Source organism: Variovorax sp. HJSM1_2, from assembly GCF_049316285.1.
In the GTDB taxonomy this organism is placed as follows: domain Bacteria; phylum Pseudomonadota; class Gammaproteobacteria; order Burkholderiales; family Burkholderiaceae_C; genus Rhodoferax_B.
The window spans coordinates 1-115,048 of the sequence record NZ_JBMOXA010000004.1; the positions used below are offsets into that span (position 1 = coordinate 1).

The following is a 115,048-nucleotide window of genomic DNA, read 5'->3' on the forward strand; positions in this document are numbered from 1 at the left end:
TGGGGCGAGTTGCTGCTGCGTTGCCGCAACCTGTCGCGCCAATGCCAGAGCCTGATTGCGCTACCGACACCGGTTCAGCCCGATGCCGGATTGACCGATGTGCGGGTGCGCATGGTCTACCGCGCCATGGCGTTCTGCCATGCCCTGCGCCAGCAACTGCGCGACGTGCCAGACCGGGGTGAGTTGCCGGCCCTGTTGCAGCCCGCTGAGTGGCAAGGCCTGAGTGGCAAACACAGCAAGACCGAGGCGCTGATGCGCCACATGGGCGGCGACCTGCAGCAGTGTTTACGAGCCCGGCAGATCGACGGCCCGCTGGCCGCCAACATCGACAACACACTCAGCGCCATGGTGGCGGCTGCGGCCTCGTGTGAGCGCATCAAACATTCGCCGCTGCCGTTCTCATATACGCTGCTGCTGCACCGCACGGCCTATATGTATTGTTTTCTGCTGCCGTTTGGTTTGGTCGACACCATAGGCTTCATGACGCCGTTTGTCGTCGGCATCGTGGCCTATACCTTCTTCGGGCTGGATGCCTTGGGCGACGAGATCGAAGAACCGTTTGGCTTGTCACCCAATGATTTGCCGCTCGATGCGATCTGCCGCACGGTTGAAATCAACCTGCGCGAATCGCTAGGCGAAACCGGCTTGCCAGCGCCGCTGCAGCCGGTGGACTACTGCCTGCTGTAAATCGCGATCACAAAACCCCGGCCAGCGCCGCAAACGACCGCAGCAAACCCTGGGCATGCGGCGTGGGCCCCAATGCGGCCAGCATCGCTGGCACATCGCGCCCGTGTGCGGCATGCACGTCGGCCCGGCGCTGGATACACGCGGCCATCAAGGGGGCGGTGAACTCGGGGTGGAACTGCAGCGACATGGCCTTGGGGCCATAACGCAGAATCTGGTGCGCATCGTGGGCGGAGCGCCCCAACACCGTGGCGCCGGGCGGCGGCACCAGCACACTTTGGTCATGGCTTAGAAACGCTTCGAAGCTGGCCGGCAGATGGCCAAAGAACGCATCCTCCTTGGCGGCTGGCGCAAGGGTGATGGGCAAACGCCCGACCTCGCTGCCGCGCGGGTGGTAGTCCACCGTACCGCCCAGCGCATGCGCCATCAGCTGGTGGCCGTAACACACACCGAGCAAGGGCCGCTGCGCCGCCACCCGCTGGCGAATCCAGGCCGCCGTGCGCTCGCTCCAATCTTCCTTGTCCGTCACCATGGACCACGAACCGGTGATGATGGCGCCAGCGAACTGCTGCACATCGGGCAGGGCTTCACCATCCGATGGGCACACCACTTCGCTGCGCACGCCGAGCGCATCCAGTATGGGGCGAAACCAGGCCGGTTGATCACCAAAGCCCTGGCGAATGTCCTCCGGAGGGCGCGTCATCTGCACGATCAGCATGGTGGACTGCGTATTCAACATTTATTCTTCCTCGTCTTCTTCAGCATCGGCAGGGTCGGTGCCTTCGTCTTCTTCGCTGCTCTGCAGCCGTTTGTCCAGGCGCTCCCTTAGCAACTGCGATTCGGCCAGCCACTGCGGCACCGGCACTGGCGCGACCACGCGCCAGCCGGGCGGGTACAACCTGGCGAGGTACGGTTCGCCCTGGTTGTCTTTGCCTATGAACCACGCCGTCACGGCGGCACCGACCAGCAGCAAACCGACTATCACGCTGCGCTGCAGCCATTGGCGCCGTGGCGGTACGATCACCCACCATTGCAAAAGCAAGCCCAATGCCAGCGCCCACCAATCCACCAACGGTGCCAGGCGCGCCAGCAGCACCCAAGAGAACGCAAATGCCGCGGCCGACATCAAGCCCGAGAGCAAGGTCGATGCCACGGACACCCCGAGCACGATGCGTACATGGCGCCAGAAATGGGCATGCCCGGCGAACAGCTTGCTCACCAAGGCGGCGGCACCCGCCCAGACCAAGGCAAAGCCCAGCAAAACAGCCAGCATCTTCGCGGCACTCACGCCAAACCGGCTGAGTTCGGCATTGTCCAGCCAGGTGCCCCACACAGCTTGCGCCATGTAGGCCAGCAACAGCATGGCCGTGAGCGCCAGACTGCGCCAGCGAAAACGTGCCAGCAACTGCTCGGGGGCGAGCGCCGCATCGGCCAAACGCAAGCGCAGCCGCAGCCGGCCCAGCACCAGGTCGTCCGCGCCGGACCAGGCGAAGCGGCTGCCACGCGCATGCTGCTGATGGCCGTGCCGCACACCGTTGAGGGTCTCCAGCACATACACGACCAGCGGCGCCTCGTCGCCAGCACCGGCCGCATCACCCGGTGCTGCCGGTGTGTCTATGCGCAAGTGCTCAGCGGCGACGTGCACATCACTCAACACCAGATCGGCCGTCAGCGCCCGGCCCACCGTCACCGGCCAATGCCGCACAGGCTGGCTCTGCAGCAGAGCGCCGCTGCGGTCGTACACGTCCAGCATGGCCAGCACAGCGTTGGCGGGCACGGCGCCGGCCAAATACATTCCGTCGTTGGCGCTCATGGTGCAGCTTCCCACTGGAAAGCTTGCACATAACGCTCGGCCAGCTTCAAGGCGTTGTCGAAATCCACACCATAGGCATCCAGCCGACCGCGCACCCCCTGCGTGGGCCGGTTGAGCGATGTGACCACCACCGACATGTCGTACAAACCGCGCAATTGCCGGTAAGCACGCACACACATCACGGCACGCATTGCCATGCCGCCACGGTCTACATCACGCTCCGTACATTCGGATGGCGTGCCCTGCGCATTCGAGCGGCTGACAAATTGCTCACTTTGAAAGTGCTTGCCATACAGGCTGGCAAAACGCATGGCGCCCAACTTGGGCGCGTCGTAGGCAACATGGCGCATGCGGATAAAGCCCGTGGTCAGCTTGCCGGCAAACAATTGGCTGTCCAACTGGCAGTTGGTCGACTCCAGCGCATAAGACTTCATGTCGGCATCACGCGCCCGACCCCAGCAGCGCGCCAGACCGTCGTCCGGCACCGGCACTTGATAGCCTTGAAAGCTCTGCACCTTGAACGGCGTGTCGAGAAAACGTTGTGTCAAGGTCTGCTGGTGCAGCAGCAACTGGCGCGTCACCTCGCCCTGGGCGCTGGCCGTGATGGCCTTGGCCTCAGCCCCGCGCAGCGTCAACGCCTGCGCAAACTCCGCTGGCACCAGAAAGCTGAGCAACTCGCCGTCCAGCCGCTTGGACACATTGACGCCGATCACCTGACCGGCCTCGTCCAGCACCGGCCCGCCACTCATGCCGGGATTGATGGCGCCGCCGAAGAAGATGCGCGGGTAGAAGCTGCGCTGCACCATGCCGTTGTAGGTGCCCTCGGTCACCGCAAAGCCGATGTCCAGCGGGTTGCCCAGCGAATACAGGCGCTCACCACGCGCCAATACGCGCTGCGGGCTGCGAAACGCCAGCGCGGGCAGTTTGTCGGCGGCCGGGGTCTTTACTCGCAGCAAGGCCAGGTCGTGCAACACGTCAAAGGCCAGCAGCTCCACATCGCCCTGCTTGCCGTCCACCGGCACATACACACCACGGTAACGCTCGGGCTCCAGCGCCAATTGGCTGGCAACGTGAAAGTTGGTGATGATCAGCCCGCTGGCCGATACAAAAAAACCCGAACCCACACTGGACTGCGCGTTGGTGTTGCGCACCAAGGTGCGGATCTGCACCAGTTTTTCACGCGCGTTCTCGTACGCGCGCTGTGCATCCCGCGACACCGGCTCGCCCCCCGGGGCCTGCAAGGCCTGTGGCTCGGAGGTTTGGGCAGGCGCTGCGCAAGGCAGCAACACGGCCACCACAAGACCCAGCCGCCACAGGAGGTATTTCACGAGTTTCATGGTTTGATTCTAGGAGTCCACCGTGGCGTGAAAAGCATCATGCAGCTTTGGCGTGAAGCTATTTATGGTGACAGCCCGGGACTCAACATCAAAGCAACACGCACTGTGGGCCCCGCGCTGCCCGGCATGCTGCCGCTCGGCAACCCACCTCTGGAGCCCTCATGTTGAAAAATACTCTAGGCAAAACCCTGGCACTCGCCACCATGCTGTACGCCAGCGCCTGCTTCGCAGCGGTCGATGTCAACAAAGCCAGCGTGGCCGAACTCGACGGCCTCAAGGGCATAGGCCCGGCCGTCTCCGGCCGCATTCTGGACGAGCGTAAAAAGGGCGAATTCAAGGACTGGGACGATTTCATCAGCCGCGTCAAAGGCGTAGGCCCCAGCAGCGCCGCCAAGTTCTCCAGCGAAGGGCTAACGGTCAACGGTGCGGCATTCAAGGGCAGCAAGCCACCCCAGGACAGCGCCAAGGGCGAAATGCAGAAGACCGACCCAAAGGACACCAAGGCGAGCAAAAGCACGCGCAGTGCGGCAGCCGACAAGAAGTGATGCGCGCACACGTAGTCGATGGCGGTGTCTGCCGCGTGCACGCCGAGGAAGATTTTTCAACGTTGCATTAACACCGCCGCATCGCTTCGCCTACCGGGCATTTCAGGCATATCCGGCAAAGCGATCCCCATGCATGCTCACCACTTCCATCTTCTCTTTAAAGGAATTTTCTGATGTTTGAAACCTCCATCGCCGGCAGCCTGCCCAAGCCCGCCTGGCTGGCTGAAACCAACAAGCTCTGGCCGCAGTGGCGGGCTGAAGGCGATGCGCTTCTCCAGGCCAAGGCCGATGCGACCCTGCTGTGGATCAAGGCCCAGGAAGACGCAGGCCTGGACATCGTGTGCGACGGCGAGCAATCGCGCCAGCATTTCGTGCACGGCTTCCTCGAGCAGGTGGAGGGCATAGACTTCGAGCACAAGGTGAAGATGGGCATACGCGACAACCGCTACGACGCCATGGTGCCGCAGGTGGTCTCGGCCCTGCGCCTGAAGGGCCGCGTACATGCCTTCGAGGCACAACTGGCGCGCGCCCACACCAAGAAAAAACTGAAGTTCACCCTGCCCGGCCCCATGACCATAGTCGACACCGTGGCCGACCGCTTCTACGGCGACAAGGTCAAGATGGCCTTCGCCTTCGCCGAGTTGCTGAATCAGGAGGCGCTGGCGCTGCAGGCCGACGGGGTAGACATCATCCAGTTCGACGAGCCCGCCTTTAATGTCTACATGAAAGATGCCGCCGACTGGGGCGTGCAAGCGCTGGAGCGCGCGGCGCAGGGCCTGAGCTGTACAACGGCGGTACACATCTGCTACGGCTACGGCATCAAGGCCAATACCGACTGGAAGAGCACCCTGGGCGACGAATGGCGCCAATACGAAACGGTATTCCCGGCGCTGGCCAAGAGCCGCATCGACCAGGTGAGCCTGGAATGCATCCACTCCCATGTGCCACCCGACCTGATGAAACTACTGGCCGGCAAGGACGTGATGGTCGGTGTGATCGATGTGGCCAGCGACGTGGTCGAGACCTCCGAGGAAGTGGCCGACACCATAGGCCGGGCGCTGCAGTTTGTCCCCAAGGAACGGCTGTTCCCGTGCACAAATTGTGGCCTGGCACCGATGTCGCGCGATGTGGCCTGGCGCAAGCTGGAAGCGCTGGCCGCAGGCACGAAGTTAGCCAAGGAGCGTTTGGCCACGGCGTGACGCCCATCCGGTCGCCACGCCTGGCCATCCTCGCTTTGAGTCGAACTTAGCGGCACTTACCCGCGTTTAGCCGCGGGTCCATAACCACCACCACCCGGCGTGTGGATCTCGAAGATGTCGCCCGGCTGCATTTCTGCCTGGCCGATGTGTGCCAGCTCTTCCACACGGCCATCGACGCGCACCACGCGGTTGATACCCACGGCTCCGGCCTCACCGCCGGCCAGGCCAAACGCGCCACGCAGCCGTGCGTTGGACAAGATGCTGGCCGTCATAGGCTCCAGGAAGCGCACGCGGCGGATTCCGCCGTGGCCGCCGGTCCATTCACCCTTGCCGCCCGAATCCTTGCGTATGGCGTAGCTCTCCAGGCGCACGGGGTAGCGGAACTCCAGCACTTCGGGGTCGGTCATGCGTGAGTTGGTCATGTGGGTTTGCACCACACTCGTGCCATTGAAGCCGCCCACCACCTGGCCTTGGGCGTCGAACACCGGGCCCGCACCGCTGCCACCCGAAATGGTTTCGTAGTACTGGTACTTGGCGCTGCCAAAGGTGAAGTTGTTCACCGTGCACTGGCTCGCCGCCATCACACCCAGGGCGCCGAGCAGCGCGTTGGTGATGCAGGTCGAGGTCTCCACGTTGCCCGCCACCACCGAGGCCGGCGGCGCAGGGTTGAGCATGGAGCCTTCGGGAATGATCACACGCAAAGGCTTCAGGCAACCCGCATTGAGCGGAATGTTGTCGTTCACCAGTGTGCGGAACACATACAACACCGCCGCCATACACACGGCCGTGGGCGCGTTGAAGTTGTTGGTTTGCTGCGCTGAGGTGCCGGTGAAATCGATCTCGGCGCTGCGGTTGGCCGCATCAACACGGATCGCCACCTGGATCTGCGCACCGTTGTCCAGCGGCAGCGTGAAGTTGCCGTCTTTCAACAAAGTGATGGCGCGGCGCACCGACTCTTCGGCGTTGTCCTGCACGTGGTTCATGTAGGCACGCACCACGTCCAGGCCAAACTGATCGACCATCTTGCGCAGCTCTTGCACGCCCTTTTCGTTGGCGGCGATCTGCGCCTTCAGGTCGGCCAGGTTTTGTTGCGGGTTGCGGCTGGGGTACTCGCCGCTTTCCAGCAGGGCAATGATTTCTGCCTCGCGCAACACACCCTCGGCCACCAGCTTGAAGTTGTTGATCTGCACACCCTCTTCTTCAATGCGTGTGGAGAACGGTGGCATGGAGCCGGGCGTGATGCCGCCAATGTCGGCCTGGTGACCCCGCGCGCCGACGTAGAACATCGGTTCTTCACCGGGCACCGTACCCAGGTAAACCGGCGTGATCACCGTCACGTCGGGCAAGTGGGTGCCGCCGTGGTACGGGTCGTTGAGCGCAAACACGTCGCCGGGGCGCATGGTGCCCGCGTTGTCGCGGATCACCGTCTTGATGCTCTCGCCCATAGAACCTAAATGCACCGGCATGTGTGGTGCGTTGGCGATGAGGTTGCCCTCGGCGTCGAACAAGGCGCAGCTGAAGTCCAGGCGTTCCTTGATGTTTACCGAATAAGCAGTGTTCTGCAGTTGCAGGCCCATCTGCTCGGCAATGTTCATGAACAGGTTGTTGAACACTTCCAGCAGCACCGGGTCGGCCGTGGTGCCCAATGCGTAGGTCACCTTGCGCGGCACACGGCGCTCCAGCACCAGGTGGTCCAGCTCGGTGAGCTTGGCTTGCCATTCGGGCTCCACAATGGTCGTGGCATTCTTCTCGGCGACGATGGCCGGGCCAACAATTCTGTCGCCAGGGCGCAGGTCTTCACGCACCACCAAGGCGGCGTCATGCCAGGCGCCGCCGGAGTACATGCGCACCGTGTCACGGCGCGGCACTTCGCGTTCGGGATGCAAGGCGTGTGTCGCTTCTGCCGATGCATCACCGGCAACAACTGCTTCGACCGACACCGCTTCCACCACCAGGCCCTTGCCATGCATGAGGTAGGCAAAACGTTGGCGGTAGGCGGCTTCAAAACCGGCGGTGATATTCGCCAAAGTTTTCGCAACGTCTGCATCATCTGCAAAAGGCACAACCAGCGCCGAGTCGCTGCCGTCGTAACGCACGTGTACACGGCGGTGCAGCGTGATGTCGCCGGAATTGATTTCCTGGCGCAGCAGTTCACCCTTGGCGGTATCGGCCAGCGCATCCAGACGCGCCACCACTTGCGGCAAGGCGTCAGGCGTGAGCTTCAACTCCACCGCTTGTTCGCGGATCACGTTCTGGTCGGCCAGGCCCATGCCGTAGGCGCTGAGCACACCGGCCAAGGGGTGCACAAATACCCGTGTCATGCCCAGGGCGTCGGCCACCAGGCAGGCGTGCTGGCCACCCGCGCCACCAAAACACTGCAGGGTGTAGCGCGTGACGTCGTAGCCGCGCGCCACCGAGATTTTCTTGATGGCATTGGCCATCTGCTGCACCGCAATTTCAATAAAACCTTCGGCCACTTCTTCGGGCTTGCGGCCGGCACGCTCGGCCAGCTCGGCAAACTTGCCACGCACCACATCGGCGTCGAGCGCCTCGTTGGCTTGCGTACCAAACACCTTGGGGAAGTAGGCGGGCTGCACCTTGCCGACCATCACGTTGGCATCGGTCACGGCCAAGGGGCCGCCGCGGCGGTAGCTGGCCGGGCCGGGGTTGGCGCCCGCGCTCTCAGGGCCGACGCGGAAACGCGCGCCGTCAAACGCCAGTATGGAGCCACCACCGGCCGCCACCGTATGAATGCTCATCATAGGCGCGCGCATGCGCACACCGGCCACCTGGGTTTCAAACTCGCGCTCGAACTCACCCTTGAGGCCGCCACGGAAGTGGCTCACGTCGGTAGACGTGCCGCCCATGTCGAAGCCGATCACGTCGTCAAACCCGGCCAGACCCGCTGTGCGCGCCATGCCCACAATGCCACCGGCCGGGCCGCTCAAGATCGCGTCCTTGCCCTGGAAGGCGTGGGCATCGGTCAACCCGCCGCTGGACTGCATGAAGAACACCTTCACGCCCGGCATTTGCGAAGCCACCTGGTCCACATAACGGCGCAGGATGGGCGACAGATAAGCGTCGACCACCGTGGTGTCGCCACGGCTGACGAACTTCATCATAGGGCTGGTTTCATGCGAGGTGCTGACCTGGGTAAAGCCCACTTCGCGCGCCACACGCGCGGCGGCGCGTTCGTGTTCGGTGAAGCGGTAGCCATGCATGAACACAATCGCCACGCTGCGCAGGCCGGCGTCATACGCAGCCCACAGATGTTCGCGCAGGTGTGCTTCGTCCAGCGCCGCCACCACTTCGCCTTGCGCACCGACACGCTCTTCGGCTTCGATCACGCGGCTGTAGAGCAGCTCAGGCAAGACGATGTGGCGGTCAAACAGGCGCGGCCGGTTTTGGTAGGCGATGCGCAGGCCGTCGCGGAAACCCTTGGTGGTCACCAGCAGCGTGGGTTCGCCCTTGCGTTCCAGCAGTGCATTGGTGGCCACGGTCGTGCCCATCTTCACACACTCCACCAGGTCGGGGGTGATGGGCGCATCGGCGGCCAGCCCCAGCAGATGGCGGATACCGGCCACGGCGGCGTCGCGGTATTGCTCGGGGTTTTCAGACAACAGCTTGTGTGTGACCTGCGAGCCGTCGGGGCGGCGCCCCACGATATCGGTGAATGTGCCGCCGCGGTCGATCCAGAATTGCCAAAGTTTCTTTGCCATGGTCACCCTCCTTGTTGGGCCGATTGAATGGGGTCGTATCCGCTGAAATGGACCAGGTTGGAACCATTCTTGCAGGCGGCATCGGTGCGAGCCGCAATTTGCTGCAACACCGGGAAAACCCTTTTTTGCTGCGCAATAAACGTGCCGCGATTGTAGATAAGTAAACTACAATTCGTCGACAATTTGTTTACATAAATAAATTACCGAATCGTCCTTGGGGGCTGATGCCACGCGACAAAGGTCGCCGCAAAGGCCCACTGCCGAGCCACGGTGCGGCCCAATGGGGCAGCCGATCTCGGCCGCAATTTCGCCTCGTTCGCCAACCGGCACTTGCTATCGTTCGCTCCATGACCCCAAACGCCACGCCCAGCACCTCTCCACTTTTGTCTGTGCGGTCCCTGAGCGTGGAGTTCGCGGTGCCCGGCGGCACATTTCGCGCGGTCAACAACCTGAGCTTTGATGTTCACGCCGGCCGCACGCTGGCCGTGGTGGGTGAATCGGGCTCGGGCAAGTCGGTCACCTCGCAGGCCATCATGCGCCTGACCGACTACGCCAATGGCCGCGTGGCCAGCGGCGAGATCGCGTTCCAGTCGCCCAGCCGTGGCCGCATCGACCTGGTGCAAGCCGACGACGACACCATGCGCACGGTGCGCGGCAACGAGATCGCGATGATCTTCCAGGAGCCGATGACCTCGCTCAACCCGGTGTTCACCATTGGCAACCAGATTGCCGAACCGCTGATGCTGCACCAGGGCCTGAGCCCCAACGCCGCACGCGCCCAGGCGTTGAAGCTGCTGGAAAAGGTACGCCTGCCCGATGCCACACGCCTGCTTGATGCCTACCCGCATTCCTTATCGGGCGGCATGCGCCAGCGCGCCATGATTGCCATGGCGCTGGCCTGCCAACCCGCGCTGCTGATTGCCGACGAGCCGACCACCGCACTCGACGTGACCATCCAGGCGCAAATCCTGAACATCATCCGCGAGTTACAGCGCGACCTGAACACCGCCGTGTTGTTCATCACCCACGACATGGGTGTGGTGGCGCAAATGGCCGACGACGTGGCCGTGATGTGGCGCGGCCAACTGGTAGAGCAAGGCCCGGTGGAGCAGATCTTCAACGCGCCGCAACACCCCTACACCCGCGCCCTGCTCTCGGCCGTGCCCAAGCTCGGCAGCCTGCGCGGCCAGCCGCTGCCCAAACGCACACCGCTGGTGGTACTGGAAGACGGCCAACCCAAAGAGGTGGGTGTGGAGCAAGTGCAAGACACGGTGACACCCGGCGCGCCGCTGCTGACGGTAGACAAACTCACTACCCGCTTCGACGTCGGCCACAGCTTTTTTGGCCGCGTCACCCACCGTGTGCATGCTGTTGAATCGGTGAGCTTCGACATCTACCCCGGCGAGACCCTGGCGCTGGTCGGCGAATCGGGCAGCGGCAAATCGACCATAGGCAAAACGCTGATGCAATTGGTGAAGGGCAACGGCGGCAGCGTGCACCTCAACGGCCACGACATCAGCACCATGGACGCCGCCGCGCAGCGCCGCCTGCGCCAGGACGTGCAGTACATCTTTCAAGACCCCTACGCCTCGCTAGACCCACGCAAGCCGGTGTCGTTCAGCATTGCCGAGCCCATCTTGACGCACCGCCTGCTGAGCGAGCCACGCGCCATTCGCCAGCGGGTACAAGAGCTGCTGGAATGTGTGGGCCTGCGCCCCGAACATGCTGACCGTTACCCGCACGAGTTCTCCGGCGGCCAGCGCCAACGTGTGTGTATTGCGCGCGCCCTGGCCTGCAACCCCAAGCTGGTGATTGCCGACGAATCGGTCTCGGCACTCGACGTGTCCATCCAGGCGCAAATCATCGACCTGCTGATGGCGCTGCAGGCCGAGCGCAAGCTGTCGTACCTGTTCATCACCCACGACATGGCCGTGGTCGAGAAGATCAGCCACCGCGTGGCCATCATGTACCTAGGCCAGATCGTCGAAATCGGCCCGCGCCAAAGCATTTTTGAAAACCCGCAACACCCCTACACCCGCAAGCTGCTGGCGGCCGTGCCGGTGGCCGAACCCGGCCGCTTGATCGATGCGCGCCTGATCGAAGGCGAGATTCCCAGCGCGGTGCGCCGCGTAGGCCAGGAGCCACGTGTGCACAGCTTGCGCGAAGTGGCACCGGGCCATCAGGTGGCGTTGGTCGAGGCTGCATAAACCTGTTCTCCGTTCTCCCGTTCCCCGATTTCTTTCCCAAGTTTGACATCCCCACCCCAGGAGCACTCCATGAAGCTGAAGAAACTCATTGCCACGTCCAGCCTGGTCCTCACCAGTCTGGCAGCCAGTCTTGGCGCGCCTTCGGCCCACGCCGCCGGCACCCTCACCGTGGCGCTGCACCAGGATCCGGGCAACTGGGACCCGATCGCCACCTTTCTGGTGGCCTGGGGCGCAGTCGGCAGCCAGGTGTTTGACGGCCTGGTGATACGCACGCCGGACATGAAGATCGTGCCCGGCCTGGCCACCAAGTGGGAGTTTCTCGACAAAAACACCAAACTGCGTTTCACGCTGCGCCAGGGTGTGAAGTTCCACAACGGCGAACCCTTCGATGCCGAAGCCGTGAAGTTCACCTTCGACCGCCTGCTGGGTGAAGAAGGCAAGAAGGGCCCACAGCAATCGAACTACAACGCGATTGAAAAAGTGGTGGTGGTCAATGCCAACACCGTGGACCTGATCCTGAAGAGCCCCGACCCGGTGCTGCTGACCAAGCTCAGCGGCTATGGCGCCATGATGGTGCCGCCCAAATACATCAAGGAAAAGGGCAGCCAATACTTCGGCATGAACCCCGTGGGTACCGGCCCGTTCAAGTTCAGTGAATACAAGCCCAAGGTCAGCCTGAGCTTTGAACGCAATGCCGATTACTGGGGCGGCGCGCCCAAGGTCGACAACCTGGTCTACCGCTTCATCACCGAGCCCGCGACCCAGGCCGCCGAGCTGCAGGCTGGCCGTGTGGACGTAGCCAACCAGATCCCGCTGGCCATGATCGACACACTGAAGAAAGACAGCAAGCTGTCGGTGGTGAGCATGGACGGCCCGGTGTCGCTGGCGCTGCGCTACAACACCCAGCGCGGCATCATGAAGGACCGCGAAGTGCGCAAGGCCCTGACCATGGCCGTGGACCGCGACACCATCATCAAGTCGATTCTGCTGGGCCACGCCAAGCCCATCGCCAGTTTCCAGGGTGAGTTGTCGTTTGGCTACGATCCCGCGCTCAAGCCCCTGCCCTTCAACCCCACCCAAGCCAAAGCCATGCTGCAAAAAGCCGGTGTGAAGCCGGGCACACAAATCCAGCTCGACTTCCGTGGCCCGGACAGCAACTTCCGCGAAGTCTCGCAAGCCGTCGCCGGTTACCTGGGTGCGGTGGGCATCACGGTGTCGCTCAAGCCATATGAAACCAATGTGCTGCTGAACGACATCATCCCTAGCGGCAAGACCGGCGAGATGTGGCAAAACCAATGGGGCGGCTGGACCTTCGACTACGACAACACCGCCTACGCGATGTACTACACCAAGCAGCGCTGGAACCCGTTTGACGACGACGCCAAGCTCAACGCCCTGCTGCACACCCAGCGCAACTCCTGGGACCAGGCCGCACGCAAGGTCACGCTGCAGGAGATCGGCCGTTATGTCGCCGACCAGGCACTGGAAATGCCGCTGTACAGCCTGAACACCGTCTACGGCCTGAACAAGCGCGCCAAGAACCTGGCCCTGCCCGCCGATGGCCGCTTCCGCTTCACTGAAGCGACAGTCGAGTAAGCCTTCGCTAGCCAAACCACCAGCCCCACGCCATGAGTTCTTTTTTGTTGAAACGGCTGCTGCAGGCGATCTTCGTCGTGCTGGCCGTCACCTTGTTCGTGTCTTATGCCGTGCGTTTGTCCGGTGACCCCGCACTCATGCTCAGCCAGGGCGCGGGCAGCGTGACCGAAGAAGACCTGGCCAATATCCGCACCGGCCTGGGGCTGGACCGGCCTTTCCTGGTGCAGTACGGCGACTTCCTGTGGGGCGCGGTGCGCGGCGACTTCGGCAACAGCTTCATGGGCGGCACGCCGGTGTCGCGCCTGCTGCTCGACGCCGCGCCGGCCACACTGGCGCTGGCGCTGGTGTCGCTGCTGCTGTCGGTACTGGTGTCGATTCCGCTGGGCATTCAGGCGGCGGTGCACAAGGGCAAAGGGGTGGACCAGTTCATCCGTATCACCTCGCTGGTGGGCCTGTCTTTCCCCAACTTCTGGCTCGCCATCATGCTGGTGCTGCTGTTGTCCATCACCTTCCCGCTGCTGCCGCCTTCGGGTTGGGACGGCCCGGCCAGCCTGGTGATGCCGGCGCTGACCATGGGTGTGATCCTGTCGGCCACCAATGTACGCCTGGTGCGCACCGCCATGCTGGAAACCCTGTCCGCGCAATACATCATGGTGGCGCGCAGCAAGGGTTTGAAGGAGCGTGTGGTGCTCTACAAACACGCGCTGCGCAATTGCGCCATTCCGCTCATCACCTACATAGGCCTGCAGTTTGGCAACCTGATTGGCGGCATTGTGGTGGTGGAGAAAGTCTTCAACTGGCCGGGACTGGGCACGCTGGCGTTCGACGCCATCTCCGGCCGCGACTACCCCGTGCTGCAAGCCACCGTCACACTGCTGTCGGTGCTGATCGTCTGCGCCAACCTGCTGGTTGACATTGCCTACGGCCTGGTCGATCCGCGTATCCGCAGCAAATAAAACCAGATTGCCCCATGTCCTCAGCTACCCAAGTGACCTCCACGCCCTCGACTGCCAAACCAAGCCGCCACGGCAGCCCCTGGCGCTCACTCGAATTTGTGCTCGGCGCCGGCCTGACCGGCAGCATGTTGCTGCTGGTGCTGTTCTCGGTGTGGATCTTCCCCGACCGCGGTGCGGCCATGGACCTGGGCGCCCGCCTCACCGCGCCGTTCACGTCTTGGGCACACCCGCTAGGCGCCGACCCGCTGGGGCGCGACGTGCTGGCACGCGTGCTGGTGGGTGGCCGCATCTCGCTGATGGTGGGTTTCCTGTCCACCCTAGGCGCGGCCACCTTGGGCATCACCATAGGCCTGATCGCCGGTTACTACCGTGGCTTCTGGGACATGCTGCTGATGCGTTGTGTGGACATACAACTGGCCCTGCCCTTCATCCTGATCGCGCTGACCTTCATCACCATCCTCGGTGGCGGCCTGGGCAACATCATCATCTTCATGATCATCTCGCAGTGGGTGCAGTTTGCACGCCTGGTGCGCGGCATGGTGCTGTCGGTGCGCGAGCGCGAGTTTGTGCAGGCGGCGCGCTCGTTCGGCGTGCGCGATCTGGCGATGGTGCGCCACCACATCCTGCCCAACGTGATCGGGCCGGTCATCATCCTGATGACACTCAACGTGGCCAACAACATCCTGCTCGAATCCAGCCTGACCTTCCTCGGCCTGGGCGTGGACCCGCTGATCCCCAGCTGGGGCGGCATGCTGGCCGATGGCCGCACCTATATGCAAAACGCCTGGTGGGTGAGTGTGTTCCCCGGCGTGGCCATCATGCTCACGGTGCTGGGCCTGAACCTGCTCGGCGACTGGCTGCGCGACCGCCTCGACCCCACCGGAAAACTATGAAGACCCCGGCCATGACTTCCAGCTCCAACGTCTTGCTCGACCAATCCCTGCCCCGCACACTCGATGCCTGGGTGGCCCAATTCAGCCAGCCGGCCTGGCACGGCGCGCAGCTCGAAGCCTGGTTGTTTGAAGGCGCCGAGGCGCGCCGCGCAGCAGAAGAAACGCTGGCCGCCGCCGGTGTAAAGGCCAGGCTGCGCAGCGCCTACAAACCCTTGCTGCATTTCTTCCTGGAAGAAGTGGACCTGGGCCAAATCGCCTCAGCCCAGGTGTGTTACCCGGTGCACAGCGCCGCCACGGCACAGCGCTTCTGGCTAGAAGCCTACCCGCTGGCCGCCTTGCTGCCAGCCGGTGTTTTGCAGGGCGTGGCCGGTGGCGAAGCGCTGGTCTACCAGGTCACATTGCGCCTGAAAGACGGCAGCACCCAACAACACCAGGTGTTTGCGCCCAACCAATTGCAGCGCGACCCGCTGGGCCATGAGCTGCTGTCGCCTACAGGTTGGCTGCGCGCCGTGCCGGCCGCGGGGGCAACGGTGGCGGCACTTGATCAGGCGTGCCGCACCGAGGTCGAGCAATTGTTCGCCCAGGTGTTGTCTACCGTGCAGCAGCACCCCTGGCCGCAAACCGAGCCGTATTTCGAGCGGCTGGACATTCGCCTGGACCTGCCGGGTTATGAATGTGCCGTGCCGGGCATGCCCGGGGCACCAGAGACCATCAGCACCCTGGAGGCCTTGCACGAAGACCTCTATTTTTCGCTGCTCGAAATCTTCCAGCACCACTCCGGCCGCCCTACCGGCGACCGGCGTTTGCAGCCGGGCCAGATCGTGCCCGATGTGCGTTTTGGCGCACCGCGTGTCTGTATCACGCTGAACAGCTTCAACACCGCCGCGCAAGATGCCTGCGCCCCCGTTGACACCACGGACGGTGTGGCGCTTGATGCGCTGGGCGCGGCGCCGCCGCCCGCACGCATCCAGCATGAGATGGCGCAACTCGGCGGACAAACCTTCAACGCCAGTACGCGCCAGGGGCGTAGCGTGGTTGGCCTGTACCGGACGGGCAGTCAGGCGCCGGTGCTGATCAGCGGCGGCCAACACGCCAATGAAACCTCGGGCATCGTCGGCACACTGCGTGCAGCGCAGGTGCTGCGGCAACAGCCTGACGCCCACTTCGCCCTGATCGCGCTGGAGAACCCCGACGGCTACGCCATGCACCGCGAGCTCTGTGCACAGCACGGCGAACACATGCACCACGCCGCGCGTTACAGCGCGCTGGGCGACGACATCGAATACCGTGAAACGGCGCCGCTGTTTGAACGCGAGGCGCGTGAACACGCACTCACGCTGTCCGGCGCCCAACTGCACCTCAACCTGCACGGGTACCCCGCACACGAATGGACACGCCCCTTGTCGGGCTACATTCCGCGTGGTTTCGATTTGTGGACCATCCCCAAGGGCTTCTTCCTGATCTTGCGCTACCACACGGGTTGGCAAGCACAGGCGCAAGCGCTGCTGGAACAGGTGTGTGCGGCGCTACGCGAAGTGCCGGGTCTGATCGATTTCAACGCGCAACAGATGGCGCTCTATGCCGAACACGCTGGTCCCATGCCGTTCCCGGTACTGGACGGCACGGCCTACACCATCAGCGAGGTCAACCGGCCCGGCGCGCCAGTCACCTTGATCACCGAGTTCCCCGACGAGACGGTGTATGGCGACGCCTTCCGCTTTGCACACAGCGTGCAGATGGCCACCGTGTTGGCGGCAACGAAGGCATGGCAAAACATTGCGCCGCCTCTGGTCAACCCATCAAAACAATAGCTAGCTGCGCATGCCCAGCATGCGCTAAAGCCTTATTTCATCAAAGAGAGGCGGCCGCCCGCGCCGCCTGGTCGTACATGCCAGACAACACGCGCAGCAGCCGCGCCAGCTCCCCTATGTCGCGGTTCAGTGCGTCGTCGGCCTGCAGCGCGTCGATCAAACAGGACTCGCGGATCTCGCGGTAACGCTGCACGTAGGCGCGGCCGCTCTCGGTGGCGGCGTAGGTCACTTCCTTGCCGTTTTTCTGCGATGCGACCACGCCCAGGGACAGTAACTTTTTCAGTGCGTAGTTCACCAAATGGGTGTCTTCCACGTTCATGATGAAGCAGATGTCGGCCAGGCGTTTGTCGCGTGCGCGGTGGGTCACGTGGTGCAGCACCACCACATCCAGCGGCGTCAAATCCTTCAAGCCCGCAGCCGCCATGCAATGCACTACCCAGCGGTGAAAGGCATTGCTGGCGACGATCAGGCCAAACTCAAACTCGCTCATCTCCGCGCTTTGGTCGGACACTAGGTGGGCCGAAGAGACGATGGGTGGGCTTTCACCTTTGACACGGGGGTTGGATTTGGCGGCCATTCGGAGATCTCCTAGGTCTGGCACGGGTTGTGCATGCCGATTTATTGTAGACATGCAGGAGGTGATTTGTTGATAGTTTGTCGACATTTGGGATAAGCCCTTAGCAGGTTTTGCACCAAACCAGATACATTGACTCTCCCAAACTGGCCCCATTTTCACCATCCTATTCACGCGTTCCCCCACTATTGGAGCACCCTGATGAAGCGTCGCATCTTCTCTGCCACCAGCCTGAGCCTGGCATTGGCCTTTGGACTTTCTGCTGCACCGGCCATGGCCCAAACCAAGTGGGACCTGCCCACCGCCTACCCCGCCACCAATTACCACACCGAGAACATCACCCAGTTCGCCAAGGATGTGGACGCGGCCACCGCAGGCAAGGTCAAGATCACGGTGCACGCCAACGCGTCGCTGTTCAAGGCGCCCGAAATCAAGCGCGCCGTGCAAAGCGGCCAGGCGCAGGCCGGTGAAATCCTGCTGGCCAACTACGCCAACGAAAACCCGATCTACGCGCTTGACGGCGTGCCCTTCCTGGCCACCACCTACCCACAAGCCAAGAAGCTGTATGACGCCTCTAAGCCGACGATGGAAAAGATGCTCGCCGCGCAAGGCATCAAGATCTTGTTCATGGTGCCATGGGCGCCACAAGGCATTTATTCCAAGAAAGAAATCAGCTCGGTGGCCGATCTGCGTGGCATCAAGTGGCGCGCCTACAGCCCGGCCACGGCCAAGATTGCAGAACTGATTGGCGCCCAGCCGGTGCAGATCCAGCAAGCCGAATTGAGCGCCGCCATGGCCACGGGCGTGATCGAAAGTTATATGAGCTCGGGCTCCACCGGCTACGACACCAAGACCTTTGAAAGCCTGAAGAACTTCTACGACACACGCGCCTGGATTCCCAAAAACGCCATTCTGGTGAACGCCAAGTCGTTTGACGCCTTGGACGCTCCGACCAAGGCCGCCGTGTTGAAGGCCGCCGCCGACGCTGAAGTGCGAGGCTGGAAAGTCGCTGAAGAAAAGAACGACGAATACAAGCGCCTGTTGACCGAGCGCGGCATGAAGATCCACCAGCCCTCGGCCAAGCTCGACGCGGACATGCGCCAGGTCGGCGGCATCATGCAAGCCGACTGGCTGAAGGCTGCGGGCCCAGACGGCGCTGCCATCGTCGACGCGTACAAGAAATAAACCCTTCGATCAATCGATATGCGCCGATTCCTGGATGGCCTCTACAACGGGGCCGGGGCGCTGGGCGCCCTTTGTGTGTTCCTGATCTTCGTGCTGATGATTGCCGCCGGTGTGGGCCGGCAGATGAATTGGCATGTGAGCGGGCTCAACGACGTGGTGGCCTGGCTTTGCGCCGCCGCCGCCTTCTTCGCCATGGCGCACGCGTTTCGCCACGGCGACTTTGTGCGCGTGACGCTGCTGCTCGACAGCGTGAGCCCCAAGGTGCGCCGTGTGCTGGACGTGATCTGCCTGCTGATCGCCTCGGTCTCGGTGGCCTACCTGACCTACGCCGCCAGCAGCTTCACCTGGGAAAGCTACGAGTTCGCCGAGATGGCCACCGGCCTGGTGGTGATTCCGATCTGGATTCCGCAATCCACCTTTGTCATTGGTTGCTGGTTGCTGCTGATCGCCATGGTGGACGAACTGGTCGGTGTGGTGCGTGGTGAAAAGCCAAGCTACCAGCGCGCCATTGAAGAGCGGCACGCGGCGGGCGATTTTTCATCCGACGTCTGAGCTTTTTGAAGTAGTTAAAAAATGAAAACAACACTGTTTGTTCAGGGAGCTTGGCAACCATGATGGATACTTTATTGATGGGCGCAGGCTTGCTGCTCATCATGCTGCTGCTGTTGTCGGGCGGTGTGTGGATCGCCATGACACTGGCGATTGTGGGTTGGGTCGGTCAGGCCTTCTTCACCAACACCTTGCCAGCGAAAAACCTGTTTTCCTCTTTCTGGGAAAGCAACGCCAGTTGGGAACTGGCCGCCTTGCCGCTGTTCATCTGGATGGGCGAAATCCTGTTTCGCACCAAGCTCAGTGAAGAGATGTTTGAAGGTTTGCGCCCCTGGCTGAACCGCGTGCCCGGCCGCTTGATGCACACCACCATCATCGGTTGTGGTGTGTTTGGCTCGGTCTCCGGCTCATCGGCCGCCACCTGCGCCACCATTGCCAAGGTCGCCCTGCCGGAACTCAAGCGCCGCGGCTACGACGAGAAGCTGGCCATAGGCTCGCTGGCCACTGCCGGCACGCTGGGCATCTTGATTCCGCCGTCCATTACCATGGTGGTGTATGCCGTGGCGGCCGATGCGTCCATCATTCGTATCTTCCTGGCGGGCTTTCTGCCGGGCTTTTTGCTGATGGCGCTGTTCTCCGGCTACATCGCCTGGTGGAGCATACGCAACCCCGACAAAGTGCCGGCAGCCGACCCACCCACCACCTTCATGGAGAAGATCCGCCTCTCCGGCAATTTGATTCCGTGTGCGCTGCTCATCGTCTTCATCGTCTGGGTGCTGGTCGCCGGTTGGGCCACGGCCACCGAATGCGCGGCGTTTGGTGTGCTTGGTTCACTGGCCATCGCCGCCTGGGGCAAAAGCCTGAGCTGGAAGAACTTCAAAGACGCACTGATGGGCGCCACACGCACCAGCTGCATGATCATGTTCATCCTGGCGGGCGCCGCGTTCCTGACCAAAACCATGGCCTTCACCGGCATTCCGCGCGAGCTGGCCGAGTGGGTGGACAGCATGCACCTGTCACCTTACGCACTCATTGGCGCGCTGGTGGTGGTGTATTTGATTCTGGGCACCGCACTCGACGGCATCAGCATGATTGTGCTCACCAGTGCCGTGGTCTTGCCCATGATCCAGAAGGCTGGCTTCGACCTGATCTGGTTTGGCATCTTCATCGTGCTGCTGGTGGAAATTGCCGAGGTCACACCGCCAGTGGGCTTCAACCTGTTTGTGCTGCAGAACATGACCGGCAAAGACAGCAACATCATCGCCCGCGCCGCCATTCCGTTCTTCTTCTGCCTGGTGGTGTGTATTGCACTGATCACGGTGTTCCCAAGCATCGTGACCATACTGCCGGACGTATTCATGGGGGCGGACCACTAGAATCCGCCGCATGTTTGCTGCTGCACTTCCCGTTGTCGCCATTTCCGTCGGCGCCTCGCTCGGCGCCCTGGCCCGCTGGCGTTTGGGCCTTTGGCTCAACCCCGGCGGTCTTTTGCCTTGGGGCACACTCGCCGCCAACCTGGTTGGCGGCTACCTCATAGGAGTCTGCGTAGGGGTGTTCCAAGCCTTGCCACAGCTAGATCCGGTGTGGCGCCTGGTGTTGGTGACGGGCTTTTTGGGCGGCTTGACCACGTTCTCTACCTTCTCAGCAGAAGTGGTGGCGATGCTGCTGCAGCAACGCTACGCCCTGGCCCTGGGCATAGCGGCGGTACACGTGCTGGGCTCCTTGGCGCTGACTGTTCTGGGCATCAAAACCGCTATGCTCTTTGTAGCTGGTTCAGCAGCTTAGCTCGGCGCCAAAGGCCTATTCTGTCCAAACTCTAGCGATGGCCGTGCCCGTGGCCATGGCCGTGACCATAACCGTTGTAATAGCCGCGACCGTAGTAGCCGGGCCGCACATACACCGGGCGTGGCGCCACATACACCGGCGGCGCATAAATCACGGGGCGCGGCGCCACATAAACCGGCGCGTAGCCAGGTTGCACATAGGTCACGGGCGGCGCATAACTCTGCACGTAGCCGGGTGCATACACCGGCGCTGGTGCAACGTAGACCGGTGCAGGCTGCACATAACCGTAGCCGTTGCCCACGGCCACGGCTGCGCCCGGCACACCAATGCCCACCGACCAACTGACATCACTACGGGCCTGGGCCACACCGGCGGCACTCAGGGCGACGATGGCCAACACACCGGCAGCGGCGCGGGCCAGGAAAGAGGTTTTGAGCGACATGGAAATCTCCTTTAAGTCGTCTGAAAAGCGGCCAAATCGAAAATCTGACCCTATTCCATTAACGCGCCAATCGTAGTTTGGACTACGGCATGTCTTGTGAATCCTGGTTCCCAAACGTAACAACGCCAGAGCCCGCCTAAAATCAATCCATGAGCTCCCCCACCCCCCATTCCGCTGCCCCCGCGCACGACACCGCCACGCCCGACCAAGCCGTCAAACCCAGCAACTTTTTGCGCCAGGTGATCGAATCCGACCTGGCCCAAGGCCAGTACAACGGTCGCCAATGGGCCGGCACACCGGGTGATGCCGCGCACCACGCCGCCGGCATGACAGACCCGGCGAAAGTGCGCATGCGCTTTCCGCCCGAGCCTAACGGCTACTTACATATTGGCCACGCCAAAAGCATCTGGCTGAACTTCAGCCTGGCGGCCGAATACGGCGGTGTATGCCATCTGCGTTTTGACGACACCAACCCCGAAAAAGAAGAACAAGAGTACGTCGACGCCATCCGTGACGCCATCAGCTGGATGGGCTACGAGACCCTGCTGGCCGACCGCCCCAGCGCACCCGGCACCTTGCAGCCGCACGAATACTTTGCCAGCAACTACTTCGACTTCATGTACCGCGCCGCCGAATACCTGGTGGAGCAAGGCCTGGCCTACGTGGACGAACAAACGCCCGAGCAGATGCGCGCCAACCGAGGCGACTTCACCACGCCCGGCACCAACAGCCCGTTCCGCAGCCGCACACCCGCCGAGAACCTGGCACGCCTGCGCGAAATGAAGGACGGCAAGCTGGCCGACGGCGCCGCCGTGTTGCGCGCCAAGATCGACATGGCCAGCCCCAACATCAATATGCGCGACCCGGCGCTGTACCGCATCCGCCGCGCCACACACCACAACACCGGCGACACCTGGTGCATCTACCCGATGTACACGTTTGCCCACCCCATCGAAGACGCGCTGGAACAAATCACCCACAGCATCTGCACACTGGAATTTGAAGACCAGCGCCCGTTCTATGACTGGCTGCTCGACCGCTTGGCCGAAGGTGGCCTGATCGCCAGCCCGCACCCACGCCAATACGAGTTTGCGCGGCTCAACATCAACCACATCGTCACCAGCAAACGCAAGCTGCGCCAACTGGTGGAAGAAAACCATGTGAACGGCTGGGACGACCCGCGCATGCCCACCCTGGCCGGCCTGCGCCGCCGGGGCTATACCGCCGACGCACTGAAGCTGTTCAGCGAACGCAGCGGTGTCACCAAGTCCGGCGGCTGGACCGACTACGCCAGCCTGGAAGCCGCACTGCGCGAAACACTGGAGACCAGCGCCCACCGCGGCATGGTGGTGCTAGACCCGGTCAAGTTGGTGCTCACCAACTGGGATGACGTGATGGGTGCTGGCCACCTTGAGCCCTGCACCCTGCCCGCACTGCCCCATCCACCCGAAGGCATGGCCGAGCCCGCACCGCGCCAGTTCACCATTGGCAAGGAGGTGTGGATAGACCGTGAGGACTTCGCCGAAGTGCCACCCAAGGGTTACAAACGCCTGTTCCCCGGCAACAAGGTGCGCCTCAAAGGCGGCTACGTTGTGGAATGCACGGGTTGCACCAAAGATGCCAACGGCCACGTCACCGAAGTGCTGGCCAACGTGGTGCCCGACACCAAGAGCGGCACACCCGGCGCCGACTCGGTAAAGGTCAAGGCCGCCATCACCTGGGTGGGTGTGGCCGACGGCGTGGCCGCCGAAGTGCGTCTCTACGACCGCCTCTACCTCGAAGCCCAACCCGACGCCGGCGGCAAAAACCACCTGGAAAGCCTGAACCCGAACAGCCTGAAAGTGGTCACCGCCATCGTCGAGCCGTCACTCGCCAAAGCCCAAGCCGAACAGAAATTCCAGTTCGAGCGCCACGGCTACTTTGTCGCCGACAAGCGGGATCACCAGGCCAACAAGCCGGTGTTCAATCTGGCGGTGGGCTTGAAGGACAGTTGGGGCAAATAAGCTCAGCCCTGAACACGCTGTCTCAACCAAGCCAACAATAGCCTTTCGCGCTTTTGTTGGCTTGGCTCGGTTGCCTCGGGCTCGCAGATGGCGCCACGCGACCACCGCGCACGCGCAAGCAGCCGCATAAAAAGCGGCGATTCGATCTTCAACACCGGAGAGTCGTTTGACCGCAGGGGCTGGGAACCGGCTTTTCCAGGTTCATTCCAGATTCTTTTCAGGCCGCATTCTGGCCATCAGCGCAGATGTCGCCAAAGGTGGCGGCCATCCAAGCGGCGCCGCAGCCGCGCCTGCGCCAATCACCCATTGCCGGCCTACAACCCGCAAAAACGGCCGAACGCGCCAGCAACAGCGTGCCTTCAGGGGTGTGATGTTGTAACAACACCCAGCAATTTGTAAGCTATCTTTTTGGGCTTGGCCCGGCGCCAGGCCCTGCATCTATACAGAATGTAGAAATAATGGTGGGCTGGAGATGCACTGCGGCACCCCGGCCCGAATACGGGCGAGCACTGCAACAAGCCAAGCATCCGACCCCACCCTGATCCGCACGACCAGCCCCTTGCTGACGTCAGCAGAGCATCCTTGAAGGGCACGCACAGGAATGAAGATTCAAGCCAGAGGGCTGCCGGTCAGAGCAGCCATTGCAGGCATGGTGGTTGGGGCCATGGTGATCATGACCATTGTGGTGCTTTCCATAGGCTGGTTCGGCTCGCGGCAGATTCTGCTCGACACCGCCACCCGCACCGCACGCGATGCCGGTCAGATCACCATAGAACGCTCGCGGCGCATGATAGACCCGGGCGCTGCCACGCTGCGCACGCTGACCTTTGACCCCATCGTGACATCCACGCGCCTGGAGGACCGGCTGAGCCGCGTAGGCGTTTTCGCCGCAGAGTTGTCGGCGAACGAACTGGTCTCGGCAATCTACGTCGGCTTTGAGAATGGCGACTTCCTGCTGGTACGCCCGCTGGACCAGCGCGACATTCGGCAACGTTTCCAGGCGCCCACACAAGCCAACTTTCTGGTGCAGACGGTCACCACCAACGCCCAGGGCGTAAGGGTCGGGGCCTACCATTTTTTCGACGCCAGCAACCGCCTGCTGCTGCAGCGCGAGATACCCGATTACCAGTTCGACCCGCGCCAGCGCGCCTGGTATGTGGCCGCCAAAGACACCGTCTCAACCGTGGTCTCCAAACCCTACGTGTTCTTCTCCACCCGCCAGGTCGGCATCAGCCTGTCGAAACTGGCCACCAATGGCAAGACCATCGTGGCGCTGGACATGACGCTGGACGACCTCGCCAACAGCCTGGGCGATCTGCGCATCACGCCGGGTTCAGAGCTGGCACTGGTCGGCGAGCAGAACGAAGTTGTGGCCTATAGAGACATGCGTGCCGTGCTGCTGCAGCGCGAAAACTCGGACGAGATCGGCTTTCGCACACTGTCTGACCTGGGGGTGCAAGCACTGACACGTTTGCAAGCGCAGCCACAGGATGAACGGGCCGTGTCTTACCAGGCGGACGGCAAAGACTGGCTAGGCATCTCCATGCCGTTTGATGCCATCGAAGGGGTTCGCCTGCGCCTGCTGGTCACCGCGCCGGCAGATGAACTGCTGGGCGACTTGCAACGCAGCCGCGACCAGTTGATCCTCATCGCCACGGGCTTGATCTTGCTGTTTTTGCCCTTGGGCTGGTGGGCCGGCAGCAGCATAGGCAAGGCCATGGAGCAAGTCGCTGCGCGCGCACGGCGCATGTCGGCATTCGACTTTTCGCGTCCGCCCTCACAGGCCTCCAGCATTCGCGAGGTGAGCACCCTGCATGAAGTGGTCGACAACGTGAGCGTGACGGTAGAGGCCTTTCTGGACATCAGCCACGTGCTGGGAGCCGAGGCCCGTATCGACAGCATGTTGGGGCAGGTGCTGGAGAAAATTGTCGCCGCCACGCGCAGCGACGGCGGCGGTGTTTATTTGTGGCAGCGGCAGGACGGCAGCATGCTGCGCGCGGCGCAGGCGGGTCCACAGGGCGGGTTGCAAGAGACATTTGCCTATGCCGCCAACGATGCCGACCGCCTGAGGTCACGCGCGCTGGACGCCACGCACCAACGTACTGAATTCGAGCTGCGCGGGCGCAGTGGCCAACTCGAAGGTCTGCTGGTGCTGGTGCACAGCGCCGACCAGATGCATGCGGCCCCCGAGTTCCAGGCCTTTGTGACGCGGCTGACCGGCATGTTGGCCGTGGCCATCGAAACCCGCCAACTGATAGAAGCGCAGAAGAATTTGTTTGACGCAGTGATCCGGGTGTTGGCCGATGCCATCGATGCCAAGAGTCCTTACACCGGCGGCCATTGCGAGCGGGTGCCGGAACTCGCCCTGATGCTGGTCGACCAGATGAGCGCCGACCAGACCGGCCCCTACGCGGCGTTTCAACTCAGTGAGAACCAACGTTATGCGTTCTACCTCGGCGCCTGGCTGCACGACTGCGGCAAGGTCACCAGCTCGGAACACATCGTCGACAAGGCCACCAAGCTCGAAGGCATCTACAACCGCATTCACGAAATCCGCATGCGCTTTGAAGTGCTTTGGCGCGATGCAGAGATCAGCAGCCTGCGCGCCCAGCTGGCGGGCGCTGACGCCACCACCGCGCAGGCCGAACTCAGCCAGACGCAGCAGCAGTTGCAGGCAGATTTCCGCTTCGTCGCCGAGAGCAATGTGGGCGGTGAATTCATGTCCGACGAGGCCATTGCGCGCCTGCGGCAAGTGGCGCAAACCCACTGGCAGCGCCATTTCGACGACACCCTGGGCCTGGGTGTGGAAGAGTTGCGCCGCCTGCTGCGCGACCGGCCAACGCCGGTGGAACTGCCCGCCACCGAACAGCTTTTGGCCGACCGCGCCGACCACATCGTTCCCTGGGGCGACCAGCGGCCGGCAGTGGAAATCGACGACCCGCGCAACATCTATGGTTTCGACATGCGGCTGCCCGCGCAGCGGCAAAACATGGGTGAATTGCACAACCTCAGCATTCGGCGCGGCACCCTCACCGACGAAGACCGGTTTGCCATCAACGACCACATCGTGCAGACCTACATCATGCTCAAGAAGCTGCCATGGCCGGCGCATCTGGAGCAGGTACCCCACATCGCCGCCACACACCACGAAAAGATGGACGGCCAGGGCTACCCGCGCCGCCTACCCGGCGAAGCCCTGCAAACCACCGATCGCATCATGGCCTTGGCCGATATCTTTGAAGCGCTCACCGCCGCCGACCGGCCTTACAAACCGCCGAAAACCTTGTCCGAATCCTTGCGCATCATGGCCTTCATGAGCAAAGACCGGCACATCGACGTCGAGCTCTACCTCTACTTCCTGCGCAACGGCATCTGGCGCGTGTATGCCCAGCGTTACCTGAGCCCGGCACAGATTGACGAAGTGGATGTAGACGCACTGGCGCGCATTGCCCAGGCCCCGGCCCGATGAATGACGAACCGCATCACCACCCGCCGCTCTCTTTTCGACCTGAAGTTTTGATGACACCTGGACTTGATCACCACCGTCGCCGTCTGTCGCTGCAAGCCGTCTGCTGTGCAGCGCTTTGTATGCTGGCCTGCCCCACCTGGGCCCAGACCGCGCCCACGGGCAAGGTGGTTCTGACCATCAAGGGCAACGTAGCCAAGCCCAACGCCGGCCCGGACGCCCAGTTCGACATACACATGCTGCAGGGCCTGCGCCAGGTGTCTCACAGCGTCGACACACCTTGGTATTCACGCAAGGTCACGTTCAGCGGCCCGCTGATGCGCGATGTCTTGGCGGCTGCGGGCGCGACCGGCCAGAACATCAAGGCGGTGGCGATCAACGATTACGCCGTGAACATTCCGTTCAGCGACGCCACCCGATACGAGGTGATCCTGGCGCTGCAGATGAATGGCAAGGCCATGTCGCCGCGCGACAAGGGGCCCATTTTTGTGGTCTACCCCTACGGCCAGTTCAGCGCTGCCGAGGTCAAGCTCTACCACGACCGCTCGGTGTGGCAACTCGACACGCTGGAAGTGAAGTAGCGACCAGGAGCCTGTTCATGATCTATTGCGGGCCCCGAATAGATGATGAACAGGCTCTAAGAACTGAACTTTGTGCAAGGGGCCGGGTCAGCCTAGGGTTTTCACCAACCCACATCGCGACCATGCGCACCTCTCCCGCCCAGCCAGCTGCCAGCGAGCCCGTTCACACCTCCTGGCCTGCGCCCGATTCGGCACGGCGCTACGGCAGTGTCAGCCGTTTCTTCCACTGGGGCATGGCCCTGTGTTTTGCGCTGGTGTTTGCCGCCGCACTGGCGCATTACTTCGCCAAGGATTCGGCGCTCGATCAGTTGCTCTGGCAGGCGCACAAACCTGTGGGCGCGCTGTTGTTTCTGTTGTGGATCTTGCGCGCAACATGGGCACTGCTGCATGCGCGCCAACGGCCGCCGCACGTCAACCTGGCGGCCCATCTGGGGCATCTGGCGCTGTATGCCTTGATGCTGGCCGTGCCTGCGATTGCGCTGCTGCGCCAATACGGCTCGGGCCGGGCGTTTGCGCCATTTGGCATACCGCTGATGCAGGGACACGAGGACAAAATCGCCTGGATGACCGAACTCGGCAGCCTGCTGCATGGCGAGTTGGGCTGGGTGCTGCTGGCGCTGGTAGCGGGCCACATCGGCATGGCGCTGTGGCACCGCCGCCCAGGGCACACGAATGTTTTGCCACGCATGCTTGGCAAGCCGTAAGAACAAGACCCGGCCCGGTAGACTGGGTCACCCCAGCAGGCGGCGAGAGACTACTGAATTTATAGCTGCCTGCGATACACCTATAAGCGCCAAAGCCCCATTCCATGCATAACAACAAACCCGGCGATTTCAGCCCTTATGCCAGCGTTTTTTCCAGCCGCCGCACGGCCCTCGGCGCCATCGCAAGCGGGCTGCTGTTGCCGGCTTCCTGCGTTTTTGCGAAAGCGGCCCACCACGCCCCCGTAGCCTGGCCCCATGCGCTGCAAGTGCCGGGTGGCGTGGCGCACCTGGCGCTAGGCCCAGCCGCCACCCGCCCGGTGGTGCGCACGGCTGAAGGCGATTTGCCGGTGCTGGTGCTGGGCGACGCCAGCGGCTGGACCGCCGTGCTCGGCATTCCACTGGCCGCCGTACCGGGCGAAGCCAGCGTCAACATCAGCCCGGCCGAAGGCGGCGAAGCACGCAAGCTGGCCTACACCATTGCGCCGAAAAAATACCGCGAACAACGCTTGAAGGTGGCGCCGGGCAAGGTCGACCTGTCGGCCGAAGATGAAGCCCGCTACGAGCGCGAACGCCTGCATCTGCAAACCGTGATGGCCACTTTCTCGGAGCCACTGCCGTCCCATCTGAAGATGCGCGCCCCGGTGTCGGGTCGCCGCTCCGGCTCATTCGGCCTGCGCCGCGTCTTCAACGGCCAGGCGCGCAATCCACACAGCGGCATGGACATCGCGGCGCCCACTGGTACGCCCATCGTCGCGCCCCTGGCCGGCAAGGTCATCGACACCGGCGACTATTTCTTCAACGGCAACACCGTCTGGCTGGACCACGGTGGTGGCCTGCTCAGCATGGTCTGCCACCTGAGCCGCATCGACGTGGCCGTGGGCGATGTGCTGCCGGTGGGCAAACGCCTGGGCGCCGTGGGCGCCACCGGGCGCGTGACGGGGCCCCATCTGCATTGGTCCATCAGCCTGAACCGGGCCATGGTGGACCCGGCCTTGTTCATTCCTGCCTAATCCAAGCTAGGCCAAACTAGGCTTTCACACCCGCCACCTGCGGCCACAGCCGCACAGCCAAAGCCGCCACGCTGGTCAGCGTGGCCATACCGGCCAGTGACATCCAGCCCCATTGCGCCAGCACCAGGGCGCCGAGCGCACCACCGGCGGCCATGCCGGTGAACATGCCGACAAACAGCACCGCGTTCAGGCGGCTACGGGCGCCGGGGTCAATGCCGTAGATGATGGTTTGGTGTGCCACCAAGGTGGCTTGTACACCCAGGTCAAAACCAATCGCCGTGAGCACCAGCAGCACGATCTGCGCCTGCGGCACCAGGAAGTGCGCCAAGCCCATGGCGGCAAACGACAAGGCCGCCAAACCTGCACCGAGGCGGGTCACCAACTCTGGCCCCTTGCGGTCGGCAATACGCCCGGCCATGGGTGCCGCCAAGGCACCCGCAGCGCCAGCCAGACCAAAGGCCCCGGCGGCGGCCGCGCCCATGTGGAACGGCTCGCCATGCAGCATCACCGCCAGGGTGGACCAGAACGCACTGAAACCCACCGACAGCAAGCCCTGAGCCACGGTGGCGCGACGCAGCGCACCATGCCGTTGCCAGAGTTGCAGCAAGGTGGCGAGCAAGGCGCCGTAAGCCAGATGTGTGGTCGCCTTGAAACGCGGCAGGCCGCGCCATGCAGCCACGCCAATGGCGGCAATACTCACGGCGGCGGCCAGGAACATGCTGCGCCAGCCAAAGTGCTCGGCCACAAAACCGCTGACCACACGCGACAACAAGATGCCCAGCAGCAGGCCGGTCATCACCGTGCCGACCACTTTGCCGCGCTTGGCTTCGGGCGCCAGCGTGGCGGCGGCGGGCACGATGTCTTGCGCCAAGGTGGCAAACACGCCTATCGCCAGACTGGCGGCCAACAACACCCCGATATGCGGTGAGGCGGCCGCCACCAGCAGCGCCAGCACCAGCGCGCCAGCCTTGAACAGGATGATGCGGCGGCGGTCGTAACGGTCGCCCAGCGGCGCCAGCAACAAGATGCCCAGTGCATAGCCGAGTTGTGTCAGCGTGGGCACCAGACCGATCTGGCTGTCCGAGGCGCCAATGTTCGGGCCCAGCACACCCAGCATGGGCTGGTTGTAATACAGCGTGGCGACGGCCAGGCCCGCGGCCGTGGCCAGCAACAACACCAGTGAAGCCGGCAACGCTGGCCCGCTGGAGACGCCGGCAGCCACGGCCGGTTTGGCCAGATGGACATGCGTACTTTGAATAGATGACATGGTAGTTACCCGTATTTTCCAAGAATGAGGCGAGTGTCATCAGATTCCTTCAGTCTTGGTAGTAGCACACACCACACAATCGTTATACGCTCAACGTATGAGCAAAACAAAAACCTCAGCTGATGGCAGCAACGCCACAGACCGCATAGAACTGATGCGCACCTTTGTACGCATCGTCGAGGCCGGCAGCCTCTCGGCCGTGGCCAGCCAACTGGGCGCCACCCAACCCACGGTGAGCCGGCGCCTGCAAGCCCTGGAGCGCTCGCTCGGGCTGCGGCTGCTGCACCGCTCGACCCACGCCATGAAACTCACCGAAGACGGCCAACGCTGCTACACCCGCGCCAAGGAAATGCTCGCCAACTGGGATGTGTTCGAGGCCGAGTTGCGTGGCGCTGGCGACGAACCCGAGGGCCTGCTGCGCGTGGTCGCCCCACACGCCTTTGGCCAGGCGCTGCTGATCGCGCCGCTGGCCGACTACCTGCGCCGCTACCCGCGTGTCACCGCCGATTGGCGCCTGCACGACCGCGCACCCGACTTCATCGCCGAGGGCATTGACTGCGCTATCCAGGTGGGCGAAGTCAGCGATCCGGGCCTGGTGGCGATTCGCCTGGCGCAGGTACCGCGCATCGTGGTGGCCGCGCCTTCGGTGCTGGCGCGGCAAGCACTGCCGCGCCATGCGCAAGAATTGGCCTCCCTGCCGTGGCTGGCGCTGAGCACGTATTACCGCAATGAAGTCGAGCTGCGCCATGAAGACAATGCGGAGCGCATCGCCCGTGTGCCCATACAACCGCTGCTCAGCACGGACAGCCTGTTCGCCCTGCGCAGCGCCGCCCTGCTGGGTCTGGGGGCGTGTATCGCCTCGGCCTGGGCCGTGGCCGATGACGTGGCGCAAGGCCGGCTGCTGCACCTGGCCCCGGCCTGGCAGGCGGCCCCGCTGCCGGTGAGCCTGGTCTACCCCTATGCGCCGCACTACCCGGCCAAATTGCGCCGCTTTGTGGAGCATGTGCGGCAGACCACCCCTGCGGCCATGGGTGCCGTGTTGCAGCCGGCGGCGCCGCACACCAGCCTTTGAATACAGCGATACGCGGCCAAGGCAAGCGCCCCGGCAGCGCGCGCCTCAATGTCTCATAATGCCGCGACCCCTTTAGGGGCCATCACCCTGTTTCTCTACTTTGAGGCAAAAGAAGCTCATGTCAAAAGCCTACTGGATCAGCGCATACCGATCAGTCAAAGACCCGGAAAAGATGGCGGCCTACGCCAAACTTGCCGGCCCCGCCCTCACGGCCAATGGCGGCCGTTTCCTGGCGCGCGGCGAACCCGCCAAGGTGTATGAACTCGGCCTGCAGCAGCGCACCGTGTTGCTCGAATTCGACAGCGTTGCCCAGGCCATGGCGGCACACGACAGCCCGGCCTACCAGGAAGCACTGCGCGCCCTGGGCGACGGTGCAGACCGCGAAATTCGGATTGTCGAAGGCATTTGACCAACGGGGTTGAGGCAGCCTCGTGTGGCGAGGCGCCTTGACGCAGCGTTGACCCAACCGGGCCGCAATACATACCTTGGATATCCCGCATGGCGACCTTGGACAAGGTGGCCATGCCGCAGCCTTGGCTGCACGCCATGGGGTGATGCGGCGCGGCGAATCTGGCCTGGCCCTGGGTTACATTCAGACCAATTTAATGAGGAGCACACCATGGCCAAAGGCGATCAACGCAGCAACAAAATGGTAAAAAAACCCAAGAAGGACAGCAGTCCTCCACAAGACTCGTCCGGTACTTCCACACGCCCCACGCCGCCCGTCACGGCGGTGCTGCCCAAGGGCAAGCTGAAGAACAAGTAAGACGTCTCTCCTTTGGGCTTTTCGGCAGGCGCGGCCGCCCCAACAGCGCCCAGTCACTCATGAACCACCTGGCTTAACGGACCAAGGCCAGGCTTTTTACTGAGGAGACGGAGCAGCGCCACGGCGCCCCGGGGCATACACCCTTTATTGCGGCGTCAGGCCCGCAGCCTTGACCAGTTCGGCGTGCAGTTTGATGTCGGCGGCAATCGTGCGCTGCAACTCTTCAGGCGAGCTGGGCGCCACTTCAATACCGCTTTCACCCAGCTTGGCCGTGAGTTCTGCGTCCATCGCGGCGCGCACGGCGCTGTTCAACTTGTCGATGATGGGGCGTGGTGTCTTGGCCGGGGCCAGCAGGCCGATCCAGGCGGAAAGCGACAGGTCGGCGATACCGCTTTCGGCCATGGTCGGGGTATTGGGCAGCTTGGCCGTGCGTTGCGGGCTCATGATGCCCAGCGCGTGTAATTTGCCGGCCTGGATATGCGGCAAGGCTTCGGGCAACACGGCAAACATGGCATCCACCGTGCCGGCCAGCGTGTCGTTGACGGCCAGGGCGCCGCCCTTGTAGGGCACGTGCAGCAATTGGACTTTGGTGCGGGTCTCAAACATCAGACCGCCCAGGTGCTGCGGGCTGCCGTCGCCGGATGAGGCGAACGTGATCTGTCCGGGCGCAGCCTTGGCCGCCGCCAGGAACGCGGCCAGCGTCGGGTACTTCTGCTTGTCCTTCACCACCAGCACCATGGGCTGGTTGACCAAGCGGGCCACGGGGGTGAAGTCGGCCTCGGGGTCGTAAGGCAAGGTTTTGAAGATGCTCTTGTTGGTGGTCAGGAAAGACGCGGGCGACACCGTGAGGGTGTAACCATCAGGCGCCGACTTCGCCACCGCCGGCATGCCGATCTGGCCCGAGGCACCGGCGCGGTTGTCGATGATGAAGGGCTGGTTCAGACTGGCGCTCAGTTTTTGCCCCAGCGAACGGGCGATCATGTCCACGCTGCCGCCAGCCGGCAAGCCGACGATGATCTTCACGGGGTGGTCGGGATAAGCCGTCTGCGCAAGCAAAGGAGATGCAAAGCCCAGCAGGCCGGTGGCGCAGGTCAGCGCAGTTGCAAGATGGCGAAAGTTCATAGGGCAAGACTCGTTGTATTGTGGTCGGAGACTGCAAATGCAGGCGTGCTGCTCTTCGCAAGTTCCATGCCGACAACAGCACAAGTGCCCCGGCTCGTGCCCATGGCGCGGGGCACACACAAGCCAGGCTCGCGTGTGCCCCCACCAGCGCAACGCTTAAAGCGGCCGCGTCAGATACACCGCCTCGGCGCCCACCACCGGCTCACGCGTGGGCATGAACACGGTGCAGTCGTCGCACGGGGAAATGATCTCTACAGCGCCATCGGTGGCGATCAGTTCACCCTTGGCAAAGGTTTCAAAACCCAGCACCGGCCGGACAAAACGAAACTCGGCCGTCTGCACCAGCAGCGTCTGCAGCAACTCGAAGCGGCGCGGCGTGGCGGCCGGGGCCAGGATTTCGCGCTCCACCAGTCCAAAGTGCGACAGGAAACGCAGCGTCACTTCGCTCGCCACATTGGCCGCGTCTTGTTTGAAGTGCTGACCACACTCGACCACCAGCGCTGCACCCGGCGCGTCGGGCCCGGCATGCAGGCCGTGCTGGATCAGCGGTGTGCCCGAGCCCAGGCCATTGGGCATCACCAAGTGCACCGCCGGCATGCCAATCGCCAAGGCCACACGCGCGTTGCGTTCGTAGGCCGGATAAACCCAGAACGGCACCACGTCCTGGCTGGTGGAGTGGATGTCGAGAATGTGGTCGGCCGCCGCCACCACCGGGCGCAGCGCACGTGCGCGGCGCAATTCGGGGCTGTCCTCGGTGCCGCCGAGCAGTTCATCCGACCACACACGGTTGAGGTTGTGCACCATCTGACGGTTGGCAAAAGGTTTGGCCGCGTCGAACGCGTTGTAGGCCTCGACGTGCGCAAAGCTCAGGGTCAGTGTGCCTATGAGGGGGCGCACGCCTTTGTCGAGCAGCTCGGTCACGGCCACCATGCCGCAGATCTCGTTGCCGTGGGTCAGCGCGTTGATGAGCACGTGTGGACCGGGCTTGCCGGATTCGAAGCGGTGCACGTAGTCGATGCCAATGTTGCCTTCGCGGTAGGCCGACAGGTCGCGCGGCAGCACTTCAAGCGCTGGTAGAGAGGGTGGAGTTTGGCTCATGTGTAGGGGTTCGCAGACGATTGAAATGGATTAAAAGGCACGCCGTCAACGTTCCACGCGGCATGCCAGCGGGGTGCGGCGACCAACCGTCCAGCTCGCCTCGTCGCCCTTGCCGCGCAGCGTGTACTGCGGCGTGGCGTACCAGGTGCCAGAGGCGGCGGGCTGCTGGGGCAGGCGCATCACGTTGCCATCGGGCAGGCTCACCAGCGCGGCATCGGCCTCGAACTGCACACGCAACACGCTGCCGTCGTCGCACACATAACGCACCGTGGCCGGGCTGGTGGGCGGCGTGGCGCAGGCCGCCAACAGCACAGCGCCCAAGGCACAAGAAACAAGTACACCGCTACGGGCCATGGCAAAACTTTCTATAAAAAGTGCCGCTTTGGCATCTACAACAAGCGCTAGACGCTATCAAAACGTGCAGCGGAAAGATGCGAACTCTGAACATTCTGCTACCGTTTCAAAAGCTGCGTTTGCAGATGCAACATTGCCAAATGTCGGGCGGCGCGTTAAAAAGCGCGACTCGCGTCCGAATGTCGGCCCAAGATGTTGTAACAACGTTATAGAGGCACGCCTCCATTTTGGTGTGCCGTTGTGGCATGCCCTCTGAGACAGACAAGCGCAAAATTGTGGGCTGCAATGCCCTATCCGGAGTTTTCGTCATGAGTGCACAACAACTTTCCGATGTCAGCGCGAACCTCATCGCGGCATACAGCGACACCATGCGCAACATGGTCAACGTCTACCGCGCCAGCGGCGAACGCGTGGCCGAACTGCTGGAGCAGCAATGGTCCACCGCCATGGGGCAATCACAAACCCAATTGAGCGCCGAGGCGCGACGCAATGCCAAGCGCACGCACGACGTGGTGGGCAGCCTGTACCACCAAGGCTTGGATTTGAGCGCCAGCGGCGCCACTGCCGTGGTGGACAAACTCACAGAGTTAGCCAAGCAAAGTGTGCAACTGGCTTCTGCCAACGCCGCCGCATTTGACGAACGCTTGGGCCTGCCAGCGCTCGAAAAACTGGCCCAGGCCGCCACCCCTGTAGCGGTGTTGGCCGGCCACGTGGCGCAGCACATCCAGGACAAGTCTGGCGCACTGGCCGAGCATATTTCGGGCGAGAACAAACCCGCTGCACGCCCAGTCTCTGCATTTGCCAAGGCCAAGGCACGCAAACGCAGCGCTTTCTAAAAACAAGTCGTTCCCGGCCCAGCCACAAGGGCCGGTTTTAGAACGCATTCACGATCTCGGGGACAATGCAGGCCCTTTGCCCCGAATAATAAGAACTTGTCCGTCAATTACTCGGGGCCGCGTTGAGGCGCAATCGGGATGAGTTGGCTGTCAGAGACCGCAGCTTGGGCTCACTGCCCATGCAAGGGCTATGGCGGGCAAATCGCCCGATTTCACCTCAACCCTCCGGGCAAATGGTCTTTCGGGCAAGCTGCGTCGTTGCCAAACCAGCCAAGGCAGCAAGCCTTGGCTTAGTTTGACGCCTCGCATCTCATCCCGAAACACCATTTGCGCGGCCCCGATTAATTGACGGACAAGTTCTCTATCGTCCCCACCCATGGCCATCCAATGGTTTCCGGGTCACATGCATGTGACCAAAAAAGCGGTTCTCGAACGCGCCAAAGACACCGATGTGGTGATTGAGCTGCTCGACGCGCGGCTGCCCGGCTCCAGCGCCAACCCCATGCTGGCCGAAATCACCCAGGGGATTCCCACACTCAAGGTACTGAACAAACAGGACCTGGCCGATCCCGAAAGCACCGCGGCCTGGCTGGCGTATTACAACGCCCAGCCCGCCACCCAGGCGATTGCGCTGGACGCCAGCGAACTGGCCCCGGCGCAACGCCTGGTGGCCGGCTGCCACATCCTCGCGCCCAACCGGGGCGGCATGGCCAAGCCTATGCGGGTGCTGGTGTGCGGCATTCCCAACGTCGGCAAATCCACACTGATCAACACGCTGAAAGGCAAACGCGCGGCGAAAACCGGCGACGAGGCCGGCATCACGCGTATAGAGCAACGCATCACCATTGCCGACGACTTCTACCTCTACGACACGCCCGGCATGTTGTGGCCGCGCATTGTGGTGCCGGAAAGCGGCTACATCCTGGCCGCCAGCGGCGCCATTGGCCGCAATGCCTACGACGAAGAAGAAGTCGCACTGGAACTGCTGGCCAACCTGCGCCGCCACTACCTGCCGCTGCTGCAGGCGCGCTACCGGCTGGGCAGCGCAGAAAGCCTGGCCGATCTGGACGACGCCACGTTGCTCGAAGAAATTGGCCGCAAGCGCGGCACCTTGCTGGGTGGCGGGCGCGTCAACCTGCAGAAGGCGGCGGAGATCGTGATCTATGAATTCCGCCAGGGTACGCTGGGGCGCATCACGCTGGAGACGCCCGAGGAATTCACTGGTTGGCTGGCCGCTGGCCAAGCCGCTGACGCCAAGCGCCAGGCCAAAAAAGACGCCCGCAAGAAACGCGGCCGCGGAAATGCAGACAATGTCCCTACAGATACTGATGCCGTAGACGGCCCCGCTGCGGACGAGGAAAACAACGCGTCCTAGAGCGAAGAGCGCCTCTGGGCAAAGCTCTACAGACTGTTACGTGTAACTCCCTACCTACGCCCACAAGAAGGGCCGGTTTTTTGGTGCACACTGGGATCGAGTGCCGTCTGACAAAGCCGGTCATGGCAGTGTCAAACGGCTGTTCGCCGCGCCCCTGCATGCAGAACAGGGATGCGGCCATCACCGTGAGGAGGTCCCATGCAAATTCAAGTCAACAGCCACAACGGCGTCGAGAACAAAGAGTCGTTGGAGCGCTGGGCCGATGCTGAACTGCGCGATGTTTTAAGCCATTTCCACAGCGACATCACCAGGGTAGAAGTACACCTCGGCAAAGAAACCTCCGAAAAAGGCGCCCCCGACACCCGCTGTGCCATGGAAGCGCGCCTCGCCAACCATCAACCGGTGGCCGTGACCCACCATGGCCCCACCCAGGACGAAGCTTTTCGCGGCGCTGCCGGCAAACTCAAGCGCTCGCTGGAGAGCACCCTGGGACGGCTGCGCGACCACCGCGACCACAACACCATACGCAAAGATGTCGGCCTGGCGCCCGAGGCCAACGCCTGAAATCGGCGCACTGAAGCTACGCGCCCGGCGATCACCCGCGTAGCGCTGACATTCAGAGGAAAGGGTTTTGCCTTTTCGCGATTGCCCTGCGTAGTTAGCTATATTTTCAGTAGCTGAGTACGCTTCCATGGCCTGCATTGCAGGCCTTTTTTTTGCGTATTTCCCACAGCCACGGCCTGCCTGGTGACACGTAAACTGCCGGTTTCCTTCCACCGAGCCTGCCCATCATGTCCAACCACCCTTCCCGCAAACAAAACACCGACGTGCTGCAACGCGGCATCATGTGCACCCTCATAGGCCTGGCCGTGCTGCTGGGCCCTTCGTTCATGGCGCCTTCCGGCATGCGCGACATGGTGGCGCAGTCGTACTTGGTGGGGTGGTTTGCGCTGGTGCTGGGTATCGCCTTTCTGGCCTTGTACCTGCGTCGACTGGCCGCGGCCAAAAAGCAACCGTAAGTAAACCCTGACGCTTTTCCACATCCGGACAACGCTGCTTGAAAGTTCTCCCTGGTTTATCTGGACAACTTTGTGGATAAACCCATAGAACATCTGTATGGCCTTTTCAAGTCCTTGTTTTTAAATGAAAACCCTTAGGTTGCCTAAATTTCAGGCAGCGGATAACTTGGTTTATCCACCGCGGCTGTAGTTCTCCCAAACATCACTGGACAAACTTGTGGATAACTAAGGCAATGCGTTGTATGAGCCATCTAAGCCATTGTTTTTAAAAGACTTCCTTTGCATTGCCTGCCAAATAAGCAAGTTTCCAGTGGCAAATTCGGTTTCATCTGGGCTGCACTCCGGCCCCCCAGCTCGCGCCCTACCCGGTGCCGCCCCCGCCGGGCAAAATGAGCGCAACAAAATTCAGTTGTCCACACGCGCAAGGAGCGCTGCCACATGATTGCAAACCCCGTCCGCTGGCTGGCCCTGGCCCTCACCACGGGCCTGCTGCTCGGCCTTGCGGCCTGCAGCGCCACTCCCGCAGCCCCAGCACAGGCGCAAGCCGCGCCGGCCAAAGGCTGGTCGGTATTTTTAAGCCAGTACCAATGGCAGTTGGCGTCCGCATCCGGGCAGAACGGGCGCCCGTTGGAAAACCTTGCAATACCGCCGGGCAGTGCCATCCAAGCGCGTTTTGCTGGCGATGCGCGGCTGAACATCAGCGGTGGCTGCAATGGCATGAGCGGCGGCTACCGCGTCACCGACGCTGGCGCCTTGACGGTTTCGCAAATGGTCGCAACCCGACGCGCCTGCGCTGAGCCACTGATGCAAATCGATGCGGCTCTGGGCCATCTGCTGGCGCAGCCTGTGCAACTGAGCCAAGACGACACCAACCCCAGCACGCCCCGGCTGACCATGCGCAGCGCCAATGGCAGCATCCTGGTGTGGACCGGCAAGCTCACGCCCGAGGCCCAGTACGGCGCGGCAACCACAGTGTTTTATGAGGTGGGACCCGAACGCCTGTCTTGCCCACACCCGCTGATGCGCAACGCCACCTGCCTGCAGGTGCGCGAGATCCACTACGACACACAAGGCCTGGTGTCGGCACCACCCGGCGCGTGGCAGAACCTGTACCAGGAGATTGAAGGCTACAGTCACACCCCGGGTGTACGCCAGGTGCTGCGGATCAAGCGTTATCAACGCCCGCAGCCGCTGCCGGCCGATGCCTCATCGGTGGTGTTGGTGCTGGACTTGGTGGTGCGCACGGAGACTGTCACTAAATAATCTCAAAACCATAGCGCCACACGCACAACAGGCCCACATAGGGGCCTGTTATTGTTTCAGCGATCCAGAAGAGGAATCAGTGCGCGGCGACGTGTTTATCGGCGGCTGTGGCCACCGCCGCTGCGCTCAGCCCCAAGTGGCGCGGCGACATGTATTGCGGCAGGTAGGCATCGAAGGGCATGGTGTCTGCCTGTTCTATGTCTTTTTGCTTTTGCACCGACAGCTCGGACGCGGCTTCGTAATAGGCCTGGCGCTCTGCAGAGAAAGGCTGCGCCAGCAACTCGGCGCGGGTGTGGGCCGAGCGGTCACGCACAAAGTCGGTGAACGAACCGTTGAAGTTTTTCTTCATGGCTTGCAATACCCGCGCCGACGGCAGTTGCTCGGGGTTGGCCAGCATGCGCGCGGCATGCTGCAAGGATTGTGAATAGGCCTTGGTGCCGTGGGCCGCATCCAGAGACGCCGCAATCGGCGCGAACTCGGCCAACAGACCGCTGGCCCAATCGGTGAGCAGCATGTCTTGCCCATCACGCTCGAGTTGCAGACCTGGCTCGCGGCCGCGCGCGGCGACCTTGTGTTGGTTGCGCGCCAGGGCCGCAATCTCCGCAGGGGTATCGGGCGGGCTGTCGGACAACAGACAGTGCATCAAAAAGACATCGATGAAACGCATGGTGTCGGCCGACACCCCCAGCGGCTCGAACGGGTCGAGGTCGAGCAAACGCACTTCCACGTACTCCACACCACGTTCACGCAAGGCATGCAAGGGGCGCTCACCCGGGAAGATCACCCGCTTGGGGCGGATGGTGCCGTAGAACTCGTTTTCAATCTGCAGCAGCGTTGTGGCCAATTGGTTGTAGTCGCCACCCGGGTTGCGTATGCCCACCTTGGCGTAGGTCGGATAGGGCCGCGTCAAGGCATCTTGCAGCGAAGCGCCATAACCTTCCAGGCTGTTGTAGCTCACGGCCAACGAGGACTGCGCCTGGCTTTGGTAACCCAGGCGGCCCATGCGCAGCGACGTGCCATACGGCATGTACATGGTGCTGCCGTTCAGCGACTGCAGTTCGTGCTGGCGCCCGGCCACAAAGCTGGAGCACACCGCCGGCGAAGCGCCAAACAGGTACAGCAACAAAAACGCGTGACGGCGGAAGTTGCGGATCAATGCAAAGTACTCTTCGCTCGACACCCCCGGCAGCGACCAGTTGTAGTGGATGCCCGAGATGGTTTGCATGCGCCGGCCGTAACGGTGGCCCAGGCCCATGCGGTAGACACTCTTGGCGCGGCCCACATTGGAGCTGCCGTAGCGCCCAATGGGAATGGTTTCATCGGTGGGCAGACGACAGGGCATGCTCGACACCCACAACATCTCGTCGCCCGCCGCATCCAGTGTGCGGTAGGTGAACTGGTGCACCTCGTTGAGTTCACTCAGGCAATCTTCCACGCCCGCATGCACACCAGTGATCAACTCCACCTGCGATTCGCTGAAGTCGGTGGTGATGTGTGGATGTGTCAGCGCCGAGCCCAATGCGGCGGGGTGTGGCGTCAATGCCAGGCTGCCATCGGGCGTGGCGCGCAGGCTTTCTTTCTCCAGGCCACGCCGTATGCCCTTCAGGGTTTCCGGCGCCAGCGCGTGCAGGCGCTGCTTGAGCGCTATGGCAGCTGCATCATGCGTTGTGGTCATATTCTTCTTGCCTAATTGATCCGGGGGCTGGTCGCTGTTCGAGCCGGCTGCGCCAGATAAGCTTATACCGGGCGACCGCTAATGGGCGGGAAGGTAACACAGGCGCGCCAGCCGTGCAGAAATGCTTGTTTCACGTCCGGAACATCTTCGGGCTGTCGCATGCAGGACCGGCAGAACCGGGCGAATTCGGCTAGGAAAACAGCTGCACGGCGATAACCGAGGATTGTGGCGAGATTGATTACAAAATGAAACAAGCTTGGTCAGAAACGTCCCACGCAAAACTGCGCAGATTGACCATACTGGAGTTCGACCCAGCCGCGTAGGCTGCAAAACGTGCAAAGTTCTTTGACGACATCCGTCAAAGCTGACAGCACTCTTGAAGGAGAAGTTGCCATGCCGTTCCAGCCCCCTCTCGGCGCACTGCATTTGCCACTGCAGCAATCTCCGCTGCAGCAAGACAACCGCCAACAGCAGCAAAGCGACAGTGGCGCTGAATTTCAACCGCCGCGCAACCATTGGGATGCCCAGGTTGGTCTGGATCGTGAGTACACCCTGAGCGCCTACCTGAAACGTGCCACTGCCGCCGGCGACATGCCGCACGCGGTCCAGCAGCAACACCAGGACGCGCCTGCGCCCCATCAATTGGGCTGACGGCCCGCGCCCAGCCGTTGCATGTCAGTGCGGCTGCGCCAATTTCACAAACTGCTCTTCGTAACCACGCAACCAATCTTGCGCGTGGCGGCGTTGCACCGGCGTGGTTTGGTTATGCAGTGCCGCCACATGGCCACACCACTGCACCACCACCGGCGGCACTTTTCCAGCGTCATCCACCCGCAGCCAGTTGGTCAGTGTGCCGCGCAAGGCAAGCGCGGCCTCGCTAGGCGCAGGTGTGCTGGTTTTCCATTGCTTCAATAGTTGCAGCAGCACTTGCTGGCGCCGCACACGATCAGCCTCCATTTGCTGGGGCTCCACTGACGATTGCGCAAGCTGTGTTTTGAGCAAGGCCTGCTGCGACGCATCCAAGGGCCCATAAATCTTCTCGGTGCGCTCCAGCGCTTTCTCAAAACGCTTGTCCAGGATCGCGGCCGGGCTCAAGCCACTCCACTCGTTACGAAATTCGGTATTGCTTTTGCTGTTGCGGCGCTCCATGGTGTGCAGCTGTGCCGGTTGCAGCGTGTTCGCCAGATGCACCACATCGGGCGCGGCAGCCACCAGCATGGCGTCCACGCGCTGCGCGGTTTGCGACCATACGCCACATACCTGCTGGGCGCTGACATCACTCGCAGCCGCGTCGCGCATCTGCTTCAACAATGCTGCGTAGCGTGGCAACTCCTGTGTGCTGTGCCATTGATGCAAGCGCTTGAGGCTTTCCCGCACGGGCTGGGCCTGGGCATCGGTCAAGGACAAATAGTCGTTGATCCACCAGTAGGCCAAATGCTGGCCATTGTTGTAACCCAGCTTGATGCTGCTGCAGCCAACGAAAGCGCTCAACAGCAGCAGGCAACTGATAAGCTTCGCAGTCTTGCGCGCAACGCGCTTTTGACGCTTTTGAGGAAGTAGAACCAACATGGCAGCAGTGGACGTCGTCATCATGGCCGCGGGCAAAGGCACCCGCATGAAGAGTAAGTTACCCAAAGTGTTGCACCGCTTGGCAGATCGTGCATTGCTTGCCCATGTTGTCGACACGGCAAGTACCTTGAAGCCGCGTCGTGTTGTAGTCATTACCGGACACGGCGCTACAGAAGTAGAAGCAGCCATCACACGCCACTCAGGCGCAAAAGCCGATTTTGACCTTGGTTTTGCACGCCAGGAGCCACAACTAGGCACCGGCCACGCCGTGCAACAGGCGCTGCCGCATCTGGATGACGAAGCCGTGGTGGTCGTATTGTCGGGTGACGTGCCGCTGACACAAGGCGACACCCTCCAGGCGCTGGTCGATGCTTGTGGCGGCGAAAACCTGGCCTTGCTCACACTGGCGCTGGACAACCCCAGCGGTTATGGCCGCATCGTGCGTGGCCCGGACGACGCGGTATTGGCCATCGTGGAACAAAAAGACGCCACGGAAGCCCAGCGCCGCATCCAGGAAATCTACAGCGGCATCATGGCCGTGCCCGTGGCCAGGCTGCGCCCCTGGCTGGCCCGGCTGGACAACCAAAACGCCCAGGCCGAGTACTACCTCACCGACATCGTCAAGATGGCCGTCGCCGACGGCGTGCGGGTGGTGGCCCACAAGATCAGCGACGAATTGCAAGTGGCGGGCGTGAACAGCCCGGTGCAATTGGCCGAACTGGAGCGCGCCTACCAGCGCCGCCGGGCCCATGCGCTGATGGAACAAGGTGTACGCCTGGCCGACCCGGCGCGTTTCGACGTGCGCGGCAGCTTGCAATGCGGACAAGATGTGTTCATCGACGTGAACTGCGTCTTTGAAGGCCAGGTGACCCTGGGCGAAGGTGTACGCATAGGCGCCAACTGCGTGATCGCCAACGCCAGCATTGCCGCAGGCGCGGTGATCCATCCATTTACCCATATCGACGGCGAAAAGGCCGGCGTCTCGGTTGGCCAGGGCGCGCTCATCGGCCCGTTTGCGCGCTTGCGCCCCGGCGCGCAACTGGGCGACGAGGTGCACATCGGCAACTTTGTCGAAGTCAAAAACTCTACCCTGGCCAAAGGCGCCAAGGCGAATCACCTGGCCTACCTGGGCGATGCCACCGTGGGCGAACGCGTCAACTACGGCGCTGGCAGCATCACCGCCAACTACGACGGCGCGAACAAGCACCGCACAGTCATCGGTGACGACGTACACGTGGGCAGCAACTGCGTGTTGATCGCACCGATCAAGCTGGGTGCCGGCGGCACCGTGGGTGGCGGCTCCACCCTGACCAAAGACACGCCCGCAGGCGCCTTGAGCGTGGCGCGTGGACGACAGGTCAGCATCCCCGATTGGCAACGCCCCGTCAAAGGCGCCAAATAACGCACATTGACGAATTCTGTTGCCAAGAAACTTAGACATTTGAGCATTGAGCCGAACATGAATCCCATGGTTCAACGACCTACGCAAGTCGCCGAAGAAGATGAAGGTGAATTGGCTGCGTTGCGGTTGCGTCTACGCGAAAGCGAGGCCGAGCGGCAGCGTCTGCAAGCGCAGTTGGTCGACCGCAATACCGAGCTGAAATCCCTGCACCATCAGCTCGACCACCTGATGCACAAGGTCTCGCATGACCTGCGTGCGCCGGTGCGCCACATCACCTCGTTCACTCCGCTGGTCCGGGAAATGCTGGCCGAGGGGGAAGACCCATCCGACTGCCTGGACACCATGGACAAGTCGGCCCGCCATCTGTCCAGCATGATCGACGCATTGCTGGCGCTGGCACGTTTGGCGCGCGCCGAGAAGAATCCTTCAGAAGTCTGTTTGCGCAGTTTGGTGAGCGAGGTTCAGCGCGATGTGCTGGAGCAGGAACAGACGGGCCGGCAGGTGGAATGGCGCATTGCCCCCGACCTGCCCACCGTGCAGGGCGATGTCGGCCTGCTGCGCGAGATGTGGGGCCATTTGTTGTCCAACGCGCTGAAATTCAGCCGCAAGTGCGCGGTCACACAAATCGAAATTGGCTGGCTGCCCGCATCGGCGCAGCAGAACGACACGGCTCACCCCAACCCGGCCGGCCCAGATGGACCCACTTTTTACGTACAAGACAACGGTGCTGGTTTTAACCCAGAGTTTGCCGATCAGTTGTTTGGCTTGTTCCAACGCCTGCACCGGGCTTCGGAATACGAAGGCACGGGCCTGGGTTTGGCGCTTGCCCGGCAAATTGTGATCCTGCACGGCGGCCACATCAGCGCGCGCGGCGCATTGAACCAGGGCTGCCGCATCTCGTTCTCGCTACCCGCAAGCTGAGGCCGCCAAAGCAGCGGGCCTAGCCCGTTTTGCGCAAGGTCAACAGCACAATGCCACCGACCACCACCAGCCCACCGACGATTTGCATGGGGCTCAGAATCTGGTCCAACACCAGCCAACCGAACAGCAATGTCGCAATGGGTTCACTGTTCATCACGGCGGCGTTACGTGCCATGTCGAGACGCGGCAAGGTCACGAACATCACCGTGAAGGCGGTGCCATAAAGCAGCACCAGCAACACCAGACCAGTCCAGCCCAGAGAGTCCCGGGGCCAGGCCATGCCGCCCGGCACCAAGCCGCTCCAGCCGGCCAGCAGCATGGTGCTGAACACAATGCCCAAGGTCATCAGGCTGCGCACACTGCCGCGCAGCGATTTCAGCTTGTGGTCGGTGATCCAGAGCGCCATTGCAAACACCACCGAGGCGCAAGCCGCGAAGGCCACGCCCGCCAGCCATTCAGAGCTGATCTCCTCGGCCGAAGCCAAACGCGCGGGCACGTCCAGCGCCAGCACCAGGCCAGCCAGAATGACCGCCATCAGCACACAAGCACGCTTGGTCGGCCTGGCCCCGCCAAGGGCCCAGGTCAACAAGGCCAGCAGTATCGGCATGGTGTTGCTCACCAGCAGTGCCAGCGCCACCGGAATACGCGCCACGGCCGAATAAAGGCACAGGCTTTGGGTGGCGATCAACAACCCCACCGCCAACTGCCAACGCCAGGCGCCGGGTGGCAAACGCACGGGTTGACGTTGCCACAGCACCAAGGCGGCCAGGGCCAGCAGCGACACACCCGAGCGGCTCACAATGGCCGCCAACAAGCCCGTCCCATGGTCAAAAGCCAGCCGGGCGGAGATGTGGTTGCCAGCAAAGGCGCAGCCTATCAGCACCAATAACAAAACGGCAACATGGCGCGGGAACAATTTCGTCGTTTCAGATGACATACACAGACGTCCGGAAAGTGCGTGCCTCTGCGGTACACAGAGCAGCATGAAGTGGTTTGGAAGAATTCAGATCCAGCGCTGAACAAACACCAGGCAAGCCCTATGAATCGGTTCACGATCTTTGGCTCACTGGCGTGCACCAGATTGAAGCAGGCGGATTATGGAGAATCTCCGAAAAGAAAACGCTGACCGAATGAATGCCCCTGTTTTCAAGAAAGCCGGGGCCATAATCCTTGGCTGGCTGTATGCAGATCATTGAACCAGAGGAACGAATATGAAGAAGTTATTGTTGGTGGCGTTGATGGCCGCAGCCGGTTTGGCACATGCGGAGCCCACCGCAGCGAAGAAGGAACTGATCGACAAGGTCCTGAAGCTCAACCAAGCCTCGCTCAACGGCATTGCGGTCCAACTGGCGGACCGCCCCGTGGCCGCAATGATGTCGCAGCTCAATCAAACCATGCAGCTCCGTGTGCCCTCAGAAAAACGTGAAGCTCTGGTGAAAGACATTCAGGCCGACATCAAAAAATATGGCGATGAAACCCTGCCTTTGCTGCGTGACCGGGCCAACAAACTGGCGCCCAGCACCATAGGGGTTGTGCTGGACGAGAAGTTCTCAGAAGAAGAACTGAAACAACTCATCACGGTTCTGGAGTCGCCGGTACTTGCCAAGTACTCGCAGTTGAACAACGAGATGACCAAGAATCTGGTCGAGAAGTTGGTCGCCGATACCCGCAGCACGGTAGAGCCCAAGATCAAGGTCCTGCAGCAATCTGTGCAAACCCGCGTCAATTCCGCCATTGACGCGGCCGCTGCCAGCGGAGCCAACGGCGGCTCCAAGGCCGCCCCTGCCGCAAAACCAGCCAGCAAGTAAACCCGCTTTGGTATTTCAGCCTCGCCCAGGCGAGAGCTGAAATACCGCGCCGGGTCAGGCCACGGCCAGAGACTTCGCGCGCTTGCCCGTAGACCCCGGCTTTAGCGCGGCACTCGCACGCAACGCCGAAGCGCCATAGGCCAGGCCGGCGGCCACGCTGCCAAAGCGATCCCCCACCACCACTTCGGCTCCGGCAAAAGCGTCTTGCACGGCGGCTTGCAGCGGCGTCAAAGCCGAAGAGCCGCCAGTCAAATAAACCACCTGCGGCAGTCCAACCCCGGCCTGCCGCACACATTCGTGGGCACATGCGACCACCTGGCCCAACGTGCTGCGCAGCACGTCGTGCATGCCTTGCGGTGTCATGCCCACAGCGCCCGCCAGCCCCAGCGTAGAAAGATCCAGCTGCACCGGTTGATCCGAGACGGAGCACTCGATCTTGGCGGCTTCGGTGGTGGCCAGGAGCTGGTGGCCCAGGCGTTCTTCCAGCACCAGCATGAGACGGTCGTGCAGTGCGCGATCCTTGTAATCGCTGCGCATGTCTTGGGCCTGGGCGATACGCCCACGCCCGTAACACTGCTGAATCAAGTGCCAGGTCGACAAATCAAAAAACATCGACGATGGCATGGGGCGGCCGCTTGGCCCCACATGCCCAAGGCCCAGCAAAGGCATGGCGTTCTCGAGGTGCAGCAGCCTGTCGAAATCGGTTCCGCCCAGGTGCACACCGGTGGTGGCCAGCAAGTCCCGGCTGCGATCGGTCGCGGCGTAACGGCCAGGGCCGACCTGGATCACGGTGAAATCGGAGGTGCCGCCGCCAATGTCGACCACCAGCACCGTTGTGTCGGCCTTCACGCGGCGCTCGAAGTCAAACGCCGCAGCGATAGGCTCCAACTGGAACTGCACCTCGGTGAAGCCCGCGGCGATGGCAGCGCGCTCCAGCGTGTCCTGTGCCAGTTGGTCGCGCGCCGCGTCGTCGTCGACAAAATGCACCGGGCGCCCCAGCATGGCGGACGACACGCTGTAGCCCAAGTGTTTCTCGGTGCGCGCCTTGATCTCCTGCAGAAACATCACCACCACTTCGAACAGACTGGTGAGCTTGCCGTTGACCAGCGTTTGCTCGTCCATCAGGCTGCTGCCGAGCAGGCTTTTGATGGACCGCATGAGTCGGCCATCTGTGCCACTCAAATAGGCCTGCATGGCGGCACTGCCATAAGCGACGTGACCATCTTCATTTGAAAAGAAGAGTGCCGTCGGCATGGAGGTCTTGCCAGCATCCAGCGGAATGGCCATCAGTTCTCCGCCGGGCGCCACCAGCGCGGCGGCCGAGTTGGACGTGCCGAAGTCAATACCCAACATCATCAGCGTGTCTCGGCCGGTACGCCGGACGCCGGCAGCACGGTTTGCAGAAAGCGGCCAATGTCGGCTATTTCCTGTGGGTGCACGCTGTGCGGCATGGGATAGGTGTTCCAGAACACGTGGTAGCCCAGGGCCTGCAAGGTGTCGCGGGATGCCTCGGCGCGCGCCAGCATCACCACCGGGTCGACCTGGCCGTGGGCCATGTAGATTGGTGTGGTGGCATTCGCGGCAGAACGCTCGGCGGCCAGCGTGTCGCTCAGCGGCAGATAACCCGACAAGGCCATGATGCCGGCCAGCCGTTGGTTATGCCGCAAGCCGGTATGCAAGGCCATGGCGCAGCCCTGCGAAAAGCCGGCCAAGACGATTTGTTGCGGTGCAATGCCGCGTGCCACCTGGTCGGCGATCAGCGCCTCAATCGCGCGCGCCGAGGCCAAGATACCAGCCGCATCTTCGCGGCGCACCAGGTCTTGCGTGAGGATGTCGTACCAGGCCGGCATGACGTAGCCGTTGTTGATCGACACCGGCATCTCGGGTGCGTGCGGAAAAACGAAGCGAATCGGCGCACAGCCGCGCAGGTCCAGTTCGGGCACGATAGCGGCAAAATCATCACCGCTGGCGCCCAGGCCATGCAGCCAGATGACGGCGGCGCTGGGCTTGGGCGCGCTTTCGATTTCAATGGTTTCGAGCAATTGGGTCATGGCAAGGCGGTAGAGAAAGAGTGGCAGGCTGAAAAGCCGAACCCGCGATTTTAATTTGTCCTAGCAGGCCACGTCGCCGAACCACGTATATTGCCCGCATCGCGCCCGGAAAGCGGCGCTGGAGTGCCCATGCGTTTGCGCCACATCGAAGTTTTTAATGCCGTCATGCTCACCGGCAGCGTCAGCGGCGCCGCCCGGCTGATCAACGTGACCCAGCCGGCGGTCAGCCGCATCCTGCAGCACGCCGAGCTGCAACTCGGCTTTGCCTTGTTCCAGCGCGCCAAGGGGCGTCTTGTGCCCACGCCCGAAGCGCTGACGCTGGCCCCCCACGTGGAGCGGCTGTTCGCCCAGCTCGACGAAGTGCAGCGCCTGGCGGGCAATTTGAAGCTGGGCCAGAGCGAAGCCGAGTTGCGCGTGGTAACCGTGCTGGCCCTGAGTTTTGAGATGCTGCCGCGCGCCATCAAACGCTTTCGCGCCAAACACCCGGACGTGCCAATCAGCATCAAAGCGCTGCATTCACCACAAATCGTCTCATCCCTGGTACTGCAGGAGGCCGATATCGGCTTCCTGTTCAGCTCCGCCGGCCATGCCGCCTTGGCACAAGAGCCGCTGGCCGAGGCGCGCATCGTGTGTGTGGCGCCCAAGGGCATGCTGCCGGCGCGCGTGGTCAAGCGCGGCAAGGTGGCGCTGAGCGATCTGGACAGCACCCCGGTGGTCGGACTGGAAGTGCAAGACCCCGTGGGCCGCAGCCTGAACCAAGCCTGTAGAGAAGCCGGCGTAGGCCTGCAATTGCCGTTGACCGTACAGACCTACCACGCGGCGCTGGCCTCGGCGCACCATGGGCTGGGGATTGCGCTGGTGGACACCTGCACTGCGGCTTCGGCCGACATCACGTGGGTCGACGTGCTCGCGCTGGAGCCACAGATTCCGGTGCCAGTGCATGCACTGCGGCCCGCAGGCAAGCCGGGTTCGGTGGCGGCTCGGGCCTTTGTACGCTGCGTACAGCAGACGCTGGCCGAGGTCATTTAGGCTTCTTCTAAGTCTTCATGCTTTCGGCGACCGCCTCGGCCGTGCCAAACGCGAGCGTGAAGCCCAGCGCACCGTGGCCGGTGTTGAACACCAGGTTTTTCGGTGCGCGTGGCAACCGGCCGACGATGGGCAAGCCGGTCGGCGTAGCGGGCCGCATGCCCGTCCAGGGTTGTAGCTCGGCAAAACTGCTGCACGCCGGAAACAAGGCCCGGGTGGATTGCACCAGCGACGCAATGCGTTCATCTGGAATCGTGTCCTCATACCCCACCAACTCGGCCATGCCGGCCACACGCAGTCGCTCGCCTATGCGCGCAAACACCACCTTGCGCGCGCTGTCAGTCACGTTGACGCGCGGCGCATCGGTCGCGGCGCGATCCGTCGGCACGGTGATGCTGTAGCCCTTGAGCGGATAGATCGGCAAGCTCCCCCCCAGCGAACGTGCCAACCTGGGCGAGAACGCACCAAGCGCCATCACAAAGTGATCGGCCGTCACCTCGCCCTGCGTGGTGTGCAGGGCGACCAGACGATCGCCACGTTGCACAAAGCCTTCGACGGTAGAGCCCAACAAAAATCGCACGCCACGGCCCCGCAGCACGTCGACCAGTCCCGTACAAGTTTTCAGACAATCGGCGGCACATTCGCTTGGCGTGTAGATGGCGCCAGCGATGTGCGCTTGGTAGTGCCGCAGAGCCGGCTCAATGGCCACACATTCGGCAGCGTCTACCGCACGCTGCTGCACACCCAAAGATTGCTGCAACGCAAGTTGGCGTGTGGCGGCTTGAAACGATGCATCGGCGCTGTAGAGCACCAGCTTGCCGGTGGCAGAGAAGTCGCAATCCAGCGCTTCACGCTGCATCATCTGGTCGAACGCCAGGCGACTGCGGGCGGCCAGCGCGAGCAAGGCTTCCGTCGTGCTACGCGACGTGTCGGCATTGCAAGCGGCGAGAAACTGCAGCCCCCAGCGCCACTGCTGCGGGTCGAGCTTGGGGCTGAGCTTTAAAGGCGAAGACTTCGAGAACAACAGCTTGGGCAGTTGCCCCCAAATCGCCGGGTCGGCCAGCGGCTGCACATACGAATAACTCAGTTGTGCACCATTGCCGCCGCTGGCGCCGGCACCGGGCACCGCGCGGTCGATCACCGTCACCTCATGCCCAGCGTCGCTCAGGCTATAGGCCGTGGCCAGCCCCACAATCCCAGCCCCCATCACGCAGACCCGCATATCAGTGTTCTCCCTAGGTAGCGCGACTGTAAGTGCAGCCATGGGTTTTGAACAATGCAAAAAACGTCGCTGCCCATGATCGAAGCTTATGGGTTGCGCGGGCACGATCCATGCAAGCAACGCGCCGTGCAGCACCCATAATTTTTAGGCATAGGTTGCCGCGCAAATTGAATTTCCGCAGCCGGCAAGCCTTGCCTACACTGGCTCTGCGTTTGTCGACCCGCCCCACCCATCCCCCGAAAGGACTTGCATGAAACTCCGCGCCGTGAGCACCGCTTCTTTGTTGTTCTGCAGCTTGCTGGCCAGCGCCCAGGCTGACACCCTCTCCAAGATCACCGACAGCAATCGGATGACCGTGGCCTACCGCGAATCATCGGTACCGTTCAGCTATCTCGCCGGGGCAGGCGGCGCCGTAGGCTTCTCGGTGGACCTGACCAACGCCATCGTCGACGCGGTAAAGAAGAAGGTCAACAAGCCCAACCTCGAAGTCGCCAGCATGCCGGTGACCTCGCAAAACCGCATCCCCTTGCTGGTCAACGGGACGATTGACCTGGAGTGTGGCTCGACCACCAACAACAGCACGCGCGGACAAGAAGTGGCGTTTGCCATCAACCATTTCTACACTGGCACCCGGCTACTGGTGAAAACAACTTCGGGCGTCAAAAACTACGCCGACCTGAAGGGCAAAACCGTGGCCAGCACCACCGGCACCACCAACGCCCAGGTGATCCGCAAATACAGCGCCAGCAACAACCTCGACATGAACATCGTGCTCGGCAAAGACCACGACGACTCCCTGCTGATGGTGGAAGGTGGCCGCGCCGTGGCGTTTGCCATGGATGACATCCTGCTGTTCGGCCTGAAAGCGAACTCCAAAGACCCGGCTTCGCTGGACGTGGTGGGTGATTCGCTGCAGGTCGAGCCCTATGCCTGCATGCTGCGCAAGGATGACCCGGCATTCAAAACCCTGGTCGATTCTGCCATCACCGGCCTAGTGAAATCGGGCGAGTTTGAGAAGCTCTACACCAAGTGGTTCATGTCGCCGATTGCACCCAAGAACATCAACCTGAACCTGCCCATGAGCCCACAGTTGCGCGACAACCTGAAGGCCCTGAGCGACAAGCCGGCCATGTAGTCCGGATGGCCGCGATGAAATCTCCATCCGTCGTCGGTATTCTTGGCGGCATGGGCCCGGCAGCCGGAGCAGATTTCGCGCGGCTTTTTGTCCGGGCCTGTGCCGCGCAACTGCCCAGCTTGGGCCTGCCGGTCAGCGACCAGTCCTTTCCCGAGCATTGGCTGGCCCAAGTGCCGGTGCCCGACCGGACCGCCGCCTTGAGCGCACCCAAGGCCGAGATGCCTGGGGCGCACCAGCCACTCGACCCCATGCTGCAGGCACTGGGTAAATTGGCGGCCTTGGGCGCCACCACGGTGGCCGTGGCCTGCAACACCGCCCATGCCTGGCACGGCCTGCTGCAGCAGCGTTTTCCGCAGATCGAAGTGCTGCACGTGGCGCGCGAAGTCGCCCGAACGCTGCAATTGCAGGGGGTGCGCGAGGTCGGTTTGCTCGCGACCACCGGAACCTACCGCGCCGGCTTGTACGACAGCGTATTGCGCGATGCAGGCATCGTCTGCCACGCCCCCAACGACGCAGAACGTGCATGTTTGATGGCCGGCATCTACCAGGGCGTCAAGGTCAACAACCTCGCCCACGCGCGCGCCTGCTTCGAGCCCGTGGCGCAGCAGTTGACACAACGGCATCACTTGTCGACGCTGATTCTCGGCTGTACCGAGATTCCACTGGCCTTGCCTGCCGTCACGGATCATCCGCAGTTGCAACTGATAGACCCGGCCTGGGTCTTGGCTCAGGCCCTGGCCCAGCGGGCTTATCAAGGCCTTGCAACAAACACGGTGCAAGGCACGCCATCGGCAGAGATGTTCTGACGCATCAAAACGCCCGCAGATGCGCACTATGCCCGGATGCCGCTGCTAGTCAAAAGTTAAACTGGCTCTTGTTCCTTGATGCACAAGATCCATTTTGTTATGCGCGCCCTTCGTCCTTTGCTGAGCAGACTTTGCGCAGCCTTGCCGGGTTTGGCCCTGGCATCGGCTCAGGCACAAGGCGCGGGCTCGGACATCCAAATCGTGCAGCGCATAGACAATGTCCTGATCGGCGTGGACACCGTATCGCTGGAGGTGGTTGACGCCCAACACGTCACGGGGAACTACTTTCTCATCAACCTCAAGCAGCCCCACCCGATGGCCGGCCACGCCAACTTTGTGGTCAAGTGCCAAAGCCCGCCACAGATGGCCACGCTGGCCTCTACCCTGCCCTCGGCGTCACTGGACACACTCGACCAGCCGGTCGTGCCGCCACAGCGGCGGGCGAGCAGCATAACCGTGGCGCAATTGACCTTCAAGCCGGTACACATGCTCGACGGCACCTGGATGGCCGCCGAGTTTGCCTGCCGCAGCAGCAGCGCCCCGGGCACCGCAGCCGGCATTGCGCAGCAGTTGCTCGCCAAGGGCGGCCCGCCCGACATGCGCACGCTCTACTGCGACCTGAAATCGCAGAGCACCAACCAGGTCAGCAAGGGTGTAGAGGTCCGCTACTCCGAGTCCGACGACGCCGTCGCCGTGAACCGGCAATGGCTGAGTTCGGGCTACGTGACCGACACCGGCCTGGTGTTCGGCAATGGCGCGCAGTGGGTCATCGACCGCAGCGGGCGCGAAGCGCGTTTGGTGGCGCCCGATGGTCAAGTTCTGGCCCGCGGCCCCTGCGATATGCGCCAAGGTACAGCCAAATAACGGCTTAAGGCAACGCTGAACAAGTCCCCCGTGCGCCGCGTTCCCTCGTTTTGGGCGAGTTGCTGCGTTGCAAATCCGCGCCATAGCTTCGGCTATGGCTGTGGTTTGCGCCTTGCATCTCATCCCAAACCGAGGTTCGCATCATCACGGGGACTTATTCAGCCTCGCCTTAAGCCTTCGCCGTTTTGCGGCGGCGTGATGTGAAACCCAACGCGGCCAAACCGGCGAACATCAAGGCCACAGAGCCCGGCTCTGGCACTCTGTTCAAAGCCAGGTAATCCTGGAAGCTGGCATTTTTGTAAGCGCTGACCGAATACCAGTTGTCATGGGTGGTTTCCAAGCCATCCAACCAGCCTTGGGCCAAGGCAACCGTACCGCTGGTCGCACCGATGGCGGAGAAGTTGCCATCACTCAAGTTGTAGCTCGCCTTGCCACCAACGGCCGCGGTCTCGTTGACGATTTCCCAGACAGCGAGTTGCATGGCGGCCGACTCGTGCGCCGTCACGCTGGTGCCAGCGTTCCAAATGTCGAACTCGGTGAACAGGCGACCCAAGGCGTCAGATTTCTGAGTCCCAAAATAGCTCAGACCATCAACCAAGGTGTATTGCTGCGCCGACGAAGTGGCCGGCTGAAAGATGTCCACGCAGTAAGCCAAGATGGAACTGATCACCCCCGCATCGTCGCGGACAAAACGCATTTCACCAGCGTTAACCGTGCTGTTGTAACTTGGGCTGGTATTCGACAGGGCAACGACTTCCGATCCGTAAGCCATGCCGTTGTATGCCAGCGTGGTGGCCTGTGCTGAAACGCTCATACCAGCCCATGCGGCGGCAATCGCAAAAATACGTACGGATTTCGATGGAAGACCAGATGCAAACAACTTCATGATGCGAAGCTCCTAAAAAGAAATGTGGAACCAAAACAAATTTTCAAGAACTTTGCATACTATTTAAATACAAAAATCCAGATTGTGAACTTGTGCACTCACACAAAGCATTACTGCATCGAACAGCGCAAACCGTGACGTACCACACGCTAGATTCGCGCGGGCTCAACCAAGCAGCCACGAACCACGGGTCTACGCAGCCGAGCACCCGCACAGTAGGACAAGCCCCGTACCAACTATTGACGCCCGACCACACAATCACTCGCAAAGGAGTGATGCATGGAAGACAAGTTCTGGCTGAAGAGTTATCCCGCCCAAGTGCCGCATGAGATTGACGTCACCCCGTTCAGTTCGCTGACCCAGTTGTTGGAAGACGCACTGCAAAAACATGCGTCGCAACCCTTCTCCGTGTGTATGGACCGCTGGATGTCCTACGGTGAACTGGATGCACTCTCCCTGTCCCTGGCCAACTGGCTGCAATCGTGTGGGCTGAAACCCGGCGCCCGGGTGGCCATCATGCTGCCTAACATTCCGCAGTTCGCCACCACCATGCTGGCGGTTTTGCGCGCGGGCTACACCTGCGTCAATGTCAACCCGCTGTACACGCCGCGCGAGCTGGAGCATCAGCTCAAGGACTCCGGCGCCACCGCCATCGTCATCCTGGAGAACTTCTGCAAAACCCTGGCCGAAGTCGTGGACCACACACCCGTGCAACACGTGGTGGTCACCGCCATGGGTGATCTGCTGGGCGCAGCCTATGGCCGCTGGATCACCTTCGCCGTACGCCACCTGGCCAAGATGGTGCCGCCCTACACCTTGCCGCAACGCGCCGGCTTGCAGGTCACCCCGTTCAACCAAGCGCTGGCCAAGGGCAAAACGCTGCAGCGCCAACCGGTGGCCGCGACGCTGGACTCCATTGCGTTTCTGCAATACACCGGCGGCACCACCGGTTTATCCAAGGGCGCGGTGCTGACCCACCGCAACATCGTGGCGGCCGTGCTGCAGTCCGAGGCCTGGTTCTCCCCGGCGCTGGCCAAGCTGGGTGATGCGCGCAAAGTCAACGCCATTGCAGCCCTGCCGCTGTACCACATCTTCGCGCTGACGCTGTGCCTGATGGGCATACGCCTGGGCTCACACCTTACGCTGGTGCCGAATCCGCGCGACATCGGCAAGTTCATCAAGGTGCTGAAGAAGCGGCCCTTCCACATCCTGCCCGCCGTCAACACCTTGTTTAATGCGCTGCTGCAACACCCAGAGCTGTCCTCGGTCGATTTCAGCCAGCTGTGCATCTCGCAAGCCGGCGGCATGGCGGCTTCCGAGGGCACGGCCAAACGCTGGAAAGACGTGACCGGCTGCGTGATGATAGAAGGCTGGGGCATGAGCGAGACCTGTGCCATCGGCACCAACACCCCGGTCAACGCCACCGTGTTCACCGGCACCATAGGCCTGCCGCTGCCCAGCATCGATATCGCCATCAAGAACGAGGAAGGTGAGTCGCTGCCGGCCAACGCCGTGGGTGAAATCTGCATCCGTGGCCCCAACGTCACGCCAGGCTATTACCAGCAGCCGGCCGAGAATACCAAGGCCTTCACCGCCGATGGCTTCATGCGCACCGGCGACATCGGCCTGATGGAAGACAGCGGCTACGTGCGCATCGTCGACCGCAAGAAGGACATGATTCTGGTCAGCGGCTTCAACGTGTTCCCCAATGAACTGGAGAACGTGATCTCGCTCTGCCCCGGCGTGGTGGAATGCGCCGCCATTGGCGTGCCCGACGAGATGCAGGGCGAGGCCATCAAGGTGTTCATCGTCTCCAACGACCCCAACCTGACCGAAGCCGACGTGGCCGCCTACTGTGCGAAGCAGCTCACCGGCTACAAGCGGCCCAAGTTCATCGAGTTCCGCAAAGAGCTACCCAAGACCAACGTCGGCAAAATCCTGCGTCGGGCCTTGCGCAGCGACGTCAAGTGACCCCCACTGAAAGCCTGCCGCCCGGCATGGCCGTTCTGGAGCGCGGCTGGCTTTCGGCCAACAACATCGTGCTGCAGGGGCGGCACGGCACGGCGCTGGTCGATAGCGGCTACTGCACCCACGCCGCGCAAACCCTGCAGCTTGTGGCGCACACGCTGCAAGGCCAGCCGCTCGACCAACTGCTCAACACCCATTTGCACAGCGACCACTGCGGCGGCAATGCGGCGCTGCAAGCGGCCTACCCCAAGGTGGTGACGCACATTCCGCCCGGCCAGGCGACACACGTCGCCACGTGGGACGCCAACGCCTTGAGCTACACCCCCACCGGCCAAACCTGCCCGCCGTTCAAGTTTGATGTTTTGCTGCAACCCGGCACAGAGGTCGCCCTGGGCGAGCAGCTCTGGCAGGTGCACGCCGCCCCGGGCCACGACCCACACTCGGTGGTTTTCTTCGAGCCGATCTCGCGCGTGCTGTTGTCGGCCGACGCGTTGTGGGAACACGGTTTCGGTGTGATCTTCCCGGAACTGGAGGGTGTCCACGCCATGGACGAGGTGGCCGCCACTCTCGACCTGATTGAACGCTTGGCACCGCAGACCGTGGTGCCAGGCCATGGCCGGGTTTTTTTTGACGCGCCCAGCGCCCTGGCCGGCGCCCGCAAACGGCTCGACGGCTTTGTGCAAAACCCGCTGAAACACGCCCACCACGCGGCCAAGGTGCTGCTGAAGTTCAAGCTGCTGGAATTGCACCGCGTGGAGCGCAGCGCCCTGGCCCGCTGGACCACGCAGACGCCCTACTTCCACCTGCTGCAGCAGCGCTTCTTCGCCGATGTAGCCGCGGGTGAATGGTTTGAGCAACTGCTGCAGGACCTGGTGCGCGCCAAGGCCGCAGCGCTGGAAGGCGACTGGGTTCTGGACATCTGAGCCGCTTGGTAAAATGTCCGGCTTGCGCCGCCAGCCCGTGGATCGTGAATCCCAGGCTAGAGCCGCCCCCGCGCTGCCCTACGCGCCCCGACACCTCCTGGAATCCATCTTGTCTTTCCTTGCCGAAACCCGCCGCCGCCGCACGTTTGCCATCATTTCCCACCCGGACGCGGGTAAAACCACGCTGACCGAAAAGCTATTGCTGTTCTCGGGCGCGATCCAGATCGCCGGCTCGGTCAAGGCGCGCAAGGCCTCGCGCCACGCCACCTCCGACTGGATGGAAATCGAAAAGCAGCGCGGCATTTCGGTCGCCTCGTCGGTGATGCAGATGCTTTACCGCGAGCACGTGATCAACCTGCTCGACACCCCCGGCCACAAGGACTTCTCGGAAGACACCTACCGCGTGTTGACCGCCGTCGACTCGGCGCTGATGGTGATTGACGCGGCCAACGGTGTTGAAGCGCAAACCCGCCGCCTGATCGAGGTTTGCCGCCAGCGCGACACCCCCATCATCACCTTCGTCAACAAGATGGACCGCGAAGTGCGCGAGCCGCTGGACATCATGGACGAGATCGAACGCGAACTCGGCATGCCCTGCGTGCCCATGACCTGGCCCGTGGGCCAGGGCAAGACCTTCGGCGGCATCATGAACCTGCGCACGCAGACCATGACGGTGTTCGACTCCGGCAAGGAGCGCCTGCCACAAGAGTTTGAAACCATTCCACTGAGCGACCGCGCAACCTTGTTGGCCCGCTTCGGCCACGAGTTTGAAACCGCCGAGCAAAGCATGGAACTGGCCGTGGGCGCATCACCGGTGTGGGACCACGAAGCTTTCCTGGCTGGCAAACAAACGCCGGTGTTCTTCGGCTCCGGTGTGAACAACTTCGGGGTGATGGAAGTGCTGGACGCGCTGGTCGACCTGGCGCCTTCGCCACAGCCGCGCATCAGCACCACGCTGGTCAACCGCCAGCCTGTGGTCAAGGAAATCAAGCCCGAAGACACGGCCTTTGCGGGCGTGGTGTTCAAGGTGCAAGCCAACATGGACGCCAACCACCGCGACCGCATCGCCTTTGTGCGCATGGCCTCGGGCAAATACACGCCTGGCATGAAGCTCAAGGTGCAGCGCACCGCCAAGGAACTGCGCCCGACCTCGGTGGTCACCTTTCTGTCGCAACGCCGCGAAGCGGTGGATGAGGCTTACGCTGGCGACATCATCGGCTTTACCACCCACGGCGGCGTGCAGTTGGGCGACACCATCACCGATGGCGCGTCGCTGCAGTTCACCGGCCTGCCGTTCTTCGCGCCCGAGCTGTTCACCACTGTGATCCTGAAGAACCCGCTGCGCACCAAGCAGCTGCAACAGGGCCTGGCGCAATTGGGTGAAGAAGGTGCAATCCAGGTGTTCAAACCCGATGTGGGCGGCCCCATGCTGCTCGGCGCGGTGGGGCAACTGCAGTTTGAAGTGGTGCAGCACCGCCTGAAGACCGAGTACGACGCCGACGTCAAACTCGAGTCCTGCCAATACACCGGCGCACGTTGGATCACCGCCGACACCCCGGCCGAGCTGCGCGCCTTCACCGACGCCTACCCCATGCGCATGGCGCACGACGCGGCCGAAACCCTGGCCTACCTCTGCACCTCGCCCTACGACGTGCGGCTGGCCCAGGAACGCTTCCCCAAGATCCACTTCCACCCGCTGCGCGAACACGCCGGCCTGGCACTGCAAAACGCCGGTTAAGCGCAGCCGATGACGATGCAAGCCTTGGCCAACTGGCCAGCCCCCAGCGGCAACACGCTGCTGGGTGTGTTCACCGACATTGACGACACCCTGACCGCCGACGGCGCCATCACCCCGGATGCGCTGCAGGCGCTGGCCGACCTGAAGGCCGCAGGCCTGAAGGTGATTCCGATCACGGGCCGTCCCGTGGGTTGGAGCGAACCCATGGCCGCGCACTGGCCGGTGGACGCCATCGTGGCGGAAAACGGCGCCGTGGCCTTGTTACCGCCGACCTCGCCGGCGCGCGCTGGCTTGAACGAAAAAGGCCTGCTAAGCCCACCCGACCAGCGTTGGCAGCTACAAAAACTATACCAACAAGATACCGCCACACGCAGCGCCAACTTTGCGCGCATGCAAGCGGTGCTGCAGCAGATCGAGCAAACCGTGCCCGGCGCCCGCCGTGCCGAAGACTCGCCGGGGCGCGAAACCGACATCGCCATAGACCACAGCGAGTTCACCCATCTGCCACAAGCGGCGATCGACCAGGCCGTGGCACAAATGCGCGCCGCCGGCATGAATGCCACGGTCAGCAGCATTCACATCAACGGCTGGTTTGGCGCGCACAACAAACTTGAAGGGGCACGCTGGATCACCCAGGCCTTGTTTGGCCGCGATCTGGATGCCGAGATGGCGCGCTGGGTCTATGTGGGTGACTCGACCAACGACCAGTTGATGTTCCAGACGTTTGAACATTCGTTTGGCGTGGCCAATATTCGCCGCTTCGAAGCCCGCTTGAGCCACCTGCCGCGCTACATCACGCCCAGTGAACGCGGCAGCGGCTTTGCCGAGGTGGCACGCGCCATACTGGCCGCGCGCACCGGCGTTTAGTCCTTGGCCGCAGAGGTGGTAGAAGCCGTAGAGGCCGCAGGCTTTTCCCTGGCCGCCAGCGCGGCCTTGCCTCGCGCCAGCAGTGGCTTGAGTTTGCGCCACCAGAGTTCGCGCTGCCAGCCCAGCAGCCCGGCCAGCACCCGCGGGTTGTAGCCCACCAAGCCCCAGCGCTCGCGGCGCGCACTCATCCAGACTTTTTTGTAGGCATCGTCGCCGACCAGAAAGTCCACCTCGCGCACGCCGTCCACCGTCAGCACATGCTCCATCAGCAAGGCGGACACCAAGGTGCCGGGTGAGTAGGCCTTGAAGTTTTCGTCGTAGGCCACTTTGTAGATGTCGGCCTTGCCATGGGCCACGGTCCAGATCTGCGCAGCGATGGGCTGGTCCTTCATCCAGGCCAAACCCATGCGCAGCCAACCCTTGTCGGCGCAGGTGCGGATCAGGCCGGGCACAAATTCGGCAAAGGGCTCGTCCTTCTTCCAGCTCGCGCTGTAGACCTTTTGGTAGGCTTCAATGGCCTGCTCCAGCGCCTGCGGCGATGCCGTGTCCACCAGCTCTATACGCCCGCCTTCCTCTACCAGTTTGGCGCCATGGCGCTTGATGGTGCTGCGGAAGTTGGCCTTGCGCTGCATCAGGTAACCCTTCCAGTCGCTTCGCACCGGCTCGTACCAATTGCCAAAACAAAAGAAGTCAAAGTGGCGCAGCCCGCCCAGGCTCATCGCCTGCTGCAGCAGTTGAAACTGGGCCGCGCCATGGTCCATGGGCGACAGGTTGACCGTGGCCAGGCGCGGCCAACTTTTCTTCAGCGCGCGAAACAGCACGGCGACGTCCTGCGCTGTCGCGGATGCTGCCAGGCATGGCGCGTAGAGCGCGGTGTAGTAGTTGGCCAACGCGCGCAGCGTGAGCACACCCTGTTCGCGGTCCACACGCAATGGCAGTACCGCCAACACTTCAGAGGTGCGGCGCAAGACATAAAACCAGAGGTCGTTGGTCTGATCGGCGAACACTTTGTCGACGAGGTTGGCATACCAGCTCCAGCCCAGCTGCATGCTGGTGTGCTCGGCCCGTTCCATCAACGCGCGCGCATCGTCGGGCAGATCGCTCAGAGCCTGGCAGCCCTCAACCGTCAGATCAGCCTCGGTATGGATACGCTTCATGCAACTCCTGTGATGTGTTGTGCGTGGGTCATTTTTAGCTGTTGTTCAGCGCCTGCTGCAAGGTCTTCAGCATCCAGTCCATGTGCTGGTCCTGCAGTTCCTGGTGACAGGGCAGATGCAGCAGTTCCAGACGGTACTGTGTGGCCGAACGGCAGTGCGACAGCGCCAGGTCATCCCAGCGCCAAACCGGCAGGCCCTGGCGTTTGAGGCGGAAGAATACCGTCTCGGGGGCCAGCAGCCGCAGCGGGAACATGTAAGGAACCGTCTCCGGTGCCAACGTGGGTAACAGCGGCACACAACCGGCGAGCGAGCTGGTCGCGTCCACCCAGCGTTTGTAGTTGCGCCTTCTGGCCTCGACCAATTGCGGCACATCCGTCATGTGCATCACGGCACGCGACCAAGCCAATCCGGCCTGCCCTTGCAGCGCGGGATTGTAGTCATGCGACAGACCACGCGGCAGCAGGCGATCGGCGGATGCCGCAGGCACATTTTCTGGCGCGGCAGTTGCCGCTGCTGACAGCGGTGGCGCGGGCTGGCGCTGGTTTTGCATGAATTGCCAGACACCGCGCAGCTCCGCCTTCAGGCCCGGATGAGCGGGCCGCAACACATGCAGGTCTTCTGGGCGGCTGCCCCATAACAAGCCACCATCCGCGCACGGGAAAAACTTGGGCGGGCTGGCGATGGCAAAACGCCCCCAGCGGCCGAACTGTGCCTGTCGCTCGCCGCCAAACAAGGCATGTGAGCAGTCCTCTATCAGGTCCACGCCGTACTGCTCACACAAGGCCTTGATCGCAGACAGGTCACGCACAAAACCAAAATAATGCGGCACCAATACACAGCGGATCTGCGGTTGCGCCTGCAGGGTTTTCTCCACCGAAGCCAGGTCGGGCGTCAGATCCGGCAACACCTCATAAAGGTACAGCGGAGCAGCCAGGGCAATGGCCGGGTCCAGCATGGTCCGGCAATGGTAGGAGGGTGCGAGAAAGCCGGCATTCGGCCCCACGCCCAGACAACGCAAGGCTTCGAAAAGCGCATAACGCGCACGTGTGAAAAACAGCGCACCGTCGGCCCCGGCATGTGCAGTGCGAAACCCAGGCCTTGCGCGGTGCGGCAACAGCTGCCAGGCGCGGCGCGGCGTGACCGGCAGGCGCGGCGACGGGAAATCAAACGCGCCAGGTTCAAAACGCAGAAACTGCTGGTCAAAGCCGCTTTCAAGCGCCGCTTGCATTTCGGACTGCTGCATGTGTTCCACCCGCAATACACCTCTCTGTTCCACAAAAGTCTGCCTCGTCCACGGCGGCACGGCCTCAGCTGGATTTGCCGCCGGTTTTGTTGCCAAGCGCCACACAGCAGCCGAAAAAATGCTCCGCGCAGTCTAACGTCTGTACATCACGACAATACACGTCGCGGCCCACGCGCAGCTCAGCCGGCATCAGTTTCGGCACGTGTGATGCCCAGGCGCCGCGCCATCCTCGCCAGGTTGGCCCGGTCAAGCCCCAAGGTGCGCGCGGCCGCGGCCCAACTGCCGCGGTGTTGCGCCAAGGCCTGGGCAATCATGTCGCGCTCCAGCTTCTCCACCGCCACACGCAGCGCGACCGGAGCCGCCCCGGTTGCCGCCGCTGTGGCGGCTGAGGGTGTTGGCTGTGCAGACGCAACTGCGTCGGTCGCCAGTCCCAAGTCCTCGGCCTCCAGTGTCAACATCTGCGGCCGCGGTGTGTGCCGGCCCAGGGCCTTGAGCACACTCCGGCCCAGCAAATGCTCCAGTTCACGCACATTGCCGGGCCAGGGGTAGGCCAGCAGCGCGGCCTGCGCCTCGGCGCTGAGCCGCACGCTGCGCAGGCCCAGGCGCGAGCGGTTTTCCTCCAGGAAGCCACCGGCCAGCGGCAGCACATCGCGGCCACGGTCGCGTAATGCGGGCACACGCAAAGGGTAGACGCTGAGGCGGTGGTAGAAATCGGCACGTAGGTGGCCGGCGCGCACTTCGTCGGCTAGGTCGCGGTTGCTGGCAGCAATCAGGCGCACGTCCACGCGGTGCTCCCGGTCCGAGCCCAAACGCTGCACCTGGCCGCTTTGCAGCACACGCAGCAGTTTCGCCTGCACCGCCAAGGGCAGTTCGGCCACCTCGTCCAAAAACAGGGTGCCGCCATCGGCCAGCTCAAACTTGCCGCCACGCTCGGCCACAGCCCCGGTGAAGGCGCCGCGCACATGGCCGAAGAGTTCACTCTCCACCAGGTTGTCGGGCAGCGCCGCGCAGTTGACCGCCACCATGGGCCGCGTGGCGCGGCTGGAGGCGGCGTGCAGCGCCTGCGCCACCAGTTCCTTGCCGGTGCCGGTTTCGCCCTGGATCAAGACACACAACTCGCTGGGGCCCACCAGCGCGATTTCCTTCATCAGTTGGCGGTGCGCCGGGCTTTGCCCGGTCAGGGTGCGCGGCAGACTGCTGCTGGCCGCTTGCTGGTAGACCTCGGCCCGGTCTTCCAGGCGGCGTATGCGCTGCGCCACCGCCACGGTGGCCGCGGCCAGGCTGGCGAAGGCTTGCAGAGTTTCCGGTGACTTGGCGGCAAAGCGGTTGACGCTGAGCGCATCCAGCGTGAGCAAGCCCCAGGGCTGGCCGTCCAACTGCAATGCGCAGCCCATGCAGTCGTGCACCGGCAGATGGCCGTCAATGCCGTCCACCAAACCATCGTAGGGGTCTGGCAAGCCACAGTCGGCGGCGAAGCGCACCGGGCCGGGCGCCGCCAACAGGGCTTCAAAACGCGGATGTTCGGCCAGCTTGAAACGCCGGCCCAAGGTGTCGCCGGACAAGCCATCCACCGCCAAGGGCACGAGGCGGTCGCCATCCAACTGCAGCAGCGCAACCGCATCACACGGCAACAAACGCCGCAAGGTTTGCAACATGCGACGGTAACGCTCGGCCTCGGGCACATCGCGGGCCAAATCGGCGGTCAGCGGCAGCAAGGCTTCGAGCAGCGGGTTTGATGTCATAAACACTCCAATGGTGTCATTATGACCCACCACTCAATCGAGTCATTATGACTTTATCAACCCTAAGCCATTGATTTAAAACCTATCACCGCTTGGCACGGCGGTTGCAATACCGTACTACCTTTAACCCTCGGAGCCTCTCTTATGCTGACCGCCGCCCAACGTGCCATTGTCTCGTCCACCGTGCCCCTGCTGGAACAAGGCGGCGAAGCACTCACCACACACTTCTACAAACTGATGCTGGCCGAGCATCCCGAGGTGCGCCCGTTTTTCAACCAGACCCACCAGGCCAGTGGCGACCAGCCGCGCGCGCTGGCCAACGGTGTGCTGATGTACGCCAAGAACATAGACCGGCTCGAAGCCATGGGCCCGCTGGCGACGCAAATCGTCAACAAACACGTGGCGCTGCAGGTGCAGCCCGAGCACTACCCCATCGTTGGAGCCTGCCTGCTGCGCGCCATCCGTGAAGTGCTGGGTGCGGAGATTGCCACCGATGCGGTGATCGACGCCTGGGGCGCTGCCTACGGCCAACTGGCCGACATCCTGATAGGCGCCGAAAAACAGCTCTACGACAGCCAGGCTTCGGCCCCCGGCGGCTGGCGTGGCGAGCGTGCGTTCACGGTAGAACAAAAGGTGGCCGAGTCGGACGAAATCACCTCCTTCCACCTGGTGCCCGCCGATGGCGGCGCCCCCATGGACTTTCTGCCCGGCCAATACATTGGCCTGCGTCTCAACGTCAACGGAGAAGACATACGCCGCAACTACTCACTCTCTGCAGCCCCCAACGGCCGCAGCTACCGCATCAGCGTCAAGCGTGAAGCCGGCGGTGTGGCGTCGAACTTTCTGCACGACCAGGTACAGGTGGGCAGCACGCTGCAACTCTACGCACCATCGGGCGAGTTCACGCTGGCCGCGAGTGACAAACCACTGGTGTTGATCAGCGGCGGTGTCGGCATCACCCCGACCCTGGCCATGCTGGATGCGGCGCTGCAAACCCAACGCCCGGTGGTCTTTATCCACTGCGCACGCAACCACCGCGTGCATGCGTTCCGCCACCATATCGAAGCCGCAGCCAGGAAGCACCCACAGCTCACGCGTTACTACTGCTACGACGACGCCACGGGCACGCCCGAAGCCGAGGCGCCGCACGCCAGCGGCCTGTTGGACCCGGCGCGCCTGCAGGCGTGGCTGCCGGCCCACACACGCGACGTCGATGCCTATTTCCTTGGCCCCAAACCCTTTATGCGCGAAGTGCGCCGCCACCTGCGCAGCGCCGGTGTGCCCGAGGCACAGGCACGGCACGAGTTTTTTGGCCCGGCGTCTGCGTTGGAATAACGCGGCAAAAGGCATAGAAACAGACGCTACACCGGCAGGTCGCGCTCCGGCTGCCATGTGGCGTCACAGCCCTGCCCGGCCGCGATCCAGCGGCGTACCCAGCGGCCCAGCAGACGGGTGAGCCAGCGCGGTGTGCCGCTCTGCCTTCCCAGCAAACGCTGCGGCGCCATCAGCAGACCACATTGGTAGCGCTGCTCGGCGTCGCTCCAATGCAGGGCCTTGCAGGCACCGCTGCGGCGGCGCGACACCATCATGCCCAAGGGGCACGGTGCCACCAGACAACACACACCACAGCCGTTGCACGGCGCACCAAAGGCGGGTTTTGCGGGGGCACCGCGGTGCACGTAGATTTGCTGCCAAGCCATGTCAATTGGCTGTGCAGCAGGCGGCTGGGACGAGGAAGATTCGGGAGTTGGCATGGGGGAAGGAGACACTTGCGCGCAGTGTCGTTGCCGCAGGCGCAGCCGTCCAGCGGTTTTTACGCCCTGCCATTCACTCGCAATTCAGTAGCAGCCTACGCAATCGCAGATGGCATCAGAGGGCTATTTTCCTCAAGACGGCATTGGCGCTGGAAAGCTGCCCTTGAGTGCCTGGTACAGCGCAGCAAAGCGTTGGTAGCGCTGCACCAGCTCGGCATCACGCGCCTCGGGGTGGAACAGCTGCACCACAGCCGGGCGGCGGCAGACCTCTGCGGCGCTGCCGCCATCGGCCAGCCAACCCAGGCGCGCCGCGCCAAGCGCCGCGCCCGTGGTCCCGCCGTCCAGGATTTCCAGCGGCATTCGCAGCACATTGGCCAGCAACTGAACCCACCAGGCGCTGCGTGTGCCCCCGCCCACGGCCGACAAGGCGTGCACCGGCGTGGCGCGTGACAAGCTGCGCCAGCCATCACACAAACCAAAAGCCACACCCTCGGCCACGGCGTAAGCTATTTGCGCCGGGCCGTGCTGGTGGCCCAAGCCAAACAGCACGGCTTGGGCCTGCGGGTTGTGGTGCGGCGAGCGCTCACCAGAAAGGTAGGGCAAAAACAATGGTGCCTGCGCACGCTCCGCAGGGCCTAAGGATGCAGCTGCGGCCAACATGGCAGCCTCGTTGGCAAAGCCCAGGGTGCGTGTGGCCCAGGTCACGGCGCTGGCGGCGGACAACATCACCGCCATCTGGTGCCACTGCTGCGGCAGCGCATGACAAAACGCATGCACGGCTTGCGCGGGGTTGGGTTCAAAACGCTCGGTCGCCAGGAACACCACACCCGAGGTGCCCAGGGACACAAAGCCCTGCCCCGGCGCCGTCACCCCCATGCCTACAGCGCTGGCCGCGTTATCACCCGCGCCACCGGCGACGGGAATGCCGGCACGCAGGCCCCAGCGCGCGGCCAGGCTGGCCGACAAACCGGCCGCCACCGCACTGCCTTCCACCAGCCTGGGCATATGCGCCTCAGTCAAGCCACAAGCGGCCAACATCGGCGCGGACCAGCGGCGCTGGGCCACGTTTAGCCATAAAGTGCCGGAGGCATCTGAACAGTCGGTCACGGCTTCGCCGGTGAGCCGCAGCCGCAGGTAATCCTTGGGCAACAACACGCGGGCAACACGCGCAAACAGCTCGGGCTCGTGTTTGCGCAGCCACAACAGTTTGGGCGCAGTGAAGCCAGGCATGGCCAGGTTGCCGGTGATGTCGGACTGGCCGGGCACAGCCCGCTCGAGCGCAGCACATTCAGCGGCGCTGCGGCCATCGTTCCACAAAATGGCCGGGCGCAGCACCTGGTCCTGCTGGTCGAGCAACACCGCACCGTGCATCTGACCGGACAAGCCTATGCCACGCACCGCAGACAAGGCCGCCCCATGTGAAGCCGCGAACTGGTCCATCACCCATTCCAGTGCCTGCCACCAGCTGCCTGGCTGCTGCTCGGACCAGAGCGGCCGGGGCTGCTGCACCGTCAATGGCGCATGCGCCACGGCCAGCACTTCATGCTGGGACGAAAGCAACAAGGCTTTGAGTTCTGAGGTGCCGAGGTCGAGTCCGAGATACATGGCGCGGTGGAGAAAAAGAGAATGGGAGAAAAAATCAGCCCTTGCTGCCGTAACGCCCCTCGGCCTGGCGGCGGAAATCCTTAGGTGTCATGCCTTTGATCTGCAGAAAGCGCCGGTTGAAGTTGGCCACGTTGTTGAAGCCCACGTCGTAACAGACATTGCTCACATAACGGTCGGTCTCCATCAGCAACTGGCAGGCGCGGTTGATGCGCAGGCGGTTCACAAAATCGGTGAAGGTGTTGCCCGTGGCGCGCCGAAAGTAACGCGAGAACTGGCTTTCACTCATGCCCGCGCGCGCCGAAATGTCGGACATGGTGAACTGCTCGGCACAGTGGTCGGTGAGGTAGCTGACGATGCCGCTGAGCTGCGCCAGCGAGGCGTCGTCGTCAAAGCTCTGCATCTGCACGGTGGACAACAAGCGGTACTCGGTGCAGCGCGCCAGCTCGCCCAGCAGTTGCAGAAACTCGCCGAATCTTTGCAGGCCGTGGCTGGCCTTGATGCGCTCCAGATGTATACGCACGGTCTCGCTCATGCCAAAAAACTCTATGCCATGGCGCGCGCGTTCCAGCAGGGGCAACACGCCCTGCAACTCACCAATGTGGCTGCTGGCCGCGCGCAACGGTGCGTCGGCAAATTGCAGCACCAGGTCACGCAGGGCCACGCCGCCAGCGGGCGGATCGCTGGAGATCCAGTTGTGCGGCAAGCGTGGGCCGGTGAGCACCAGGTTGCCGGGCTCGAAGTGGCCGATGTAGTCGCCCACAAACAGCTTGCCGCGGGTTTGCACGATCAGATGCAATTCATATTCTTCGTGCTGGTGCCAGCGCACCAGGGGCGTGGGAATGCCATGCTCCAGATAACGCAGGCTGCCATGCATTTCGCGTGGTTCATACCCCAGCGTGGGGTCGCGTCCCAGATCGTGTTCGAGTTCGGGTTCACGTATGCGGTTTCGCAAACTCACCATGTTCATCTCCTTGGGCGAAATGCCGGCTGGCCCAGCGTCATCAACACCGGCCTCTGGCGCAGACATTACCACTGTGCGCCATGGCTGTGCCTGTCATCACGGCAGCAGGTCGGACACTCAGGATTTCGCCGCCGCGCCACAAGCCACAAACGCGGCCACCCGAGCACTGGCACCGCGCAGGGCCGTCACCAGCCGTGCATCACCCGCATACTCGCCCCAGAACGCGACGTTGTCTGCCAGCGCTTGCACCGGGTCTGCGGCATCACACATGGCGTGTGCCACGGCCGGGTCCATGCCCTGGTCCTGGTATTCGTAGGCAAGTTCACCTCGGTGCCAGCGTTGCAAAAACGCCAGGAACAAGGCCGGCAACATCGCCACCGCATCGATGCTCGCGCCACGCGCCAGGCATTCACGTACCGTGGGGGCGATGAAGCCCGGCATCTTGGAAAAGCCGTCCGCCGCAACACGCTGGTTGGTGTCCTCAATCGCAGGATTGCCAAAACGCTCGAGCACGGTATCGCGGTAGGCGGCCAGATCCAGCGGGCTGGGGCTGGCCGGGGTGTCCAGGCATGGCATCACGTCCTTGGTCACGTAGTCAAAGGCCATCTTGCGGATGCGCGCGTCATGCGTGCCTTGGTGGATGTACTGGTAGCCCGCGAGTGTGCCGGCCCAGGCGATGCAGCTGTGTGTGGCGTTGAGCAGGCGGATCTTGGCCTCTTCAAACGGCGCGACCGAGCTGACCATCTGCACCCCGGCAGCTTCCCACTGCGGGCGACCGTTGCAGAAGTTGTCTTCTATCACCCACTGGATGAACGACTCGCCCATGACGGGCGCGGCGTCGGCCCAGCCAGTCGCTTCTTTCACGCGCTGGCGCAACTCGGGCGCAGGACGCGGCGTGATGCGGTCCACCATGGCATTCGGGCATGTGGTGTTGCCTTGCACCCAAGCCATCAGTGTTTCGTCACCCGCCAGTTCTATGAACGACAACAAGCCCCTGCGCACGCGGTCGCCGTTGTGGCGCAGGTTGTCGCAGTTGAGCAGGGTGACCGCACCCGATTGGCGCCGCATACGCTCGCGCAGAATGGCCGTGAGCGCAGCGTAGATGCTGCGTCCGGGCAAACCGTTGCGCGCATTCGCCAGATCGGCCGCAAGTTCCGGCACGGACAGGTCGAGGTTGTTGCGCGCATCGAGGTAATACCCGGCTTCTGTGACCGTGAACGAAATGATGCGGGTGTTGGCGGCGGCACCCAGCGCGATCAACCCGGCCAGATTGGCTTTGTAGGGAATGATCTTGCGGATCGATTCGATGCGTTCATACCGACGCTGGTTCGCAGGGCTCACGGTTTCCAGGGTATAGGCCCCGCCCTGGGCTTCCAAGGCGGCCATCACCTCGGGCATGTCGGGGCGCAGGTTACCGCCGGCCAAGGCCCATGGGCTGCTGGCTGCGGCTGTGAGTTGCCGATAACGGTGCATGTACCACGCCTGGTGCGCGCGGTGGAAAGAGCCGACACCAAGGTGCAGCATGAGCAGTGAATGGGCTAAGGGCATTTGCTTTTCTCCAGCGAGATCTTCTTGACGCGTTGGTGCGCGGTCGGGGTCAAATACGCGCCACCATGCGCCCTGCGCTGTCAAAACAGTGCAAGCTGCTGAGGTCGAATTCGAGCGTCACCGGGTCGCCCACTTCAAGCGCCGTGCGCTCGCTCTGGCGCGAGATCATCGACGTGCCTTTGACCTCGACGTGGATCAGGGTGTCGGCCCCGAGTGACTCGATCAGCTCGACCTTGCCCGGCACACCGCTGCGGCCAGCGGGCAAGACCCGCACACCTTCGGGGCGCACACCTATCAAGCCATCGGATGGCACCGGGAAACCGGTCTGGCCCGAGAGTGAACCGAACCCGGCCAGTTGCGCGGCCTTGACGATGTTCATCGACGGCATGCCTATGAACTGCGCGACGAACTGGTTGGCCGGTTTGTCATACAGATCGAGTGGCGCGCCCACTTGCTCAATCGCACCGTCGCGCAACACCACCACGCGGTCGGCCAGGGTCATGGCTTCCACCTGGTCGTGTGTCACGTAGATGGTGGTCACACCCAGCGCACGGTGCAGCTTGTGGATCTCGACCCGGGTCTGGCCGCGCAATGCGGCGTCGAGGTTGGACAGCGGTTCGTCGAACAAAAAGATCTTCGGTGCACGCACAATGGCACGGCCTATGGCCACACGCTGACGCTGCCCGCCCGAAAGTTCCTTGGGTGTGCGCTGCAGGTACTTGCTGAGGTTGAGGATGTCGGCCGCGTGCTCCACCTTTTGCTTGATGACATCGGGCGCCACCTTGGCCAGTTTGAGCGCGAACGACATGTTGTCGTACACCGTCATGTGCGGGTAGAGCGCGTAGCTTTGGAACACCATGGCCAGATCGCGTTGCGACGACGGCAGGTGGGTGATGTTTTTGCCATCAACATGCAGCGAGCCGCCGTCTATGCTTTCCAGCCCGGCGATCATGCGCAGCAGCGTGGACTTGCCACAGCCGGATGGGCCGACGAAGACAATGAACTCGTTCTTGTGGATGTCGAGATCAACCCCCTTGATGACCTTGTGTTGGCCGAAGATTTTTTCAACACCGCGCAGTTGAAGAAATGACATGATGATTCTTCCTTGAGAGATGGATGCCTAGGCCAGCGGCATGCAGAAATGGGGCTGGCCACGTGGGGCAATGTGTTTACTTGACGGCACCAAAGGTGAGCCCCTGCACCAGTTGCTTCTGGCTGAACCAGCCGAACACGATGATGGGTGCGATGGCCATGAGCGAAGCGGCAGAAAGCTTGGCCCAGAACAGGCCCTCGGGGCTGGAGTACTGCGCGATCAGCGAGGCCAGCGTGCCGGCTTTTGACGAGGTCAGGTTCAAGGCCCAGAAGGCTTCGTTCCACGACAACACCAGGCACAACAGGCCGGTGGAGGCAATGCCACCCATGGTGAGCGGCAGGATCACGTGTTTGAACTCGTCCCACACGCTGGCGCCATCCAGGCGCACGGCTTCCAGAATGTCCTTGGGCACTTCCTTGAAGGCGCTGTAGAGCATCCACACCATGATGGGCAGGTTGGACAAGGTGAACACGATGATCAGCGCGGTGACCGAGTCGAGCAGGCCCGCGGTCTGCGCCATCACATACACCGGCACCAGCGCCCCCACGGCGGGCATCATCTTGGTGGAGAGCATCCACATCAGGATGTCGCGTGTTTTCTTGGTGGGGAAAAAGGCCATCGAATACGCGGCCGGCACCGCGATGATGATGCCCAGGATGGTGGAGCCCAAACTGGTGATCAACGAGTTGACGGCGTAGTGCAGGTAGTCGCTGCGCGCCTGCACCTCACGGAAACCTTCCAGCGTGGGTGTGAAGATGAATTGCGGCGGCACGGCAATCGCCTGCATCTCGGTCTTGAACGCTGTGAGGAACACCCAGAACAGCGGAAAAAACAGCAGCAGCGCGAGCCCCCAGGCCGAGATCGTGCGCAGCCACGGAAAAGCATTTTGGTTCATGGTGTTGTTCTCCCGGGGTTCAGTCGAGGTTCTTGCCGACCATGCGGATCAGGAACACGGCGGCGATGTTGGCCAGGACCACGGCGAACAAGGCCCCAGCCGAAGCCACACCCACATCGAAGTTCATCAGCGCTTGTTTGAAGATCAGGAACGCGAGGTTGGTGCTGTCGTTACCCGGGCCACCGCTGGTGGTGGTGAAAATTTCGGCAAACACGCTGAGCAGGAAGATCATTTCTATCATCACCACCACGGCGATGGAACGCCCCATATGTGGCAGCACCAGGTACCAGAACTTGTCGAAGCGGGTGGCACCGTCCATGCCGGCGGCGTCCATCTGTTCGCGGTCCAGCGACTGCAGCGAGGTGATGAAGATCAGGCAGGCAAACGGCAGCCACTGCCACGACAACATGATGATCACCGACAGCAGCGGGAACTCGGTCATCCAGTCGATCGGTGTCAGCCCGAAGAAGCGCCACACATGCGCCAGCACCCCGTAGATAGGGTTCATCATCATGTGTTTCCACAGCAAGGCGTTCACCGTGGGCATAACGAAGAACGGCGAGATCAGCAGCACCCGCACAATGCCCTGGCCGGGAAACGGCTCGTTGACCAGTAGCGCCAGGCCCACACCGAGCACCACGGTGATGATGATCACCGAACCCAGCAGTTGCAGCGTATGCAGCACCGACGGCCAGAAGTCGGGGTCGGTGATGAAGTAGTGGTAGTTTTCCAGGCCGACGAATCCGGTCTCGCCAGGATTCATCAGGTTGTAGCGGATGACGGAGAAATAAAGCGTCATCACCAGTGGAACAATCATCCACAGGAACAGGGTCACGATGGACGGTGCCATCAATACACGGGGTAGGAAACGGCTCATGGGGGGCTTTCGAATACGGGACGATCCGATGGAACCTGTTGGCCCCCACCCTGCCCGCCATGGGCAGGTGGTGGCACAAAGTCATACAGGTGTGTTCGGGACAGACCTGGGCCTCATGCCCTGGGTCTGCAGCCACGCAGCAGGGTGCGGCTCAGCCAGAAGGCTGGCCCGCACCGATGGGCTTACTTCTTGTAGTAGCCGCCTTTGCTCATCTCACGCTCGGCCACGGTTTGCGAGGTCTTGAGCGCCGCGTCCACCGTTGTTTTGCCAGCCAGTGCCGAACTCATTTGTTGCCCCACGGCAATGCCAATGGCCTGGAACTCGGGAATGGCGGCGTATTGCACACCCACATACGGCGACTTAGGCAAGGTGCTGTCGTTCGGGTTCGCAGTCTCAATCGCCTTCAGCTCCGTAGCAGCGAAGCGCGCCACCTTCTGGAACTCGGGGCTGGCGTAGGTCGACTTGCGTGTGCCCGTGGGCACGGATTGCCAGCCCACTTCTTTGGCCACCAGTTTCACGTAGTCTTTGGACGTGGCCCAGGTGATGAACTTCTGCGCCAGCTCGGGCTTCTTGGAAGAAGCGGGCACGGCCAGGTTCCACGACCACAGCCAGTTCGCACCCTTGGGCGTCACCGCGGTGGGGGCTTGCACAAACTCGGCCTTGTCGGCCACCTTGGATTGTTTGGGGTCGCTGACAAACGAGGCGGCGATCGACGCATCTATCCACACACCACACTTGCCTTCGTTGAACAACGCCAGGTTTTCGTTGAAGCTGTTGGCCGAGGCGCCGGGCGGGCCGTACTTCTTCATCAGATCTACGTAGAGCGTGATGGCGTCCTTCCAAGGCTTGGTTTCAAGCTGTGGTTTCCAGGCCATGTCGAACCACTGGCCACCAAAGGTATTCACCATGGTGGTGATCAGGGCCATGTTGTCGCCCCAGCCCGGCTTGCCACGCAGGCACAGGCCGTACACCCCCTTGGCCGGGTCATGGATCTTGGCGACGATGTTGGCAATGTCGGTCCACGTAGGATTGCTTGGCATGGTCAGGCCTGCAGCCTTCACCAGGTCCGCGCGGTACATGGTGATGGAGCTTTCGGCGTAAAACGGCGCGGCGTAGAGCTTGCCGTCGGTGGTCAGGCCGTTGCGGATGGCCGGCAGCATGTCGTCCACATCGTAGGCGGCATCGGTTTTGATCGGGGCCAGCCAGCCCTTCTTCGACCAGATGGGGGCTTCGTACAGGCCAATGGTCATCACGTCGAACTGGCCGCCCTTGGTGGCGATGTCGGTGGTGACACGTTGGCGCAAAACACCCTCTTCCAGCGTCACCCATTTGAGAGAAACGCCGGGGTTGGCGGCCTCGAAATTTTTGCCCAGTTTCTGCATCTCGATCATGTGCCCGTTGTTCACGGTGGCAATAACCAAGTCTTCAGCCTGGCTGCCGGCAGCGCCCAGCAGGCCGACGATGGCAGCAGCACAAATCTTCAATTTCATGAAAAGTCTCCTGTGTTTTCGGGAACCGCCGCTGCATTGCGTATACAACTTGCGGGTCACGAAATAGTAGGAGAGCGGAGGCTATGAGGCCGATACCTCAGAAGCGAGTTCTGATACTTGTTTGCGCCAAAGATCTGGTGTTAACCCTAGATGGCGTTGTTAAAGTATCGGAAATGAGCAAATCTGCGTGAAATAGTGCCCAAAGCAGTTGGCAAAACCAGCAAACGGGCCGATCCGGAATTCAAGTATCAAATTGGCAGTTCAAGCAAGCCCAACATGCGGTAAAAGCTATGGATACAGGAGCACCCGTGTGCAGCGAGCAGGTCGTTTGCTGCCGCTTCAGCCCGCACGCTGGACAAAGCCGTCGAGCACATTCACCGCATTGACCCCGACCTCGGCCACGGCATAACCCCCTTCAAACACCAGCACCGTGGGCAGGCCGGCGGCCGCCAGGTCTTCCCCCACCCGCAGGAAATCGGCGCTCTGCAGCTGGAATCCGGCGATGGGGTCACCGGCAAACGTGTCCACACCCAGCGATACCACCAAGGCATCGGCACCAAATGCGGCGATGCTTTGCAGCGCCACGGCCAACGCCGCACGCCAGCGGGCGAAATCGCTGCCGTGCGGCAGCGGCAGATTGAGGTTGGCACCCAGGCCCGCGCCCTGCCCCAACTCGTCGGCATAACCCAGGTAATAGGGGTATTCGGTGTGCGGGTCACCGTGTACGCTGGCAAAAAACACGTCGGGCCGGTCATAAAAAATCGCCTGCGTGCCGTTGCCGTGGTGGTAGTCGATGTCTAACACCGCCACACGTTGCACACCGGCATCACGCAATGCCTGCGCCGCAATCGCTGCGTTGTTCAGGAAGCAGTAGCCGCCAAAGAAGTCGGCTCCGGCGTGGTGGCCTGGCGGGCGCGTCAGCGCAAACGCGGAACGCTCACCCTGCAGCACTTTTTGTACCGCCGTCAATGCACAAAACGCACCGGTCTGCGCCGCACGCCAGGTGCCGGAGGTGAGCGGCGAACCCGCGTCGTACGAGAACAAACCCATGCGCGCGGGAAAGCTCGCGGGCAACACGTCGGAGCGAAAACTGCGTATAGGCCAGTACGACGGAATTGCATCACGCTCGGCATTGGCCGGGTCCAGCGCCACCCACTCGTCCCAGGCGCCGGCCAGAAAATCGACGTAGCGCGCAGCGTGCACACGCGTGATGGCGTCAAGGCCAAAGCCTTGCGGCGCCTCTATGTGGCCCAGCTTGCGGCTTTGCAACTCGGCCAGTACGTAGTCGGCGCGTGCCGGCACTTCCACACACGGCACAAGATTGCCGCGGTACATCTCCATCTTGCCGTGGTGCAGAGGGTGTTGGTCGTTGTAGATGGTCAGCATGGTGAGTCAATCTCCGTTACGTGCCAGCACGGGCGCCAAGGCCTGGCCGGTATGGGTGCCGAGTTGCACCAGCTTTTCGGGCGTTGCGGCAGCGACGATTTGCCCACCACGCGTGCCGCCATCGGGACCGAGGTCTAGCACCCAGTCGGCTTCGGCGATGACGTCGAGGTCGTGTTCGATCACCACCACGCTGTGGCCGGCGTTCACCAGACGGTGCAGCACGTGGATCAGCTTTTCCACGTCGGCCATGTGCAGGCCGACCGTGGGTTCGTCCAGCACGTAGAGGGTGTGCGGTGCTTTCTGGCCGCGCCGGCCGACTTCATCGCGCACCTTGCTGAGTTCGGTGACCAGCTTGATGCGTTGCGCCTCGCCGCCGCTGAGCGTGGGCGAAGGTTGGCCAAGCGTGAGGTAGCCCAGGCCCACATCCTTCAGCAGTTGCAGCGGGTGCGCAATGCTGGGCATGGCGGCGAAGAACTCGACCGCTTCGTCCACTTCCATCTGCAGCACATCGCCAATGTTTTTGCCGCGCCAGGTCACCGCCAAGGTCTCGGGGTTGAAGCGAGCGCCATGGCAGGTTTCACACTTCACCTTCACGTCGGGCAAGAAGCTCATGGCGATGGTGCGTATGCCCTGGCCTTCGCAGCTGGGGCAACGGCCGTCGCCGGTGTTGAACGAGAAGCGTGCAGGGCTGTAGCCGCGCGCGCGCGCCTCCAGCGTTTCGGCAAACAGCTTGCGGATGGTGTCCCAGAAACCGATGTAGGTGGTGAGACACGAGCGCGGCGTTTTGCCTATGGGCGTTTGATCAACTTCGAGCACGCGGTCCACGGCTTCGTAACCCGTGACATCGCTGCAGCCAATCCACGGCGCGCGTTTGCCGGCATCCCAATCGTCGCGGCCGGCTTTGGTGGCGCGCTGCTGCACGGCGGCTTGCACATTGGTCAACAACACGTCGCGCGCCAGCGTCGATTTGCCCGAGCCGCTGACGCCGGTGACGGCCACCAGACGGTGCAGCGGTACACGCGCTTCGACGTTTTGCAGGTTGTGCAACTGGGCGCCGCGCACGGTGATCCATGGCTGCGCGTTCTCGCCTTCCGCAGCCGTCGTCGTCACTTCGCGGCGCGCTGCGAGCGGATGGCGAATGGCGTGCAACAGGTAGCGGCCGGTCACCGATTCGGCCACGGCCGATACATCGGCCACCGAACCCTGCGCCACCACCTGCCCGCCACGTTTGCCGGCGCTGGGGCCGATGTCGATGATGTGGTCGGCACGGCGAATGGTGTCTTCGTCGTGCTCCACCACCACCAGCGTATTGCCCTTGTCGCCGAGCTTGTGCAGGGCGTTGAGCAGGATCTGGTTGTCGCGCGCGTGCAGGCCTATGGTCGGCTCGTCGAGCACGTAACAAACGCCCTGCAAATTGCTGCCCAACTGCGCCGCCAGACGGATGCGCTGCGCCTCGCCGCCGGAGAGGCTGGGCGCGCCACGGTCCAGCGTCAAATAACCCAGGCCCACTTCTTCGAGGAAGGCCAGGCGGTTGGCGATTTCGGGCACCAGGTCGCGGGCAATGCCGGTTTCGCGTTCACTCAGCTTGTGTTCGGCTTGCAGCTGTGTGACCCAGCTCGACACCTCGGCCACACTCATGCTAGCCAGCGAAGTGATGGCCTGGCCGTCGAAGCGCACGGCGCGTGCCGTGGCATTGAGGCGTGTGCCGCTGCAGGTGGGGCACACGTGGTCGACCACGTCTTCGATCTCGGGCTCGGCAAAGGTCTGTTCGCGGCCTTTGTTGTCGTCGTCGCGCACGGAGTCGTCGAGCACCTTGCGCTGCTCCTTGGTCAACGCCAAGCCGGTGCCCACGCAGTCCGGGCACCAGCCGTGTTTGCTGTTGTAGCTGAACAGGCGCGGGTCCAGCTCGGCGTAGCTTGTGCTGCACACGGGGCAGGCGCGGTGTGTGGAAAACGCCAACACGCGGCCAATGCCGGCGGTGGGCGTACCGTTCTCCATCGCGTCTTTCAAACCGTCCAGGTCACTCAAGATGTGCACTACACCCTTGCCGTGCTCCAACGTCGTCGCCAGCGCTTGGCGCAGTTGCGCTTCGTTCTCGGGTGTCACGTCAAGACTGGCCACGGGCAGTTCTATGGTGTGTTCCTTGAAGCGGTCGATGCGCGGGAAGTTGGTGGTCGGTAAAAACTCGCCATCCACCCGCAGATGCGTGAAGCCACGCGGGCGCGCCCAATCGGCCAGCTCGGTGTAGACACCCTTGCGGTTCATCACCAGCGGCGCCAGCAGGCCTATGTGCTGGCCCTTGAAGTTGCGCAGCAACTGGCTGACGATGCTGTCCGGCGTCTGCGGCTGCACGGCGGCATCGTCGTGGATGCAGTGCTGCGTGCCTAGCTTCACGTACAACAAACGCAGGAAGTGCCAGACCTCGGACGTGGTGCCCACCGTGGACTTGCGGCCGCCACGGCTCAGGCGCTGCTCGATCGCCACCGTGGGCGGAATGCCGTACACCGCATCCACCTCGGGCCGGCCCGCCGGCTGCACAATGCTGCGCGCATAGGCGTTGAGCGATTCGAGGTAACGGCGTTGGCCTTCATTGAACAAGATGTCGAACGCCAGCGTGGATTTGCCCGAGCCGCTGACGCCGGTGATCACGTTGAACTTGCCGCGCGGAATATTGACCGACAGCGCCTTGAGGTTGTGCTCTTTGGCGTTGACGATTTGTATGTCTTGCGACGGCAACACGCGTGCTTTGCGCAGCGCTGCAATCGGCGCCTCTTGCGCCACCAGCGGGCCCAGGCCCAGCGTGGCGTCGTATTCCCGCAGCGCTTGCGCGGTGTACGACGTGGGGTGTTTGCGCACCTCTTCGGGATTGCCCACCGCGACCACGGTGCCACCGGCGTCACCGCCTTCGGGGCCCATGTCGATCAGCCAGTCGCTGGCGCGAATCACGTCGAGGTTGTGTTCGATCACCACCAGCGAATGGCCGGCGTCGAGCAGGCGGCGCAGCGCACGCATCAGCTTGGCGATGTCGTCAAAGTGCAGGCCGGTGGTGGGTTCGTCGAACAAGAACAAGCTGCCCTTGCGTGCCGTGGGCTGGCGGCTGGCGCTGCCGCTCTTCGCGGCCTCGGCCAGAAAGCCCGCCAGCTTCAAGCGCTGCGCTTCCCCCCCGCTCAACGTGGGCACGGGCTGGCCGAGCTTGACGTACTCCAGACCCACGTCGACGATGGGTTGCAGGGCGCGCACCACGTCGCGGTCGTGTTCAAACATCAGCGCGGCTTCGGCCACGGTGAGGTCCAGCACATCGGCCGCGTTGAGTTGCACCAGGCGGGCATCGGCCACGTTGCGGCGCTCTATCTTCACTTCCAGGATTTCCGGGCGGTAGCGTTTGCCGTCGCAGTCGGGGCAACGCAGATACACGTCGCTCAGGAACTGCATTTCCACGTGTTCAAAACCCGAACCACCACAGGTGGCGCAGCGGCCATCGCCGCTGTTGAAGCTGAACTTGCTGGCGGTATAGCCACGTTGGCGCGCGAGTGTGCTGTTGGCAAACAATTCGCGTATGGCATCCCACGCACCCACATAACTGGCGGGGTTGGAACGCGCGGTTTTGCCTATGGGCGACTGGTCGACAAACACCACATCGCTCAACTGCTCGGCACCGAGCAGGCGGTCGTGCAGGCCAGGGGTTTCGGTGGCGCGGCCAAAGTGGCGCATCAGCGCGGGCGCCAACACGTCCTGTATCAGCGACGACTTGCCCGAGCCGCTGACACCGGTAATACACACCAGGCGCTGCAGCGGCAACTCTATGGTCACGTCTTTCAGGTTGTGCTCACGTGCGCCTTCAAGAATGAGGCGCGGCGTGCTGTCGGTCACCAGGCGTTTAAAACCAGAGCCAATGGTTTTGCGGCCCCCCAGGTAGGCACCGGTGAGCGTATCCGCGTTGCGCAAATCAGCGGTGCTGCCGTCGAACACGATGTCGCCACCACGCGCACCGGGGCCGGGCCCCATGTCTATCATGCGGTCGGCGGCCAGCATCACGGCGGGATCGTGCTCCACCACCACCAGCGTGTTGCCCGCGTCGCGCAGGCGCAGCATGGCTTCGATGATGCGGTTCATGTCGCGCGGGTGCAGGCCTATGCTGGGCTCGTCCAGCACAAACAGCGTGTTGACCAGCGAAGTGCCAAGCGCCGTGGTGAGGTTGATGCGCTGCACCTCGCCGCCGCTGAGTGTGCGGCTTTGCCGGTCGAGCGTGAGGTAGCCAATGCCCACGTCACACAGGTAACGCAGGCGGGTGTTGATCTCTTCCAGCAACAGCTTCAGCGCCTGCGCTTCACCCACTTTGGCGTGGTGTGCCAGCGAGGGTTCGAGTCGCGCAAAAAAGCTGCGCAAGCGGTCCAGCGGCAGCAACATCAAGTCGTGCAGCGTGAGGCCGGGCAAGGCTTCGAGTTGTGCACGCGACCAGTCCACGCCAACAGGCATCTGGCGCTGCTCAGGGGGCAGCGCGGCGTTGGCGTTCTCGGCGGAGCCGATGCGCCACAGCAGGCTTTCGGTTTTGAGGCGCGCACCCGCGCACACCGGACAGGTGGTGTAGCTGCGGTACTTGGACAGAAGCACCCGGATGTGCATCTTGTACGACTTGGTTTCCAGGTATTCGAAGAAGCGGCGCACACCAAACCAATGCTGGTTCCACTTGCCGTTCCAATTCGGCGAGCCGTTGACCACCCAGTCTTTTTGCTCGGCCGTCAACTTGTAATACGGCGTGTCGCGCGGAATGCCAGCCACCTCAGCGTGGCGCATCAAGTCGTCCTGGCATTCTTGCCAGGCAGGCGTTTGCATAGGCTTGATGGCGCCCGCACGCAGCGTGAGTTTGTCGTTCGGAACAACCAGTCCGTAGTCCACTCCGATGACACGGCCAAAACCACGGCAGCTGTCGCAGGCCCCTACGGGTGAGTTGAAGGAGAACAGCGAAGGAATAGGCTCGGCGTAACGCAAGTCGCTTTCGGGGCAATGCAGGCCGGTAGAGAACTTCCACAGCAAGGGCTGGGCGTCGTCTTGCAAGGCGTAGACCATGACGCGGCCCGCGCCACGTTTGAGACCGACTTCAATCGCCTCGATCACGCGCGCGCGTTCAGCGTTGCTCAGGCGGATACGGTCAACCACCACATCCAGCACCTTGCGGGTGGTGGCGCCAGCCGCGTCAACTGCACCCGCCTTTTTGCTAGCGGCTTTGGGTTTGCTTTTGCCGGGTGTGGTGGCGGCCGGGGCTGAAACGGCGACTTCGCGCTCGGCTTGCACACGGGTGAAGCCGCTGGCGGCAAGCCACTGCGCCACTTCTTCAGCGGTCACCGTGGCCGGCAATTCAACCGGAAACGTGATCACCAGACGTGGATCACCAGCAGCTTGCGCGCGGGCTGCGAGCTCTTCGTAAATGCTGTCGGGGGAATCGTGGCGCACCGGCAGCGCCGTGACGCTGTCGAACAAATTCGCCGAGCGCGCAAACAGCAGCTTCAGGTGATCGTTCAGCTCGGTCATCGTGCCCACGGTGGAACGGGACGAGCGCACGGGGTTGGTTTGGTCGATGGCGATGGCAGGCGGCACGCCTTCCACGCGGTCCACGGCGGGTTTGTCCATGCGGTCCAGAAACTGGCGCGCGTAGGCTGAGAAAGTTTCCACGTAGCGCCGCTGACCTTCGGCGTACAGGGTATCGAACACCAAACTGGACTTGCCCGAGCCACTAGGGCCGGTCACCACCGTCAATTCGCCGGTGTGGATATCCAGGTCAAGATTCTTCAGATTGTGCTGGCGGGCCCCTCGAATGCGGATCGATCCCTGGGTCATGTAGATGCTCTTAGGTTGGTGTGGCGAACCATTTTAGGGAGCCGTCAATACCTTCGCTGAGCAGCGCCGAACATCCTTTGCGCATCGCCAACAACTGACAAAAGCCCAGGTCTGATGGGCACATGGCACCGTGCCGTTTCCATACGAACGGCAGGATCTATCGAAATTTGTGCGGTTTGCCCCGTTCCTGGTTCTTGTTTGAAAAAACAGCACTGTCCATTTCAAAATCTTCTTTCAAGCGAAAAAGTACACAACGTAACAAATGCAGTTTCCAGATAATTCATTGCATACACAGTAACAAAATAAATTCACTGCACATGAAAACCCTCAAAAAACTTCGTCATGCATTTGCACTCTGTGGCATCTCTGCTCTTTTTACTGGCCCGGCCCAAGCCATGCCCGCACTCGACCCGTTGATGACGGGTGCCGCGCCCACGGCGGCTGGTCAGGGTCTGGCGGGCGCTTGGTACAAAGTCAACGACGACGCACGTTTCAGCAATTACCAGTGGTCCGAAGGTGGCGCAGCCTCGACCGAAGTCAAAAACTTCGGCTGGGGGACCGGCATTTGGTCAACCATGGATATCGCCGACATTGCCTCTGGCCAAAATCCCAATGTCACCGCCATCGCGCACACGGTTTCCGACATCAGCTTTGCCAACAACTTGTACAACAACACTTATGGCGCAAGCCCCTGGCACGTCGATGGTGTGCGCCCATTGGCTCCCATCGTGATTGCAGTCGGTGGTGGTGAAACCAACTACGCGGCGGTTTTCACCGGCTATTTGTATGTGGCTACTTCCGGAAAATATGATTTCGGCGTGTTTTCTGACGACGGTTTTTCATTCTCATTGACCGGCGCCAATGGCCTGTTGGGCATGGGTCAGGACAACGTGGCGGAAAGCTCCGGTCGCAGCTACTTTTCACTGGCAGAAGAAAATGATTTGCTCGGTGGTGTCGATCTGTCCGTTGGTTACTACGCCATCAACCTCAACTACTACAACCGCCTGGAAGCCGGCGTGATCGATCTGGGTTGGGCAGGACCAGACGGGCAATGGAGCCTGATCCCACCGGAAGTGTTACTCAACCATGTCCCGGAACCCGCCAGCGTAGCCCTCTTTTCCCTAGGCCTACTCGGAGTCTGGGGCGTGCGCCGCAAACGCCGCGCCTAAGCCTCTCCACAGACGAAGCCCGCACGTCCACAACCCCTATCGTTTTGTTTGCATTGCGACTAGGGGTGGGGCCTTCCTTTGCCTCGCCAAAAGACGGCGTTCCGAGCCGCCTGACTTGGACCGCAGAGGAGGCGGCGCGGCGATGTCCATTCTTAGCCTCAATTTACGCTAACCCCCAGGGCCACAAGCCATGCGCCTGAATCACTCCATCATTTTTGCCGCGACCTCGCTTGCCATTGCCACGCATCAGATGCCTGCATACGCCGCGTCTGCGAACCAAAGTCAGGCTGTCGCCATCGCTCGCGCCGGAGGGTTTGATGCAGCTCTACCAGAGCTTGAACGCTTTGTTCAACAGAATCCCCAAAACCTCCGGTACAGGTATGACTGGGTGACAGTGCTCAGTTGGGCCGGGCGCCACGATCAAGCGATTTTGGAAAGTCAATCGATCAAGCAGGGAAAAGATGTTCCGACCTATGTGCTGATGGCGATTGGGAAGTCGTCCTTATCGGCCACCACCAAAGACACCAAACGCGCCCTCGCAACTTATGGCGCCATCGTTAAACGCGAACCGGCGAATGCCGATGCGAGACTAGGACTGGCGTTGGCGCAATTGGAAGACCATCAACTGAACGCGGCCGATCAAAACTACACCACGACGCTGGCACTCGCCCAACAATCCCCCAAAATACTTGGGGCTGCCATCGACGCTTTGATGGCCCGACACGAAGCCGAACGTGCAGAGCCATTTCGTCGACGTCTGATGTCCCTAGAAGGAGCGCCAGCAACATTGCCCCAAACCTTGCCATCGGTGCCAGAAAATGCGCGCGAGACAAATGTTCAGGTCGCGCTGGATACCGCCGAAGCAAATGCGATAGACGCGGAGAAACTTGCCGATTTCTCGCGACGGCAGGAGTTGAATGCTCAGCACATTCGCGCGGCAGAAAAGCGTCTAGACCAGGATTTCGGCATCAACCGTTATCAACTCATCGATGCCGCAATTGCCGAAAATGAGAGATTGATTTCTGAGGCGAACACCTTGCAGGCAAAGGACACCCTTTTGCGCCTACGCAAGGATCGAGTTGTCGCGCTACGCGACCGCCAACGTGCAGCAGAAGCATTAGCCGAATTCGAGGCCTTGGATGCAGAGGATGTAACGCTCCCCCCTTATGTTGTCAATGCTGCAGCCGATGCGGCTATGCAGTTGCGCCAGCCCTTGCGGGGGCGAGATTTTTACTTGCGTTCACTGCAACAAGATGAAGGCAATCTTGGGACAAGAACAAGCTTGATGTACGCACATCTTGAAGCGGAAAACTTTGCCTCTTCTGAAAACGTTTTACAGGATCTGATGACGCAGACGCAAAACGCTGCAGGTACACGGCGCACCCAAGCCACGATCATGCGCTTTGCTGATCGGCTTGAAGAAGCTGATGCCGCAACACAAGCGCTGATGACTGAGCTACCGAAAGACGCAGGCATTTGGCTAGCCAGAGCTGATCTACTGGCGGCTCGTGGTCTTCCACGCGCAGCTGCAAAGTTGTACACACAGGTTCTGACAGTGGAGCCGACGCACATTGGCGCGCGGGTTGGTCTGGCGAACGCGACTTGGGCACAGGGCGACATTGCTGGCGCAGCAGAGATGGTCAAAACCCTAGAGGCCGAGGCACCGGAACACCCTGCGGTACGCCGTTTGAAAAACGATTGGCAACGTCGGCAACGACCACTTTTCGTCACTACGGTGACCCAGGGTTATGGGCAAGGGCGTGTTTCAGGGAACGATGACATGACCTGGGAATCAGTGCTCTACAGCGGGCAAACCGATCTTGGTTTACGCGTCTTTGCCACTCAACATCTGGCACACGCTCAGTTCAATGGGGACTCAGCCCAACATGAGCGCCTTGGTGCGGGCATCGAGTTCACACAAAAAGACATCCAAGCCACCTTAGAACTAGGCAAAGATCAGCGCAATGGCCGCGACACGGTCTGGGCTGCTGGCGTTGGCTGGCAGGCCAACGACCACATATCGGCACGCGTTCGTTATGAAAGCGAGACCAATGATTTCCCTTTGAAAGGCAGACTACCTAACGCTGAGGATTGGGCTCCAACATATTTGTACGCTAGCAAGGCTGTCGCCGGTGTGGCCTACACCTGGAACGAGTCGCGGAAAGTTGCGGCCGACTTAGCCTATTACGACTTCAACGACGGCAACAAACGCAAGGCGCTTTCGGTCGCCTGGACGGAACGCTTGTACAGCGGTTATGGGCGTACGGTCGACCTCCAGACGGCAGCCTACACCAGCACCAACTCTGCACAGGATGCCATCTACTTCAATCCTAAAAAAGACATTGCATTGTCTGCGACGCTAAGCGGAGATTGGCAGCTATGGCGGGAGTATGAGCGCTCATTCAACCACCGCCTTGCTGCCACCTTGGGTCTTTATCGCCAGACCAGCAATGTGCGAACAAATAACACATGGGGAGAAACAACATATGGCTGGAACAATTTTTACGACTATCGGTATGAGCACGAATGGCGCTGGGGCCAGGATCGATCGACCCGCTATGGCATTGGTGTTCGGCGTTTCCCATATGACGGGCAATACGAGACCAAAGGTTATCTCTACCTCCAGTTGACATGGCGCTTCTGAACACCATCACCGCTCTTCACATCCGCACAGGAGAAGCAACTTGGAAAATCTACTAAGCGATTCGGTGATAGGCATGGTGTTTGATTTCACCTTCTATTACCCGCTGTTCATGGCCTATCTATGGATGTGTGGTGGCCTCTACTACTATTTTCATTACGAGCGCCATGACCCTCCGTTTGATCGGCCTGCGGCACTTCCGGTGTATCCCCCGGTCAGCATTCTGGTGCCCTGCCACAACGAAGAGGAAAGCATTCAAGATACGGTGGCGGCACTGCGTGCCATCGACTATCCAGAATATGAAATTCTGTTGATCGACGATGGCTGCACCGACAAGACACCGGGGATGCTTGACCGCATGGCCAAAGAAGACCCGCGGATTCGCGTCATTCACCAAGCGCGCAACCAGGGGAAGGCTGTAGGACTCAACACTGCGGCAGTCCTGGCTCGGCACGACTACTTCCTGTGTATCGACGGCGACTCCATCGTCGACCCGCATTGTTTGAAATGGATGATGCGCCATCTCATAGACAGTCCTCGTGTCGGCGCCGTGACCGGAAATCCACGTATCCGCACGCGTTCAAGCTTGCTCGGCCGCATACAAGTGGGCGAGTTCTCTTCTATTATTGGTTTGATCAAACGAGCGCAGCGTACTTACGGAAAGGTGTTCACCGTTTCCGGCGTGATGGTTTGCTTTCGCCGCTCCGCGCTGCATGACGTCGGTTATTGGAATCCCGACGCCTTGACCGAAGACATAGACATTAGCTGGCGCCTGCAGTTGCGGCATTGGGACGTGCGGTTTGAGCCCAACGCACTGTGCTGGATCCTCATGCCTGAAACGCTTCGCGGCCTTTGGCGGCAACGCCTACGTTGGGCCATGGGCGGAACCCAGGTACTTTTTAGCCAAGATGCATTGTTTGGAAAGTGGCGCCATCGCCGCATGCTGCCCGTCTATCTGGAGTATTTCATAAGCGTCCTTTGGGCTTATGCAATGGTGGCCATTTTTGTACTCTGGGCCTTGGGTCATTTCGTCACGCTATCACCGGATTTGTACGTCCAGACACTTTTACCTGGGTGGAACGGCATGGTCATCGGTACCACCTGCCTCCTGCAGTTCGCAGTGTCGATGTTTCTGGACTCTCGCTACGAAAAAGGCGTTGGCCGCTACTACTACTGGATGATCTGGTATCCACTGGCTTACTGGACGCTAAATGTTTTTACCACCTTAGTGGCGATCCCTCGCGTCGCAATCAGAGGCAAAAAGCGCGCGACATGGGTAAGCCCAGACCGAGGAATTCACCCATGAGCACACTCATCATCGAAAGGCCAGACCTTCAGGACTGGCAAAGAAAAACGGTGTTCAGCATTTTGACTGCCGCGTTTTGGCTGGCATGGATCCTCTTGTGGATGCCATTGATCACACTGGCGGGTTGGTTTTTCTTTGGCGTCCAGTTCAATCTTCAAATGTTCGAGTTACATGGCGCAACACGCTTCTTGAATGTGCTGCTGCTCTATCTCGCCGTGATTGTTTGCCTGGGTGGAAGCTTGACGCTGTGGGCGCTATACAACCACTACCGGTTCAAAGGTGTTGACCGCCGCAAGGAGACAGCAGCACCCACTCCAAACGACTTGGCGCAATGGACAAACCATCATGCTGAAAAGATTGGTGTATGGCGCGAGCTGTCCAACTTGACCGTCCACCATGATGCTAAAGGCCGGATTGAGAGGGTTACGCATGCCATCCCGCCGCTCGCTTGATGTCTCAGGCGCTGACGGTTTGCAAGCTGGCAACCTTCTCTGCGGGCAGCACGCTACCGCCGCCATGTTTTTCACCGGTCATATCGATGTCGCCACCTTTCATCAGCAGAAAGACCGCCAAGGCAGCGAATACAGCAAATCCGACAATAATTTTCCACATAGCCTGTCCTAAAAGAAGGCCCTCCATTCAGGAGGGCCCGGGTTCTCAATTCAGAGGTGTAACTGCTACCTCATCGTTCCGACATCGAGTGTCAGTCGTTGGCGTAGATGTCAACGTCTTTGGTTTCCTTGATGAACAAGGTGCCCACGACCAGGGTCACGGCAGCAATGACAATCGGATACCACAATCCGTTATACATATTGCCGGTCTGCGCCACGATTGCCACCGCCGTGGCTGGCAGCAAGCCGCCAAACCAACCGTTGCCAATATGGTATGGGAGTGACATGGAGGTATAGCGAATGCGGGTCGGGAACATTTCCACCAGCATGGCAGCAATCGGACCGTAAACCATGGTCACCAGAATCACCAGGTAGATCAGCAAAGCACCCAGCGTCACCTTGTCGATCTTCGCGGGATCTGCCTTGGCTGGGTAACCCGCAGCCTTCAAGTCATCAGCCACCAGTTTCTTGAACTCAGCATCCTTCTTCTTCAGGTCGTCGGCACTCAGACCTGCTGCGGAATAGCTTGGAATGGCCGTCTCGCCAATTTTGATGGTGGCCACGGAACCCGGCGCGCCAACGACGTTGTCATAACTCACAGAGCTTGCAGACAGCACTTGCTTTGCAATGTCGCAAGAACTCGTGAACTTCGAGGTGCCCGTGGGGTTGAACTGGAATGAACATTCCTTTGGATCTGCCGTCACCACCACCTTGTTCTTTTCTTGCGCGATCGCCAGATCAGGGTTGGCAGCCTTGGTGATGGCGGTGAACACGGGGAAGTAGGTCACGATGGCCAACAAGCAGCCGGCCATGATGATGGGCTTGCGGCCAATCTTGTCCGACAAGGTACCGAAGATCACGAAGAACGGCGTGCCGACGATCAGCGCAATGGCGATCATCACGTTGGCGGTGACCGCATCGACCTTCAAAGCCCCCGTCAGGAAGAACAGCGCGTAGAACTGGCCGGTGTACCACACCACGGCCTGACCAGCGGTCAAACCCACCAGCGCCAGAATCACCACCTTCAGATTGCGCCATTGGCCGAACGACTCGGACAAAGGAGCCTTAGAGGTTTTACCTTCCGCCTTCATCTTCACGAAAGCGGGCGATTCATTCATGCTCAAGCGGATGTAGACCGACACACCCAACAGCAGAATCGACACCAGGAACGGAACGCGCCAGCCCCAATCGGCAAATGCGGCATCACCCACGGCAAGACGCACACCCAAGATCACCAACAGTGACAGGAACAGGCCCAGCGTCGCCGTGGTTTGAATCCACGAGGTGTAGGCGCCGCGTTTGTTACGCGGTGCATGCTCGGCAACATAGGTTGCAGCACCGCCATACTCACCGCCCAAGGCCAGGCCCTGCAACATACGCAAGACGATCAAGATGACCGGTGCGGCCACCCCGATGCTGGCGTAGTTGGGCAAGATGCCAACGATGAAGGTCGACAAACCCATGATCAGAATCGTCACCAGGAAGGTGTACTTGCGGCCGATCATGTCACCCAATCGGCCAAACACCAGCGCGCCGAATGGCCGCACGATGAAGCCAGCGGCAAAAGCCAGCAGCGAGAAGATGGTGCGCGATGCAGGATCCAGTGCAGAGAAGAACTGGTTGCCGATCACGACGGCCAAGGTGCCGTAAAGATAAAAGTCGTACCACTCGAACACCGTGCCCAGCGACGAAGCGAAGATCACCTTCTTCTCTTCGGCCGACATGGGACGATTTGCGTCTGCAGTTGCCATGTTGTTTGTCTCCTATAGATGGAATCGACTCCGCCTGTGGACGGAGCCTGCAAACAAGTATGGGACTCTGCAATGACCACTAACTGACGTCAAACCAACAACTTCTTACACCAAACTGAACGTTTTCTGACGCCTTAGGGCGCAACCCTAGGGCTATTTTTCTTCATGCAAAATTGCGCGGGTTTCCACCTAAGGTGCGTTCCCTAGCGTGCCGGGAGCAGGGCTAGCGTCAAGCCAAGCTGTTGGATTTCAGCAGACGCGCTTTGGCCGTACGCGTAATAGCGGCCACACACGGGTGTGAGATACGCCGTTCGACCGATATGGCGAAGAACTCCTCGACCAGCTCATCCGTGCGAGCCAATACCTCGACGTCAAACTGTGTGCGAATTTCATCTTCCAACACAGTCGGTGACAGAAAAACGCCCTGCCCTTCACGCCCAAAAGCGTTCATCAAGGCACTGTCATCAAACTCGGCCACGATACGTGGCCGCAGTTGATGTGTCACAACCCATTGGTCAAACTGCTGTCGTATGGCGGAAGTTGCCCCTTGGATCAACATCGGCGCGTCATTCAAGCAGGCTGGGAAAGGTCCCGACAAGCCCGCCTTCAACGACGGTGCACAGAGAAAACTCATAGGGCTTGAACCCAAGGTGTGGTTAAACGCCTTGACGCTGATTTTTCTCGACATACGTTCGTCAGCGATCACCAGATCCAGTCGGTGCAACGCCAGCTGCGCCAGCAAGTCTTCGTATTTGCCTTCGTGGCAGATCATGCGTACCGCCTGAGGCACTTGCAAAGCAGGTTCCAGCAAGTGATAAGCCACCGACTTGGGAACCGAATCGGCCACCCCGACTCGAAACTCCAACGCTGTCAGATTCGATTGAACCTGCCGCACAGAGCCCTCCAGTTCGGCGCCTAGCGTAAAAATCTCATCGGCATAACGTAAGGCGACTTGGCCTTCGGCGGTGAGCTCCAGTTGACGGCCACGTTTGCTGAAAAGTTTGTGACCTAGGTCGTCTTCCAGCAACTTGATTTGCCCAGACAAGGTTTGCGGCGTAATGTGCAGCTGTTCGCTGGCGCGCATGATGCCGCCGGACTTGGCAACCATCCAGAAATAGCGTAAATGTTTGAAGTTCAAGGGTAAGTCCTCAATATTATTCGAGTAATTCGAATAGTTTTGAATATAAAAACGAATATACGCGAAGTGTTGAAGCAGCTACATTAGCTACATGGCAAGTTCGAAGTGAAAGGAATACACCATGCGTTTAACCACCAAAGGACGTTTTGCCGTGACGGCAATGTTGGACCTTGCGCTGCGGGAAAACCGTGGTGCGGTCACGTTATCGGCCATCAGTGCCCGGCAGCAAATTTCGCTGTCTTATCTGGAGCAACTGTTTAGCCAACTGCGCCGCGCAGGACTTGTAGAGAGCATCCGCGGCCCAGGCGGCGGCTACACGCTGGGGCGCAAGCCAGCGGCGATTACGGTTGCCGACATTGTGTTGGCCGTTGAAGCGCCACGCGCCGCCACGGCACGTCGCACCACCGATGGCGCTGAAAGTGCCGGCCACGGTGTGTCCAGCGAATTGTGGGACAAACTCAGCGCCAACATGGTGGACTACATGCAAGCCATCACGCTGCGCAGCTTGGTCAACGAGCAATTGGCCAAGGGTGTGACGCTTGAGCAAGAGCCGAAGAAGCGCTCGCTGTTCTCCGGCCCCAAACCAAAGCCGTTTTCGGTCACCGCACCGAACTCGGTGTTCACACTGGGTCAGCCGCTGAAACTGGGTCGCTAAAAAAGCCCGGGCTTTCAGGCCAATCAAAAATGCCGCCTCGTCGTGATGACTGGCGGCATTTTTGTGGGTGAGACGCGAATCCTAAAGACTCGCGCTGGTACTTTGTGCAGTTCGCAAGTGGTTCACGTCGTTGCGCAAATCTGCAGCCCAGGTGCGGCGGTCGCGCCCGTCTGCACGTTGCAAGGCACCGTAATTCACCTCCGCTGCAATCGCGCTGGCCGATAAGGTTCGCCAAACAGAGCCGAGCAGCGTCTCGTCTCCAACATAACTCGGGGCGAAACTGGTTTCGCCGGTGCGCCGGTCTATGAAGCGCAGCGCCACTGGCTGCACTGCCGCATCAGCAGAAATGGCGGCCTGGATCAGATTTGCGTGGAATGGCAAGACGGTGACACCGTCGCCGGTGGTGCCCTCGGGAAACACCGCTACCACGTCACCTCCCCGCAGGCTGTCGGCCATGTGGTGCACCACACGCATGGCGTCGCGGCGTGATTCACGCTCGATGTAGAGCGTGCCAGCGGCTGTTGCCAGCGTCCCCACGACCGGCCACTGCTTGACGTCCGACTTGGACACAAAGCGGCAATAACCAGCGGCGTGCAGCACCACGATGTCTAGCCATGAAATGTGATTCGCCACCAGCAACACGGCATCGTCTTCGGCCAACTGGCCCGACACACGCAGGTCGATGCCAAACACCTGCAGCATCTCACCCGCCCAGACTTGCACACGCGCACGCTGCTGGGCGGTGCTGAGTTTAGGAAACGTTCGCTTGACCGTCCAAAAGCCGCGCGCCAGATGCCAGCTGACACGCGTCAGCTTTGCCGCCACCACCACAGCAGCAAACGGCATCCGAATCATTCTGCGTGTGTTCAATGCCGTGCGCTGCGCTCAAACGCGACATGTCCGGCCACCAAGGTGCTGGTGACGCGGCCGGGCAATTCGTAACCCGAAAACGGCGTGTGTTTGCCCTGGCTGCGCAGGGTTTCGGCACCCACGGTCCACATGACCGCAGGGTCAAATACACACACATCCGCCACACCACCTTCGACCAATTGGCCGACGCTGGCCTGTAAGGTGCCCAGCGTGTTGCCGATGACACGCGCAGGCGCCTCGGTGACGACCGAGATCGCGCGTTGCAATGGCACACCTTGTTCCTGGTGCCATTTCCAGGCTTGGCTCAACAGCAGCTCCAGGCCGGTAGCGCCGGGTTCCGCTTCAGCAAACGGCAAGGTCTTGGCGTCTTCGTCTACCGGCGTGTGATCCGATACCAACGCGTCTATCGTGCCGTCGGCCAGGCCTTGGCGCAGCGCATCGCGGTCGCGTTGTTGGCGCAGCGGCGGGTTCAGGCGTGCGCGGCTGTCGAAGTAGCCGATATCGGCGTCGGTGAGTTGCAGCGAGTTGATGCTGACATCGCAGCTCACGGGCAAACCTGCCGCCTTGGCCTGGCGCACCAGTTCCACACCGGCGGCGCTGCTGATGCGGCACAGGTGCACGCGTGCGCCATTGGTTTTCATCAACTCGAAAATGATGTGCAAGGCAATGGTTTCCGCCGCCACGGGCACACCGCTCAAACCCATGCGTGTGGCCAACGCGCCACTGGCGACTACGCCCTTGCCCAGGTGGTACTCCTGCGGGCGCAGCCACACGGTGTAACCGAAGGTGCTGGCGTACTGCATGGCGCGCTGCAGCACCAGCGTGTTGTCCAGCGCCACTTCGGCCTGGCTGAAGCCCACACAACCGGCCTCGGTCAACTCGTGCATTTCGGTCAGCACCTGGCCCTCCAGGCCACGCGTCAACGCACCCAGCGGGAACACACGCCCTTGGTGCAACTTCTCGGCACGGAACTTCAACATCTCGACCAGGCCAGGCTCATCGAGCACCGGGTCGGTGTCCGGCGGGCAGACCAGGCTGGTCACGCCACCGGCCGCCGCCGCGGCCATTTCGCTCTCGAGCATGCCTTCGTGTTCGTAGCCCGGCTCGCGCAGGCGCACCGCCAGGTCGACCAGGCCAGGCAGCACCAGGCAGCCAGTTGCATCGATGGTTTTGCCCGGCTTGAAATCGGCCGGTGTGTTTTGAATGCCGATGATGCGGCCCGAGGCAATGGCCACGTCGCCCACCACGTCCAAGCCGCTGGCGGGGTTGATGACCCGGCCGTTTTGAATCAATATCTTCATGCCTCGTTCCCCGCCACAATACCCATCACCGCCATACGTACCGCAATCCCGAAGGTGACCTGCGGCAAGATCACGCTTTGTTTGCCATCGACCACGGCCGAGTCGATCTCCACCCCACGGTTGATCGGCCCGGGGTGCATCACGATGGCGTCCGGCTTGGCCAGCGCCAGCTTTTCGGGCGTCAGCCCAAAGCTCTTGAAATACTCCTGGCTGGATGGCAGCAACGCGCCGCTCATGCGTTCGTTCTGCAGGCGCAACATGATCACCACGTCGCAGCCCTTGATGCCTTCTTCCAGCGAGTGGAACACGCGCACGCCCATCTGCGCCATGTCGCCCGGCACCAGCGTCTTGGGGCCGACCACACGCACTTCGGCACAACCCAGCGTGGTCAGCGCGTGGATGTCGGAGCGTGCCACCCGCGAGTGCAACACGTCGCCGACGATGGCCACCGTCAGGTTGCTGAAATCCTTCTTGTAGTGGCGGATGGTAAACATGTCGAGCAGCCCCTGCGTGGGGTGCGAGTGCCGTCCGTCGCCCGCATTGATCACATGCACATGCGGCGCCACATGCTGCGCGATCAGGTAGGGCGCGCCGCTTTCACTATGGCGCACCACAAACAGGTCGGCAGCCATGGCCGACAGGTTGGCAATGGTGTCCAGCAGCGACTCGCCCTTGGAAGCCGAGGAGCGTGCAATGTCCAGGTTGATCACGTCGGCCGACAGGCGCGTAGCCGCGATCTCGAAGGTCGTGCGTGTGCGTGTGGAGTTCTCAAAGAACAGGTTGAACACACTTTTGCCGCGCAACAACGGCACCTTCTTGACCTCACGGTCGTTCACGCTGACGAAGTTGGCCGCCGTGTCGAGAATCTGCGTGAGGATGCTTTTGGGCAGCCCTTCCACCGACAACAGGTGGATCAGTTCGCCGTTTTTATTCAGTTGTGGATTGCGTTTACTCAGCATGGCTTACCTCTTCTCAAACCTCTCAAACTTCTCAAACCGCTTCAACCCTTGACCTTGAACGTCAGCTGCCCCGCGCCGTCTTTCGCCAGCGCCAAAGAGTGCGTCGGCGCCAACGCCACACGCGCCGCTGCAAAGTCGGGCTGAATCGGCAGCTCTCGCCCGCCACGGTCCACCAGCACCGCCAGCTTCACCGACTTGGGCCGACCGTAGTCAAACAATTCATTGAGCACCGCGCGTATGGTGCGACCGGTGTACAGCACGTCGTCCAGCACGATGATGTCAGCGCCATTCACATCGAACGCCAGCGCCGTCTGCCCGCCGCTGCTGGGCACCAGGCCACGGCGCGAGAAGTCGTCGCGGTGCATGGTGGACGTAATGAAACCCGGCGTGCCCGGCAGCTGCAAGTCGGCCTGCAGCCGCTCCACCAACCACGCGCCACCCGAAACGATGCCGACCAGCCGCGTCTCTGGCGTGCACATGGCGCGCACACCGCGCAGCAGTTCGCGGTACAGGGCTTCTGCGTCCAGCAGCAGCGCGCCGGTGGCCGCACCAGCGTTTGCCTCGCTTGGGGTGCTCATGGAATGCTCCTTAAAAATTGTTCAAGAATGATGCAGGCCGATGCCGCGTCGGCATCTTTGGCGCCCGCAGCCAGCGCTTCGGTGGTGCTGTAACGCTCATCCACCTCAAACACCGGCAAGTTGAATCGGCCACGCAACTGGCGCGCAAACTTTTGTGCGCGGCGCGTGTTGTCGTGCGGCGCCCCGTCAGGGTGGAAGGGCACGCCCACCACCAAGGCATCGGGTTGCCATTCACGCAAGCGCGCAGCCACCTGCTCAAAACGCGCAGCCTCACCCTCGGCCTGGATCGTGCGCTGTGGCGTGGCGCTGCGCATCATGCGGTTGCCCGAGGCCACCCCGGTGCGCTTCTGACCAAAGTCAAAAGCCAAAAATGATTGCAAATGGGAGGGAAAAGATTCGGCGATGGCAGTGACCTGGTCAGTCATGCCACACCCGCGATACACATGCGACCAGCCCACATCATGCGTGCCCCGCTTCTGGCGACAGCATCCAGGCCTGCAGGCCCAGCAGCAGCAATGCCTTTTCATAACGCTGTTCATACGGCGTATCGAACAGCACCCCGAGGTCGGCCTCCACCGTGAGCCAGCTGTTTTCGCCCAGCTCGGCTTCCAGTTGGCCCTCTCCCCAGGCCGAATAACCCAGTGTGACCAGCACGCGGCGCGGGCCGTTGCCGGTGGACAAAGCCTCCAGCACGTCGCGCGAGGTGGTCATCTCCAGCCCGCCGGGAATGGTCATGGTCGAGGCGTAGATCGACTCCACGTCTGACTCGATCTCACCGGGCACGGCATTGCTATCGTCCACCGCCAGCACGGCCTCGTGCAGCACAAAGCCGCGCTCGGTCTGTACCGGGCCGCCTTGGAACACCACGCTGTCGGTCAAATCGGTGCGCAGCAGCGGCAACTCCACCTTGTCGAACAGGGTTTTAAGATCGATGTCAGAGGGCTTGTTGATCACCAGGCCCAATGCACCGCGCTCGCTGTGTTCGCACAAATAGACCACACTGCCAGCAAAAGCTTCGTCCTCCAGCCCGGGCATGGCGATCAGGAAATGATGCGTCAGGTTCATGGGCGCAGAATCAAGTGTCATACCCAAATTTTAACGCCTTCAAAGGTTACAGATTGCCCCACGCTCAGGACAAGAAATATGCCACCGGCCTGGTCTGGTTTCGCCGCGATCTGCGCAGCTTTGACCATGCAGCCCTGTACCACGCACTGAAATCCTGCCGCCAGGTGCACTGCGTCTTTGTGTTTGACCAGGACATCCTGGCCCCCCTGCTGGCGCAGGGCATAGAAGCCGACCGCCGGGTGGAATTCATCCTCGCCTGCGTGGCCGAGCTGGATGGCGCCTTGCACAAGCTGGGCCAACAAGCCGGGGTGGCAGGCGGCCCTACCGGCCTCATCGTGCGCCACGCCTCGGCGCGCGAAGCCATTCCGGCCCTGGCGCAGGAACTCCATGCCCAGGCGGTTTTTGCCAACCATGACTACGAACCCGACAGCCAGACGCGCGACGCCATGGTGCGCGGCGCATTGGCGCACGTGGGCATCTCGTTCCTGACCAGCAAAGACCAGGTGATTTTCGAGCGCGACGAGTTGCTCACCCAGCAGGGCCGCCCCTATGGAGTGTTCACACCCTACAAAAACGCCTGGCTGCGCAAGCTCAACGCCTTCTACCTGAAGCCCTACCCGGTGGCACGCTACGCCGCCAGCCTGGCCTCCTTGCCGCAGCCCCAGCCGCCTTTGCCCAGCCTGCAAACGCTGGGTTTTGTGCCCAGCAATCTGTCCAGCCTGCCCGTCCCCACCGGCGCCAGCGGCGGCGCGCAGCTGTGGGAGGCTTTTTTTGAGCGCATCGACCGCTACCAGGCCACACGCGACTTCCCGGCGGTCAAAGGTCCGAGCTACCTGAGCGTGCATCTGCGCTTTGGCACGGTGTCCATCCGTCAGTTGGCGGCTGGTGCGCATCAGCTCGCACTGCAAGGTTTTCAGGGTGCTGCCGTCTGGCTCAGTGAACTGGTCTGGCGCGACTTTTATTTTCAGATCCTGCACCACTTCCCGCACGTCGAGCACAAAGCCTTCAAGCCCGAGTACGACGCCATCAAATGGGAACACGGCGCCCACGCCAAGGCGCTGTTCGCCGCCTGGTGCGAAGGGCGCACCGGCTACCCGCTGGTGGATGCGGCCATGGCACAAATCAACCAGAGTGGCTACATGCACAACCGCCTGCGCATGGTGGCAGCCAGCTTTCTGATCAAGGACCTGGGCATAGACTGGCGCTGGGGCGAGATGTATTTCGCCCGGCATCTCATCGATTTTGATCTTTCCGCCAACAACGGCGGCTGGCAATGGGCCGCCTCCAGCGGCTGTGACGCGCAACCCTACTTCCGTATCTTCAACCCCGTCAGCCAAAGCCAGAAGTTCGACCCCGAGGGCAAGTTCATCCGCCGCTACCTGCCGCAACTCGCTGCCCTGCCCACGGCCGCGCTGCATGCACCGTGGACGGCGGCCCCCGAGGTCCTGCACGCCGCCGGTGTGCGCCTGGGCGAGAACTACCCGCGCCCCATCATCGCCCACGACCTGGCACGCGAGGCCACACTGCTGCGCTACGCCGTGGTGAAAAAAACGCACACCCTGCCCACAAGCGCCAAGCCCGCAAGCCGTCAACGCAAGAGTTGATAGCTACTCATTTGATAGCACTCAGCGCATAAGCTAAAAGCGTCAGAAGCCTTTTTCTCTTGAGTTTCAGAATCGATCAAACACTTCAACGAGGAGCCAAGATGTCATTTCAAGCCTATCTGGACAACATCCAAAGCAAAACCGGCAAGAGTCCCGACGACCTGCGCAAACTCGCCAAGGCCAAGGGCTTCACCGATGGCAACGGTCTGCGCGCCGGCGTCAAGGCGGGCGACATCATTGCCTGGCTCAAAGAGGATTTCGACCTGGGGCACGGTCACGCCATGGCCATCGTGGCCTTGCTCAAAGGCAGCAAACAAGAAGCCGGAAAGTCGTGACAAAAAACGGGGCGGCGTGTAGGCTGGAGCGAACAAATATTTAGTTACAGGGATACCCGTCGAAGATGTCGCAGCCAACCGCGTACGAACCTATGCCGCAACAGAGCGACGAAGAGCCCATGATGTTCGCCGAGGAAGATGGGGCCAGCGAACAGGAACTGCGGCAGGACATCTGGCGCATGCTCATCGTGGACGACGAGCCGGACGTGCACACGTCCACCAAGCTCGCCTTAGCCGACGTCAAGATTCTTGGCCGTTCGCTCGAGTTCCTGCATGCCTATTCGGCGCGCGAAGCCACCCAGCTGCTACGGCTTGAAAAAGACATTGCACTGGTGCTGCTGGATGTGGTGATGGAATCCGATGACGCCGGCCTGGGGCTGGTGCGCACCATCCGCAACGAACTCAAACTGCTGGAGCTGCGCATCATCCTGCACACCGGCCAGCCCGGCTACGCGCCCGAGATCGAGACCATCCATGATTACGACATCAACGACTACAAGACCAAGTCGGAGTTGTCGCGCACTCGTTTGTATGCCAGTGTCACCTCGGCCGTGCGCGCCTACCACCAGATCCGTGCACTCGACCAATTGGCCTTTTACGACCGCCTGTGCAGCCTGCCCAACCGCAACCGCTTCATCTCGTTGATCAATGAGCGTATGGCCCAACCCGACCATGCGGCACACGCCATCGCCATCGTCGACATTGACGACTTTGCCGAAATCAACGACGCCTTGGGTCACCAGCATGGCGACCGCCTGCTGCAAGTCATTGCAGACCGCTTGTCGCTCACGTTTGGCGGTGAGGTCGCCGTGGCCCGCCTGGGCAGCGACGCCTTCGGCATCCTCGGCCCCACCGCCGCCCTGGACCCCGAGCGTCTGGTGGCGCTGTTCCAACGCCCGTTCGAAATGCCCGGCCACACCATGGCCGTGACCGCCACCAGTGGGCTTCGGCACCTGAGCGACCGCGGCATCTCGGGCCTTGAGGCGATCAAGGACGCCAACATCGCCTTGAAGCGCGCCAAAAAATCGCGGCGTGGCCACTACATGTTTTTCGCCGACGAAATGGGCGACGAAATCCGTGAACGTGTGCGCCTGCTGCAAGGCCTGCGCGTGGCCATGGACAGCGACCGGCTGTTCCTGATGTACCAGCCGCAGATCCGGCTGGACACCGGCAAACTAATGGGGGTGGAGGCCTTGGTGCGCTGGCGCAATCTGGACGGCCAATTGGTGCCACCCGACCGCTTCATCCCGCTGGCCGAATGCACCGGCCTAATCGTCAACCTGGGTGAATGGGTGATGCGCATGGCCTGCCACACCCTGCGCCAGCTGAACAAGGCGGGCCGCCCCCCGCTGCGCATGTCGGTCAACGTTTCGCATATCCAGTTCCGCAACCATGCCTTTCCGGAAATGCTGGCTGCTGCACTCGAGGACACCGGCGTCGACCCCTCGTGTGTGGAACTGGAAATCACCGAATCGGTGGCCATGGAAGAACCCGACTTCATCGTCGCCCTGCTGACGCGCCTGAAACGCATGGGGGTATCGATCGCCATCGATGACTTTGGCACCGGGTATTCGTCGCTCAGCCAACTGCGCCAGTTGCCGGTGGACCGGCTCAAGCTGGACCGCGCTTTTGTCATGGGGCTCAGCGACTCTGACCATGGCGGGCGCATCGCGGCCACCGTGGTGGAGCTGGGCCGCAATCTCAACCTGACCACCATCGCCGAGGGTATAGAGGAGGAAGGCGAGGCGCGGGTGTTGCACGAACTCGGCTGCCACGAAGGTCAAGGCTACCTGTATGCACGCCCCATGGAGCTGCCGGCACTGAAAGAGTGGATCGAAGCCTACGAGCAAAAGCGCTCCCTTGTCCAAGAATGAACGCGCCGCAGCGTCCTGTCGCTCCCACTCGTTCGTGGCTTGATCGCTCGACCGTCTTCCTCTTCTGGGCCTGCCTGCTGGCCATAGGCTTGAGCACACTGGCGTGGAGCACTTTTGAGCCCAGCCCGCGACAACGGCTGATGGTGCTGGTGCCCTTGTATTTCTTGTTCTGCGCGTTGTGTTTCTATTGGCAACGCAAACTGCAAGCCCGCTCGGCACAGTTTCTGCGCAACATGGACCAGGAGATCGCCGACCGGGAGTTGCGCTTCCAGGCCATGTTCAACAATTCACCCGCGGCGCTGGCGGTGGTGGACGTCAAAACTGCGCGCTACATGGAGGTCAATGCAGCCTGGTCTGAATTGACCGGACTGAGTCCGCAGCAGGTGCTGGGACGCACCTCGGCCGAGTTTGGCTTGTTTGCTGATGCCGCGATGCGAACCGCGATCCAGGAGCAACTCAAGCGCGACGGCGAAATCCGCGCCGCCGAATGCACCATACTGCGCGCCGATGGCACACCCAAACAATGCCTTTTTTTCTCCCGAGTGGTGGAGCTGCACCACAAAACGCTTGGCTTGAGTTGGTTGATCGATGTCTCCGACCAGCGCCGCGCCGCAAGTGAATTGCAAGCCAACCAGCGGTTGCTGGAGAACGTGATCGACGCCATTCCCATGGCCATTTTTGCCAAGGATCTGCAGTCGAACTACATCCTCGTCAACCAACAATTTGCCGCCCTGCACAGCTCCAGCAAAGCGCAACTGCTACACCAGCACACGTCCAATCTGCAGGTGCCCGAAGCAACACGCGCCAAATCGCTGATCGACGACCAATGGGTCTTCAGCCGCCGCGAAGCGCTGGAGCACCTGATTTGGCTGGAGCGGCCCTCCGGCGAGCGCACGCCCTTTCACAGCAGCAAGCGACCATTGGAAGATGGCGATGGTCAGCTGATTGGCCTGCTGGGCATCAACCGCGACATCACCGACGAACTGCGCACCCAGGAAGCCTTGCGCGCGGGCGAGGCACGCTTCTCGGCACTGTTCCACAACGCGGGCGCACCGCAACTGGTGGTCAACCCGCTTACGGGTGAGATCGAAGACGTCAACCATGCCTTTGTCCACCTCCTGGAATGCGAACGCAGCGCACTCCTAGGCCCGGCCACCGGCGACCTCGCCTGCTTTGGCGACAGGCTACGCGCCGCCTCCCCCTTGCCACAAGAAATCGTGCTGACCACGGCCACCGGTGTGCCGCGCACCGTGCTCGGCTCGGCGTTCACCATGACCACGCCGTCCGGTGATCGCCTGGCGTGGTCGCTGCAGGACGTGACCGACCAGCGCGCCGCGCGCGAACAAATGCAGCGCATGACGCAGACCCTGGAAGCCGCGGTACAAAAACGCACGGAGGAATTGACCCAGGCGAATGCCGAGCTGCGCAGCGCGCTGCTAAGCCTGGAGCAGTCGCAGCAAGCGCTGCTGCGCTCCGAAAAATTGGCGGCATTGGGACGCATCGTGGCCGGCGTGGCGCACGAACTCAACACGCCGATTGGCAACAGTCTGCTCTCGGCGACAACGCTGGTGCACCAGACCGAGAAACTGCAGGAACAGATCAACAGCGGCCTGCGGCGCTCGTTTCTCGATGCTTACATGAGCACGGCGCAAGACGCGGTATCGATTCTGCTGCGCAATCTGCAACGCGCAGCCGAGCTGATTGGCAGCTTCAAACAGGTGGCGGTGGATCAAACCAGCTCACAACGCCGGCGCTTCGACTTGAAGGCGGTGGTCGACGAAATGCTGCTCTCCTACCGCCCCCTGTTGCGCACGGCGCATATCGACGTCGAGGTCCAAGTGGCTGAAGGTATTTGGCTGGACAGCTACCCCGGACCGCTGGGCCAGGTGGTCGGCAACCTGCTGCACAACGCCGCCATCCATGGCTACCCCGATAGCCAGGTCGGTGGCACCGTCTCGGTGGTGGCGCAATCTGGGCCAGATCAACCCGTGCGGCTGACCGTGGCCGACGCCGGGCGCGGCATCACGGCGGAAAATCTGGGGCGCATCTTCGACCCGTTCTTCACCACGCGCCTGGGGCAAGGTGGCAGTGGCCTGGGCCTGAACATCGTGCACAACATCGTCACCGGCCCGCTGGGCGGCAGCATCGAGGTCGACAGCCTCCCCGGGCGGGGTACACGCTTTATCCTCACATTGCCGCTGGTGGCACCAAAAGACAAATAAACACACAGTTTTGACGCTTGGCCATGGATTTCTACGACGCACTGACGCCGCTCTACCACCTGATCTATCCAAACTGGCAACACAGCGTGCAACTGCAAGGCGAGCAGCTCGACCAGATCATCCGCAGCCAATGGCCGGCGCACCACAGCGTGCTCGACGTCTCCTGCGGCATTGGCACCCAGACCTTGGGATTGGCGCAACGCGGCTATGCGCTCACCGCCTCGGACCTGTCGCCGCGCGAGATCGAGCGCGCACGGCGTGAGGCCCAGCAACGTGGTCTGGCCGTCAACTTCAGCGTGGCCGACATGCGCGCCGCCCACAGCGTGCACGGCACCGGCTTCGACCTGGTGCTGTCCTGCGACAACTCTGTCCCCCACCTGCTGACCGACGACGACCTGCTGCTGGCGTTTCAACAGTTCTGGGCTTGCCTGCGTCCAGGCGGCGGCTGCGTGCTCAGTGTGCGCGACTATGCGCAGGAGGCGCGTGGCAGCAACATCGTCAAACCCTATGGCGCGCGTGTGCAAGACGGCAAACGCCACGTGTTGTTCCAGGTGTGGGACTTCGACCAGGGTGGCCAGGGCGACCACTACGACCTGTCGTTCTACGTGATCGAAGACGATCTGGCCAGCGGCCAGGCGCAAACCCATGTGATGCGCTCACGCTACTACGCCATCTCGACCACACGCCTGTGTGAACTGATGGCGCAGGCAGGATTTGAAAATGTGCAGCGGCTCGACGGTGTGTTCTTCCAGCCGGTACTGGTGGGGACAAAACCCGCGCGATCGCTTATCTGACGGGGATCACCGTCGCCCGGTCCACCGCCACGGCGGTGACCGCATTTTGCGGCGAGCCATCAACCAGCTTGTCGGAATAGGTCATGTAGACCAGCGTGTTGCGTTTCTTGTCGACCATGCGCACGATGCGCAGCTTCTTGAACAACACGGACAGGCGTTCGTTGAACACTTCTTCCTGCACCTTCAAGGGCTGGGGAATGCTGATGGGGCCGACCTGGCGGCAGGCGATGGAGGCCTCGGCCTTGTCTTCGGCCAGCCCCAGTCCACCGGAGATGCCACCGGTTTTGGCGCGCGAGACGTAGCAGGTCACGCCCTCGACCTTGGGGTCGTCATAGGCCTCGACGACGATTTTGTGGTCCGGGCCTATCCACTGGAAAGCGGTATCGACTGCACCGACCTGCTGGGCCTGCGCAACGGCAGCGGCCAAACAGAGAGACACCAGCAAAGCGATTTTTTTCATGATGTTCTCTCTTTCAGGCCAGGCCATTTACGCCGGGCGTTTCACCGGGCGTTGCAGTTCAGGCAATTCGATCTTCACTTCCAGCACTTCAAGATTGTCCTGGCGTTCCAGATGCACCTTGATGTCTTCGGCATTGATCGACACGTATTTTGAAATCACCGCCACCAGCTCGCGTTGCAGCGCGGGCAGGTAGTCGGGACGGCTGTTGTCGCGGCCATTGCGTTCGTGCGCCAGAATGATCTGCAGGCGCTCTTTCGCAACCGTCGCGGTTTTCTTCTTTTCTCCGAGCAGAAAAGACAAGAAGGACATGGCTTACCTCCCGCCAAACAAACGTTTCAGAAAGCCGGGCTTCACGGCATCCACAAAACGCATGGGTTTGTCTTCGCCCAAGAAGCGGTCCACCACATCTTTGTAGGCTTCGGACACGTCCGAGCCCTGCAAATGGATGGCAGGCACGCCCTGATTCGATGCCTGCAGCACCGACTCGGACTCCGGGATCACGCCCATGAGCGGGATGCGCAGAATATCTTGGATATCGTCCAACGACAGCATCTGCCCGTCTTCAACACGCACCGGGTTGTAACGCGTGATCACCAGGTGTTCCTTGATCGGCTCGGCGCCTTCCATCGCACGTTTGGTCTTGGAACCAAGCATGCCCAGAATGCGGTCCGAGTCGCGCACCGAAGAGACTTCGGGGTTGGTGACCACCAGGGCTTCATCAGCGAAGTGCATGGCCATCAAGGCACCGGTTTCAATGCCCGCGGGCGAGTCGCAGACGATGTACTCGAAGCCCATGCCGGCCAGGTCGTTCAATACCCGCTCCACGCCGTCCTGCGTCAGCGCGTCTTTGTCGCGCGTTTGCGAAGCGGCCAATACAAACAGGTTTTCACACTGTTTGTCCTTGATCAGCGCCTGGTTGAGGTTGGCCTCGTTGTGGATCACATTGATCAGGTCGTACACCACGCGGCGCTCACAACCCATGATCAGGTCAAGGTTGCGCAGGCCCACGTCGAAGTCGATGACGGCTGTCTTGAAACCGCGCAAGGCCAGCCCCGATGCGAAGCTGGCGCTGGTGGTGGTCTTGCCTACGCCACCCTTGCCGGAGGTCACCACGATGATTTTGGCCATGGTCTTACAGGTCTTTCAGTTTCAAAAAATTTAGAGAGGTTCCATCAGCAGCTTGTCGTCCACCATACGCACCTGCGCCGGCTTGCCCAGCACATCGGCGGGCAGCGGCACTTCAGAGGTACGGTAGGTGCCGGCGATCGAGATCAACTCGGCCTCCAGGCAGGTACTGAAGATTCGGGCACTGGCATTGCCGCGCACGCCCGCAATGGCGCGACCACGCAACGGGCCATAAACATGGATGTTACCGTCGGCCAACACTTCAGCCCCGGCGTTCACGGCCGCCAGCACCACCAAGTCGGCGCCACGCGCGTAGACCTGCTGGCCGGAGCGCAGAGGTTTGTCTATCACCAGGGTGGGCACGGCGGCCGCAGCAGCCACAGGTTTGACTTCGGCCACCGGCTCGGGCGCGGCCACCGGTAATGCTGCTACAGGCTCGGCCGCCACTTGCTGCGCCGGGGCTTGCGCCACATCGGGCGCTTCCACCAGACCGGCGGCCACAGCTGCCGCGCGCTGGGCTTCGGAGCCGCCATGCACCGCCACGGGTTGCATGCGGTACTGACGCAGCAGCTTGTTCAGGGCTTTGAAGTCTATGGCGCCAGCGTCTTCAGGCAACTGCGCCAGGTTGACGAGGACCGGGTCCTGGTCAAAGAAATCGGGGGTGTCGCCAAAGCGCTCGGCCAAGGCCGCTGCCAGCGCCTTCAGATCAGCGGTTTTGAGCAGCACCGCGATCAGGGGCAAGGTCGCACTTTTAAGGTCGAAACTGGCTCTGGACGATCCGGCGGGTACTGCAGACATGGAGGGATGGTTTGCCAAAAAAACGCGCGAATGACGCACAAATGGCGGATTCTACTTGGCGCAGCAAGCGACACCCCGGGCGTTTTGGTCCCGGGCTTACACAAATGCCATCAGGCCTCGGCCACACGGCGCGCCAAGTGCGCCAGCGCCTCTTCTACCTGGTCAACCAAAACCAGGCACAAATCGCCCGGTTGCAGTTGGTCCAGCGCGTGGTCAATGGCGACAAACTCGCCGTAGATCTCTTCCACTTTCTGGGTGCGCTTGGCACCAGCCAGGCCTTCGCGCAACAGCGCCAGCACTTCGCCATCGGCGCGGCCACGCTGGCAGGCGTCCTGGAACAGGATCACGTCGTCAAACGCAGCACCCAGAATCACCGTTTGCTCGCGGATGTCCTCATCGCGCCGGTCACCGGCACCCGAGATCACCACCGAGCGGCGTTGGCCGGGCATGGCGTCCACAGCGGAAACCAAGGCACGCATGGCGTCCGGGTTGTGGCCATAGTCGGCAATGATGGTGGCACCGCGGAAGTCCATCACATTGAAGCGGCCGGGGGCGTTGTCGGCGTCGTTGGCAAAGCTGTTCATGCCGCCGCGCACGGTGTCCCAGTTCAGGCCGGCACCCCAGGCGGCGGCTACCGCGGCCATGGCGTTTTCGACCTGGAAGGAGATGCTGCCGTTGCGTGTGATTGGAATGTCGCGCAGCAAAACCTTTTCGCGCCAAGCGCCTTCGGCGGCAATGATGGCGTCGCCATCCACATACACCGTACGGCGACCTTGCGCGCGGTGCGTGGCCATCACCGGATGGTGCCTGTCGGCGGCAAAGTAGATCACCTGGCCTGGGCACGAGGTGGCCATGGCCGCGACGATGGGGTCTACCGCATTCAGCACCGCGTAGCCGGTAGGCGCCACGTTCTGCACAATCACGCGCTTCAGCACCGCCAGGTCTTCCACGGTGGTGATGAAGTTCAGCCCCAGGTGGTCGCCCTGGCCGATGTTGGTGACCACCGCCACCTGGCAGCGGTCAAAACCTAGGCCTTCACGCAGCAGGCCGCCACGCGCGGTTTCAAACACGGCCGCATCCACCTGCGGGTTCAACAACACGTTGCGCGCGCTCTTGGGGCCGCTGCAGTCGCCGCTGTCGATTTGCCGGCCTTGCACGTACACACCATCGGTGTTGGTCATGCCGACACGCAGGCCGCTGCTGGCGAACAGGTGGGCGATCAAACGCGAGGTGGTGGTTTTGCCGTTGGTGCCGGTCACGGCCACCACGGGGATACGGCCATCCTCGTCGGGTCCATACAGGTGGCTGACGATGGCGTCACCAACATTGCGGCCTTTGCCGAACGAGGGCGAGATGTGCATGCGCAAGCCCGGCGCGGCGTTGACTTCGACAATGCCGCCGTGCTGCTCTTCCAGCGGGCGCAGCATGCTTTCACACACCAGATCCACGCCGCAGATGTGCAGGCCGACCATTTGCGCCGCCGCCACGGCCTGGGCAGCGATGTCGGGGTGCACGTCGTCGGTCACATCGGTGGCGGTGCCGCCGGTGCTGAGGTTGGCGTTGTTGCGCAGCACGATGCGGTGGCCTTTTTCAGGCACCGACTCGGGCTTCAGGCCCTGCAGCGCCAAGCGCGCCACGGCGATGTCGTCAAAGCGAATTTTGGTGAGCGAGGTGGCGTGGCCATCACCACGGCGTGGGTCGGAGTTGACGATGTCCACCAACTCACGCACGGTATGTACACCGTCGCCCAGCACCTGCGGCGGGTCGCGGCGCGCGGCGGCGATCATGCGCGAGCCGACCACCAGAATGCGGAAGTCGCTGCCCGGAAGGAACTTCTCCACCATCACCTCGCCATACTCGGCCGCAGCCCGGTAGGCCACCTCCATGTGGTCACGGTCGTTGATGTTGACCGTCACACCCTTGCCCTGGTTGCCGTCCTGCGGCTTGACCACCACGGGCATGCCAATCTTGTTGGCCACGGCCCAGGCTTCGTCCACACTGGCCACAGGCTGGCCAAACGGCACTGGCACACCAGCGGCGTGCAACAGCTTTTTCGTCAGGTCTTTGTCCTGGGCAATGGATTCGGACACCGCGCTGGTTGCGTCCACCTCGGCCGCCTGGATACGGCGTTGGCGCGAGCCCCAGCCAAACTGCACCATGCTGCCCTGCGTCAGGCGGCGGTACGGAATGCCACGCGCCACAGCGGCGTCCACAATGGCGCCCGTGCTGGGGCCCAGGCGCACGTCTTCGTCGGTGTCGCGCAGTTGGTGAATGGCGGCGGCCAGGTCAAACGCCGTGCGGTTGCTGGCGGCGTCGATCAGGTTGAGCGCGGTTTGCAGCGCCAGGCGGCCCACATCTTCTTCGCTGTACTCCACCACAACCTGGTAGACACCGGGTTCCACCGTGGTGGCCGTGCGGCTGAAGGTCACCGGGCAACCGGCTTGGGCCTGCAAGGCCAGCGTGGCGCTTTCCAGCACCCGCGCCAGCGACACCGGGCCGTGCTCGCGGTCGGCCATCAGCGGGCCTACAGCGGGGAACAAGGCGCGCAGGGCCGCTTCAAAACCTGGCAGGTTTTCGATCGCTCGCTCGGCTTCGGAGCAGGTGACGATGGCCTCAATGGCCGTGTGCCGGCTCCAGAGGTTGGGGCCGCGCAGGGCTCGGATTCGGGATACTTCCATGAGTCGGGCTCTAGTGTTGGTTCTGGCGGTTATTTATGCAGCGGCTACGGCAGCGCTACGCGTGGCCGGCAACTCAAGTTCGAATGTCTTCAGGCCGGCGGCGATCAAATCGGGCGAAATATCCAGGGCCCAGGCGGCCGCTACAGCCGCCAAGATGGGCGAAGTAAGGTTGTCGCCAGCGCTGCCCGCCTTGTCGTGCTGCTGCGTCAGGCGGTCTATGCTGGTGAGCAGTACTTCAGCCGTGCCCGTGGCCAACACCACTTGGCCCTTGGCATTGACCAAGACCGCGCGCCCCTGGGCTGCGCGGTGCGCCACCACAGCGGGCGCCTCAAGGTTGCGTGCATAGAAGATGACCTGGCCATCACACAAAGGCGCCAGTTCGGCGACCTCGGCGATGTCACCATTCAGCACACCCACACCTTCGGCGAGCACCACATCGATCTGGGTACGCATCACCTTCTTGAGTTGTTCCCGCTCGGTGATGTCAAACTCGGCCAGGGTTTCACAACCATCAAAATCGGTGACTACACCGACCATGCAGCGGTCGTAAGCCAAGCCGTCGCGCAAGATGCCCTCGGCACCGGTTTCGATCACGGCGGCCTGCATCGAGCGGTTGATCAGCAACCGGTGCGCCGGCTCCCAGCTTGCACTGGGCGCCGCATCGACGCGGCGGCTGTCGAGGAACAGGCCGTCACGGCAAGCCAGGCCCACACGTTTGCCACTCAAGTGGATCAACCAGGCGGCCAGACGCGCGGTGATTTCGGTGCCTTGGGTACCGGCCACGCCGACCAGCGGAATCCGTCCGGTTTCTTCTTCGGCAAACAAATGGTCGATGATGGCTTTGCCCACGGGGCGCGGGGAACCCACGGCGGGCTTCAGGTGCATCAGCAAACCGGGGCCTGCGTTGACTTCCACAATCGCCCCGCCCTGCGCTTGCAGTGGCTTGCCGATGTCTTCACACACCATGTCGATACCGGCAATGTCCAGCCCCACCACACGCGCGGCCAGCACGGCGATGTAGGCCACTTCGGGATGGACCTGATCGGTGCAGTCCACGCCCAGGTTGCCGTTGCGCTGGATGATGACCACGCGGCCAGACGCTGGCACCGAATCACCCTTGAGGTTTTGCCTTTGCAGTTCGAGTTGCAGCTTGGGGTCGGTGTCGAGCACGATCACGTCCAGCGGGAACTCTTCTTCAGCGCCACGGCGTGGGTCGGAGTTGAGCTGGCTGTCGATGAGCTGCGCCACCGTTTGTGTGCCGTCGCCGGTCACGGTAATCATTTCGCCGCGCGCCGCCGCCACCACCTGGCCACCCACCACGAGTACGCGGTGTTCGTGGCCACGGATGAAGCGCTCCACCATCACCTCGCTGCCTTCGGGCTCGGCCACGTGGAAGGCCGCCTCGACATCTTCTCTGCGGCTGAGTTCCAGCGACACACCACGGCCATGGTTGCCGTCAGAAGGTTTCACCACCACGGGCAGGCCTATGTCTTGCGCGGCCTCCCAGGCGGCTTCGGGTGAATCGACCGGCTGGCCTTCCGGCACGGGCACGCCGCAGGATTGCAGCAGCGACTTGGTGAGGTCTTTGTCGCGCGCAATGCCTTCGGCAATGGCGCTGGTGAATTCGGTCTCGGCCGTCCAGATGCGGCGCTGCTGCGCGCCATGGCCAATCTGTACCAGGTTGCCGCCGTTCAGGCGGATGTGCGGGATACCGCGGTCGGTGGCCGCGGCCACGATACAAGCGGTGCTGGGGCCGAGGTAGCAGTCGTCGACCTGCTCGCGCACGCGGGTCACGGACTCAGACACATCAAACGGCTGGTTGCGGATGGCGGCGGTGAGCAGGCGGTGGCCTTCGGCCAAGGCCGCGCGTGCCACCTGTTCGTCGCGTGCGCGGAACACCATGCGGTACACACCGTGTTGGGAGGTGCTGCGCGTTTGCCCAAAACCCGTGGGCATGCCGGCCAGGTTCAGCAATTCGATGACCACATGCTCCAGCACGTGGCCGGCCCAGGTGCCTTCACGCAGGCGCTGCAAAAAGCCGCCACGTTCACCCACACCGCAATGGTGCTCCTCCAGCGCCGGCAGCAAGCTCAACAGCCTATCGGCCAAGCCCGGAATGAGGTTGGACGGAAAGTCCTCCAAGTCCCCCAGGTCCAGCCAGACTTCCAGGGTGGGACGGTAGGTCCAGATGTTGGGGCCGCGCAGGTAGTTGATGCGCAAGAGTTGAATGTCGTCCTTGGGGCTCATAGGTCTTGGTCGAATTTCGGGAGGCTGACTAAATGCCGGTAGATATTGTCTATTGTGCGCTCGGGATTCGGGGGGCGATGCAGCAAGATGTTGTCTCCGCGTCAACGCCACAACTTTCGGCGGTCAACTAAGCGGCCGCATCAACCGTTCGGGCAGAATCCACAGTCCCCGCGCACCGACCGCAGCCAGAAAAGTCATCGCGGAGCTTCAAAAAAATATGCAGCATCAACATTCAGTAGACCTCTCCAGTGGCAGTCCAAGTTCCGTGCAGCAAGCGCTGCAAGGACATCTAGCCGCAGACGAGAACGTTCTCGCCAGCCTCGCGGTTGACCTGGACCCGCAACTTCGCTTTCAGCATGGCTGGCTGGTGCTGACCGACCGGCGCCTGCTGGCCCGGCAGAACAATGACACCTGGCAAGCCTGGCCTCTGTCGCCCGAGCTGCAGTTGCTGCACACCGACTACGCGGGTGTGGGCACGCTGGCATTACATGACACACAAAAGCAATTGGCCAAGTGGCGCTACACCTTGAGTGTGGACCCTCAGGCGCTGCGCCTGCTCAAGCAGTTCGAGTTGCGCATCACCACCCTGGGCCAGGCGCCGGCCGCAACCGAAGAACTCACGGTATGCCCAACTTGCCACGCACCGCTGCCACCCGAAAGTGAAGACTGCAGCGTATGCGGCACCGACGTGCATACACCACCGTCCACCTGGGTGCTGCTGCGCCTGTGGCGCTTTGCCCACCCCTACCGCCAACAGCTGATCGCCGGTTTTGTGTTGACACTGCTGTCCACCGCTGCCGCGATGGTGCCGCCCTACCTCACCATCCCGCTGATGGATGACATCCTCATCCCATTCCAGAACGGGCAAAGCATAGAACCGCGGCTGGTGATGCTGTACCTGGGCGGCCTGCTGCTGGCGGCGATCGCCGGCTGGGGACTGAACTGGGCACGCACCTATATGTTGTCGCTGGCGTCCGAGCGCATTGGTGCCGACCTGCGCACCGCCACGTTTGAGCATCTGCTGACGTTGTCGCTCGACTACTTCGGTGCCAAACGCACGGGCGACCTGATGGCGCGCATTGGTTCCGAGACCGACCGCATCAGCGTCTTTCTGTCCTTGCATGCACTTGATTTCGCCACCGACGTGCTGATGATCACCATGACGGCGATCATCCTGTTCTCCATCAACCCCTGGCTGGCCCTGGTCACCTTGTTGCCCCTGCCCTTTATTGCCTGGATGATCCACACCGTGCGTGACCGGCTGCGCACCGGTTTCGAGAAAATCGACCGCGTGTGGTCACAGGTGACCAATGTGCTGGCCGACACCATTCCCGGCATTCGCGTGGTCAAGGCGTTTGCGCAGGAGCGCCGCGAAACCCAACGTTTTCGCGATGCCAACCGGCACAACCTGGAAGTCAACGACCGGCTGAACAAGATCTGGTCGCTGTTCACTCCTACCGTCTCGCTGCTGACCGAAATCGGCCTCCTGGTGGTCTGGGCGTTTGGCATCTGGCTGGTGTCCAGACAACAGATCACGGTGGGTGTGCTCACGGCTTTCATCGCCTATATCGGGCGCTTCTACACCCGGCTGGATTCGATGAGCCGCATCGTCTCGGTCACGCAGAAAGCCGCGGCCGGAGCCAAACGCATTTTTGACATTCTGGACCACGTCTCCAACGTGCCGGATCCGGTCAACCCGGTGCCGCTGGGTGGCGGCAACACCCCCGGCAGCCTGCGCGGCCAGATCGACATGAAGAGCATAGGTTTCCGTTACGGCAACCGCTCGGTCATTCGCGACCTGAACCTGAGCATACGCCCTGGTGAAATGATTGGCCTGGTCGGCCACAGCGGCTCGGGCAAAAGCACGCTGGTCAACCTGATTTGCCGCTTTTACGACGTAACCGATGGCTCCATTCAGGTGGACGGCACCGACATCCGGCGCATCGCCGTTGCCGACTACCGGCGCAACATCGGTCTGGTGCTGCAGGAGCCGTTTTTGTTCTTTGGCACGATTGCGGAAAACATCGCCTACGGCAAACCCGAGGCCACACGCCAGGAAATTGTCGCCGCCGCACGCGCCGCACACGCGCATGAATTCATCTTGCGGCTGCCACAGGGCTACGACTCCTTGGTGGGTGAACGTGGACAAGGTTTGTCGGGCGGCGAGCGCCAGCGCATCTCCATCGCCCGCGCCCTGCTGATAGACCCGCGCATCCTGATCCTGGACGAAGCCACCTCTTCGGTCGACACCGAGACCGAAAAAGAGATACAGAAGGCACTCGACAACCTGGTGCAAGGCCGTACCACAATTGCCATTGCACACCGCTTGTCGACCTTGCGCAAAGCCGACCGGCTGGTGGTGATGGACCGTGGCCACGTGGTGGAAGTCGGGCCGCACGATGAACTCATGGCCCAACAAGGCGCCTACTGGCGGCTGTACGAGGCCCAGGCCCGGCGCGTGGACGGCGACATCGACAGCGACGCGGCCTCGCCCCTGCCCGCGCCCAGCCACGCGGCCCACCCGGCCGGCACGCCTTGAGCGGCCGCCATGAACGCCCAGAAAAACGCCACCAGAGACACACATGTCGCAGATTGACTTTCAACTAGAGCGCGATGCCTTTGGCCGCCTGGTCTTCATTTCCGACCAAGGCCACCGGCATGAAGGCATTGTTCCCGTGCGTGCCTTTCCGATTGCCGCCCCCAACGAAGGCATTTCGCTGGTGGGCGAAGACGGGCACGAACTGGCCTGGATTGCGCACCTGGCCGACATTCCGGCGGCGCAGCGTGTGCTGCTGGAGCAAGAGTTTGCGGAACGCGAGTTTGTGCCGGAAATCCGGCGCGTGAAGAAGGTATCCACCTTTTCCACACCCAGCATCTGGCTGGTGGAGACCGACAGAGGTGAGACCGAATTTGTGCTGAAGTCCGAAGAAGACATCCGTCGTCTAGGCCAAGGGGCGCTGCTGATCACCGGCGGCCAGGGTGTTCATTTCAGCATCCGGAATATGCCAGCCCTGGACCGCACGTCACGCCGCTTGCTGGAACGTTTCCTGTAATTAAAACCAGCTTGTTGCCGGGCCGATCTTGAAACTTCGGGCTCCGGCCCGAAAATTTTCAATAAATTTTCAAAACAGGCCTAAATTCCTCTGTAAATTTGCCGTTACAAACAGTACGAAGCCTCGGAATTGGTCTGGGGATATCAGTAAGTCTGGAACGTCATATGCAAGTCACCCCGATAGATCGAGCAAGCAGCTGGTCGCCTAACGGTGCCGACTTGCCGTCGGCCAGCACCGATACGGCCACGCCGCCACGTGCCTCGCCCACCGAAACCAAAGCCTTGCAAGAGGTGGCGCCCACACCCGTGGAGCCTTCGGTGAAGATAGAAATCTCATCCGCGTTTGACGAAATCGTCAAACAGGAGAAGGCCGCGCAATTGGCCCTCACGGCCAAGCCTGGGGTCGACTACACAATTGCTGCCGCGAATGGAAAACCGTCGGCCGATCCGGCGCCAGCCACGAACAATGTGGTGGGCAGCGTGGGCGCGGTGAACAACACCAAAGCCACCCAACAGCCGGAAACCGCCACCGAATCGGCGCGCCTGGTCGATACCGGCAAGCTGCCTGGTCCGGAGCAGCCCTCCAGCGCCACCGACCAGCCTAACAAGGACTGGACCACCAAGGTCAAGGCCGAAGAAGAAAAACCGCCAGAGCCGCCAAAAGAGCCTATCTCCAAAAAGCTGCTGGAGTTCCTGCAATCGTTGTGGCGTGCCGCAGGCCAGGCGATTGACGTGGTGGACGGCGAAACCAATAAAACGCTGAACCCGAACAAACTCTCCGAAGGCCCGTTGACCTACAACGACCCATCGGCGAAAAAGGTCAACGACGTCAGCTCTAGCTCCAGCACCTAAGCCAATCCTCCACCCGCATCTGGTGATGTAGCCATGCGGGCTTTTTCGTTCAGATGGCACCGCGCAAGCAGTGCCATTTTTTTTGCGCTTTTGTGCAAGCTCAGCTCGGCTGCAGTGCAAACCTGGCGTCTTGGCCCGCCACCGCAGGATGGAGTTCCCAACGGCTGGCATGGTAGTCGGCGACACCCGGGCGATGGGCAATCGAGACCAGGGCGCCACCCGATTGCAGGGCCTGGGCCCGCAGGCGTTCATAAATCTGCCGTTCGGCGGGCTCGTCGAGGGCACTGGTGGCTTCGTCGGCAAAAATCCACTGCGGCTTTTTCAACAACACCCGCGCCACGGCCAAGCGCTGCGCCTCGCCACCCGACAACTTTTGCCCCCAGGCGTTGCTTTCGTCCAGCCAGTCGACCAGTTGCGGCAGCAGCGCAGCGTGAAGCGCCTGGCGCAAATCGGCATCACTGAAGTCGGCAGCGGGGTGCGGGTAGGCCAAAGCGTCGCGCAGGCTGCCATCGGGAAAATATGGCCGCTGCGGCATAAACATGCTGTTGGCCGGCAGGTCCACCCGCCCTTTGGCAAACGGCCAGATACCCGCCAGCGCACGGAACAAGGTGGATTTGCCGCTGCCCGATGGGCCCTTGAACAAAATGCTGTCGCCCGGCTTGGCCACCAGGGCCAGATTGCTCAGCAGCGGTGTGCCGTTGGGCAGGCTGACCTGCAAACCTTGGGTGTGGAGTTCGTTGGCAGGCGCCGCGGCACCACCCATACGGGCTCCTGATTTTGCAGCAGCTTCCGCAGCCTGGAAGCGCTCTTGTGCCTGAATGCTCTCTTCAAAACTGGTCAAACGATTAACCGTGGCGCGCCAGCTCGCCAGGCTGCTGTAGTTGTCGACAAACCAGCTCAGCGAGTCTTGCACTTTGCCGAAGGCCGATGAAATTTGTACCAGTTCACCGAGTTGTATGGCACCGCTGAAGAAGCGTGGCGCGGCCACCAGAAACGGGAAGATGATGGCCGCCTGGCCAAAAAAGCTGCTGAACCAGATCAGCCGTTTTTGCGCCTTGATCAGCAGCAGGTAGTTGCGCAACACGCTGGCAAACCGACCGTCCAGTTGCTGGCGCTCCACCGCTTCGCCCTTGTCCAGCGCAATGGCTTCGCTGTATTCACGCACCCGCACCATGTGATGCCGGAAGTCGGCCTCGACACGTTGCTGTTGAAAGTTCAGCGCAATTTGCGGGCGGCCAATGTAGTGGGTGATGACGCTGCCCGCCAGGCAATACAACACCGCCAG

General features: G+C 62.0%; 97 protein-coding genes (1 of these 97 cut by a window edge). 51 read left to right on the forward strand and 46 right to left on the reverse strand.

All coding sequences use genetic code 11. The features are described from left to right. A partial coding sequence (locus tag ACFQ95_RS05605; protein WP_422829848.1) for a bestrophin family protein occupies positions 1-687 on the forward strand: 687 nt, incomplete at its 5' end. Positions 688-694: 7 nt separating this feature from the next. Here ACFQ95_RS05605 and ACFQ95_RS05610 read toward each other — a convergent pair. From ACFQ95_RS05610 to ACFQ95_RS05620, 3 genes are read right to left on the reverse strand one after another with little or no spacing between them, the layout of a single operon-like run. Next, the gene (locus tag ACFQ95_RS05610; RefSeq protein ID WP_422829849.1) at positions 695-1,423 is read right to left on the reverse strand and encodes a glutamine amidotransferase; all 729 of its coding nucleotides are present in this window, start codon (positions 1,421-1,423) and stop codon (positions 695-697) included. Further along, on the reverse strand, positions 1,424-2,497 hold the full coding sequence (locus ACFQ95_RS05615) for a hypothetical protein (RefSeq protein ID WP_422829850.1): 1,074 nt from the start codon (positions 2,495-2,497) through the stop codon (positions 1,424-1,426). It abuts the gene before it with no gap. Then, positions 2,494-3,834 carry a S1 family peptidase gene (locus ACFQ95_RS05620; protein ID WP_422829851.1) on the reverse strand — a complete coding sequence of 447 codons (1,341 nt, stop codon included), beginning with the start codon at positions 3,832-3,834 and terminating at the stop codon, positions 2,494-2,496. Before ACFQ95_RS05620 ends, ACFQ95_RS05615 begins: the two co-directional genes overlap by 4 nt. A 161-nt stretch (positions 3,835-3,995) precedes the next feature. On the opposite strand from ACFQ95_RS05620, the gene ACFQ95_RS05625 reads away from it, so the two are divergent. Both ACFQ95_RS05625 and ACFQ95_RS05630 read left to right on the forward strand, forming a co-directional pair. Further along, on the forward strand, positions 3,996-4,379 hold the full coding sequence (locus ACFQ95_RS05625) for a ComEA family DNA-binding protein (protein ID WP_422829852.1): 384 nt from the start codon (positions 3,996-3,998) through the stop codon (positions 4,377-4,379). A gap of 173 nt (positions 4,380-4,552) precedes the next feature. After that, positions 4,553-5,578 carry a methionine synthase gene (locus tag ACFQ95_RS05630; protein ID WP_422829853.1) on the forward strand — a complete coding sequence of 342 codons (1,026 nt, stop codon included), beginning with the start codon at positions 4,553-4,555 and terminating at the stop codon, positions 5,576-5,578. 56 nt (positions 5,579-5,634) lie between these two features. Here the strand turns inward: ACFQ95_RS05630 and ACFQ95_RS05635 are convergent, their stop codons facing one another. Beyond that, the gene (locus ACFQ95_RS05635; protein ID WP_422829854.1) at positions 5,635-9,297 is read right to left on the reverse strand and encodes a hydantoinase B/oxoprolinase family protein; all 3,663 of its coding nucleotides are present in this window, start codon (positions 9,295-9,297) and stop codon (positions 5,635-5,637) included. Positions 9,298-9,644: 347 nt separating this feature from the next. Here ACFQ95_RS05635 and ACFQ95_RS05640 point away from each other — a divergent pair, with 347 nt between their 5' ends. The 5 genes from ACFQ95_RS05640 (at position 9,645) to ACFQ95_RS05660 (ending at position 16,760) form a co-directional block, all read left to right on the forward strand. After that, complete coding sequence (locus ACFQ95_RS05640; protein ID WP_422829855.1) at positions 9,645-11,504, forward strand: dipeptide ABC transporter ATP-binding protein; 1,860 nt, start codon at positions 9,645-9,647, stop codon at positions 11,502-11,504. A 69-nt stretch (positions 11,505-11,573) separates the two neighbouring features. After that, a complete protein-coding gene (locus ACFQ95_RS05645) occupies positions 11,574-13,100 on the forward strand; it encodes an ABC transporter substrate-binding protein (RefSeq protein ID WP_422829856.1) in 1,527 nt (508 codons plus the stop codon). Positions 13,101-13,132: 32 nt separating this feature from the next. Then, positions 13,133-14,056, forward strand: a complete 924-nt coding sequence (locus ACFQ95_RS05650; protein ID WP_422829857.1) for an ABC transporter permease — start codon at positions 13,133-13,135, stop codon at positions 14,054-14,056. A 14-nt stretch (positions 14,057-14,070) separates the two neighbouring features. Beyond that, entirely contained in the window at positions 14,071-14,949 is an 879-nt protein-coding gene (locus tag ACFQ95_RS05655) for an ABC transporter permease (RefSeq protein ID WP_422829858.1), read from the forward strand. A gap of 11 nt (positions 14,950-14,960) precedes the next feature. Next, the gene (locus ACFQ95_RS05660; protein ID WP_422829859.1) at positions 14,961-16,760 is read left to right on the forward strand and encodes a peptidase M14; all 1,800 of its coding nucleotides are present in this window, start codon (positions 14,961-14,963) and stop codon (positions 16,758-16,760) included. Between the two features lie 40 nt (positions 16,761-16,800). On the opposite strand, the gene ACFQ95_RS05665 is transcribed toward ACFQ95_RS05660, so the two are convergent. Beyond that, a complete protein-coding gene (locus ACFQ95_RS05665) occupies positions 16,801-17,337 on the reverse strand; it encodes a winged helix DNA-binding protein (RefSeq protein WP_422829860.1) in 537 nt (178 codons plus the stop codon). Positions 17,338-17,535: 198 nt separating this feature from the next. Here ACFQ95_RS05665 and ACFQ95_RS05670 point away from each other — a divergent pair, with 198 nt between their 5' ends. The 4 genes from ACFQ95_RS05670 (at position 17,536) to crcB (ending at position 20,853) form a co-directional block, all read left to right on the forward strand. After that, on the forward strand, positions 17,536-18,519 hold the full coding sequence (locus ACFQ95_RS05670) for a TRAP transporter substrate-binding protein (RefSeq protein WP_422829861.1): 984 nt from the start codon (positions 17,536-17,538) through the stop codon (positions 18,517-18,519). An 18-nt stretch (positions 18,520-18,537) separates the two neighbouring features. Beyond that, on the forward strand, positions 18,538-19,071 hold the full coding sequence (locus ACFQ95_RS05675) for a TRAP transporter small permease (protein WP_422829862.1): 534 nt from the start codon (positions 18,538-18,540) through the stop codon (positions 19,069-19,071). 62 nt (positions 19,072-19,133) lie between these two features. Then, positions 19,134-20,444 carry a TRAP transporter large permease gene (locus ACFQ95_RS05680; RefSeq protein ID WP_422829863.1) on the forward strand — a complete coding sequence of 437 codons (1,311 nt, stop codon included), beginning with the start codon at positions 19,134-19,136 and terminating at the stop codon, positions 20,442-20,444. 10 nt (positions 20,445-20,454) lie between these two features. After that, positions 20,455-20,853: a fluoride efflux transporter CrcB gene (gene crcB / locus ACFQ95_RS05685; RefSeq protein WP_422829864.1), complete on the forward strand. Its 399-nt coding sequence runs from the start codon at positions 20,455-20,457 to the stop codon at positions 20,851-20,853. Between the two features lie 31 nt (positions 20,854-20,884). Here the strand turns inward: crcB and ACFQ95_RS05690 are convergent, their stop codons facing one another. Next, the gene (locus ACFQ95_RS05690; protein ID WP_422829865.1) at positions 20,885-21,295 is read right to left on the reverse strand and encodes a hypothetical protein; all 411 of its coding nucleotides are present in this window, start codon (positions 21,293-21,295) and stop codon (positions 20,885-20,887) included. Between the two features lie 149 nt (positions 21,296-21,444). Between ACFQ95_RS05690 and ACFQ95_RS05695 the strand changes: the two genes are divergently transcribed. The 5 genes from ACFQ95_RS05695 (at position 21,445) to ACFQ95_RS05715 (ending at position 29,059) form a co-directional block, all read left to right on the forward strand. After that, positions 21,445-23,298, forward strand: a complete 1,854-nt coding sequence (locus tag ACFQ95_RS05695; RefSeq protein ID WP_422829866.1) for a glutamine--tRNA ligase/YqeY domain fusion protein — start codon at positions 21,445-21,447, stop codon at positions 23,296-23,298. Positions 23,299-23,899: 601 nt separating this feature from the next. Further along, positions 23,900-26,767 (forward strand): HD domain-containing phosphohydrolase, encoded by a 2,868-nt coding sequence (locus ACFQ95_RS05700; protein ID WP_422829867.1) that lies wholly within the window; start codon positions 23,900-23,902, stop codon positions 26,765-26,767. Between the two features lie 50 nt (positions 26,768-26,817). Then, the gene (locus ACFQ95_RS05705) at positions 26,818-27,345 is read left to right on the forward strand and encodes a molybdopterin-dependent oxidoreductase (RefSeq protein ID WP_422829868.1); all 528 of its coding nucleotides are present in this window, start codon (positions 26,818-26,820) and stop codon (positions 27,343-27,345) included. A gap of 122 nt (positions 27,346-27,467) precedes the next feature. Beyond that, a complete protein-coding gene (locus ACFQ95_RS05710; RefSeq protein ID WP_422829870.1) occupies positions 27,468-28,049 on the forward strand; it encodes a cytochrome b in 582 nt (193 codons plus the stop codon). A gap of 104 nt (positions 28,050-28,153) precedes the next feature. Continuing rightward, positions 28,154-29,059, forward strand: coding sequence for a peptidoglycan DD-metalloendopeptidase family protein (locus ACFQ95_RS05715; protein WP_422829871.1), 906 nt, complete (start codon positions 28,154-28,156; stop codon positions 29,057-29,059). 16 nt (positions 29,060-29,075) lie between these two features. Here the strand turns inward: ACFQ95_RS05715 and ACFQ95_RS05720 are convergent, their stop codons facing one another. Then, the gene (locus ACFQ95_RS05720; protein ID WP_422829872.1) at positions 29,076-30,326 is read right to left on the reverse strand and encodes an MFS transporter; all 1,251 of its coding nucleotides are present in this window, start codon (positions 30,324-30,326) and stop codon (positions 29,076-29,078) included. 97 nt (positions 30,327-30,423) lie between these two features. Between ACFQ95_RS05720 and ACFQ95_RS05725 the strand changes: the two genes are divergently transcribed. The 3 genes from ACFQ95_RS05725 (at position 30,424) to ACFQ95_RS05735 (ending at position 32,164) form a co-directional block, all read left to right on the forward strand. Next, the gene (locus ACFQ95_RS05725) at positions 30,424-31,398 is read left to right on the forward strand and encodes a LysR family transcriptional regulator (RefSeq protein ID WP_422829873.1); all 975 of its coding nucleotides are present in this window, start codon (positions 30,424-30,426) and stop codon (positions 31,396-31,398) included. Positions 31,399-31,516: 118 nt separating this feature from the next. Continuing rightward, positions 31,517-31,807 carry a DUF1330 domain-containing protein gene (locus ACFQ95_RS05730; protein ID WP_422829874.1) on the forward strand — a complete coding sequence of 97 codons (291 nt, stop codon included), beginning with the start codon at positions 31,517-31,519 and terminating at the stop codon, positions 31,805-31,807. A gap of 210 nt (positions 31,808-32,017) precedes the next feature. Continuing rightward, positions 32,018-32,164 carry a hypothetical protein gene (locus ACFQ95_RS05735; protein ID WP_422829875.1) on the forward strand — a complete coding sequence of 49 codons (147 nt, stop codon included), beginning with the start codon at positions 32,018-32,020 and terminating at the stop codon, positions 32,162-32,164. Between the two features lie 144 nt (positions 32,165-32,308). Here the strand turns inward: ACFQ95_RS05735 and ACFQ95_RS05740 are convergent, their stop codons facing one another. The 3 genes from ACFQ95_RS05740 to ACFQ95_RS05750 all read right to left on the reverse strand — a co-directional run bounded on the left by ACFQ95_RS05740 (position 32,309) and on the right by ACFQ95_RS05750 (position 34,738). After that, on the reverse strand, positions 32,309-33,286 hold the full coding sequence (locus tag ACFQ95_RS05740) for a Bug family tripartite tricarboxylate transporter substrate binding protein (RefSeq protein ID WP_422829877.1): 978 nt from the start codon (positions 33,284-33,286) through the stop codon (positions 32,309-32,311). 156 nt (positions 33,287-33,442) lie between these two features. Further along, positions 33,443-34,384 carry a succinylglutamate desuccinylase gene (locus ACFQ95_RS05745; protein ID WP_422829878.1) on the reverse strand — a complete coding sequence of 314 codons (942 nt, stop codon included), beginning with the start codon at positions 34,382-34,384 and terminating at the stop codon, positions 33,443-33,445. Between the two features lie 45 nt (positions 34,385-34,429). Then, a complete protein-coding gene (locus tag ACFQ95_RS05750) occupies positions 34,430-34,738 on the reverse strand; it encodes an MliC family protein (RefSeq protein ID WP_422829879.1) in 309 nt (102 codons plus the stop codon). Between the two features lie 308 nt (positions 34,739-35,046). On the opposite strand from ACFQ95_RS05750, the gene ACFQ95_RS05755 reads away from it, so the two are divergent. From ACFQ95_RS05755 to ACFQ95_RS05775, 5 genes are all read left to right on the forward strand, one after another. Beyond that, the gene (locus ACFQ95_RS05755; protein WP_422829880.1) at positions 35,047-35,574 is read left to right on the forward strand and encodes a hypothetical protein; all 528 of its coding nucleotides are present in this window, start codon (positions 35,047-35,049) and stop codon (positions 35,572-35,574) included. 376 nt (positions 35,575-35,950) lie between these two features. Then, positions 35,951-36,949, forward strand: coding sequence for a ribosome biogenesis GTPase YlqF (ylqF, locus tag ACFQ95_RS05760; protein WP_422829881.1), 999 nt, complete (start codon positions 35,951-35,953; stop codon positions 36,947-36,949). Positions 36,950-37,147: 198 nt separating this feature from the next. Then, positions 37,148-37,513, forward strand: a complete 366-nt coding sequence (locus tag ACFQ95_RS05765) for an HPF/RaiA family ribosome-associated protein (RefSeq protein WP_422829882.1) — start codon at positions 37,148-37,150, stop codon at positions 37,511-37,513. 227 nt (positions 37,514-37,740) lie between these two features. Continuing rightward, positions 37,741-37,968, forward strand: coding sequence for a hypothetical protein (locus ACFQ95_RS05770; RefSeq protein WP_422829883.1), 228 nt, complete (start codon positions 37,741-37,743; stop codon positions 37,966-37,968). A gap of 438 nt (positions 37,969-38,406) precedes the next feature. Continuing rightward, entirely contained in the window at positions 38,407-39,231 is an 825-nt protein-coding gene (locus tag ACFQ95_RS05775) for a DUF4377 domain-containing protein (protein WP_422829884.1), read from the forward strand. A 76-nt stretch (positions 39,232-39,307) separates the two neighbouring features. Here the strand turns inward: ACFQ95_RS05775 and gshA are convergent, their stop codons facing one another. Next, on the reverse strand, positions 39,308-40,906 hold the full coding sequence (gene gshA, locus ACFQ95_RS05780; RefSeq protein ID WP_422829885.1) for a glutamate--cysteine ligase: 1,599 nt from the start codon (positions 40,904-40,906) through the stop codon (positions 39,308-39,310). A gap of 393 nt (positions 40,907-41,299) precedes the next feature. Between gshA and ACFQ95_RS05785 the strand changes: the two genes are divergently transcribed. Then, a complete protein-coding gene (locus tag ACFQ95_RS05785) occupies positions 41,300-41,557 on the forward strand; it encodes a hypothetical protein (protein WP_422829886.1) in 258 nt (85 codons plus the stop codon). A gap of 24 nt (positions 41,558-41,581) precedes the next feature. On the opposite strand, the gene ACFQ95_RS05790 is transcribed toward ACFQ95_RS05785, so the two are convergent. After that, a complete protein-coding gene (locus ACFQ95_RS05790; RefSeq protein WP_422829887.1) occupies positions 41,582-42,397 on the reverse strand; it encodes a DUF6279 family lipoprotein in 816 nt (271 codons plus the stop codon). A 76-nt stretch (positions 42,398-42,473) separates the two neighbouring features. Here ACFQ95_RS05790 and glmU point away from each other — a divergent pair, with 76 nt between their 5' ends. Both glmU and ACFQ95_RS05800 read left to right on the forward strand, forming a co-directional pair. Then, positions 42,474-43,877 carry a bifunctional UDP-N-acetylglucosamine diphosphorylase/glucosamine-1-phosphate N-acetyltransferase GlmU gene (gene glmU / locus ACFQ95_RS05795; protein ID WP_422829888.1) on the forward strand — a complete coding sequence of 468 codons (1,404 nt, stop codon included), beginning with the start codon at positions 42,474-42,476 and terminating at the stop codon, positions 43,875-43,877. 57 nt (positions 43,878-43,934) lie between these two features. After that, a complete protein-coding gene (locus tag ACFQ95_RS05800) occupies positions 43,935-44,798 on the forward strand; it encodes a sensor histidine kinase (protein WP_422829889.1) in 864 nt (287 codons plus the stop codon). Between the two features lie 19 nt (positions 44,799-44,817). Here the strand turns inward: ACFQ95_RS05800 and ACFQ95_RS05805 are convergent, their stop codons facing one another. Continuing rightward, entirely contained in the window at positions 44,818-45,735 is a 918-nt protein-coding gene (locus ACFQ95_RS05805) for an EamA family transporter (protein WP_422829890.1), read from the reverse strand. 274 nt (positions 45,736-46,009) lie between these two features. On the opposite strand from ACFQ95_RS05805, the gene ACFQ95_RS05810 reads away from it, so the two are divergent. After that, positions 46,010-46,606 carry a hypothetical protein gene (locus ACFQ95_RS05810; RefSeq protein WP_422829891.1) on the forward strand — a complete coding sequence of 199 codons (597 nt, stop codon included), beginning with the start codon at positions 46,010-46,012 and terminating at the stop codon, positions 46,604-46,606. 54 nt (positions 46,607-46,660) lie between these two features. Here the strand turns inward: ACFQ95_RS05810 and ACFQ95_RS05815 are convergent, their stop codons facing one another. Beyond that, positions 46,661-47,962 carry an Hsp70 family protein gene (locus tag ACFQ95_RS05815; protein WP_422829892.1) on the reverse strand — a complete coding sequence of 434 codons (1,302 nt, stop codon included), beginning with the start codon at positions 47,960-47,962 and terminating at the stop codon, positions 46,661-46,663. Then, positions 47,962-48,657 carry an alpha/beta hydrolase gene (locus ACFQ95_RS05820; RefSeq protein ID WP_422829893.1) on the reverse strand — a complete coding sequence of 232 codons (696 nt, stop codon included), beginning with the start codon at positions 48,655-48,657 and terminating at the stop codon, positions 47,962-47,964. Before ACFQ95_RS05820 ends, ACFQ95_RS05815 begins: the two co-directional genes overlap by 1 nt. A 129-nt stretch (positions 48,658-48,786) precedes the next feature. Between ACFQ95_RS05820 and ACFQ95_RS05825 the strand changes: the two genes are divergently transcribed. Then, positions 48,787-49,686, forward strand: a complete 900-nt coding sequence (locus ACFQ95_RS05825; protein ID WP_422829894.1) for a LysR family transcriptional regulator — start codon at positions 48,787-48,789, stop codon at positions 49,684-49,686. A gap of 7 nt (positions 49,687-49,693) precedes the next feature. Here ACFQ95_RS05825 and ACFQ95_RS05830 read toward each other — a convergent pair whose 3' ends face one another. Further along, on the reverse strand, positions 49,694-50,905 hold the full coding sequence (locus ACFQ95_RS05830; RefSeq protein ID WP_422829895.1) for a D-amino acid dehydrogenase: 1,212 nt from the start codon (positions 50,903-50,905) through the stop codon (positions 49,694-49,696). Between the two features lie 250 nt (positions 50,906-51,155). Here ACFQ95_RS05830 and ACFQ95_RS05835 point away from each other — a divergent pair, with 250 nt between their 5' ends. From ACFQ95_RS05835 to ACFQ95_RS05845, 3 genes are all read left to right on the forward strand, one after another. Beyond that, positions 51,156-52,040, forward strand: coding sequence for a transporter substrate-binding domain-containing protein (locus ACFQ95_RS05835; protein ID WP_422829896.1), 885 nt, complete (start codon positions 51,156-51,158; stop codon positions 52,038-52,040). A gap of 14 nt (positions 52,041-52,054) precedes the next feature. Continuing rightward, entirely contained in the window at positions 52,055-52,846 is a 792-nt protein-coding gene (locus ACFQ95_RS05840; RefSeq protein ID WP_422829897.1) for an aspartate/glutamate racemase family protein, read from the forward strand. A gap of 99 nt (positions 52,847-52,945) precedes the next feature. Then, the gene (locus ACFQ95_RS05845; protein ID WP_422829898.1) at positions 52,946-53,710 is read left to right on the forward strand and encodes a hypothetical protein; all 765 of its coding nucleotides are present in this window, start codon (positions 52,946-52,948) and stop codon (positions 53,708-53,710) included. A 169-nt stretch (positions 53,711-53,879) separates the two neighbouring features. On the opposite strand, the gene ACFQ95_RS05850 is transcribed toward ACFQ95_RS05845, so the two are convergent. Further along, positions 53,880-54,596: a PEP-CTERM sorting domain-containing protein gene (locus ACFQ95_RS05850; protein WP_422829899.1), complete on the reverse strand. Its 717-nt coding sequence runs from the start codon at positions 54,594-54,596 to the stop codon at positions 53,880-53,882. A gap of 279 nt (positions 54,597-54,875) precedes the next feature. Between ACFQ95_RS05850 and ACFQ95_RS05855 the strand changes: the two genes are divergently transcribed. The 4 genes from ACFQ95_RS05855 to ACFQ95_RS05870 all read left to right on the forward strand — a co-directional run bounded on the left by ACFQ95_RS05855 (position 54,876) and on the right by ACFQ95_RS05870 (position 60,092). Continuing rightward, positions 54,876-56,567 (forward strand): AMP-binding protein, encoded by a 1,692-nt coding sequence (locus tag ACFQ95_RS05855; protein WP_422829900.1) that lies wholly within the window; start codon positions 54,876-54,878, stop codon positions 56,565-56,567. A gap of 26 nt (positions 56,568-56,593) precedes the next feature. Next, a complete protein-coding gene (locus tag ACFQ95_RS05860) occupies positions 56,594-57,487 on the forward strand; it encodes an MBL fold metallo-hydrolase (protein ID WP_422830090.1) in 894 nt (297 codons plus the stop codon). A 109-nt stretch (positions 57,488-57,596) separates the two neighbouring features. Further along, entirely contained in the window at positions 57,597-59,225 is a 1,629-nt protein-coding gene (locus ACFQ95_RS05865; RefSeq protein WP_422829901.1) for a peptide chain release factor 3, read from the forward strand. A 15-nt stretch (positions 59,226-59,240) separates the two neighbouring features. Then, a complete protein-coding gene (locus ACFQ95_RS05870; RefSeq protein WP_422830091.1) occupies positions 59,241-60,092 on the forward strand; it encodes an HAD-IIB family hydrolase in 852 nt (283 codons plus the stop codon). Here ACFQ95_RS05870 and ACFQ95_RS05875 read toward each other — a convergent pair. The 3 genes from ACFQ95_RS05875 to norR all read right to left on the reverse strand — a co-directional run bounded on the left by ACFQ95_RS05875 (position 60,089) and on the right by norR (position 64,234). Beyond that, on the reverse strand, positions 60,089-61,249 hold the full coding sequence (locus ACFQ95_RS05875; protein ID WP_422829902.1) for a GNAT family N-acetyltransferase: 1,161 nt from the start codon (positions 61,247-61,249) through the stop codon (positions 60,089-60,091). The genes ACFQ95_RS05870 and ACFQ95_RS05875 overlap by 4 nt on opposite strands. 34 nt (positions 61,250-61,283) lie before the next feature. Continuing rightward, positions 61,284-62,492: a DegT/DnrJ/EryC1/StrS family aminotransferase gene (locus tag ACFQ95_RS05880; protein ID WP_422829903.1), complete on the reverse strand. Its 1,209-nt coding sequence runs from the start codon at positions 62,490-62,492 to the stop codon at positions 61,284-61,286. Between the two features lie 179 nt (positions 62,493-62,671). Continuing rightward, on the reverse strand, positions 62,672-64,234 hold the full coding sequence (norR, locus tag ACFQ95_RS05885; protein ID WP_422829904.1) for a nitric oxide reductase transcriptional regulator NorR: 1,563 nt from the start codon (positions 64,232-64,234) through the stop codon (positions 62,672-62,674). Between the two features lie 144 nt (positions 64,235-64,378). Between norR and hmpA the strand changes: the two genes are divergently transcribed. Continuing rightward, positions 64,379-65,569: an NO-inducible flavohemoprotein gene (gene hmpA / locus ACFQ95_RS05890; protein WP_422829905.1), complete on the forward strand. Its 1,191-nt coding sequence runs from the start codon at positions 64,379-64,381 to the stop codon at positions 65,567-65,569. A gap of 26 nt (positions 65,570-65,595) precedes the next feature. On the opposite strand, the gene ACFQ95_RS05895 is transcribed toward hmpA, so the two are convergent. The 10 genes from ACFQ95_RS05895 to uvrA form a co-directional block, all read right to left on the reverse strand. Then, positions 65,596-65,934, reverse strand: coding sequence for a hypothetical protein (locus ACFQ95_RS05895; protein WP_422829906.1), 339 nt, complete (start codon positions 65,932-65,934; stop codon positions 65,596-65,598). 186 nt (positions 65,935-66,120) lie between these two features. Further along, positions 66,121-67,593, reverse strand: a complete 1,473-nt coding sequence (xylB, locus tag ACFQ95_RS05900) for a xylulokinase (protein WP_422829907.1) — start codon at positions 67,591-67,593, stop codon at positions 66,121-66,123. A 34-nt stretch (positions 67,594-67,627) separates the two neighbouring features. Continuing rightward, entirely contained in the window at positions 67,628-68,560 is a 933-nt protein-coding gene (locus tag ACFQ95_RS05905) for an AraC family transcriptional regulator (RefSeq protein WP_422830092.1), read from the reverse strand. A 111-nt stretch (positions 68,561-68,671) separates the two neighbouring features. Further along, complete coding sequence (dalD, locus tag ACFQ95_RS05910) at positions 68,672-70,102, reverse strand: D-arabinitol 4-dehydrogenase (RefSeq protein ID WP_422829908.1); 1,431 nt, start codon at positions 70,100-70,102, stop codon at positions 68,672-68,674. A gap of 49 nt (positions 70,103-70,151) precedes the next feature. Beyond that, on the reverse strand, positions 70,152-71,195 hold the full coding sequence (locus ACFQ95_RS05915) for an ABC transporter ATP-binding protein (RefSeq protein WP_422829909.1): 1,044 nt from the start codon (positions 71,193-71,195) through the stop codon (positions 70,152-70,154). A 76-nt stretch (positions 71,196-71,271) separates the two neighbouring features. Continuing rightward, positions 71,272-72,090, reverse strand: coding sequence for a carbohydrate ABC transporter permease (locus ACFQ95_RS05920; protein ID WP_422829910.1), 819 nt, complete (start codon positions 72,088-72,090; stop codon positions 71,272-71,274). A gap of 19 nt (positions 72,091-72,109) precedes the next feature. Then, positions 72,110-72,967 (reverse strand): carbohydrate ABC transporter permease, encoded by an 858-nt coding sequence (locus tag ACFQ95_RS05925; protein WP_422829911.1) that lies wholly within the window; start codon positions 72,965-72,967, stop codon positions 72,110-72,112. A 182-nt stretch (positions 72,968-73,149) separates the two neighbouring features. Beyond that, complete coding sequence (locus tag ACFQ95_RS05930) at positions 73,150-74,457, reverse strand: ABC transporter substrate-binding protein (protein ID WP_422829912.1); 1,308 nt, start codon at positions 74,455-74,457, stop codon at positions 73,150-73,152. 339 nt (positions 74,458-74,796) lie between these two features. After that, the gene (locus ACFQ95_RS05935; protein WP_422829913.1) at positions 74,797-75,843 is read right to left on the reverse strand and encodes a histone deacetylase family protein; all 1,047 of its coding nucleotides are present in this window, start codon (positions 75,841-75,843) and stop codon (positions 74,797-74,799) included. A gap of 6 nt (positions 75,844-75,849) precedes the next feature. Further along, positions 75,850-81,678, reverse strand: a complete 5,829-nt coding sequence (gene uvrA / locus ACFQ95_RS05940) for an excinuclease ABC subunit UvrA (RefSeq protein WP_422829914.1) — start codon at positions 81,676-81,678, stop codon at positions 75,850-75,852. A 317-nt stretch (positions 81,679-81,995) separates the two neighbouring features. On the opposite strand from uvrA, the gene ACFQ95_RS05945 reads away from it, so the two are divergent. The 4 genes from ACFQ95_RS05945 to pgaD all read left to right on the forward strand — a co-directional run bounded on the left by ACFQ95_RS05945 (position 81,996) and on the right by pgaD (position 87,246). Beyond that, entirely contained in the window at positions 81,996-82,847 is an 852-nt protein-coding gene (locus ACFQ95_RS05945) for a PEP-CTERM sorting domain-containing protein (RefSeq protein WP_422829915.1), read from the forward strand. Positions 82,848-83,037: 190 nt separating this feature from the next. Further along, a complete protein-coding gene (gene pgaA / locus ACFQ95_RS05950) occupies positions 83,038-85,491 on the forward strand; it encodes a poly-beta-1,6 N-acetyl-D-glucosamine export porin PgaA (protein ID WP_422829916.1) in 2,454 nt (817 codons plus the stop codon). A 40-nt stretch (positions 85,492-85,531) separates the two neighbouring features. Then, positions 85,532-86,794 (forward strand): poly-beta-1,6-N-acetyl-D-glucosamine synthase, encoded by a 1,263-nt coding sequence (gene pgaC, locus ACFQ95_RS05955; RefSeq protein WP_422829917.1) that lies wholly within the window; start codon positions 85,532-85,534, stop codon positions 86,792-86,794. Next, complete coding sequence (gene pgaD / locus ACFQ95_RS05960) at positions 86,791-87,246, forward strand: poly-beta-1,6-N-acetyl-D-glucosamine biosynthesis protein PgaD (RefSeq protein ID WP_422829918.1); 456 nt, start codon at positions 86,791-86,793, stop codon at positions 87,244-87,246. The genes pgaC and pgaD overlap by 4 nt, the downstream gene beginning before the upstream one ends. Positions 87,247-87,250: 4 nt before the next feature. Here pgaD and ACFQ95_RS05965 read toward each other — a convergent pair whose 3' ends face one another. From ACFQ95_RS05965 to nhaR, 3 genes are all read right to left on the reverse strand, one after another. Next, a complete protein-coding gene (locus tag ACFQ95_RS05965) occupies positions 87,251-87,406 on the reverse strand; it encodes a hypothetical protein (RefSeq protein WP_422829919.1) in 156 nt (51 codons plus the stop codon). 91 nt (positions 87,407-87,497) lie between these two features. Continuing rightward, on the reverse strand, positions 87,498-89,156 hold the full coding sequence (locus tag ACFQ95_RS05970; protein ID WP_422829920.1) for an MFS transporter: 1,659 nt from the start codon (positions 89,154-89,156) through the stop codon (positions 87,498-87,500). A gap of 229 nt (positions 89,157-89,385) precedes the next feature. Further along, the gene (nhaR, locus tag ACFQ95_RS05975; protein WP_422829921.1) at positions 89,386-90,294 is read right to left on the reverse strand and encodes a transcriptional activator NhaR; all 909 of its coding nucleotides are present in this window, start codon (positions 90,292-90,294) and stop codon (positions 89,386-89,388) included. A gap of 121 nt (positions 90,295-90,415) precedes the next feature. On the opposite strand from nhaR, the gene ACFQ95_RS05980 reads away from it, so the two are divergent. Continuing rightward, on the forward strand, positions 90,416-90,949 hold the full coding sequence (locus ACFQ95_RS05980; protein WP_422829922.1) for an Rrf2 family transcriptional regulator: 534 nt from the start codon (positions 90,416-90,418) through the stop codon (positions 90,947-90,949). 81 nt (positions 90,950-91,030) lie between these two features. Here ACFQ95_RS05980 and ACFQ95_RS05985 read toward each other — a convergent pair whose 3' ends face one another. The 6 genes from ACFQ95_RS05985 to ACFQ95_RS06010 are packed head-to-tail and all read right to left on the reverse strand — an operon-like array spanning position 91,031 to position 95,743. Further along, positions 91,031-91,795, reverse strand: a complete 765-nt coding sequence (locus ACFQ95_RS05985; RefSeq protein WP_422829923.1) for a lysophospholipid acyltransferase family protein — start codon at positions 91,793-91,795, stop codon at positions 91,031-91,033. Positions 91,796-91,815: 20 nt separating this feature from the next. Beyond that, positions 91,816-93,120, reverse strand: a complete 1,305-nt coding sequence (locus ACFQ95_RS05990; protein WP_422829924.1) for a dihydroorotase — start codon at positions 93,118-93,120, stop codon at positions 91,816-91,818. Further along, positions 93,117-94,079, reverse strand: a complete 963-nt coding sequence (locus tag ACFQ95_RS05995) for an aspartate carbamoyltransferase catalytic subunit (protein ID WP_422829925.1) — start codon at positions 94,077-94,079, stop codon at positions 93,117-93,119. Before ACFQ95_RS05995 ends, ACFQ95_RS05990 begins: the two co-directional genes overlap by 4 nt. A 41-nt stretch (positions 94,080-94,120) precedes the next feature. Further along, positions 94,121-94,657, reverse strand: coding sequence for a bifunctional pyr operon transcriptional regulator/uracil phosphoribosyltransferase PyrR (gene pyrR, locus ACFQ95_RS06000; RefSeq protein WP_422829926.1), 537 nt, complete (start codon positions 94,655-94,657; stop codon positions 94,121-94,123). Next, positions 94,654-95,082 carry a Holliday junction resolvase RuvX gene (gene ruvX, locus ACFQ95_RS06005; protein ID WP_422829927.1) on the reverse strand — a complete coding sequence of 143 codons (429 nt, stop codon included), beginning with the start codon at positions 95,080-95,082 and terminating at the stop codon, positions 94,654-94,656. The genes pyrR and ruvX overlap by 4 nt, the downstream gene beginning before the upstream one ends. 34 nt (positions 95,083-95,116) lie before the next feature. Next, positions 95,117-95,743, reverse strand: a complete 627-nt coding sequence (locus ACFQ95_RS06010; protein ID WP_422829928.1) for a YqgE/AlgH family protein — start codon at positions 95,741-95,743, stop codon at positions 95,117-95,119. Between the two features lie 32 nt (positions 95,744-95,775). Between ACFQ95_RS06010 and ACFQ95_RS06015 the strand changes: the two genes are divergently transcribed. The 5 genes from ACFQ95_RS06015 to ACFQ95_RS06035 all read left to right on the forward strand — a co-directional run bounded on the left by ACFQ95_RS06015 (position 95,776) and on the right by ACFQ95_RS06035 (position 102,551). Continuing rightward, positions 95,776-97,326 (forward strand): cryptochrome/photolyase family protein, encoded by a 1,551-nt coding sequence (locus tag ACFQ95_RS06015; protein WP_422829929.1) that lies wholly within the window; start codon positions 95,776-95,778, stop codon positions 97,324-97,326. 101 nt (positions 97,327-97,427) lie between these two features. After that, a complete protein-coding gene (locus ACFQ95_RS06020; RefSeq protein WP_422829930.1) occupies positions 97,428-97,661 on the forward strand; it encodes a DUF4287 domain-containing protein in 234 nt (77 codons plus the stop codon). 92 nt (positions 97,662-97,753) lie between these two features. Continuing rightward, a complete protein-coding gene (locus ACFQ95_RS06025) occupies positions 97,754-99,535 on the forward strand; it encodes a putative bifunctional diguanylate cyclase/phosphodiesterase (protein ID WP_422829931.1) in 1,782 nt (593 codons plus the stop codon). Continuing rightward, a complete protein-coding gene (locus tag ACFQ95_RS06030; protein WP_422829932.1) occupies positions 99,532-101,757 on the forward strand; it encodes a PAS domain-containing sensor histidine kinase in 2,226 nt (741 codons plus the stop codon). Before ACFQ95_RS06025 ends, ACFQ95_RS06030 begins: the two co-directional genes overlap by 4 nt. 23 nt (positions 101,758-101,780) lie before the next feature. Beyond that, on the forward strand, positions 101,781-102,551 hold the full coding sequence (locus ACFQ95_RS06035) for a class I SAM-dependent methyltransferase (protein ID WP_422829933.1): 771 nt from the start codon (positions 101,781-101,783) through the stop codon (positions 102,549-102,551). On the opposite strand, the gene ACFQ95_RS06040 is transcribed toward ACFQ95_RS06035, so the two are convergent. The 6 genes from ACFQ95_RS06040 to cphA (ACFQ95_RS06065) all read right to left on the reverse strand — a co-directional run bounded on the left by ACFQ95_RS06040 (position 102,544) and on the right by cphA (ACFQ95_RS06065) (position 109,859). Then, positions 102,544-103,011: a CreA family protein gene (locus ACFQ95_RS06040; protein WP_422829934.1), complete on the reverse strand. Its 468-nt coding sequence runs from the start codon at positions 103,009-103,011 to the stop codon at positions 102,544-102,546. The two genes, ACFQ95_RS06035 and ACFQ95_RS06040, sit on opposite strands and share 8 nt — an antisense overlap. Positions 103,012-103,038: 27 nt before the next feature. After that, positions 103,039-103,320: a cell division topological specificity factor MinE gene (minE, locus tag ACFQ95_RS06045; protein WP_422829935.1), complete on the reverse strand. Its 282-nt coding sequence runs from the start codon at positions 103,318-103,320 to the stop codon at positions 103,039-103,041. A gap of 3 nt (positions 103,321-103,323) precedes the next feature. Then, a complete protein-coding gene (minD, locus tag ACFQ95_RS06050) occupies positions 103,324-104,139 on the reverse strand; it encodes a septum site-determining protein MinD (RefSeq protein ID WP_422829936.1) in 816 nt (271 codons plus the stop codon). Between the two features lie 30 nt (positions 104,140-104,169). Further along, positions 104,170-104,934 (reverse strand): septum site-determining protein MinC, encoded by a 765-nt coding sequence (gene minC, locus ACFQ95_RS06055; protein WP_422829937.1) that lies wholly within the window; start codon positions 104,932-104,934, stop codon positions 104,170-104,172. 110 nt (positions 104,935-105,044) lie between these two features. After that, positions 105,045-107,612: a cyanophycin synthetase gene (gene cphA, locus ACFQ95_RS06060; protein WP_422829938.1), complete on the reverse strand. Its 2,568-nt coding sequence runs from the start codon at positions 107,610-107,612 to the stop codon at positions 105,045-105,047. Between the two features lie 33 nt (positions 107,613-107,645). Beyond that, positions 107,646-109,859 (reverse strand): cyanophycin synthetase, encoded by a 2,214-nt coding sequence (gene cphA, locus ACFQ95_RS06065; protein WP_422829939.1) that lies wholly within the window; start codon positions 109,857-109,859, stop codon positions 107,646-107,648. A 217-nt stretch (positions 109,860-110,076) separates the two neighbouring features. On the opposite strand from cphA (ACFQ95_RS06065), the gene ACFQ95_RS06070 reads away from it, so the two are divergent. The 3 genes from ACFQ95_RS06070 to ACFQ95_RS06080 all read left to right on the forward strand — a co-directional run bounded on the left by ACFQ95_RS06070 (position 110,077) and on the right by ACFQ95_RS06080 (position 113,763). Continuing rightward, positions 110,077-112,398 carry an ABC transporter ATP-binding protein gene (locus tag ACFQ95_RS06070; RefSeq protein ID WP_422829940.1) on the forward strand — a complete coding sequence of 774 codons (2,322 nt, stop codon included), beginning with the start codon at positions 110,077-110,079 and terminating at the stop codon, positions 112,396-112,398. A gap of 43 nt (positions 112,399-112,441) precedes the next feature. After that, entirely contained in the window at positions 112,442-112,912 is a 471-nt protein-coding gene (locus ACFQ95_RS06075; RefSeq protein ID WP_422829941.1) for a DUF1854 domain-containing protein, read from the forward strand. 164 nt (positions 112,913-113,076) lie between these two features. After that, positions 113,077-113,763, forward strand: coding sequence for a hypothetical protein (locus ACFQ95_RS06080; RefSeq protein WP_422829942.1), 687 nt, complete (start codon positions 113,077-113,079; stop codon positions 113,761-113,763). A 100-nt stretch (positions 113,764-113,863) separates the two neighbouring features. Here the strand turns inward: ACFQ95_RS06080 and ACFQ95_RS06085 are convergent, their stop codons facing one another. Continuing rightward, positions 113,864-115,048: the 3' portion of an ABC transporter ATP-binding protein/permease gene (locus ACFQ95_RS06085; RefSeq protein ID WP_422829943.1), read on the reverse strand. 627 nt of this gene lie beyond the right edge of the window; 1,185 of the gene's 1,812 nt are visible here — the last part of the coding sequence; its start codon lies beyond the right edge, outside the window — the gene reads right to left on this strand; the stop codon is at positions 113,864-113,866.

What these genes read in the sequence shown, in the direction of transcription:
- ruvX (WP_422829927.1), bottom strand. Translation starts at nt 95,082, where the DNA reads ATGACTGACCAGGTCACTGCCATCGCCGAATCTTTTCCCTCCCATTTG.
- ACFQ95_RS05985 (WP_422829923.1), bottom strand. Translation starts at nt 91,795, where the DNA reads ATGCCGTTTGCTGCTGTGGTGGTGGCGGCAAAGCTGACGCGTGTCAGC.
- ACFQ95_RS05840 (WP_422829897.1), top strand. Translation starts at nt 52,055, where the DNA reads ATGAAATCTCCATCCGTCGTCGGTATTCTTGGCGGCATGGGCCCGGCA.
- ACFQ95_RS05675 (WP_422829862.1), top strand. Translation starts at nt 18,538, where the DNA reads ATGCGCCGATTCCTGGATGGCCTCTACAACGGGGCCGGGGCGCTGGGC.
- ACFQ95_RS05640 (WP_422829855.1), top strand. Translation starts at nt 9,645, where the DNA reads ATGACCCCAAACGCCACGCCCAGCACCTCTCCACTTTTGTCTGTGCGG.
- ACFQ95_RS05935 (WP_422829913.1), bottom strand. Translation starts at nt 75,843, where the DNA reads ATGCTGACCATCTACAACGACCAACACCCTCTGCACCACGGCAAGATG.
- ACFQ95_RS06070 (WP_422829940.1), top strand. Translation starts at nt 110,077, where the DNA reads ATGCAGCATCAACATTCAGTAGACCTCTCCAGTGGCAGTCCAAGTTCC.
- ACFQ95_RS05655 (WP_422829858.1), top strand. Translation starts at nt 14,071, where the DNA reads ATGTCCTCAGCTACCCAAGTGACCTCCACGCCCTCGACTGCCAAACCA.
- ACFQ95_RS05800 (WP_422829889.1), top strand. Translation starts at nt 43,935, where the DNA reads ATGAATCCCATGGTTCAACGACCTACGCAAGTCGCCGAAGAAGATGAA.
- ACFQ95_RS05755 (WP_422829880.1), top strand. Translation starts at nt 35,047, where the DNA reads ATGAGTGCACAACAACTTTCCGATGTCAGCGCGAACCTCATCGCGGCA.
- ACFQ95_RS05610 (WP_422829849.1), bottom strand. Translation starts at nt 1,423, where the DNA reads ATGTTGAATACGCAGTCCACCATGCTGATCGTGCAGATGACGCGCCCT.
- ACFQ95_RS05645 (WP_422829856.1), top strand. Translation starts at nt 11,574, where the DNA reads ATGAAGCTGAAGAAACTCATTGCCACGTCCAGCCTGGTCCTCACCAGT.
- ACFQ95_RS05700 (WP_422829867.1), top strand. Translation starts at nt 23,900, where the DNA reads ATGAAGATTCAAGCCAGAGGGCTGCCGGTCAGAGCAGCCATTGCAGGC.
- ACFQ95_RS05680 (WP_422829863.1), top strand. Translation starts at nt 19,134, where the DNA reads ATGGATACTTTATTGATGGGCGCAGGCTTGCTGCTCATCATGCTGCTG.
- ACFQ95_RS06030 (WP_422829932.1), top strand. Translation starts at nt 99,532, where the DNA reads ATGAACGCGCCGCAGCGTCCTGTCGCTCCCACTCGTTCGTGGCTTGAT.
- ACFQ95_RS05650 (WP_422829857.1), top strand. Translation starts at nt 13,133, where the DNA reads ATGAGTTCTTTTTTGTTGAAACGGCTGCTGCAGGCGATCTTCGTCGTG.
- ACFQ95_RS05870 (WP_422830091.1), top strand. Translation starts at nt 59,241, where the DNA reads ATGCAAGCCTTGGCCAACTGGCCAGCCCCCAGCGGCAACACGCTGCTG.
- ACFQ95_RS05830 (WP_422829895.1), bottom strand. Translation starts at nt 50,905, where the DNA reads ATGCGGGTCTGCGTGATGGGGGCTGGGATTGTGGGGCTGGCCACGGCC.
- uvrA (WP_422829914.1), bottom strand. Translation starts at nt 81,678, where the DNA reads ATGACCCAGGGATCGATCCGCATTCGAGGGGCCCGCCAGCACAATCTG.
- ACFQ95_RS05660 (WP_422829859.1), top strand. Translation starts at nt 14,961, where the DNA reads ATGACTTCCAGCTCCAACGTCTTGCTCGACCAATCCCTGCCCCGCACA.
- ACFQ95_RS05735 (WP_422829875.1), top strand. Translation starts at nt 32,018, where the DNA reads ATGGCCAAAGGCGATCAACGCAGCAACAAAATGGTAAAAAAACCCAAG.
- crcB (WP_422829864.1), top strand. Translation starts at nt 20,455, where the DNA reads ATGTTTGCTGCTGCACTTCCCGTTGTCGCCATTTCCGTCGGCGCCTCG.
- norR (WP_422829904.1), bottom strand. Translation starts at nt 64,234, where the DNA reads ATGACATCAAACCCGCTGCTCGAAGCCTTGCTGCCGCTGACCGCCGAT.
- ACFQ95_RS05775 (WP_422829884.1), top strand. Translation starts at nt 38,407, where the DNA reads ATGATTGCAAACCCCGTCCGCTGGCTGGCCCTGGCCCTCACCACGGGC.
- ACFQ95_RS05705 (WP_422829868.1), top strand. Translation starts at nt 26,818, where the DNA reads ATGACACCTGGACTTGATCACCACCGTCGCCGTCTGTCGCTGCAAGCC.
- ACFQ95_RS05805 (WP_422829890.1), bottom strand. Translation starts at nt 45,735, where the DNA reads ATGTCATCTGAAACGACGAAATTGTTCCCGCGCCATGTTGCCGTTTTG.
- cphA (WP_422829939.1), bottom strand. Translation starts at nt 109,859, where the DNA reads ATGAGCCCCAAGGACGACATTCAACTCTTGCGCATCAACTACCTGCGC.
- ACFQ95_RS06010 (WP_422829928.1), bottom strand. Translation starts at nt 95,743, where the DNA reads ATGACACTTGATTCTGCGCCCATGAACCTGACGCATCATTTCCTGATC.
- ACFQ95_RS05905 (WP_422830092.1), bottom strand. Translation starts at nt 68,560, where the DNA reads ATGAACATGGTGAGTTTGCGAAACCGCATACGTGAACCCGAACTCGAA.
- dalD (WP_422829908.1), bottom strand. Translation starts at nt 70,102, where the DNA reads ATGCCCTTAGCCCATTCACTGCTCATGCTGCACCTTGGTGTCGGCTCT.
- minE (WP_422829935.1), bottom strand. Translation starts at nt 103,320, where the DNA reads ATGTCCTTCTTGTCTTTTCTGCTCGGAGAAAAGAAGAAAACCGCGACG.
- ACFQ95_RS05710 (WP_422829870.1), top strand. Translation starts at nt 27,468, where the DNA reads ATGCGCACCTCTCCCGCCCAGCCAGCTGCCAGCGAGCCCGTTCACACC.
- ACFQ95_RS05810 (WP_422829891.1), top strand. Translation starts at nt 46,010, where the DNA reads ATGAAGAAGTTATTGTTGGTGGCGTTGATGGCCGCAGCCGGTTTGGCA.
- glmU (WP_422829888.1), top strand. Translation starts at nt 42,474, where the DNA reads ATGGCAGCAGTGGACGTCGTCATCATGGCCGCGGGCAAAGGCACCCGC.
- ACFQ95_RS05695 (WP_422829866.1), top strand. Translation starts at nt 21,445, where the DNA reads ATGAGCTCCCCCACCCCCCATTCCGCTGCCCCCGCGCACGACACCGCC.
- ACFQ95_RS05965 (WP_422829919.1), bottom strand. Translation starts at nt 87,406, where the DNA reads ATGTGGAAAATTATTGTCGGATTTGCTGTATTCGCTGCCTTGGCGGTC.
- hmpA (WP_422829905.1), top strand. Translation starts at nt 64,379, where the DNA reads ATGCTGACCGCCGCCCAACGTGCCATTGTCTCGTCCACCGTGCCCCTG.
- gshA (WP_422829885.1), bottom strand. Translation starts at nt 40,906, where the DNA reads ATGACCACAACGCATGATGCAGCTGCCATAGCGCTCAAGCAGCGCCTG.
- ACFQ95_RS05745 (WP_422829878.1), bottom strand. Translation starts at nt 34,384, where the DNA reads ATGAGCCAAACTCCACCCTCTCTACCAGCGCTTGAAGTGCTGCCGCGC.
- ACFQ95_RS06075 (WP_422829941.1), top strand. Translation starts at nt 112,442, where the DNA reads ATGTCGCAGATTGACTTTCAACTAGAGCGCGATGCCTTTGGCCGCCTG.
- ACFQ95_RS05670 (WP_422829861.1), top strand. Translation starts at nt 17,536, where the DNA reads ATGAAGCGTCGCATCTTCTCTGCCACCAGCCTGAGCCTGGCATTGGCC.
- pgaD (WP_422829918.1), top strand. Translation starts at nt 86,791, where the DNA reads ATGAGCACACTCATCATCGAAAGGCCAGACCTTCAGGACTGGCAAAGA.
- cphA (WP_422829938.1), bottom strand. Translation starts at nt 107,612, where the DNA reads ATGGAAGTATCCCGAATCCGAGCCCTGCGCGGCCCCAACCTCTGGAGC.
- ACFQ95_RS05820 (WP_422829893.1), bottom strand. Translation starts at nt 48,657, where the DNA reads ATGACCCAATTGCTCGAAACCATTGAAATCGAAAGCGCGCCCAAGCCC.
- ACFQ95_RS05690 (WP_422829865.1), bottom strand. Translation starts at nt 21,295, where the DNA reads ATGTCGCTCAAAACCTCTTTCCTGGCCCGCGCCGCTGCCGGTGTGTTG.
- ACFQ95_RS05930 (WP_422829912.1), bottom strand. Translation starts at nt 74,457, where the DNA reads ATGAAATTGAAGATTTGTGCTGCTGCCATCGTCGGCCTGCTGGGCGCT.
- pgaA (WP_422829916.1), top strand. Translation starts at nt 83,038, where the DNA reads ATGCGCCTGAATCACTCCATCATTTTTGCCGCGACCTCGCTTGCCATT.
- ACFQ95_RS05825 (WP_422829894.1), top strand. Translation starts at nt 48,787, where the DNA reads ATGCGTTTGCGCCACATCGAAGTTTTTAATGCCGTCATGCTCACCGGC.
- minD (WP_422829936.1), bottom strand. Translation starts at nt 104,139, where the DNA reads ATGGCCAAAATCATCGTGGTGACCTCCGGCAAGGGTGGCGTAGGCAAG.
- ACFQ95_RS05635 (WP_422829854.1), bottom strand. Translation starts at nt 9,297, where the DNA reads ATGGCAAAGAAACTTTGGCAATTCTGGATCGACCGCGGCGGCACATTC.
- ACFQ95_RS05630 (WP_422829853.1), top strand. Translation starts at nt 4,553, where the DNA reads ATGTTTGAAACCTCCATCGCCGGCAGCCTGCCCAAGCCCGCCTGGCTG.
- ACFQ95_RS05750 (WP_422829879.1), bottom strand. Translation starts at nt 34,738, where the DNA reads ATGGCCCGTAGCGGTGTACTTGTTTCTTGTGCCTTGGGCGCTGTGCTG.
- ACFQ95_RS05625 (WP_422829852.1), top strand. Translation starts at nt 3,996, where the DNA reads ATGTTGAAAAATACTCTAGGCAAAACCCTGGCACTCGCCACCATGCTG.
- ACFQ95_RS05995 (WP_422829925.1), bottom strand. Translation starts at nt 94,079, where the DNA reads ATGCTGAGTAAACGCAATCCACAACTGAATAAAAACGGCGAACTGATC.
- ACFQ95_RS05990 (WP_422829924.1), bottom strand. Translation starts at nt 93,120, where the DNA reads ATGAAGATATTGATTCAAAACGGCCGGGTCATCAACCCCGCCAGCGGC.
- ACFQ95_RS05815 (WP_422829892.1), bottom strand. Translation starts at nt 47,962, where the DNA reads ATGATGTTGGGTATTGACTTCGGCACGTCCAACTCGGCCGCCGCGCTG.
- ACFQ95_RS05925 (WP_422829911.1), bottom strand. Translation starts at nt 72,967, where the DNA reads ATGAGCCGTTTCCTACCCCGTGTATTGATGGCACCGTCCATCGTGACC.
- ACFQ95_RS05785 (WP_422829886.1), top strand. Translation starts at nt 41,300, where the DNA reads ATGCCGTTCCAGCCCCCTCTCGGCGCACTGCATTTGCCACTGCAGCAA.
- ACFQ95_RS05855 (WP_422829900.1), top strand. Translation starts at nt 54,876, where the DNA reads ATGGAAGACAAGTTCTGGCTGAAGAGTTATCCCGCCCAAGTGCCGCAT.
- ACFQ95_RS05765 (WP_422829882.1), top strand. Translation starts at nt 37,148, where the DNA reads ATGCAAATTCAAGTCAACAGCCACAACGGCGTCGAGAACAAAGAGTCG.
- ACFQ95_RS05860 (WP_422830090.1), top strand. Translation starts at nt 56,594, where the DNA reads ATGGCCGTTCTGGAGCGCGGCTGGCTTTCGGCCAACAACATCGTGCTG.
- ACFQ95_RS05970 (WP_422829920.1), bottom strand. Translation starts at nt 89,156, where the DNA reads ATGGCAACTGCAGACGCAAATCGTCCCATGTCGGCCGAAGAGAAGAAG.
- ACFQ95_RS05730 (WP_422829874.1), top strand. Translation starts at nt 31,517, where the DNA reads ATGTCAAAAGCCTACTGGATCAGCGCATACCGATCAGTCAAAGACCCG.
- minC (WP_422829937.1), bottom strand. Translation starts at nt 104,934, where the DNA reads ATGTCTGCAGTACCCGCCGGATCGTCCAGAGCCAGTTTCGACCTTAAA.
- ACFQ95_RS05835 (WP_422829896.1), top strand. Translation starts at nt 51,156, where the DNA reads ATGAAACTCCGCGCCGTGAGCACCGCTTCTTTGTTGTTCTGCAGCTTG.
- ACFQ95_RS05850 (WP_422829899.1), bottom strand. Translation starts at nt 54,596, where the DNA reads ATGAAGTTGTTTGCATCTGGTCTTCCATCGAAATCCGTACGTATTTTT.
- ACFQ95_RS05770 (WP_422829883.1), top strand. Translation starts at nt 37,741, where the DNA reads ATGTCCAACCACCCTTCCCGCAAACAAAACACCGACGTGCTGCAACGC.
- xylB (WP_422829907.1), bottom strand. Translation starts at nt 67,593, where the DNA reads ATGTATCTCGGACTCGACCTCGGCACCTCAGAACTCAAAGCCTTGTTG.
- ACFQ95_RS05845 (WP_422829898.1), top strand. Translation starts at nt 52,946, where the DNA reads ATGCGCGCCCTTCGTCCTTTGCTGAGCAGACTTTGCGCAGCCTTGCCG.
- ACFQ95_RS06080 (WP_422829942.1), top strand. Translation starts at nt 113,077, where the DNA reads ATGCAAGTCACCCCGATAGATCGAGCAAGCAGCTGGTCGCCTAACGGT.
- ylqF (WP_422829881.1), top strand. Translation starts at nt 35,951, where the DNA reads ATGGCCATCCAATGGTTTCCGGGTCACATGCATGTGACCAAAAAAGCG.
- ACFQ95_RS05920 (WP_422829910.1), bottom strand. Translation starts at nt 72,090, where the DNA reads ATGAACCAAAATGCTTTTCCGTGGCTGCGCACGATCTCGGCCTGGGGG.
- ACFQ95_RS05980 (WP_422829922.1), top strand. Translation starts at nt 90,416, where the DNA reads ATGCGTTTAACCACCAAAGGACGTTTTGCCGTGACGGCAATGTTGGAC.
- ACFQ95_RS05880 (WP_422829903.1), bottom strand. Translation starts at nt 62,492, where the DNA reads ATGCAGCAGTCCGAAATGCAAGCGGCGCTTGAAAGCGGCTTTGACCAG.
- ACFQ95_RS05620 (WP_422829851.1), bottom strand. Translation starts at nt 3,834, where the DNA reads ATGAAACTCGTGAAATACCTCCTGTGGCGGCTGGGTCTTGTGGTGGCC.
- ACFQ95_RS05945 (WP_422829915.1), top strand. Translation starts at nt 81,996, where the DNA reads ATGAAAACCCTCAAAAAACTTCGTCATGCATTTGCACTCTGTGGCATC.
- ACFQ95_RS06035 (WP_422829933.1), top strand. Translation starts at nt 101,781, where the DNA reads ATGGATTTCTACGACGCACTGACGCCGCTCTACCACCTGATCTATCCA.
- ACFQ95_RS05715 (WP_422829871.1), top strand. Translation starts at nt 28,154, where the DNA reads ATGCATAACAACAAACCCGGCGATTTCAGCCCTTATGCCAGCGTTTTT.
- ACFQ95_RS05665 (WP_422829860.1), bottom strand. Translation starts at nt 17,337, where the DNA reads ATGGCCGCCAAATCCAACCCCCGTGTCAAAGGTGAAAGCCCACCCATC.
- ACFQ95_RS06020 (WP_422829930.1), top strand. Translation starts at nt 97,428, where the DNA reads ATGTCATTTCAAGCCTATCTGGACAACATCCAAAGCAAAACCGGCAAG.
- ACFQ95_RS05720 (WP_422829872.1), bottom strand. Translation starts at nt 30,326, where the DNA reads ATGTCATCTATTCAAAGTACGCATGTCCATCTGGCCAAACCGGCCGTG.
- ACFQ95_RS05740 (WP_422829877.1), bottom strand. Translation starts at nt 33,286, where the DNA reads ATGAACTTTCGCCATCTTGCAACTGCGCTGACCTGCGCCACCGGCCTG.
- ACFQ95_RS05875 (WP_422829902.1), bottom strand. Translation starts at nt 61,249, where the DNA reads ATGAAGCGTATCCATACCGAGGCTGATCTGACGGTTGAGGGCTGCCAG.
- ACFQ95_RS05915 (WP_422829909.1), bottom strand. Translation starts at nt 71,195, where the DNA reads ATGTCATTTCTTCAACTGCGCGGTGTTGAAAAAATCTTCGGCCAACAC.
- ACFQ95_RS05725 (WP_422829873.1), top strand. Translation starts at nt 30,424, where the DNA reads ATGAGCAAAACAAAAACCTCAGCTGATGGCAGCAACGCCACAGACCGC.
- ACFQ95_RS05615 (WP_422829850.1), bottom strand. Translation starts at nt 2,497, where the DNA reads ATGAGCGCCAACGACGGAATGTATTTGGCCGGCGCCGTGCCCGCCAAC.
- ACFQ95_RS05895 (WP_422829906.1), bottom strand. Translation starts at nt 65,934, where the DNA reads ATGGCTTGGCAGCAAATCTACGTGCACCGCGGTGCCCCCGCAAAACCC.
- pyrR (WP_422829926.1), bottom strand. Translation starts at nt 94,657, where the DNA reads ATGAGCACCCCAAGCGAGGCAAACGCTGGTGCGGCCACCGGCGCGCTG.
- ACFQ95_RS06040 (WP_422829934.1), bottom strand. Translation starts at nt 103,011, where the DNA reads ATGAAAAAAATCGCTTTGCTGGTGTCTCTCTGTTTGGCCGCTGCCGTT.
- ACFQ95_RS06025 (WP_422829931.1), top strand. Translation starts at nt 97,754, where the DNA reads ATGCCGCAACAGAGCGACGAAGAGCCCATGATGTTCGCCGAGGAAGAT.